Source organism: Actinoplanes subtropicus, from assembly GCF_000721705.1.
Lineage (GTDB): Bacteria > Actinomycetota > Actinomycetes > Mycobacteriales > Micromonosporaceae > Actinoplanes > Actinoplanes subtropicus.
Window position 1 is genome coordinate 1 of sequence record NZ_JOJL01000036.1, and the last position, 112,820, is coordinate 112,820.

General features: G+C 71.3%; 110 protein-coding genes and 2 pseudogenes (1 of these 112 running past the window's edge). 61 read left to right on the forward strand and 51 right to left on the reverse strand.

The window, feature by feature from the left end:
• Positions 1-196, forward strand: a pseudogene (locus IH26_RS61640) (methyl-accepting chemotaxis protein); the annotation flags it as partial.
• A 109-nt stretch (positions 197-305) separates the two neighbouring features.
• On the opposite strand, the gene IH26_RS0140035 reads toward IH26_RS61640, so the two are convergent.
• From IH26_RS0140035 to IH26_RS0140050, 4 genes are read right to left on the reverse strand one after another with little or no spacing between them, the layout of a single operon-like run.
• Complete coding sequence (locus tag IH26_RS0140035; RefSeq protein WP_030441508.1) at positions 306-866, reverse strand: TetR/AcrR family transcriptional regulator; 561 nt, start codon at positions 864-866, stop codon at positions 306-308.
• Between the two features lie 12 nt (positions 867-878).
• Entirely contained in the window at positions 879-1,601 is a 723-nt protein-coding gene (locus IH26_RS0140040; RefSeq protein WP_030441509.1) for an ABC transporter permease, read from the reverse strand.
• The gene (locus IH26_RS0140045; RefSeq protein WP_051809372.1) at positions 1,598-3,070 is read right to left on the reverse strand and encodes a DUF1349 domain-containing protein; all 1,473 of its coding nucleotides are present in this window, start codon (positions 3,068-3,070) and stop codon (positions 1,598-1,600) included. Before IH26_RS0140045 ends, IH26_RS0140040 begins: the two co-directional genes overlap by 4 nt.
• Positions 3,067-3,786 carry an ABC transporter ATP-binding protein gene (locus tag IH26_RS0140050; protein WP_030441511.1) on the reverse strand — a complete coding sequence of 240 codons (720 nt, stop codon included), beginning with the start codon at positions 3,784-3,786 and terminating at the stop codon, positions 3,067-3,069. The genes IH26_RS0140045 and IH26_RS0140050 overlap by 4 nt, the downstream gene beginning before the upstream one ends.
• Positions 3,787-3,872: 86 nt before the next feature.
• Between IH26_RS0140050 and IH26_RS0140055 the strand changes: the two genes are divergently transcribed.
• From IH26_RS0140055 to IH26_RS0140075, 4 genes are all read left to right on the forward strand, one after another.
• Positions 3,873-4,976: a sensor histidine kinase gene (locus IH26_RS0140055; RefSeq protein WP_030441512.1), complete on the forward strand. Its 1,104-nt coding sequence runs from the start codon at positions 3,873-3,875 to the stop codon at positions 4,974-4,976.
• Positions 4,973-5,680, forward strand: coding sequence for a response regulator transcription factor (locus tag IH26_RS0140060; RefSeq protein WP_084599505.1), 708 nt, complete (start codon positions 4,973-4,975; stop codon positions 5,678-5,680). The genes IH26_RS0140055 and IH26_RS0140060 overlap by 4 nt, the downstream gene beginning before the upstream one ends.
• Positions 5,680-6,210 carry a hypothetical protein gene (locus tag IH26_RS0140065; protein WP_157437620.1) on the forward strand — a complete coding sequence of 177 codons (531 nt, stop codon included), beginning with the start codon at positions 5,680-5,682 and terminating at the stop codon, positions 6,208-6,210. Before IH26_RS0140060 ends, IH26_RS0140065 begins: the two co-directional genes overlap by 1 nt.
• Positions 6,211-6,468: 258 nt before the next feature.
• The gene (locus IH26_RS0140075) at positions 6,469-7,245 is read left to right on the forward strand and encodes an inositol monophosphatase family protein (protein ID WP_169789888.1); all 777 of its coding nucleotides are present in this window, start codon (positions 6,469-6,471) and stop codon (positions 7,243-7,245) included.
• Positions 7,246-7,385: 140 nt separating this feature from the next.
• Here IH26_RS0140075 and IH26_RS0140080 read toward each other — a convergent pair whose 3' ends face one another.
• Together IH26_RS0140080 and IH26_RS0140085 are read right to left on the reverse strand one after the other, a co-directional pair.
• Positions 7,386-8,096 carry a VOC family protein gene (locus IH26_RS0140080; RefSeq protein WP_030441516.1) on the reverse strand — a complete coding sequence of 237 codons (711 nt, stop codon included), beginning with the start codon at positions 8,094-8,096 and terminating at the stop codon, positions 7,386-7,388.
• 209 nt (positions 8,097-8,305) lie between these two features.
• Positions 8,306-8,947, reverse strand: coding sequence for a GNAT family N-acetyltransferase (locus IH26_RS0140085; protein ID WP_030441517.1), 642 nt, complete (start codon positions 8,945-8,947; stop codon positions 8,306-8,308).
• A 165-nt stretch (positions 8,948-9,112) separates the two neighbouring features.
• Between IH26_RS0140085 and IH26_RS58830 the strand changes: the two genes are divergently transcribed.
• Complete coding sequence (locus IH26_RS58830) at positions 9,113-9,331, forward strand: hypothetical protein (protein WP_211268848.1); 219 nt, start codon at positions 9,113-9,115, stop codon at positions 9,329-9,331.
• Here IH26_RS58830 and IH26_RS0140095 read toward each other — a convergent pair.
• A complete protein-coding gene (locus tag IH26_RS0140095) occupies positions 9,302-9,742 on the reverse strand; it encodes a MarR family winged helix-turn-helix transcriptional regulator (protein ID WP_030441518.1) in 441 nt (146 codons plus the stop codon). The genes IH26_RS58830 and IH26_RS0140095 overlap by 30 nt on opposite strands.
• 74 nt (positions 9,743-9,816) lie before the next feature.
• Here IH26_RS0140095 and IH26_RS0140100 point away from each other — a divergent pair, with 74 nt between their 5' ends.
• Entirely contained in the window at positions 9,817-10,449 is a 633-nt protein-coding gene (locus tag IH26_RS0140100) for a maleylpyruvate isomerase family mycothiol-dependent enzyme (RefSeq protein ID WP_030441519.1), read from the forward strand.
• Between the two features lie 259 nt (positions 10,450-10,708).
• On the opposite strand, the gene IH26_RS0140110 is transcribed toward IH26_RS0140100, so the two are convergent.
• Together IH26_RS0140110 and IH26_RS0140115 are read right to left on the reverse strand one after the other, a co-directional pair.
• A complete protein-coding gene (locus IH26_RS0140110) occupies positions 10,709-11,134 on the reverse strand; it encodes a PPOX class F420-dependent oxidoreductase (protein WP_030441520.1) in 426 nt (141 codons plus the stop codon).
• Between the two features lie 44 nt (positions 11,135-11,178).
• Positions 11,179-11,484, reverse strand: coding sequence for a hypothetical protein (locus IH26_RS0140115; protein WP_030441521.1), 306 nt, complete (start codon positions 11,482-11,484; stop codon positions 11,179-11,181).
• A 110-nt stretch (positions 11,485-11,594) separates the two neighbouring features.
• Between IH26_RS0140115 and IH26_RS61645 the strand changes: the two genes are divergently transcribed.
• Positions 11,595-11,993, forward strand: coding sequence for a hypothetical protein (locus IH26_RS61645; protein WP_169789889.1), 399 nt, complete (start codon positions 11,595-11,597; stop codon positions 11,991-11,993).
• A 343-nt stretch (positions 11,994-12,336) separates the two neighbouring features.
• Positions 12,337-13,983 carry a P-loop NTPase family protein gene (locus IH26_RS0140120; protein ID WP_030441522.1) on the forward strand — a complete coding sequence of 549 codons (1,647 nt, stop codon included), beginning with the start codon at positions 12,337-12,339 and terminating at the stop codon, positions 13,981-13,983.
• A 128-nt stretch (positions 13,984-14,111) separates the two neighbouring features.
• Here IH26_RS0140120 and IH26_RS0140130 read toward each other — a convergent pair whose 3' ends face one another.
• Both IH26_RS0140130 and IH26_RS0140135 read right to left on the reverse strand, forming a co-directional pair.
• Positions 14,112-14,561 (reverse strand): nuclear transport factor 2 family protein, encoded by a 450-nt coding sequence (locus tag IH26_RS0140130; protein WP_030441523.1) that lies wholly within the window; start codon positions 14,559-14,561, stop codon positions 14,112-14,114.
• Between the two features lie 29 nt (positions 14,562-14,590).
• The gene (locus IH26_RS0140135; RefSeq protein ID WP_034216990.1) at positions 14,591-15,304 is read right to left on the reverse strand and encodes a class I SAM-dependent methyltransferase; all 714 of its coding nucleotides are present in this window, start codon (positions 15,302-15,304) and stop codon (positions 14,591-14,593) included.
• Between the two features lie 37 nt (positions 15,305-15,341).
• Between IH26_RS0140135 and IH26_RS56570 the strand changes: the two genes are divergently transcribed.
• On the forward strand, positions 15,342-15,953 hold the full coding sequence (locus tag IH26_RS56570) for a TetR family transcriptional regulator (protein ID WP_051809376.1): 612 nt from the start codon (positions 15,342-15,344) through the stop codon (positions 15,951-15,953).
• Here IH26_RS56570 and IH26_RS0140145 read toward each other — a convergent pair.
• The 11 genes from IH26_RS0140145 to IH26_RS0140195 form a co-directional block, all read right to left on the reverse strand.
• Complete coding sequence (locus IH26_RS0140145; RefSeq protein ID WP_030441526.1) at positions 15,927-17,492, reverse strand: beta-N-acetylhexosaminidase; 1,566 nt, start codon at positions 17,490-17,492, stop codon at positions 15,927-15,929. The two genes, IH26_RS56570 and IH26_RS0140145, sit on opposite strands and share 27 nt — an antisense overlap.
• 44 nt (positions 17,493-17,536) lie before the next feature.
• A complete protein-coding gene (locus IH26_RS0140150) occupies positions 17,537-18,544 on the reverse strand; it encodes a 5'-3' exonuclease (protein WP_030441527.1) in 1,008 nt (335 codons plus the stop codon).
• A 219-nt stretch (positions 18,545-18,763) separates the two neighbouring features.
• On the reverse strand, positions 18,764-19,750 hold the full coding sequence (locus IH26_RS0140155) for a LacI family DNA-binding transcriptional regulator (RefSeq protein ID WP_030441528.1): 987 nt from the start codon (positions 19,748-19,750) through the stop codon (positions 18,764-18,766).
• A gap of 69 nt (positions 19,751-19,819) precedes the next feature.
• Positions 19,820-21,328, reverse strand: coding sequence for an L-arabinose isomerase (gene araA, locus IH26_RS0140160; protein ID WP_030441529.1), 1,509 nt, complete (start codon positions 21,326-21,328; stop codon positions 19,820-19,822).
• A gap of 5 nt (positions 21,329-21,333) precedes the next feature.
• Positions 21,334-22,029, reverse strand: a complete 696-nt coding sequence (araD, locus tag IH26_RS0140165; RefSeq protein ID WP_030441530.1) for an L-ribulose-5-phosphate 4-epimerase AraD — start codon at positions 22,027-22,029, stop codon at positions 21,334-21,336.
• On the reverse strand, positions 22,026-23,678 hold the full coding sequence (gene araB / locus IH26_RS0140170) for a ribulokinase (protein ID WP_030441531.1): 1,653 nt from the start codon (positions 23,676-23,678) through the stop codon (positions 22,026-22,028). Before araB ends, araD begins: the two co-directional genes overlap by 4 nt.
• On the reverse strand, positions 23,675-24,736 hold the full coding sequence (locus tag IH26_RS0140175) for a LacI family DNA-binding transcriptional regulator (RefSeq protein WP_245665902.1): 1,062 nt from the start codon (positions 24,734-24,736) through the stop codon (positions 23,675-23,677). The genes araB and IH26_RS0140175 overlap by 4 nt, the downstream gene beginning before the upstream one ends.
• Complete coding sequence (locus IH26_RS0140180; RefSeq protein ID WP_030441533.1) at positions 24,733-25,773, reverse strand: ABC transporter permease; 1,041 nt, start codon at positions 25,771-25,773, stop codon at positions 24,733-24,735. Before IH26_RS0140180 ends, IH26_RS0140175 begins: the two co-directional genes overlap by 4 nt.
• Positions 25,770-26,738: an ABC transporter permease gene (locus tag IH26_RS0140185; protein ID WP_030441534.1), complete on the reverse strand. Its 969-nt coding sequence runs from the start codon at positions 26,736-26,738 to the stop codon at positions 25,770-25,772. The genes IH26_RS0140180 and IH26_RS0140185 overlap by 4 nt, the downstream gene beginning before the upstream one ends.
• A complete protein-coding gene (locus IH26_RS0140190; RefSeq protein WP_030441535.1) occupies positions 26,735-28,285 on the reverse strand; it encodes a sugar ABC transporter ATP-binding protein in 1,551 nt (516 codons plus the stop codon). The genes IH26_RS0140185 and IH26_RS0140190 overlap by 4 nt, the downstream gene beginning before the upstream one ends.
• Positions 28,285-29,457, reverse strand: coding sequence for a substrate-binding domain-containing protein (locus tag IH26_RS0140195; RefSeq protein ID WP_030441536.1), 1,173 nt, complete (start codon positions 29,455-29,457; stop codon positions 28,285-28,287). The genes IH26_RS0140190 and IH26_RS0140195 overlap by 1 nt, the downstream gene beginning before the upstream one ends.
• 496 nt (positions 29,458-29,953) lie before the next feature.
• Between IH26_RS0140195 and IH26_RS63490 the strand changes: the two genes are divergently transcribed.
• Both IH26_RS63490 and IH26_RS63495 read left to right on the forward strand, forming a co-directional pair.
• On the forward strand, positions 29,954-30,238 hold the full coding sequence (locus IH26_RS63490; RefSeq protein ID WP_245665903.1) for a GNAT family N-acetyltransferase: 285 nt from the start codon (positions 29,954-29,956) through the stop codon (positions 30,236-30,238).
• Positions 30,168-30,419 (forward strand): GNAT family N-acetyltransferase, encoded by a 252-nt coding sequence (locus tag IH26_RS63495; RefSeq protein ID WP_245665904.1) that lies wholly within the window; start codon positions 30,168-30,170, stop codon positions 30,417-30,419. The genes IH26_RS63490 and IH26_RS63495 overlap by 71 nt, the downstream gene beginning before the upstream one ends.
• A gap of 177 nt (positions 30,420-30,596) precedes the next feature.
• Here the strand turns inward: IH26_RS63495 and IH26_RS0140205 are convergent, their stop codons facing one another.
• Positions 30,597-32,957, reverse strand: a complete 2,361-nt coding sequence (locus tag IH26_RS0140205) for a glycoside hydrolase family 3 N-terminal domain-containing protein (protein WP_030441537.1) — start codon at positions 32,955-32,957, stop codon at positions 30,597-30,599.
• 283 nt (positions 32,958-33,240) lie between these two features.
• On the opposite strand from IH26_RS0140205, the gene IH26_RS0140210 reads away from it, so the two are divergent.
• The 3 genes from IH26_RS0140210 (at position 33,241) to IH26_RS0140220 (ending at position 36,378) form a co-directional block, all read left to right on the forward strand.
• The gene (locus IH26_RS0140210; protein WP_030441538.1) at positions 33,241-34,581 is read left to right on the forward strand and encodes an extracellular solute-binding protein; all 1,341 of its coding nucleotides are present in this window, start codon (positions 33,241-33,243) and stop codon (positions 34,579-34,581) included.
• Positions 34,582-34,658: 77 nt separating this feature from the next.
• Positions 34,659-35,501, forward strand: a complete 843-nt coding sequence (locus IH26_RS0140215) for a carbohydrate ABC transporter permease (protein WP_245665905.1) — start codon at positions 34,659-34,661, stop codon at positions 35,499-35,501.
• Position 35,502: 1 nt separating this feature from the next.
• A complete protein-coding gene (locus tag IH26_RS0140220; protein WP_030441540.1) occupies positions 35,503-36,378 on the forward strand; it encodes a carbohydrate ABC transporter permease in 876 nt (291 codons plus the stop codon).
• Here the strand turns inward: IH26_RS0140220 and IH26_RS0140225 are convergent.
• Complete coding sequence (locus IH26_RS0140225; protein WP_030441541.1) at positions 36,343-37,380, reverse strand: LacI family DNA-binding transcriptional regulator; 1,038 nt, start codon at positions 37,378-37,380, stop codon at positions 36,343-36,345. The genes IH26_RS0140220 and IH26_RS0140225 overlap by 36 nt on opposite strands.
• Before the next feature lie 163 nt (positions 37,381-37,543).
• Between IH26_RS0140225 and IH26_RS0140230 the strand changes: the two genes are divergently transcribed.
• Positions 37,544-37,867: a nuclear transport factor 2 family protein gene (locus IH26_RS0140230; protein ID WP_030441542.1), complete on the forward strand. Its 324-nt coding sequence runs from the start codon at positions 37,544-37,546 to the stop codon at positions 37,865-37,867.
• A 34-nt stretch (positions 37,868-37,901) separates the two neighbouring features.
• Here the strand turns inward: IH26_RS0140230 and IH26_RS0140235 are convergent, their stop codons facing one another.
• Both IH26_RS0140235 and IH26_RS0140240 read right to left on the reverse strand, forming a co-directional pair.
• Entirely contained in the window at positions 37,902-38,471 is a 570-nt protein-coding gene (locus tag IH26_RS0140235) for a Uma2 family endonuclease (RefSeq protein WP_030441543.1), read from the reverse strand.
• 110 nt (positions 38,472-38,581) lie between these two features.
• Positions 38,582-39,910 carry an aminotransferase class I/II-fold pyridoxal phosphate-dependent enzyme gene (locus tag IH26_RS0140240; RefSeq protein ID WP_030441544.1) on the reverse strand — a complete coding sequence of 443 codons (1,329 nt, stop codon included), beginning with the start codon at positions 39,908-39,910 and terminating at the stop codon, positions 38,582-38,584.
• Positions 39,911-39,969: 59 nt separating this feature from the next.
• On the opposite strand from IH26_RS0140240, the gene IH26_RS0140245 reads away from it, so the two are divergent.
• The 10 genes from IH26_RS0140245 to IH26_RS0140290 all read left to right on the forward strand — a co-directional run bounded on the left by IH26_RS0140245 (position 39,970) and on the right by IH26_RS0140290 (position 54,023).
• Positions 39,970-41,457: a CoA-acylating methylmalonate-semialdehyde dehydrogenase gene (locus IH26_RS0140245; RefSeq protein WP_030441545.1), complete on the forward strand. Its 1,488-nt coding sequence runs from the start codon at positions 39,970-39,972 to the stop codon at positions 41,455-41,457.
• Positions 41,458-41,464: 7 nt separating this feature from the next.
• Positions 41,465-42,802 (forward strand): aspartate aminotransferase family protein, encoded by a 1,338-nt coding sequence (locus IH26_RS0140250; RefSeq protein ID WP_030441546.1) that lies wholly within the window; start codon positions 41,465-41,467, stop codon positions 42,800-42,802.
• 156 nt (positions 42,803-42,958) lie between these two features.
• Positions 42,959-44,383: a gamma-aminobutyraldehyde dehydrogenase gene (locus IH26_RS0140255; RefSeq protein WP_030441547.1), complete on the forward strand. Its 1,425-nt coding sequence runs from the start codon at positions 42,959-42,961 to the stop codon at positions 44,381-44,383.
• 46 nt (positions 44,384-44,429) lie between these two features.
• Entirely contained in the window at positions 44,430-45,584 is a 1,155-nt protein-coding gene (locus tag IH26_RS0140260; RefSeq protein ID WP_030441548.1) for an ABC transporter ATP-binding protein, read from the forward strand.
• Positions 45,584-46,834 carry a polyamine ABC transporter substrate-binding protein gene (locus tag IH26_RS0140265; RefSeq protein WP_030441549.1) on the forward strand — a complete coding sequence of 417 codons (1,251 nt, stop codon included), beginning with the start codon at positions 45,584-45,586 and terminating at the stop codon, positions 46,832-46,834. The genes IH26_RS0140260 and IH26_RS0140265 overlap by 1 nt, the downstream gene beginning before the upstream one ends.
• 1 nt (position 46,835) lies before the next feature.
• Complete coding sequence (locus IH26_RS0140270) at positions 46,836-47,699, forward strand: ABC transporter permease (RefSeq protein ID WP_030441550.1); 864 nt, start codon at positions 46,836-46,838, stop codon at positions 47,697-47,699.
• The gene (locus IH26_RS0140275) at positions 47,696-48,556 is read left to right on the forward strand and encodes an ABC transporter permease (RefSeq protein WP_030441551.1); all 861 of its coding nucleotides are present in this window, start codon (positions 47,696-47,698) and stop codon (positions 48,554-48,556) included. The genes IH26_RS0140270 and IH26_RS0140275 overlap by 4 nt, the downstream gene beginning before the upstream one ends.
• Before the next feature lie 596 nt (positions 48,557-49,152).
• Positions 49,153-50,442 carry a 4-aminobutyrate--2-oxoglutarate transaminase gene (gene gabT, locus IH26_RS0140280; RefSeq protein ID WP_030441552.1) on the forward strand — a complete coding sequence of 430 codons (1,290 nt, stop codon included), beginning with the start codon at positions 49,153-49,155 and terminating at the stop codon, positions 50,440-50,442.
• Entirely contained in the window at positions 50,435-51,817 is a 1,383-nt protein-coding gene (locus tag IH26_RS0140285; protein WP_211268849.1) for an aspartate aminotransferase family protein, read from the forward strand. The genes gabT and IH26_RS0140285 overlap by 8 nt, the downstream gene beginning before the upstream one ends.
• Positions 51,818-51,947: 130 nt before the next feature.
• The gene (locus tag IH26_RS0140290) at positions 51,948-54,023 is read left to right on the forward strand and encodes a glycoside hydrolase family 3 protein (RefSeq protein ID WP_034217006.1); all 2,076 of its coding nucleotides are present in this window, start codon (positions 51,948-51,950) and stop codon (positions 54,021-54,023) included.
• Between the two features lie 107 nt (positions 54,024-54,130).
• On the opposite strand, the gene IH26_RS58840 is transcribed toward IH26_RS0140290, so the two are convergent.
• Positions 54,131-55,045, reverse strand: a complete 915-nt coding sequence (locus IH26_RS58840; protein ID WP_051809381.1) for a tRNA ligase subunit PheS family protein — start codon at positions 55,043-55,045, stop codon at positions 54,131-54,133.
• A 603-nt stretch (positions 55,046-55,648) separates the two neighbouring features.
• Positions 55,649-56,956, reverse strand: coding sequence for an MFS transporter (locus IH26_RS0140305; protein ID WP_084599507.1), 1,308 nt, complete (start codon positions 56,954-56,956; stop codon positions 55,649-55,651).
• Positions 56,957-57,092: 136 nt separating this feature from the next.
• Here IH26_RS0140305 and IH26_RS0140310 point away from each other — a divergent pair, with 136 nt between their 5' ends.
• The 3 genes from IH26_RS0140310 to IH26_RS0140320 all read left to right on the forward strand — a co-directional run bounded on the left by IH26_RS0140310 (position 57,093) and on the right by IH26_RS0140320 (position 60,085).
• On the forward strand, positions 57,093-58,025 hold the full coding sequence (locus IH26_RS0140310) for a LysR family transcriptional regulator (RefSeq protein WP_030441556.1): 933 nt from the start codon (positions 57,093-57,095) through the stop codon (positions 58,023-58,025).
• Positions 58,026-58,095: 70 nt separating this feature from the next.
• Positions 58,096-59,658, forward strand: a complete 1,563-nt coding sequence (locus IH26_RS0140315; protein ID WP_034216995.1) for an MDR family MFS transporter — start codon at positions 58,096-58,098, stop codon at positions 59,656-59,658.
• Positions 59,651-60,085 carry a MarR family winged helix-turn-helix transcriptional regulator gene (locus IH26_RS0140320; protein ID WP_034216996.1) on the forward strand — a complete coding sequence of 145 codons (435 nt, stop codon included), beginning with the start codon at positions 59,651-59,653 and terminating at the stop codon, positions 60,083-60,085. Before IH26_RS0140315 ends, IH26_RS0140320 begins: the two co-directional genes overlap by 8 nt.
• Before the next feature lie 143 nt (positions 60,086-60,228).
• Here IH26_RS0140320 and IH26_RS0140325 read toward each other — a convergent pair whose 3' ends face one another.
• Entirely contained in the window at positions 60,229-61,428 is a 1,200-nt protein-coding gene (locus IH26_RS0140325; RefSeq protein ID WP_030441559.1) for a saccharopine dehydrogenase family protein, read from the reverse strand.
• A 207-nt stretch (positions 61,429-61,635) separates the two neighbouring features.
• Here IH26_RS0140325 and IH26_RS0140330 point away from each other — a divergent pair, with 207 nt between their 5' ends.
• Positions 61,636-62,094, forward strand: a complete 459-nt coding sequence (locus tag IH26_RS0140330) for an AsnC family transcriptional regulator (RefSeq protein WP_030441560.1) — start codon at positions 61,636-61,638, stop codon at positions 62,092-62,094.
• Entirely contained in the window at positions 62,091-63,368 is a 1,278-nt protein-coding gene (locus tag IH26_RS0140335) for an NAD(P)/FAD-dependent oxidoreductase (protein WP_030441561.1), read from the forward strand. Before IH26_RS0140330 ends, IH26_RS0140335 begins: the two co-directional genes overlap by 4 nt.
• Before the next feature lie 109 nt (positions 63,369-63,477).
• On the opposite strand, the gene IH26_RS0140345 is transcribed toward IH26_RS0140335, so the two are convergent.
• Positions 63,478-63,807, reverse strand: coding sequence for a transcriptional regulator (locus IH26_RS0140345; RefSeq protein WP_030441562.1), 330 nt, complete (start codon positions 63,805-63,807; stop codon positions 63,478-63,480).
• Positions 63,808-63,941: 134 nt separating this feature from the next.
• Complete coding sequence (locus IH26_RS0140350) at positions 63,942-64,634, reverse strand: hypothetical protein (RefSeq protein WP_030441563.1); 693 nt, start codon at positions 64,632-64,634, stop codon at positions 63,942-63,944.
• A 76-nt stretch (positions 64,635-64,710) separates the two neighbouring features.
• Here IH26_RS0140350 and IH26_RS0140355 point away from each other — a divergent pair, with 76 nt between their 5' ends.
• On the forward strand, positions 64,711-65,871 hold the full coding sequence (locus IH26_RS0140355; protein WP_030441564.1) for a MalY/PatB family protein: 1,161 nt from the start codon (positions 64,711-64,713) through the stop codon (positions 65,869-65,871).
• Positions 65,872-65,992: 121 nt separating this feature from the next.
• Here IH26_RS0140355 and IH26_RS0140360 read toward each other — a convergent pair whose 3' ends face one another.
• Both IH26_RS0140360 and IH26_RS0140365 read right to left on the reverse strand, forming a co-directional pair.
• Complete coding sequence (locus tag IH26_RS0140360) at positions 65,993-67,426, reverse strand: gamma-aminobutyraldehyde dehydrogenase (RefSeq protein WP_030441565.1); 1,434 nt, start codon at positions 67,424-67,426, stop codon at positions 65,993-65,995.
• Between the two features lie 73 nt (positions 67,427-67,499).
• The gene (locus IH26_RS0140365; protein ID WP_030441566.1) at positions 67,500-67,814 is read right to left on the reverse strand and encodes a cold-shock protein; all 315 of its coding nucleotides are present in this window, start codon (positions 67,812-67,814) and stop codon (positions 67,500-67,502) included.
• A 73-nt stretch (positions 67,815-67,887) separates the two neighbouring features.
• Between IH26_RS0140365 and IH26_RS0140370 the strand changes: the two genes are divergently transcribed.
• From IH26_RS0140370 to IH26_RS0140415, 10 genes are all read left to right on the forward strand, one after another.
• A complete protein-coding gene (locus IH26_RS0140370; RefSeq protein WP_030441567.1) occupies positions 67,888-68,427 on the forward strand; it encodes an RNA polymerase sigma factor in 540 nt (179 codons plus the stop codon).
• 13 nt (positions 68,428-68,440) lie between these two features.
• Complete coding sequence (locus IH26_RS0140375; RefSeq protein ID WP_030441568.1) at positions 68,441-69,262, forward strand: cupin domain-containing protein; 822 nt, start codon at positions 68,441-68,443, stop codon at positions 69,260-69,262.
• Positions 69,259-70,119, forward strand: a complete 861-nt coding sequence (locus tag IH26_RS0140380) for an ABC transporter ATP-binding protein (protein WP_030441569.1) — start codon at positions 69,259-69,261, stop codon at positions 70,117-70,119. Before IH26_RS0140375 ends, IH26_RS0140380 begins: the two co-directional genes overlap by 4 nt.
• Positions 70,116-70,871 (forward strand): hypothetical protein, encoded by a 756-nt coding sequence (locus tag IH26_RS0140385; protein WP_030441570.1) that lies wholly within the window; start codon positions 70,116-70,118, stop codon positions 70,869-70,871. The genes IH26_RS0140380 and IH26_RS0140385 overlap by 4 nt, the downstream gene beginning before the upstream one ends.
• The gene (locus tag IH26_RS0140390) at positions 70,868-71,536 is read left to right on the forward strand and encodes a hypothetical protein (protein ID WP_157437621.1); all 669 of its coding nucleotides are present in this window, start codon (positions 70,868-70,870) and stop codon (positions 71,534-71,536) included. The genes IH26_RS0140385 and IH26_RS0140390 overlap by 4 nt, the downstream gene beginning before the upstream one ends.
• Positions 71,537-71,604: 68 nt before the next feature.
• Positions 71,605-72,474 carry an alpha/beta fold hydrolase gene (locus IH26_RS0140395; RefSeq protein WP_157437622.1) on the forward strand — a complete coding sequence of 290 codons (870 nt, stop codon included), beginning with the start codon at positions 71,605-71,607 and terminating at the stop codon, positions 72,472-72,474.
• Positions 72,475-72,535: 61 nt separating this feature from the next.
• Positions 72,536-73,102: an NADPH-dependent FMN reductase gene (locus IH26_RS0140400; protein WP_030441573.1), complete on the forward strand. Its 567-nt coding sequence runs from the start codon at positions 72,536-72,538 to the stop codon at positions 73,100-73,102.
• Between the two features lie 28 nt (positions 73,103-73,130).
• Entirely contained in the window at positions 73,131-73,985 is an 855-nt protein-coding gene (locus IH26_RS0140405; RefSeq protein WP_030441574.1) for a P1 family peptidase, read from the forward strand.
• 33 nt (positions 73,986-74,018) lie between these two features.
• Positions 74,019-74,369 (forward strand): ArsR/SmtB family transcription factor, encoded by a 351-nt coding sequence (locus IH26_RS0140410; protein WP_030441575.1) that lies wholly within the window; start codon positions 74,019-74,021, stop codon positions 74,367-74,369.
• Complete coding sequence (locus IH26_RS0140415) at positions 74,366-74,998, forward strand: SRPBCC family protein (RefSeq protein WP_030441576.1); 633 nt, start codon at positions 74,366-74,368, stop codon at positions 74,996-74,998. The genes IH26_RS0140410 and IH26_RS0140415 overlap by 4 nt, the downstream gene beginning before the upstream one ends.
• 64 nt (positions 74,999-75,062) lie before the next feature.
• Here IH26_RS0140415 and IH26_RS0140420 read toward each other — a convergent pair whose 3' ends face one another.
• Positions 75,063-75,371: a hypothetical protein gene (locus IH26_RS0140420; protein ID WP_030441577.1), complete on the reverse strand. Its 309-nt coding sequence runs from the start codon at positions 75,369-75,371 to the stop codon at positions 75,063-75,065.
• A gap of 161 nt (positions 75,372-75,532) precedes the next feature.
• On the opposite strand from IH26_RS0140420, the gene IH26_RS0140425 reads away from it, so the two are divergent.
• The 3 genes from IH26_RS0140425 (at position 75,533) to IH26_RS0140435 (ending at position 78,921) form a co-directional block, all read left to right on the forward strand.
• Positions 75,533-76,150 carry an RICIN domain-containing protein gene (locus tag IH26_RS0140425; RefSeq protein ID WP_051809385.1) on the forward strand — a complete coding sequence of 206 codons (618 nt, stop codon included), beginning with the start codon at positions 75,533-75,535 and terminating at the stop codon, positions 76,148-76,150.
• On the forward strand, positions 76,147-76,974 hold the full coding sequence (locus tag IH26_RS0140430; RefSeq protein ID WP_169789890.1) for an SDR family oxidoreductase: 828 nt from the start codon (positions 76,147-76,149) through the stop codon (positions 76,972-76,974). The genes IH26_RS0140425 and IH26_RS0140430 overlap by 4 nt, the downstream gene beginning before the upstream one ends.
• A 594-nt stretch (positions 76,975-77,568) precedes the next feature.
• Positions 77,569-78,921: a peptidase MA family metallohydrolase gene (locus IH26_RS0140435; protein ID WP_030441580.1), complete on the forward strand. Its 1,353-nt coding sequence runs from the start codon at positions 77,569-77,571 to the stop codon at positions 78,919-78,921.
• Here IH26_RS0140435 and IH26_RS0140440 read toward each other — a convergent pair.
• Positions 78,905-80,107: an aminotransferase-like domain-containing protein gene (locus IH26_RS0140440; protein WP_030441581.1), complete on the reverse strand. Its 1,203-nt coding sequence runs from the start codon at positions 80,105-80,107 to the stop codon at positions 78,905-78,907. The two genes, IH26_RS0140435 and IH26_RS0140440, sit on opposite strands and share 17 nt — an antisense overlap.
• A 233-nt stretch (positions 80,108-80,340) precedes the next feature.
• On the opposite strand from IH26_RS0140440, the gene IH26_RS0140445 reads away from it, so the two are divergent.
• The 3 genes and pseudogenes from IH26_RS0140445 to IH26_RS0140455 all read left to right on the forward strand — a co-directional run.
• Positions 80,341-80,913, forward strand: a complete 573-nt coding sequence (locus tag IH26_RS0140445; protein ID WP_034217010.1) for an RNA polymerase sigma factor — start codon at positions 80,341-80,343, stop codon at positions 80,911-80,913.
• Positions 80,910-81,626 (forward strand): hypothetical protein, encoded by a 717-nt coding sequence (locus IH26_RS0140450; RefSeq protein ID WP_030441583.1) that lies wholly within the window; start codon positions 80,910-80,912, stop codon positions 81,624-81,626. Before IH26_RS0140445 ends, IH26_RS0140450 begins: the two co-directional genes overlap by 4 nt.
• A gap of 73 nt (positions 81,627-81,699) precedes the next feature.
• A pseudogene (locus IH26_RS0140455) lies at positions 81,700-81,942 on the forward strand (hypothetical protein); the annotation flags it as partial.
• A 6-nt stretch (positions 81,943-81,948) separates the two neighbouring features.
• Here the strand turns inward: IH26_RS0140455 and tsaA are convergent.
• Both tsaA and IH26_RS0140465 read right to left on the reverse strand, forming a co-directional pair.
• The gene (tsaA, locus tag IH26_RS0140460; RefSeq protein ID WP_030441585.1) at positions 81,949-82,359 is read right to left on the reverse strand and encodes a tRNA (N6-threonylcarbamoyladenosine(37)-N6)-methyltransferase TrmO; all 411 of its coding nucleotides are present in this window, start codon (positions 82,357-82,359) and stop codon (positions 81,949-81,951) included.
• A 14-nt stretch (positions 82,360-82,373) separates the two neighbouring features.
• Positions 82,374-83,765: an outer membrane protein assembly factor BamB family protein gene (locus IH26_RS0140465; RefSeq protein ID WP_245665906.1), complete on the reverse strand. Its 1,392-nt coding sequence runs from the start codon at positions 83,763-83,765 to the stop codon at positions 82,374-82,376.
• Positions 83,766-83,819: 54 nt separating this feature from the next.
• Here IH26_RS0140465 and IH26_RS0140470 point away from each other — a divergent pair, with 54 nt between their 5' ends.
• The 5 genes from IH26_RS0140470 to IH26_RS0140490 all read left to right on the forward strand — a co-directional run bounded on the left by IH26_RS0140470 (position 83,820) and on the right by IH26_RS0140490 (position 88,927).
• Positions 83,820-84,806: a TIGR03617 family F420-dependent LLM class oxidoreductase gene (locus tag IH26_RS0140470; protein ID WP_030441587.1), complete on the forward strand. Its 987-nt coding sequence runs from the start codon at positions 83,820-83,822 to the stop codon at positions 84,804-84,806.
• 57 nt (positions 84,807-84,863) lie between these two features.
• On the forward strand, positions 84,864-85,748 hold the full coding sequence (locus tag IH26_RS0140475) for a CDP-alcohol phosphatidyltransferase family protein (protein WP_051809389.1): 885 nt from the start codon (positions 84,864-84,866) through the stop codon (positions 85,746-85,748).
• A 10-nt stretch (positions 85,749-85,758) separates the two neighbouring features.
• Positions 85,759-86,763 (forward strand): sulfotransferase family protein, encoded by a 1,005-nt coding sequence (locus IH26_RS0140480; protein WP_030441589.1) that lies wholly within the window; start codon positions 85,759-85,761, stop codon positions 86,761-86,763.
• Positions 86,764-86,848: 85 nt separating this feature from the next.
• Complete coding sequence (locus IH26_RS0140485) at positions 86,849-87,379, forward strand: hypothetical protein (protein WP_051809391.1); 531 nt, start codon at positions 86,849-86,851, stop codon at positions 87,377-87,379.
• A gap of 348 nt (positions 87,380-87,727) precedes the next feature.
• Positions 87,728-88,927 (forward strand): ABC transporter permease, encoded by a 1,200-nt coding sequence (locus tag IH26_RS0140490; protein WP_030441591.1) that lies wholly within the window; start codon positions 87,728-87,730, stop codon positions 88,925-88,927.
• A gap of 3 nt (positions 88,928-88,930) precedes the next feature.
• Here IH26_RS0140490 and IH26_RS0140495 read toward each other — a convergent pair whose 3' ends face one another.
• Positions 88,931-89,311 carry a DUF427 domain-containing protein gene (locus tag IH26_RS0140495; protein ID WP_030441592.1) on the reverse strand — a complete coding sequence of 127 codons (381 nt, stop codon included), beginning with the start codon at positions 89,309-89,311 and terminating at the stop codon, positions 88,931-88,933.
• A gap of 48 nt (positions 89,312-89,359) precedes the next feature.
• Here IH26_RS0140495 and IH26_RS0140500 point away from each other — a divergent pair, with 48 nt between their 5' ends.
• From IH26_RS0140500 to IH26_RS0140510, 3 genes are all read left to right on the forward strand, one after another.
• The gene (locus IH26_RS0140500; RefSeq protein ID WP_030441593.1) at positions 89,360-89,827 is read left to right on the forward strand and encodes an aminoacyl-tRNA deacylase; all 468 of its coding nucleotides are present in this window, start codon (positions 89,360-89,362) and stop codon (positions 89,825-89,827) included.
• Between the two features lie 28 nt (positions 89,828-89,855).
• Positions 89,856-90,206 (forward strand): UBP-type zinc finger domain-containing protein, encoded by a 351-nt coding sequence (locus IH26_RS0140505; protein WP_030441594.1) that lies wholly within the window; start codon positions 89,856-89,858, stop codon positions 90,204-90,206.
• A gap of 71 nt (positions 90,207-90,277) precedes the next feature.
• The gene (locus IH26_RS0140510; RefSeq protein ID WP_245665907.1) at positions 90,278-90,736 is read left to right on the forward strand and encodes a hypothetical protein; all 459 of its coding nucleotides are present in this window, start codon (positions 90,278-90,280) and stop codon (positions 90,734-90,736) included.
• On the opposite strand, the gene IH26_RS0140515 is transcribed toward IH26_RS0140510, so the two are convergent.
• Positions 90,640-91,212, reverse strand: coding sequence for a DUF6114 domain-containing protein (locus tag IH26_RS0140515; protein ID WP_169789891.1), 573 nt, complete (start codon positions 91,210-91,212; stop codon positions 90,640-90,642). The genes IH26_RS0140510 and IH26_RS0140515 overlap by 97 nt on opposite strands.
• A complete protein-coding gene (locus IH26_RS0140520) occupies positions 91,212-91,847 on the reverse strand; it encodes a DUF6230 family protein (protein ID WP_030441597.1) in 636 nt (211 codons plus the stop codon). Before IH26_RS0140520 ends, IH26_RS0140515 begins: the two co-directional genes overlap by 1 nt.
• A 297-nt stretch (positions 91,848-92,144) precedes the next feature.
• Between IH26_RS0140520 and IH26_RS0140525 the strand changes: the two genes are divergently transcribed.
• From IH26_RS0140525 to IH26_RS54600, 4 genes are all read left to right on the forward strand, one after another.
• Complete coding sequence (locus tag IH26_RS0140525) at positions 92,145-92,822, forward strand: hypothetical protein (RefSeq protein ID WP_030441598.1); 678 nt, start codon at positions 92,145-92,147, stop codon at positions 92,820-92,822.
• A 108-nt stretch (positions 92,823-92,930) separates the two neighbouring features.
• Entirely contained in the window at positions 92,931-95,144 is a 2,214-nt protein-coding gene (locus tag IH26_RS0140530) for a glycoside hydrolase family 9 protein (protein ID WP_030441599.1), read from the forward strand.
• 46 nt (positions 95,145-95,190) lie between these two features.
• Positions 95,191-95,772 (forward strand): DUF2087 domain-containing protein, encoded by a 582-nt coding sequence (locus IH26_RS0140535; RefSeq protein WP_030441600.1) that lies wholly within the window; start codon positions 95,191-95,193, stop codon positions 95,770-95,772.
• 327 nt (positions 95,773-96,099) lie between these two features.
• A complete protein-coding gene (locus tag IH26_RS54600) occupies positions 96,100-97,419 on the forward strand; it encodes an MFS transporter (protein ID WP_245665908.1) in 1,320 nt (439 codons plus the stop codon).
• Between the two features lie 9 nt (positions 97,420-97,428).
• Here the strand turns inward: IH26_RS54600 and IH26_RS0140545 are convergent, their stop codons facing one another.
• From IH26_RS0140545 to IH26_RS0140595, 11 genes are all read right to left on the reverse strand, one after another.
• A complete protein-coding gene (locus IH26_RS0140545; RefSeq protein WP_030441601.1) occupies positions 97,429-98,223 on the reverse strand; it encodes a M15 family metallopeptidase in 795 nt (264 codons plus the stop codon).
• Between the two features lie 54 nt (positions 98,224-98,277).
• Complete coding sequence (locus tag IH26_RS0140550; protein ID WP_030441602.1) at positions 98,278-99,300, reverse strand: ABC transporter ATP-binding protein; 1,023 nt, start codon at positions 99,298-99,300, stop codon at positions 98,278-98,280.
• On the reverse strand, positions 99,297-100,097 hold the full coding sequence (locus tag IH26_RS0140555; RefSeq protein WP_051809393.1) for an ABC transporter permease: 801 nt from the start codon (positions 100,095-100,097) through the stop codon (positions 99,297-99,299). Before IH26_RS0140555 ends, IH26_RS0140550 begins: the two co-directional genes overlap by 4 nt.
• Positions 100,085-100,990, reverse strand: a complete 906-nt coding sequence (locus tag IH26_RS0140560; protein ID WP_051809395.1) for an ABC transporter permease — start codon at positions 100,988-100,990, stop codon at positions 100,085-100,087. Before IH26_RS0140560 ends, IH26_RS0140555 begins: the two co-directional genes overlap by 13 nt.
• On the reverse strand, positions 100,983-102,107 hold the full coding sequence (locus IH26_RS0140565; RefSeq protein ID WP_030441605.1) for an ABC transporter substrate-binding protein: 1,125 nt from the start codon (positions 102,105-102,107) through the stop codon (positions 100,983-100,985). Before IH26_RS0140565 ends, IH26_RS0140560 begins: the two co-directional genes overlap by 8 nt.
• Before the next feature lie 167 nt (positions 102,108-102,274).
• Complete coding sequence (locus IH26_RS0140570) at positions 102,275-105,031, reverse strand: glycoside hydrolase family 2 protein (RefSeq protein ID WP_030441606.1); 2,757 nt, start codon at positions 105,029-105,031, stop codon at positions 102,275-102,277.
• Positions 105,032-105,219: 188 nt separating this feature from the next.
• Positions 105,220-106,779: a methyl-accepting chemotaxis protein gene (locus tag IH26_RS0140575; protein WP_030441607.1), complete on the reverse strand. Its 1,560-nt coding sequence runs from the start codon at positions 106,777-106,779 to the stop codon at positions 105,220-105,222.
• 77 nt (positions 106,780-106,856) lie between these two features.
• Positions 106,857-107,930 carry a CaiB/BaiF CoA transferase family protein gene (locus IH26_RS0140580; RefSeq protein WP_030441608.1) on the reverse strand — a complete coding sequence of 358 codons (1,074 nt, stop codon included), beginning with the start codon at positions 107,928-107,930 and terminating at the stop codon, positions 106,857-106,859.
• Positions 107,927-109,939, reverse strand: a complete 2,013-nt coding sequence (locus IH26_RS0140585) for a 3-hydroxyacyl-CoA dehydrogenase NAD-binding domain-containing protein (protein WP_030441609.1) — start codon at positions 109,937-109,939, stop codon at positions 107,927-107,929. The genes IH26_RS0140580 and IH26_RS0140585 overlap by 4 nt, the downstream gene beginning before the upstream one ends.
• Entirely contained in the window at positions 109,940-111,154 is a 1,215-nt protein-coding gene (locus tag IH26_RS0140590; protein ID WP_030441610.1) for an acetyl-CoA C-acetyltransferase, read from the reverse strand. It lies immediately after the preceding gene.
• Positions 111,144-112,307 carry an acyl-CoA dehydrogenase family protein gene (locus IH26_RS0140595; RefSeq protein WP_030441611.1) on the reverse strand — a complete coding sequence of 388 codons (1,164 nt, stop codon included), beginning with the start codon at positions 112,305-112,307 and terminating at the stop codon, positions 111,144-111,146. Before IH26_RS0140595 ends, IH26_RS0140590 begins: the two co-directional genes overlap by 11 nt.
• 63 nt (positions 112,308-112,370) lie before the next feature.
• On the opposite strand from IH26_RS0140595, the gene IH26_RS0140600 reads away from it, so the two are divergent.
• Positions 112,371-112,820, forward strand: partial view of a TetR/AcrR family transcriptional regulator gene (locus IH26_RS0140600; protein WP_030441612.1) — the 5' portion only. Its footprint extends 153 nt past the window's final position; the window shows 450 of its 603 coding nt (coding positions 1-450); the start codon lies at positions 112,371-112,373; its stop codon lies off the right edge, out of view.

Below are 112,820 nucleotides of genomic sequence, written 5' to 3' on the forward strand. Positions count from 1 at the left end.
GGCGACGGCGTCGGAGATCAGTCGTAATGTCGGTCAGATCGCGACCGGTTCGGGGGAGATCGCCCGCAACATCGGTGAGGTGGCGGAGGCCGCCGGGGCGACGGCGAAGGGCGCCGGCGTCACCCAGGAGTCCGCCACTCAGCTGAGTGAGCTGGCCAACCGCGTCGACGGGTTGGTCAAGTCGTTCCGGTACTGACGATGACTTTCCGGGGCGCCGGCGGTCTGTGCCGGCATGACCCTGCCTGAGATCGTGTCGCGCGACGCCGGGGAGGAAGGCCGGGGCGGCAACGCGGCGATCCCGGGCTTCAGCTGACGCCGAGGAGGCGGACGAAGACCTCGGCCAGCGCCGTGGCGGTCGCGGCCGGGGTGTCCGTCGGCAGCATGATGTGGCTGACCGTCAGCCGGATCACCGACTCGACGGCGAGCGCCACCGTCGGCGGCGGCACCTCGGGCAGGTGCACGCCGGCCCACTCGGTGAGCACCGCGCCGACCACGGTCAGGATCTCGGAGCGGAAGGTCAGGTACGGCAGGAGGCCGCCGTGCCCGCTGGTCAGCACGCCCCGGACCAGCGGGTTGCGGGTGGCGTCCTCGAGGGTGATCAGGATCCCGGCGTAGCAGCCGGCCCGGGCGTCGCCGCCGTGCGCGACCATCGCCGCCCGCACTCGCTGCGCGAAGTGCCGCACCTCGCTGACCGCGAGGGCCTCGGCCAGCCCGGCCCGGCCGCGGAACTCGTTGTAGACGGTCTGCCGGCTCACCCCGGCCCGGGCGGCGACGTCGGCCATCCGCACGCTGTCCCAGCCGCGCTCGACGGTGAGGTCGCGCGCGGCGAGGATCAGCGCGTCCCGGGTCGACGACCGGACCTCCATGGGCAAGACAGACTACACATCTCGGGTTCGCAATGTGAACGCTCCCAGAGTGAGCAGGACGAACGCCCAGGCCGCGGCGACCCCGAGCCCGGGCCACGGCCCGATCGGCAGGCCCTTCAGGTCCACCGTGGACTGGATGGCCTGACCGGCGGTGGACGGCGACAGTCTGTACACCCACCGCGCCCAGTGCGGGTCGAGCAACGGCATCATCACCGTCGGCGCGAGTTGCAGGCCGAGCACCACGCCGGCGCCGGCGACCGCGCTGCGGACCAGCGCGCCGATTCCCAAACCCACAAGACCGATCAAGCAGAGGTACGCCACGGCGCCGAAGCCCGCGCGCAGCACCGCGCCGCTGGACAGCGCCGGGTAAGCGCTTGCCAGCCGGTGCCCGGCCAGCACCGAGATCACGATCGACGGCACGCCGACCGCCAGGATCCCGGCGAGCAGGCAGACGGCCTTGGCGGCCAGCACGCCGAGCCGCCGGGGCAGCGCGGTGAAGGTCGCGGTGATCAGGCCCGACCCGTACTCGCCGGCCAGGATCTGGACTCCCCAGACGGCGACCGCGGCCTGGCCGAGTTCGACGCCCATCAGGCTGGAGCGCACCACGTCGGCGCTGGAGGCCGTGCTCGCCGCGACCGAGACGGCCACGGTGAGCAGGGCGATCAGCGGGAGCGCGACGGCCGCGTCGGGGACGGTGCGCAGCTTCGTCCACTCGGCGCGCAGCGCGGCCCTCATGCGTCGCTCCGGCGCGCCCGCAGGATGGCCAGCCCGAGCAGGGCGGCGGCCCACGCGGCCAGCACGCCGAGCCCGGCCCACGGTCCCAGGGGGTAGTACCCGTCGGACGGGGTGTAGGGCAGCGAGATCTGGTGGTACGCGGGGAGGACCTGCTGGAACGCGAAGCCGGCCGCCGGGGTCAGCCGCAGCAGCCACCGCCCGGCGCCGGGCGGCAGCAGCGAGGTCGTGGCCAGCAGGTACGGCAGGACGACCAGCACCACGGCGAGGGCGATGGCGATCACTCCACGTTTGAGGGCGGCGCCCAAGGCGTACGCAAAAATCGCCGCGAGCGACAGCAGCAGGGCCGCCCCGACGATCACCCGGACCTGGGTGCCGACGGCGGCGGGCAGCAGGGTGACGTGGTGCGAGCGGAGCACCCGGGACGCGACCGGCACGGCGATCGCGGTCGCGAGCAGGGCCGGGACGAAGGTGACCGCGCCGAGCACCGCGGCCTTGGCGGCGAGGACCCGGCCGCGGGCGGGCATCGCGGCGTACGTGGTGCGGATCAGGCCACGCCGGAACTCGCCGGTGATGTACAGGGCGCCCACGATGATCACCGCGATCAGCGCGACGATCACGCCGGTGAGGGCGAAGTCGATGGTCGGGCCGCCCTCGTTGCCGGCGGGGGCGATGTCGCCGCTGCCCGTGACGGTCAATCGGCCGTTGCTCTCGGTGTAGCCGTCGGGCGTGTGGTACTTCTGCCAGTCGGTCTGTTCGCCGGTGTCGCCGACCTTGGTGAGGCTCCACGCGCCGGTCCGGTCGATCCGGTCGAAGACGGCGGTGGCCTGGGTGAATCTGGCCTGGACGATGGTGCCCCCGCGAGGGCTGGCCTCGTTCGTGATGTCGCTCGGCGACGTCACAAAGAATCCGATATTTACCGATTTATGAATATTTTTCAGGACGACGGTCTCGATCGGAGTCCACGCGGCGCCGTCGCTCGATGCATACCCAATGATCTTGTCACCCTGGCGCGAGATACGCAGCCAGCTCGCCGCGGATGGCCCGGCCCTGTCCTCGGTGAAGTTGTTTTGCATGCGGACGCCGTTGTGCCCGGTCATCATCACGGCGGCGTAGGCGGCGCCCACCTTCGTCCCGTCCTTGATCATCAGACCGGCCTTGGCCCAGGGCACCAGCCCGGCGACGATCGCGTCGTGATTCGGCGGGGGATAGGTGATGATCCCGGTGAACCCGGCCAGGTGTGCGGTCAGCTCGCCGTCGCCGTCGAGGGTCTGATGCACGTACGAGAACTTGTCCCGCACCGCCTCCCCGCCCGGCCCGGTCGGCGGCGCCGGGCAGATCCGGCCCATGCAGTCCTGGGAGATGCCGTACGCGCCGGCCACGCCCAGCCCGAGGATCGCCGCGAACGCCACCACGATCCCCGCCACCCACGCCCGCACGCTGCGGAACTTCGTCCACTCGGCGCGGATCACCGCAGCACCCCCGTGCCGCGGGTCAGCGTAAGGTAAGCGCTTTCCAGCGACCCGTACCGCTCGGTCATCGCGACCGTCGACGCCGCCTCGACCACCTTCCCGGCCCCGGCGAACACCACGTGCCCGGCGACGTCCTGCAGCTCGCTCATCAGATGGCTGGAGACCAGCACCGCCCGGCCCTCGGCGGCGAGCGACCGCAGCAGCCCGCGCATCCAGACGATGCCCTCCGGGTCGAGCCCGTTGAACGGCTCGTCCAGCATCAGCACCGGCGGGTCGCCGAGCATCGCCGCCGCGATCCCGAGCCGCTGCCGCATGCCCAGCGAGTAGCCGCCCGCCCGGCGCCGCGCGACCGGCCGCATCCCGGTCATCTCCAGGACCTCGTCCACCCGCTTCGGGGGCAGCCCCTGCGAATGCGCCAGCCAGAGCAGGTGGTTGCGGCCCGAGCGGCCCGGCTGCAGCGCGCCCGGGTCGATCAGCGCGCCCAGCCTGGTAAGCGGTTTCCGCAGGTCCTGGTAGCGGGAACCGCCGACCAGCGCGGTCCCCGAATCCGGCCGGTCCAGCCCGAGGATCACCCGCATGGTGGTCGACTTGCCCGCGCCGTTCGGCCCGACGAACCCGGTGACCTGTCCCGGCCCGGCCGTGAAGGTCATCCCGTCCAGGGCGACCGCCGGGCCGAACCGCTTGTGCAATTCGCTGACTTCGATGATGGCGTCCATGCCGGAAGTTCTACGGAGCCGGGCCTAACGCGGGCGCGACGGCAAACGTCATGTGTTTGTTAGGCCGCGCACGGCATGCTTGGCCGATGGGCGTCCGGACGCGTTACACGATCCTGTACGGCGCGATGATCCTGGTGACCGGTCTCGGCCTGATCGCGATCATCGGCGCGTTCGGCAGCAGCAGCACCACCCGCGCCCCCGACGGCGGCGGCCCGGCCCCGGCGGCCGAGCAGATCGAGCGCCTGCGGCGGCAGCTCGACCAGTCCGACGAGGCGCACTCCCGGCAGCTGCTGCTCGGCGTGGTGGTCGGCATGGTGGTGGTCCTGTTGCTGTCGTTGCTGCTGGGCCGGCTGCTGGCCGGGCGGGTGCTGCGGCCGCTGCGGGTGATCACGGCCGCGACCCGGCGGATCTCGGCCGACAACCTGCACCAGCGGCTCGCCGTCCATGGGCCGAAGGACGAGGTGAAGGACCTGGCCGACACCATCGACGGGCTGCTCGGGCGGCTCGAGGAGTCGTTCGCGGCGCAGCGCCGGTTCGTCGCCGACGCGTCGCACGAGCTGCGCACGCCCCTCGCCACGATGCGCGCGTCGCTGGACGTGGCGATGGCCAAGCCGGCGCCGGTGCCGGCCGAGACCGCGGTGCTGGCCGACCGGATCCGGGCCGAGCTCGACCGGGTCGACCGTCTCCTCGAAGGGTTTCTGCTGCTGGCGCGGGCGCAGCACGGCGCGCTCGACGACCGGTCCGCGGTTTCGCTGGGCGCGCTGGCGGCCGAGGCATTGAAAACATCAAAGACCAGGCTCGAGGTGTACGCCGATCTCGACGCCGACGTGGTGACCAGGGGAAATGCGGTGCTGCTCGCCCGGCTCGTGGGCAACGTGATCGACAATGCCATCCGCCACAACGTGCCGGGCGGCTGGGTGCGGGTGTCGGTGTCCGGGGTCTCCGGCGAGGCCCGGCTGGTCGTCCAGTCGAGCGGGCCGGTGCTCGACCATTCGCAGGTGGCGCGGCTCGGGCGGCCGTTCCAGCGTCTGGGGGCCGAGCGAACGGGCGGCGACGGGACCGGGCTCGGGCTGTCGATCGTCGCGGCGGTGGCGGCGGCGCACGGCGGGTCGGTGTCGCTCGCCGCGCTGCCCGCCGGTGGTCTGACGGTCACCGTCGACCTGCCCCTCGCGGTGGCGGTGCCGGCGTGAGGGTGCTCGTCGTGGAGGACGCGCGGGCGCTGGCCGAGGTGGTGGCCGAAGGGTTGCGCGATCAGGGGATGGCCGTCGACATCGCGTACGACGGACTCGGTGCCGCGGAAAAGCTGGACCTCAACCCGTACGACGTGGTCGTCCTTGATCGTGATCTGCCCGGGCTGCACGGCGACACGCTCTGCCAGATGATCACCTCGCGGGAGGACCGCTCGATGGTGCTGATGCTGACCGCGGCCGGGTCGGCGGACGACCGGGTCCGCGGGCTCACCCTCGGCGCCGACGACTACCTCGCGAAACCGTTCCACTTCCCGGAGCTGGTGCTGCGGATCCGGGCGCTGGCCCGCCGGCAGCCGGGCGCCCGGCCGCGCACGCTGCGCGCCGGCGGGCTCGAACTCGACCCGATCACCCGGACCGCCACCCGCGACGGCGTACCGCTGAATCTGTCGGTCAAGGAGTTCGCCGTCCTGGAGGCGCTGATGCGGGCGGCGCCGGCCTTCCTCAGCAGCGAGGCCCTGCTGGAGGAGGTGTGGGACGAGAACGCCGACCCGTTCACCAACACGGTGACCGTCACCATTGGACGGTTGCGGCGCAAGCTCGGCGACCCGCCTGTCATCACGACCACTCCTGGAGTGGGCTATCGCATCGCGGAGAGAGGTTCACCTTGTCCGGGCGGGAACGCATCGAGCACATCGTCGTCCTGATGATGGAGAACCGGTCCTTCGACCACCTCGTCGGCTTCCTCGACCACGACAACCCGGAATATCCGCGCCTCGACCGGCTCGACGTGTCCTGCCCGCGCTATCCGTGGCTGCCGTTCGGGCCGAAGGTGCGGCCGACGCCGGACGCGCTGGCGGTGCTCGGCACCGATCCGGACCACTCGCACGAGGCGGTGATGGATCAGCTGTACCCGCGGCTGGGCAGGCCGACCATGACCGGATTCATCGACTCGTACGCGTACAAGATCAAGCACGGCACGATGCGGCGGATGCCGTGGTGGCAGAAGGCTTTCTCGCGGCTTCTGGAAATGCTGTCCCGGCTGTTCCGCCGCCGTCAGCCGATCCCCGCCACGGCTGACGAGATCATGCGGTGCTTTCCGCCGGCCGATCTGCTCGACCAGTTGCCGTTGTTGGAGACGCCGCGTACCGATGTGCGTCCGGTGCCGGTGCCGGTGCCGGTGCCGGCGGCGCAGGTCGCTGTTGCCGCCGTCGGGCCGGTTGAACCCGCCGGCTGAACGACCTCCAGAGTAGCCTGGTCGAACTGGCCGGCGGCGTGCACAACGCCCGCACATCACTGCCTGCTGGTCCGGCCGTTCCCGCCGAGGTGGTCGCTGACATCTCGTCTATTCCGCCTATTTCGACCGATGTGCTGAAGTTGCACCCGGAGGCCAGCACGCTCGCTGCCGCTCAGACGGGCCTCCTGACGCCCGGGTCCGAGGCCAGCCGGGTGGTCGACGCCGTCGTGGCCGACTTCGTGGACTAGGGTGGCCGTGGTGGATCTGGATCTTCAAGCGGCCCGCGACCTCGCCACCACTCTGGCCGTCCGGGCCGGGCGGCTGCAGGTCGAGCGGCGCGACACGCTCCGGGTGGGCGCGCCCAAGGCACACGCCAACGACGTCGTCTCCGACGTCGACATCGCCAGCGAGCGCCTCATCGTGGACGCGATCGTCGCCGACCGGCCGGACGACGCCGTGCAGGCCGAGGAGGGCCACGGCCGGCCCGGAAGCAGCGGCCGCACCTGGATCGTCGATCCGCTCGACGGCACCCGCAACTACATCAGCCGCACCGGCCCGTGGTCCGTCTGCATCGCCCTGTACGACGGCGACCGCCCGCTGGTGGCGGTCGTGCACGATCCGGCGGCGGGCGAGACCTTCAGCGCGGTCGACGGCGGCGGCGCGTTGCTGAACGACCGCCCGCTCGCCGCGTCGGCCGGCCCACCCCTGGCCGAGGCCCTGGTCGGCGTCAGCTTCCAGCCCGGGCCGGCCACCAAGGCCCGCGCCGGCCGCCTGATCCAGGAACTGCTCCCGGCGGTCGGCGACATCCGCCGGCTGCCCGCCGCGCTCAACCTGGCGTACCAGGCGGCCGGCCGCCTGGACGGCGGCGTGGCCCTGGACACCAAGCTGTGGGACATCGCCGCCGGCGCGCTGATCGCCCGCGAGGCCGGCGTAACCCTGGGCGGCCACGGCCCCGACTTCACGACCGAGCTCACCATCGGCGCCGCCCCGCCCCTGTGGCCGGATCTGTCGTCCCTGGTCCGCGCGGCGAGTTAGCCCCGTCGGTCGTCGTTGGTTCGCGTGGCGAGTTGGCCCCGTCGGTCGTCGTTGGTTCGCGTGGCGAGTTGGCCCCGTCGGTCGTCGTTGGTTCGCGTGGCGAGTTGGCCCCGTCTGTCGTCGTTGGTTCGCGTGGCGGGTCAGTCCCAGCAGAGGCAGAACGGCTTGCCGGCCGGGTCGGCGTACACCCGCCAGTTGTCCCCGCCGGAATGCAGCGAGGTGGCGCCGATCCGCAGCACCGCCGCCTCGGCCGCGTCCACGTCGTCGACCGTGACGTCCAGATGCAACTGCTGCGGGTACGCCGGATCGGGCCAGCGCGGCGCCCGATAGTCCGCGATCTGCTGGAACATCACCGGCTGCGCCCCGTCCTCGCCGATCATCGCCATGCCGGTGCCCTCGTACGTGATGGCCTTGCCGAGCAGTTCGGAGTAGAACACGCTCAACTGCTTGGCGTCCGGACAGTCGAGCATCACGCCCATCAGCGTCGTCTCCTGCTTGTCCGGATACCGGCACAGATCAAACGGGTGCCCGGCCGGGTCGGCGAGGGTGTACCAGCTCTCGTTCTTGTGCAGCAGCTCGGCACCCAGCTCGACCGCCCGCGCCGAGCCGGCTTCGAGATCCGGCACCCGCAGGTCAAGGTGCGCCTGCTGCGGATACGCCGGATCGGGCCACCGCGGCGCGACGAAGTCGGAACTGAGCTGGGTAGCGACCCGCCACCCGTCCCCGGTCGTCAGCGTCACCCATTCGTCGTCGGCATACGCCTCGGTCCACCCGCCGAGCGCCCCGTAGAACGCCGCGAGCCGCCGGGCGTCGGGCGCGTCCAGCGCCACCGCACGCAAGGTCCCGATCATTGCCCTGTCCCCTCCCGAGTCACTGCTCATCCTGCCCGCGCCGGCCCGGCCGGACCACCGCATCCGGTCCCGTCCGCATCACCACCGCATTCGGTACGCGCCGGCTCCCACCCGGCTTGCCTCCGCCGGACACACTCCCTTCACGGTCCGGACCGGTCAGCCACGCGAGCTCGTAGTCGGCTCTTGCCGGGCCGAGCCGCTCGGCGGCGCTAGCCGCCCGGCGCCGTGGCGATCAGGACGTCGGCGACGGTGTGCCAGCCCAGCCTCCGGTACAGGTGCTGCCCGTCCTCGCTGGCGACGAGAATGCCGTTCGCGGCGCCCTCCTCCCGCGCAGCCTCGGCCAGCGCCCCCATCACCACGCTCGCCAGCCCCCGCCGCCGATGCGCGGGCAAGGTCTCGATCCGGTCGGCGACCCCGTCCGGACCGCTCAGCCCGATCGTGCCGCGTGCCGCCTCCTCGCCCGTCGACGACTCCCGGACCGTGGCCGTGACCGCCGCCCCGACCCGTACGACCTCAAGCTGGTAAGGGTCCGCCGGCTTGCTCGACGGGTGGTCCGCCAGCACGACGGTCATCAGCTGCTCGGCCCGCTTGAGCAGCACCAACCCGGCCCCGGCGAGCGCCTCGGCCGCCGCTTCCGGCGAGGTCGTCGCCACCGTCAGCCACGTGACCTCCCGCTCGCCGAGCACCCGCGCCGCCAGCTCCGGCACCGCCGCGTCGGAGAGCGCCACGTACTCGACGTCCCGCCCGGGCTGCAGACACCGCACCCGCAGGCCGTCGCCCAGGTCCTCGACCCCGTTCAGGCCACGCGCCGCACACCAGCCCCGATGCCACCGCTCGATCAACTCACGCACCCGGCGAGCTTAGTTGCCCACCCAGGCTCGACATCCGTGGCGGCCGGTCGCGTGCCGGGCGATGTTCGTCGGCCGGCGCCGGGCCGGACGTGTGCGGCGGCTGGTCGCGTGCCGGGCGATGTTCGTCGGCCGGCGCCGGGCTGGACGTGCGTGGCGGCCGGTCGCGTGCCCGGTCGACGTTGGGCCGACCGTAAGACGTTCGGGCATCCGCGCGTCGGCCCGATCGTGATGGATTGCGAAACCCTGGTCGCCCCCGACCTGGGGCAGGAGCTGCTGGTGCTCTCCCCGGCGGGCGTCGAGGATTCGGAGCGTCTCGGCCTGCTCCTCGTCCTGGGCACCGAGGAGTTTCCGCCGTCAGCGGTAGGGGTCGGTGAGTTCCCGTAACCGGCCGAGGTGTTGTCGCAGGGCCGCCATCCGGGGCCGCCCGAGGTGTGCCTCCCACTCGGCCTCCACCTCGGCGACGATGGCGGCGGCGACCGGGATCGCGGCCGCGCCGCGTGGCGCGATCCGCACCAGCCGGGCCCGTGCGTCGGTGGGGTCGGGGGCCCGTTCGACGTAGCCGGCCCGTTCCAGCTGATCGACCAGGAAGCCGGCCGACTGCTTGGTGATCTGCGCCTGCTCGGCCAGGTCGGTCAGGCGGCTGCCGTCGGGCGCGATCCGCTGGAACACCCGCGCCTGCGCCGGTGTGAAGTCGTCGAACCCGGCCTCGGCGAGGCCGGCGAATACCCGCGACTCCATCGCCCGATAGGGGATGAACAGCAGCAGTCCGAGGTTCAGCGGCGGCTCGCCGGCCATGCCGTCCTCCTTGACACTGGTCAGAGTCTCTGACCAAACTAGTCAGATACTCTGACTGTACCAGGGAGGCCGGGATGGACCGCGAGGACAGCTGGCGGGCGATTGCCGCGATGCGGATCGACCTGGCCGGCCTGCTGGGCGGGCTCGACGAGCCGGAATGGGAGAAGCCCTCGCTGTGCGCCGGCTGGCGGGTCCGTGACGTCGCCGCGCACGTAGCGATGACGCCGCTGGCGCCCGGCGTCCGCTCGATGCTGGCCGACGCGGTGCGGGCCGGCGGCCGCTTCCATCGGTTCAACCACGACCTGGCCGTCCGGCACGCTTCGACCCGGGCCGTCGGCGCGCTGGTGGGGGAGTTGCGCGAGCACGCGGACGACCGGCGGCTCCCGGTCGTCACCAACTACCGCAACATCGTGCTCGACGTGCTGGTGCACGGCCGGGACATCGCGATCCCGCTAGGCCGTGAGCTTCCCGTGCCGTCCGGCGTGGGTGTGGCCGCCGCGACCCGGGCCTGGACGATGGGCTGGCCGTTCTGGGCCAAGCGCCGGCTGCGCGGCCTGCGCCTGGTGGCGACCGACGCGGACTGGACGGCCGGCGACGGCGAGGAAGTACGCGGCCCGATCGACGCGCTCGTCCTGCTGCTGACCGGCCGCACCGCCACTGCCGTCCCGCGCCTGACCGGCCCGGGTCTGCCCCGTCCAACTGCCTAGGCGACGGCCCGGCGCTGTCGGGACGCGTAGGCGCCAGCCAACTTCGCCAGGGCCTCGGCGCAGCCGAGGAGCACACCGACGATGAGCTGACCCACCAGATCGCCATTGACCTGACCGGCTCGATCCGTTACGGCAGTTCGATTTTGGCCAACCGCATGGAGGTGTACGACGAGGTCGCCGGCACCAGCCGCATCCTGTCCGGGCGCACGACCCAGGGTATCGGTCGCAGCGGGAGCCGGCCGCGGCGACCGACAACCCCTCAGGTCTGACGGGTCCAGGGGCCGACGCCGCCGATCCGCTCGATCGCATACCGCACGATGTAGCCCGAGGTGCGCGGGGCGGGGAACTCCTTCTCCGCCGACATGTACACCTTGGTCAGCCGGTTGAGCAGATCCCACGCCTGGTCGGTCGGCTCGATCGTGGCGCGGGCGCGCAGCACCGCGTGCTCGTTGAGGAACACGGCCCGATCCCGCGGCGCGTCGAAGGACAGCACGACCCGCTGGTCCCGGCTCATGTTGCGTAGCTTCCTGTTCCAGGTCAGGTGTCCACTGACGACATCGTCGCCGGCCAGCCCGATCCAGATCACACTGACCTGCGGGCTCCCGTCGAGGTTGACCGTGCTCAGATGGGCCAGCGGCCCGGACTCGACGAGGTCGCGCAGTTCCTTCGGCAGCGGCGTGCTCACCGCGCCACCCTATCGCCCGCGGGCCGCCGCCGAGGGCCTTCGAGCTAGCGGCGCGGGCGGCGGTCGGCCGCCGCATAGGACGCGGCCGCGGTCAGGGCGGACACCGCCAGCACCGATGGCCACGAGCCGATCCGCTTGGCGAGCGGGTGGGACAGACCAAAGGCGCCGACGTACGTGGCGACCAGCGCGCCCGTCACGACCGGATTGGTGCGGCGGGCCCACTCCCGGCCGGCCAGTACGCCGCCGGCGGCCAGGACGGCGCCGCCCAGCGGGCGGATGCCGGTGCGGCGGGCCAGTTGCCAGCCGCCGATCAGGGAGCCGGCGGTGATCGCGGCAGTGGGGAGGCGCATGAGCACGACCGTACACCCGGAGCTTGATCGGTCCAGCCGACCGGGCATATTCAAGCCCGTGGACGAGACCCCCGGGCTCAGCCGGCGGCGGGCGCTTCAACTCGCGGCCGGTGCGGTGGTCTCCGCATACCCACGCTCGCGGAACAAGCCGCAACGCCGTCTCGAAGATCAGCTGCCGGGTCTGCTCGCCCCGGGCCCGCCGTGGCGCGGACGGCGAGGGCTCAGCGGCAGCGGTCGTCACGGGACGGCCGGCCGGTCCCGGACGCCGTGCACCGGGTCGCGTCCGAGGTGCGGGCGCGGGCACGCTCGCCGCCGCGGGCAGCGGCAATCCGCACAATGTCGACAGTTTCCGCCGGCCCCGCCACCACGCCTGGCACGGCCGCGCCCTCGCGATCCTGCGTCCGGCGAAGACCCCGGGGCCGGTCACCCTGGTCGCATCGGCGCCGGGTCTGCGTCCGGCGAAGATCTCCCTGCCCGTACGCGAAAAGCCTGTAAGCGAAAAGCGGTGAACCGCCCGTTTGGGTGACCTTCCGCCCGTACGCGAAAAGCCCTAAGCCCCCCAATAGGGTGACCGGCGTTTGTCGGCCGCTCCGCTCGGGGAAGCTGGTGGTCACTCCGGACCCGCCGGGTCGGGAGCGGATCGTCGGCCGTGTGGCGGTTGCGGTGGTGGTCCACGATGGAAAGGCTTCTCACGGCAGGGCGTGCCGTTCCCGCGCGGTTCTTGCGGCGGATTTCGTGCCCTCCGGTAGGAAGCCCGGCCCGTCGTGACGAGGCGGGCCGGCATGCGGAAGGCCGGGTGATGAGCGTGCGCACGTTCCGTCCACGCGTCGCCGAGGTCGGCGGAGGCGGCGCGTGATCGACCCGCATGCCGGACTCGCCGACCTGATCGATGTGGTGCGCGCCGAGGCCCGCAAGCTCGGCCGGGACGATCTCGCCGCCCTCCTGCCGGCCCCGCCGGGCCCGCGGGAAACCCTGCGCCGGCCCCGGATAGTGGTCAGCGGCGGCCCCGGCCGCGGCAAGTCGCGCCTGGTCAACAGCCTGCTCGGCCGGCCCGGCCTGAGCCCGGTGGGCAGCCGGCCGACGACCGCCGGGTGGATCGAGTTCCGCTACGGCGCCGACGACGGCCTCACCGCGCTGCTCACCGACCCGGGCCACCCGGGGACGCCGCGGCGCGTGCCGATCCCGTTGAGCGAGCTGCACGCGTACACCAATCTGCATGAGGTTTCCGCTCCCGTCCTGGGGATCGATGCCCGGCTGGACGCCCCGGTGCTGCGCGATCTGATCCTGGCCGACACGCCCGGGGTGGGTGGCCCGCACGGCGCGTGGAACGCCGACGCGCTGCTGTTCGTCGGCGACGCGACCGGCCCGGTCACCGAGCACGAGCTCGCCTTCCTGGCGGCGGCGACGCAGCACATCGACACGATCGCGGTGGCGGTCAACAAGAGCGACGTGGTCGGCCACGAGCGCGCCCTGGCCGAGACCCGCCGCCGCCTCGCCGCCCACCCCGACCTGGCCGGTCTTCCGGTCTTCGGCACCTCGGCCCGCCTCGCCGAGCAGGCCGGCCGTCCCGGCACCCCGCGGCACGTCGCCGTCCGGCTCACCGAACTGGCCGGCACCCGTCAGCTGATCGACCTGCTCACCTTCGCGGCGACCACGTCGATCCGCCGCCGGCGCGCGGCGGTGCAAGCTCACACCACCACAGCGGTCGTACGCGAACTGCTGGCCCACCTCGACCGGCTGGCCGGGCCCGCCGACCGGCTGGACGCCGAGATCGCCACGGTGACCACGCTGCTGGACGGCGGCGGCCTGCTCGGCGCCCGCTTCGAGGAGGCCCGCCAGGGCGCGACCCAGCGGTTCGCCGCCCGCGCCGAAGCCCTCGGCACCTGGCACCGGGAGGCCGCCGAGGACGGCCCCGGCGACGCTCTGGAGACCCTGCCGCCCCGGCTGGTGGTCGGCCTCGCGGCGACGGGCTGGTCGGCGCTGGAGGAGACCCAGGAGGCGATCCTCGAATCGGTCCGCGACTGCCTGCGCGACGACGTGCTGGCACCACCGGCCGCCGAGCTGAGCCTGCGGATGCGCTCACCCGAACCGCCCGGCTCGGTCCGCGACTTCACCCCCACCCTCACCGGCCTGCTGACCGGCTCGGCGATGGCCCTGTCCGTGCTCACGGGTTCGGGCGCGGTCGGCGCCGACATCGCCCTCGCCGCCTGCACGGGCTGGTGGCAACTGCGCGGCGACGGGGCGCAGCGCCGCACCCGCCTGTCCACCTGGGTGGAGGCCGCGGTGACCGAGGCCCGCACGGCCTTCGAGAGCGAGTTGCGCCGCCGGGTGGGTGCGGCCCGGCAGTACGTGGCCGAGACACTGCCGCGCCTGCTGGAGGCCCGGCGCGACCGGCTGGAACGCCTGCGCACCGACCGCACCGACCCGGCGGTGGCGGAGGAATCACGGGTCACGCTGAAGCGGGCGCTCGACGAGCTGTCCCGCCGCACCGTCGCGTAGCCGGACCTCAGGTCGCGGCGATCGAGTCGACGTGGAAGTAGGCGCAGCCGGACCACACGTCGAAGCCGCCGCCGGCACTGGCGATGCCGGGCGGGCGCCGGCGCGGCAACCAGGGCGGGGCAGCGGGGTCAGTGCAGCGGGATCCCGGTTTGGTCGCCGGCCGGGCGGGGGCCGAAGATGCGCCGCTCCGACTCGTCGATGCGCAGGTCGTTGATGCTGGCCTCGCGGCGGCGCATCAGGCCCTGGCCGTCGAACTCCCACAGCTCGTTGCCGTAGCTGCGCCACCACTGCCCGCTCGTGTCGTGGCACTCGTATTGGAACCGTACGGCGATCCGGTCCCCGTGGACCGCCCACAGCGACTTGCGCAGCGCGTAGTCGAGCTCCCGCTCCCACTTGGCGGTGAGGAAGGCGACGATCCCGGCGCGCCCGGTGACGAAGACGTCCCGGTTCCGCCAGACCGAATCCTCCGTGTACGCGAGCGCCACCCGTTCGGGGTCGCGGGTGTTCCACGCGTCCTCCGCGGCCCGCACCTTGGCGGCCGCGGTCTCGGGGGTGAACGGCGGTACCGGTGGTCGCACGACAAATCCTCCAGGTGAGAGTGACGACGTCAGGGCGCGGTCGCGGTGACGACGCGGACCGGTGGGTGCATCGACCAGTGCCGGCCGGAGACGCGGACGTCGGCGGCGCCCCCTTCGCGGAGCGTACCCGCGTACGCGGAAGTGGCCTGGAAGTCGAGGATCACGATGCGCCCGCCCGGCCGCACCACGCGCAGCAGTTCCCGCACCGCCCCGGGCCGGTCGCCGGGCGGCAGGTTGTGGATGGCGAGGCTGGCGAGCGCCAGGTCGAAAGCGGCGTCCGGGAACGGCAGCTCGCGCATGTCGCCGTCGAGCGCCTCGACCCGCCCGGCGACGCCGGCCGCACGAGCGTTGGCCAGCAACGCGTCGGGGCCGTTGCCGGACTGGTCCTGGGCGCGCCAGATGTCCACGCCCACGAGGTGACCGGCCGGCACCACGCGGGCGGCCGCGACCAGGACCGAGCCGCGGCCGGGGCCGGCCTCCAGCACCTCCTCGTCGCCGCGCAGACCCAGTTCGCGCAGCGTGCGGGCCCAGAGCCGGCGTTTGCCGATCAGGCTGCTGTAGAGCATCCAGCCGCACTGGACCAGGAACGTGAGCGCACTCAGCCCGGACAACGTCCCGAGCGCCGCGCCCCACCAGGCGGCCGTGAGCGCGAACAGGGCCGCGCTCAGCGCCGCGAGCCCCACGCCGACCACGGCGAACAGCCGCACGATGCCGGGCGCGTCGATCCCGTACCTCGCCCGCATCTTTACAGCGTAAAGCCGGGAGTTTTACGCTGTAAAGATGCGAGGGGAACTGAGCCGGCGGGCGATCGTCGAGGCGGCGCTGGCGATGATCGACCGGGACGGCCTGGAGGCGCTGTCGATGCGCAAGCTGGGCCGGGCGCTCGGCGTGGAGGGCATGGCGCTGTACCACCACTTCGCGAACAAGAACGCGCTGATCGACGCGGTCGTCGCCGCGGTCGCGCCGGAACCGCCGGCGCCGACCGACGACTGGCAGGCTGATCTGGCGGCGCTGAGCTACCGGTACCGGGACGCCGTCAACGCCCATCCGAACCTGCTGCCGGTGCTGCTGTCCCGGCCCAGCCACCACGAGAAGGCCGCCGCCACCCTGGAGGCGCAGTATTCGGCTCTCCAGCGGGCCGGCCTCAGCGGCTCGGCCCTGCTGGACGCCCATCGCACCTGGGGCAGCTTCGTCATCGGCTACCTGGTGGTCGAGCAGCAGGGCCGCGCCGCGAGCGCCGAGTGGCGGCCGGTGGCCGGCTCGGACACGCCGGTCACCGCCTCGCTCGACGCGTTCCAGGCCGCTCGCGACTGGGACGAGCAGTTCGCGATCGGCCTGCACATGCAGTTCGACGCGATCGAGGCGCTAGCCAACCCAGTCGATCTGGGTTGACCGGTAGAAGTTCACCCCCTGGGCGTCCCAGCGCGGCCCGTAGGCGCCGAGGCGCGAGCGGAACGAATTCCAGTCGTGCGAGCGGGACCAGCCCAACTCCGCGATCGCCGCCAGCCGGGGGAACGCGAGGAACTCGATGTCCGCCATCTTCCGCAGCGTCTCCGACCACAGCGGCGCCTCCACCCCCAGCACCGCGGCCGCCGGGACGTCGCTGAGCCGGGTGCCCGGGTCCCAGTCGTACGCCGTCCGCACCTCGATGTAGCCCGCCCAGTCCAGCCCGATCGGGGTCTGCGGGTTGTACTTCTGGTCGAGGTAGGCGAGATTCGCCGGCGACATGACCACCCTGGTTCCCTGCCTCACCGCGGCGGCCAGCGTCGCGTTCGAGGTGTCCAGCCCCCAGTACTGGGCAACCGCTTTCCTCGCGGCCGGCGCCGCGGCGATCTCGTTCCAGCCGTACGCCGTCTTCCCGTACTTCGCCACCAGCGGCAGCACCCGCTTCTCGAAGGTCAGGTAGTCGGCCGGCGTGGTCGCCTGCGCCTCGTCCCCGCCGATGTGCAGGTAGGGCCCGGGCGTCATCGCCGCCAACTCCCGGATCACGTCCTCGACGAACCGGTACGTGACCTCCTTGCCGATGCACAGCGAGCTGTAGCCGACGTCGGTGTCGGTCCGCGGCGGCGGCGCCACCCCGTCACAGGTCAGCTCCGGGTACGCCACCTGGGCCGCGTTCACGTGCCCCGGCATGTCGATCTCCGGCACGATCGTGATGTACCGGTCGGCCGCGTAGCGCACCAGATCCCGGTACTGCGCCTTGGTCAGGTAGCCACCGCCGACCCCGTCCACCCCGGTCCCGGGCGCGCCGCCGACCTGGGCCAGCCGCGGCCACGAGTCGATCTGGATCCGCCAGCCCTGGTCGTCCGCGAGATGCAGGTGCAGGTAGTTCACCTTGAACCGGCTGATCTCGTCGATATACCGCTTGATCTCGTCCGGCGAATGGAAGTGCCGCGCCTCGTCGAGCATCGCCCCGCGGTACGCGAACCGCGGATAGTCCACGATGTCCCCGCCCGGCACGGTCCACCGCCTCTGCCGCGGCGTGCTCGCGTCGATCGCCGCCGGCAGCAGTTGGCGCAGCGTCTGCACCCCCGCGAACAGCCCGGCGTTGCTGTTGGCCCGCAAGTCAACTTCGTTCGCGCGTACGCCCAGCCGATAGCCCTCGCCGCCCAGCCGCGCACCCACCGCCCCGGTGGCCAGCGAGATCACCGGCGTGAAGCGCGGCGCCCGCGCCACGATCGGCAGCGGATACCCGGTGGCCGGCCGCAGCGCCTCGGCCAGCCGCTGCGCGACGGTCCGGGCGGTCGCCGCCGCCTCGATCACGGTTCCCTTGGTGAGCCGGAAGGCCGGGCCGCCGGGACGCACCTCGACCGGCGCCGGGATGACGCTGCCGAGCGTGGTCGCCGGGGCGGCGGGGGAGGGCGCGGCCGCGGCGGGCGCGGCGGTCAGCGGCAGGGCGAGGGCGAGGAGTGCGGCGAGAGGTACGCGCATCCCCCGACGCTACATAAAGCGGCGTCGATCTGTGAAGAGTCCTATCAGAAAAGGGCCAGCTGCCCGGGTGTCGGGTCGCGCCGAGCCTTCAGCCCGCCCCGGAACACCCACGGCCGCAGCTCCGGCATCTCCTCCAAGGAAGCCGCGTCGGCCGACGGCGCGGCCCCGCCGACCAGCGCCCACAGCGACGGCCCGAGATTGATCCCGCGCCCGCGCAGCGCCTGCCGCATGACCAGGTAGTCGAGCGGCAGCCGGGCCGAGCCCAGCGCCGGCAGGTCCACATCGCTGCGCATGGTCATCAGCTGCCGGTTCCGCGCGACGATCTCCCGCGCGCCGGGGTCGGTGAAGAACGCCGCCGCCTGCGCCCCCACCGCCTCGGTGAGGGCCGCAGGGGCCGCGGCCCAGGCCGCCTCCACGGTCCCGAAGGCGGCGAGGAGCTTCTGCGCGGTCGTGGCGCCGAATCGGCGTACACCCGGAAGGTTGTCGGAGGGATCTCCGCGGAGCGCGGCGAAATCCCGGTACTGCTGCGGCGTCACGCCATACATCGCCGGCAGGCCGGCCGCGTCGATCAGCACCGCCTCGTCGAAGCCGCCGTTGCGCACCCGCAGCACCGAGGTGGTCTGGTCGATCAGCGCGAACGCGTCCCGGTCGCTGGTCATCAGCACCGACTCCCACCCGGCCGCCCGGGCCGCCGCGGCCGCGCTGGCCAGCACGTCGTCCGCCTCGTAGGCCGGCGGCACGACCGTGCACACGCCGCAGTCGGCCAGCAGCTGGGGCGCGACGGCCAGCTGGGCGACCAGATCGGCCGCCTTGTCGGGGCGGTGGGCCTTGTATTCCGGGTACGAGGACCGGCGGGCCGAGGAGACCGGGCAGTCGAAGCCGACGATCACCGCGTCGGGGGAGAGGTGGGCGGCGGCGCGCGCCAGATAGCCGACCAGGCCGCGCAACGCCCAGATGGGGGAGCCGTCGGGCGCCTGCATGCCCTCGAAGGCGCCGGCGTGGTACGCGCGGTGCACCAGGCTGTTCCCGTCGAGGACCAATAGCAGCGGCACCGCAACAGCCTACGCGTGACCCGGCGGGACCATCACTCCCCTGATGGCCCCGCCGGGGGTATTTACGTACGGCGTTGTTCACGTTCACAACCGAAAACGTTGCTGACGGATTACGGCGCCGTTTCCAGAAATGTTAACGATCACAGGCGCGCTGTCAAGATGCGATCCCACCGCGTCTCAACGCACAATCCGGACAGTCGGGCATAGACAGTGTTCAATCTATACCGCGGGCGGTGCCACGCTTCCCCGCTCGATCAGCTCCGGCGCGACGGTCCGCCGCCGGCCCACCTCGGCCGCCCCGGAGACCTGCTCCATCAGCAGCTCCAGCGACGCCGTCGCGACCGCCGCGAAGTCGGGCCGCACGGTGGTCAGCGGGGGCGTGAAGTAGGCCGCCTCGGGCACGTCGTCGAAGCCGATGATGCTCACGTCGTCGGGCACCCGGCGGCCGTGCTCGTTGAGGGCCCGCAGCAGCCCCAGCGCGATGTGATCGTTCGCCGTGAAGACCGCCGTGACATCCGGCAGGCGCGCCAGCAGCTGGCCGTTGCGGTAGCCCGACGCCGCGCTCCAGTCCCCGGTCAGCAGCGGCGGGATCTCCACGCCGCTGTCGGTCAGGGTCTGCTCCCAGCCGCGCACCCGGCCGGCCGCGTCGAACCAGTCGGACGGCCCGGAGATGTGCCACACCGTGCGGTGCCCGGCGTCCAGCAGGCGCTGGGTCGCGGCGCGCGCCCCGGCCTCCTGGTCGACGGTCACCAGCGTGCTGGACCGCTCGGGGTCGCCGTCGATGGTCACCAGCGGCACGTCGGCCGGCAGGTGCTCGAGGGCGGGCCCGGCGCTGGCCACCGGCGCGATCATCACGATGCCGGCCACCCGCTGGTCCAGGTGGCGGTCGACCGCTTCGGCGATGGACCGCTGGTCGAGGCTGCGCACGCTGCTCACGTTGACCGCGAAGCCGACCGCCTGGGCGGCCTCCTCGAACGCGTTCAGCATCGACGCGGGACCGAACAGCGACGAGTTCTGCGCGACCACCCCGATCACCTGGGAGGTGCCCGTGACCAGGGCCCGGGCCGCCCGATCGGGCCGGTAGCCCAGCTCGGCGATCGCCGCCCGCACCTTGAGCCGGGTCTGCTCGCTCACGTTCTTGTGCTCGTTGAGCACACGCGAAACGGTCTGATGTGACACCCCCGCCAGCCGGGCGACGTCCATCATGCCCGGCGGCCGTCCGCGCTTCACGCTCACCGACACCCCGCATCCCGCTGTTGCGGGCAGGATATCCCTTCACCGCAGTCCGCCCGCCAGCAGCTGATAGGCCGCGTTCCAGCGGAGCTCCTTGCGGATCGACGAGGGGGTGCTCGCGCCATCGATGAGCACCAGTTCGGTGCGGGTCAGCTCGGCGAACTGCTCGACCACCGAGGCGTCCAGCGCGGTGCTCAGCACGGTGTGGTGCGGGCCGCCCGCCATCAGCCAGCATTCGGCCGAGGTGGGCAGGTCGGGGGCCGGTTCCCAGACCGCCGAGGCGACCGGCAGGGCGGTCAGCTCGGCGTCCGGTGGCACCACGGTGATCGTGTTGCCGACCAGCCGGAAGCGGTCGCCCATGTCACAGATGCCGACCACCACGCCCGGGCCCGGCGCGGCCGAGAACTTCAGGCGTACCGGATCCTCCCGCCCGCCGATCGACAGCGGGTGGATCTCCAGCGACGGCCGGCCGGCGGCGATCGACGGGCACACCTCCAGCATGTGCGCGCCCAGGATCCGCTGCGGCCCCGGCCCGAGGTGGTAGGTGTAGTCCTCCATGAACGAGGTGCCGCCGGGCAGGCCGGAGGCGGCCGCCTTGAGCGTGGCGAGCAGCATGGAGGTCTTCCAGTCGCCCTCGCCGCCGAAGCCGTACCCGTCCGCCATCAGCCGCTGCACGGCGAGCCCCGGCAGCTGCCTCAGCCCGCCGAGGTCCTCAAAATTCGTGGTGAAAGCGCCGAAACCGCCCGAAGTCAAAAATTGCCGCAGCCCAGCCTCGATCCGGGCCCCGTACCGCAGCGATTCGTGCCGATCGCCGTCTTTGCGGAGCTCGGGCGACAAATCGTAACTGTCCGAATACTCCGCCACCAGGGCGTCGACTTCCGCTGCGGGGACGCCGTCGACAACCTCGACAAGATCATTGACGCCGTACGTGTTGACCGACACCCCGAAGTGCCGCTCCGCCTCGACCTTGTCCCCCTCGGTGACCGCGACGTCGCGCATGTTGTCCCCGAACCGGGCCAGCCGCAGCGACCGCATGGTGGCGACCGCGACCGACGCCCGCACCCACTGGCCGATCCGCTCGGCCGTCCGCGGCTCGGACGCGTGCCCGGCCACGGTCGTGCGGGCGACGCCGAGCCGGGTCTGCACGTACCCGAACTCGCGGTCGCCGTGCGCCGCCTGGTTCAGGTTCATGAAGTCCATGTCGATGGTCGCCCACGGCAGTTCCCGGTGCGCCTGGGTGTGCAGGTGCAGCAGGGGCTTCCGCAGCGCCTCGAGGCCGCTGATCCACATCTTGGCGGGGGAGAACGTGTGCATCCAGGCGATCACCCCGGCGCAGCGCTCGTCGGCGTTCGCGGCGACCATCACGGCCTTGATGCCCGCCGAGTCGGTGAGCACCGGCCGCCACACGATCGGCAGCGGGATGCCGGGCGCGCCGTCCAGGTGCGCGACCACCTCCTGCGACTGGGCGGCCACCTGGGCGAGCGTGTCCTCACCGTAGAGGCCCTGGCTGCCGGTGAGGAACCAGATCTCGCGGCCGTCAAAAGGGTTCATCGCTGCTATCCCCGTTCGGTGAGATTGCCGTAGTACGCGTCGGGCCCGTGCTTGCGGGTGTAGTGCCGGCGGACCAGGTGCTCGGGCGGCCGCGCCTCCGGGTTGAGCGCGAGCGTGCGGAGGGCGATCTCGGCCACCGCCTCGCAGACGATCGCCGTCTCGAGCGACTTCATCGCCGTCGGCCCCCACGTGAACGGCCCGTGGCTGGCCGCGAGCACGGCCGGCACCGACGAACTGTCGCCGTCCAGCGTGTCGAGGATGGCCAGCCCGGTGTTCCGCTCGTAGTCCTGGGCGCACTCGGCCGGGGTGAGATCGCGGGTGCACCGGATCGGCCCGTCGAAGTTGTCGGCGTGCGTGGTGCCCAGCACCGGGATGTCCCGCCGGGCCTGGGCGAACGCCACCGCGCTGGTGGAGTGCGTGTGGGTGATCCCGCCGACGGCCGGGAACGCCTGGTAGAGCAGCCGGTGGGTCTCGCTGTCGACGGACGGCTTGAGCGTGCCGCCGATCACCCGCCCGGTCTCGATCTCGACGGTGACCAGGCTCTCCACGGTCAGCGCGTGGTACGGCACGCCGGACGGCTTGATCACGTACACCCCGGCGCCGCGGTCGACGCCGGAGACGTTCCCCCAGGTCAGCGTCGCCAGCCCGGCCTCCGGGATACGCCGGTTGGCCTCCAGGACCTCCTGCAACAGGTCCCTCATCGGAAGGCCTCCCGACGGATCTTCCGCAAGCGGCGCATCACGTCGTTGCCGTGCCGGCCGAAGTAGTCGACCAGCGTGCGGTACTCGGCGTAGAGCGCGTCGTACCGGTCGGCGTCCTCGTCGTCCGGCCGCCACGCGTCGTGGGTGACCCGGCCCATCGCCGCGGCCGCCGCCCGGATGTCCGGGTACGCGCCGGCCGCCACCGCCGCGTGCAGCGCCGAGCCGAGCGCCGGGCCCTGATCGGAGTCGAGCAGGCCGATCGGCAGCCGCAGCACGTCCGCGTAGATCTGCATGACCAGCGGGTTCTTCTGCAGCCCGCCGGTCGCGATCAGCTCGGTGACCGGCACCCCGGAGTCGCGGAACGCCTCGATGATCAGCCGGGTGCCGTACGCGGTCGCCTCGACCAGCGCCCGGTAGATCTCCTCGGCCCGGGTGGCCAGGGTCTGCCCGATGATCACGCCGGAGAGCTCGTGGTCGACCAGCGGCGACCGGTTCCCGGAGTGCCAGTCGAGCGCGATCAGCCCGTGCCCGCCGACCGGCTGGGCGGCCGCCTTCTCGCTGAGCAGCTCGTGCACCGAGATGCCGCGCTCCGCGGCCTCTGTCACGTACGAGGGTGGCACGCCGTTCTCGACGAACCACCCGAAGATGTCGCCGACCCCCGACTGGCCCGCCTCGTACCCCCAGAGGCCCGGCACGATGCCGCCCTCGACGACCCCGCACATGCCGGGCACCTCGCGCAGCACGTCCGAGCTCAGCACGTGGCAGGTCGACGTCCCCATGATCATGACGAGGGTGCCGGGGCCGACCGCCCGCGCGGCCGGCGCCGACACGTGCGCGTCGACGTTGCCGACCGCCACGACCACCCCGGTGTGCAGGCCGGTCCACGCGGCGGCCTCGGCGGTGAGCGTGCCGGCCGCCTGCCCGAGCTCGCCGATCGGCACGTCGAGCCGGGTCTCGGCGAAGTCGGCGAACGCCGGGTTCAGCTCGCGCAGGTAGCCGGCCGGCGGGTAGTGCCCGTCGACGTACTGTCCCTTGTAGCCGGCCGTGCAGGCGTTGCGCAGGTACGTCCCGGTCATCCGCCAGACGATCCAGTCGGCCGCCTCGACCCAGTAGCGGGTTTCGGCCCACACCTCCGGGGCTTCCTCGACGACCTGCAGCGCTTTGGCCAGCTCCCATTCCGAGCTGATCATGCCGCCGAAGCGGCGCAACCACGGCTCGGCGCGTTTGGCGGCCAGCTCGGTGATCCGGTCGGCCTGCGGCTGAGCCGCGTGGTGCTTCCACAGTTTGACGTACGCATGCGGGTTGCTCCGGAACTTGTCGAGATCGCTGAGCGGGGTGCCGTCCTCGAGCGTGGGCAGCACCGTGCAGGCGGTGAAGTCGGTGGCCAGCCCGATCACGTCGGCCGGGTCGGCGCCCGCGGCCTCGATCGCGGCCGGCACCGCGGTCTTCAGCACGTCCACGTAGTCGGCGGGCACCTGCAGCGCCCAATCCGGCGGCAGGGCCACGCCGTGCAATTCACGATCGACAACACCGTGGGTGTACGCGTGGACCGCGGAACCCAGTTCGGCGCCGTCGGCGACCCGGACGACCACCGCCCGCCCGGACAGCGTCCCGAAGTCGACCCCGATCACCAGGGCGTTCTCGGTCATGAGGCGTTCTCCTTCAAGGCCACGGCCGGCCCGGTGGCGACAACCGGGCCGACCGTGGCGCGCGGGATGAGGACGGGTTCGACCAGGGCGTTCTCGGTGGAGCTCTGGCCGGTGGCGAGCTGGTCGAGCAGCAGGCGGACGGCTTCCCGGCCGACCTCAGCGAATTCCTGCCGTACGGTGGTCAGCCCCGGATGGAAGTAGCCGGCCTCGGGCACGTCGTCGAAGCCGACCAGGCTGACGTCCTCGGGGATGCGCCGGCCCTGCTCGGCCATCGCCCGCATGATGCCGAGCGCGACGTGGTCGTTGGCCGCGAAGATCGCCGTGCAGTCCGGGATCCGGGCGAGCATCCGCCCGCACTGGTAGCCGGACGCCGCCGACCAGCCGGCCCGGGTCATCGGCGGGGCCACCGCGCCCACCTCGGCCAGGGCGGCCCGCCAGCCCTCCTCGCGGGCCCGGCTGCCGTGCCACGGCTCGGGACCGGCCACGTGCCACACCGTGCGGTGGCCGGCCTCGAGCAGGTGCCGGGTGGCGAGCATGCCGCCGACGTACTGGTCGACCGCGACGTTCGCGCACTCCCACTCGGGGACGCCGTCCACGGTCACGATCGGCACCCCGTCGGGGACCAGCCGCATCGCCTCCGCGGCCGCGTCCACCGGGGCGATGAACACCAGCCCCGCCGCGCCCTGCTGGACCAGCCGCTCGACGATCCGGCGGGACGCGGCGGTGGCGTCGTACCCCGCCACGTGCCCGACGGTGAGCGACAGGTCGGCGCCGAGCGCCGCCTCGCCGATGGCCTGCACCATGCTGGACGGCCCGTACAGCGTGGTGTTCTGGGCCACCACGCCGATCACGTTGGACCGGCCGGTCGCCAGCACCCGGGCCGACAGGTTCCGCCGGTAGCCGAGTTCGGCGATCGCGGCCAGCACCCGGGTGCGGGTGGTGGCCGACACGTGCGGGTGCCCGTTGAGCACCCGGGAGACGGTTTGGTGCGAGACGCCGGCGCGGGCCGCGACATCCGACATCACGGGCCCGCGCTGGGGCAGGGAGGCTGGGGTCATGTCTCGCTCGTGCCTGCCCGCCGGCTGAGCACCGCCTGGAGGATGACCACCACCAGCAGGAACCCGCCGGAGACGACCTGCTGCACGTACGAGTTGAGGTTGGCGCCCTGCACGATGAGGTTCTGGATGACGAACAGCAGCAGGACGCCGGCCAAGGTGCCGACCATCGAGCCGACGCCGCCGGAGAGCAGGGTGCCGCCGATCACCACGGCGGCGATCGCGGAGAGTTCGTAGGCGTCGCCGATGCGCGCCTCCTGCCCACCACCGGAGAGCGCCGTCGTGAGAACGCCGGAGAGGCCGGCACAGAGGCCGCTCACAACGTACACAATGGTCTGTGTCCGCTTGACGGGCAAGCCCATCAGCTCGGCCGCGCCCTGGTTGCCGCCCACTGCCTGAACGGACTGTCCGAACGGGGTGCGGTTGAGCGCCCACCAGCCGATCCCGAAGACCACCAGCATGATCCAGACCGGGGTCCCGATCGTCGCGAGCGAGCCGGTGCCGAGGGCCTCGAAGGCCAGCCGCCCGTCGATCTTCGGGTGGTCGTTGCCCTCGTTGGTGATGAAGTAGACCAGGCCGCGGACGCCGGTCAGGCCGGCCAGCGTCACGATGAAGGCGGGCAGCCGCCACCGGGCGATGATCAGCCCCTGGATCAGGCCGACCAGGCCGGCCGCGAGCAGCGCGTAGAGGACCGCGATGAACGAGCCGCGCGGGGCGTACATGGCGCTGATGATGGTCGCGAGCGCGTAGGTCGAGCCGACCGACAGGTCGATGCCGCCGCAGATGATCACGAAGGTCATGCCGGCCGCGATGATGCCGATGAACGAGGCCGCGAGGGCCACGTTGCGCAGGTTGTCCGGCTTGCCGAAGCTCGGCACGATCAGCGCGCCGAGCACCACGACAAGGATCAGCACGGCCACCGCGCCGTTGCGCGAGATCAGCGAGGTGAGCGAACGGGCCCGGGCGCGCGCGGCCTCCCGGCCACCGTGGTCGGCGGCCACCGCCACTGTCTTCTGCGGTTTCGTGGTGGGGGCGGTCATCGGGAGCTCCTTGACGGGCGCTGGACGTAGACGGCGGCGATGATGATCAACGCCTCGACCATCCGGGCCACCGAGTCGGGCGCGTTGTGCGAGACGAGCGTGGACTCGAGCAGTTGCAGCAGGATCGCGCCGGTGACCGTGCCGAGGATGCGGACCCGGCCGCCGTTCAGCGGGGTGCCGCCGACGACCACCGCGGTGATGGCGCTCAGCTCCATCAGCAGGCCGATGTAGGACGGGTCGCTGGCCCGCAGCCGGGCGGTGGCGATCACGCCGGCCACCGCGGCGAGCGTGCCGGAGATCGCGTAGACGAAGATCAGCGTGCGGCGCACCGGGAGGCCGGCCAGCACGCTCGCCCGCCGGTTGCCGCCGATGGCGAGCAGCCGGTAGCCGAACGCGGTGCGCCGGACCAGGAACGCGACCCCCGCCGCGAGCAGGGCGGCGACGATCATGACGTACGGGACGCCGAGGAACTTGCCGAGCCGGATGTCCTTGAAGATCGGCACGAAGAGCTCGACCAGCGCGCCGCCGGTGATGACCAGGGCGATGCCCCGGCCGGCCACCAGCACGCCGAGGGTGGCGACGATCGGCTGCACCCGGGCGAACGCCACGACCAGCCCGTTGAAGACGCCGACCAGCAGGCCGGCGATCACCGCGTAGAGCATCGCGAGGCCGATCGGGGTCCCGCCCACCACGAACTTGGCCAGCACCGCGCTGGCGATCGCCATGATCGAGCCGACCGACAGGTCGACGCCGCCGGTGCCGATCACCAGGGCCATCCCGAGCGCCACGATGATCACCGGCGGCACCTGCGAGAACAGCAGCTGTACGGTGTCCAGCTTGAGGAAGTTCGGGGTGGCGATCGCGTTGTAGACGATCAACAGGGCGAGGGCGATGTAGACGCCGTGCTCGCGGGTCCAGGCGGCGACCGCCGACCGGTCCTTGAACGTCGCGGTCAGGGTGGTCACTTCGCGGCCTCGATCCGCTCGGACGCGGCGTCCGCGATCAGGTCCATGATCTTGTCCTCACTGATGTCGTCGCCCACGAGACGGCCGAGCTGGGCGCCGTCGCGCAGCACCACGACCGTGTCCGAGCCCTCCACCACCTCCTCGAGCTCACTGGAGATGAGCACCACGGCCATCCCCTTCTCGGCCAGCTCCGCCACCAGGGCCTGCACCTCGGCCTTCGCGCCGACGTCGATGCCCCGGGTCGGCTCGTCCAGCAGCAGGACCCGCGGGTTCAGGCAGAGCAGGCGGGCCAGCAGCACCTTCTGCTGGTTGCCGCCGGACAGCTCGGACACCTTCTGGTTCGGGCCCGAGGCCTTGATCCGCAGCCGGTCCATGAAGGTCTTGACGATGTCGTCGACCTTCTTGCGGGAGACCAGGCCGGCCTTGGTGAGCTGGGGCAGCGCGGCGAGGCCGATGTTGTCCCGGATCGACATGTCCGGGATGATCCCCTCGGCCTTGCGGTCCTCGGGCAGCATCGCCACCCGCTCCCGGATCCGGGAGGCCGGGGTCTGGTGGGTCAGCGCCTTGCCGCCCACCTCGATCTCGCCGGAGTCCAGCGGCAGCGCCCCGAAGATCGCCTTTGCCGTCTCGCTGCGGCCGGAGCCGAGCAGGCCGGCCAGGCCGACCACCTCGCCGGGCCGGACGACGACGGAGACGTCCTCGAGGATCAGCCGCCGGTTGAGGTGCTCGGCGCGCAGCAGCGGCTCGCCCTCGATATTGGTCTTGTGGCCGGCGAGCTTGGTGCGGCCGTCCTTCTCCAGCTCGGCCGCGTCCCGGCCGAGCATCCGGGAGATGAGCTGACGGCGGGTCAGCTCGCTGGTCGGGCCGGTCGAGACCAGCTTGCCGTCGCGCAGGACGGTGATCGTGTCGCAGGCCCGGAACACCTCGTCGAGCTTGTGCGACACGTACACGATCGCGACGTCCTTGGCCTTCAGCTGGGCGACCAGCTCGAGCAGCAGGTCAACCTCGCGCGGCTCGAGCGACGACGTCGGCTCGTCCATGATGACGACGCTGGCATCGGTCTCGACCGCGCGGGCGATCGCCACCATCTGCTGGATGCCCAGGCCGAGCTCGCCGAGCGGGCGCTTCACGTCCGCGGCGATCCCGTACCGCTTGAGCGCGTCGCCGGCCTCGCGGTTCATCCGCTTGAGGTCGAGCGACCCGAGCCGGGTCGGCTCACGGCCCAGGAAGAAGTTCCGGGCGACGCTCAGCTGCGGCGCCAGGTGCACCTCCTGGTAGATCGTGGCGATCCCGGCGCGCTGGGCGCTGCGGGGCGAGTCGAAGGCCACGTTCTCGCCCCGCAGCTGCACAGTTCCGCTGTCCAGCTGATACACGCCGGTGATCAGCTTGATCAGCGTCGACTTCCCGGCCCCGTTCTCACCGACCAGCGCGTGCACCGAGCCCGCGTGCAGCTCGATCGAGACGTCCTCGAGGGCACGTACTCCGGCGAACCGTTTACTGGCCGACGTGACGCTGAGGATCGGGCTGCTGGTCACCGGCGTGGACATCAGTAGGCCTTGCCCGAGCTCAGGGCCTCGGCGGCGTTGGACTTGTCGTACTGATTGTCGGTCGTGATGGTCACCGCGGGGGCGCCGTCACCGTTCACGTACGCGTCGAGCGCGGCCTCCGCGGCCGGGCCGAACGCCGGGTTGGACTCGATCACGGCGTCGAAGTTGCCGTCCACGATGGCCTGCACGGCGCCCTTGGTGCCGTCGATCGAGACGATGTGCACCTTGCTGGTGCCGGACTTGCCGGCGTCGTCCAGCGCGGCCAGCGCGCCGAGGCCCATCTCGTCGTTCTCGGCGTAGATCGCGGTGACGTCCGGGTGGGCGCGCAGCATCGTCTCGGTGACGCTCTTGCCCTTCTCCCGGGTGAAGTCGGCGGTCTGCTGGAAGATGACCGAGATGCCGGTGGCGTTCTTGGCCTTGAGCTCGTCCAGGAAGCCGGCGGTGCGGTCGTCGGTGACGTTGACGCCCGAGGCGCCGAGCAGGATGGCCAGCTTGGCGGTGCCGCCGGTCGCCGTGATCATGGCGTCCGCGGCGCGGCGGCCCTGCTGGACGAAGTCCGAGCCGAGCTGCGGGCCGACGTCCTTGCAGCCCTGCACGCCGGTGATGTTCCGGTCGACCGGGACCATCGCGACGTGCTTCGACTTGGCGTACGCGATCGCGTCGCCCAGGCCGGTCGAGTTGATCGGCGAGAAGATGATCGCCTTCGCGCCCTTGTCGATCATGCCCTTGATGTCGGAGTTCTCCTGCTGCACGTTCGACTGCGCGTTGGTGGTGAGCAGGTGCCAGCCCTTGGCCTTGGCGGTGTCGACCTGGGACTTGGTGGAGGCGATCCGGAACGGGTTCGCCTCCTTCTCCGACTGCGCCCAGCCGATCGTGTCCTTGGTGAAGTCGATCTTGCCGATGCCCAGGTCGGAGCCCTTGCAGATCGGGCCGTACTGAGCCTCGACACCGTCCGGCTTGGGGGTGGTGAGCAGCGTGGTGCCGCCGGCCGCGGTGATCGCCGCGGGCACGCCGTTGGTGGCGGCGCCCAGCGTGGTGGAGACCGGGGCGGCCGACGCGTCGGTGCCCGAGGTGGAGCCCGACGAGCTGGTCGAGCCGGTGCTGCAGGCGGAGAGAAGAGCGGCCGCGGTGGCGGCGGAAGCCGCGACGGCGATCCTGCGACGTGCCTTCATGCGAAATCGTCCTTTGCGCTGGGGTGAGAGGAACCCGGGGGAGCGGGCGGTGAGACCGCCGCGTTGGCGCTTGGCGGGGCGAAATTGTGAACGCAAACATCCACGGGCCCTGTACGTGCTGTCAAGGCCCGGATACGTCGGCGTTACGGGTTCGTGACATTGAAACGATGCTGCTCCGCAGGGCAATAAGCACTGCTTGACAGCGTTTCCGGAGGTGGAGGATGGTGTCCATGCTGTATCGGCCAGGTTTCCGCCGGGGTGCTGCGCCGACCGGTCGCCGGGTCGCGATTGTGAACGGTCTCAGCAGGGCTTGCCGGTCGGCTGCCGTCGCCGGACGGCCCGCCCGCACGGGTCGGTGGCGGCGGTTGCCCCTGGCGCCGCTGGAGTGTCCGGCCGGCGGCCCTTCGGCGTGCCCGCCCGTCAACCGCACCGGCGCGGCCGGCGGACTCGCGAAACTCGGTTCTGCGGTGGGCGGCGCGCCGTTACCGTGCTCCGGGTGATCGAGATCCGTGAGTTCGCCTGGTCCGACTACGACGACGTGCTGGCGGTGTGGGCCTCGACCGGCCGCGACGTCGTCCCGCGAGCCGAACTCGAGGCGAAACTGGCCCGCGACCCGGAACTGTTCCTGGTGGCCGAGTCGGCCGGCGCGGTGGCCGGGGTCGTGCTGGGCACGTACGACGGTCGCCGGGGTTGGATCTTCCGCCTTGGCCGTGCACCCGTCGCACCGGCGGGCCGGCATCGCCACCCGGCTGGTCGCCGAAGTGGAGTCGCGCCTCCGTAAGCTGGGCTGCCCGCGCGTCAACCTGATGGTCATGCCGGACAACGCCGAGGGTCTGCGCTTCTGGCAGGCGCTCGGCTACCTGCCGGTGCCCGACGTCCTGTGCACCAAGCCGCTTCGAGGCGAACCGCCGCCAGCCGGCATGAAGCCGAACGACGCCCCGTCCGAGGGACTCGAGCTCTGATCGGAAACGGACACCGCGACAGCCGCCCCGAAACCCGGACCGGGACCGCTGTCGATGGATGGCGTGCTCGCATCCGCCCGCACCGGCACGCCGGTTCATGGGGTAAATCGGGCAGAAGCGCCGTCCGAACGGGCAGAGTCGGGGCTCCCCGGCGGACGGTGCCGGGAAGCCCCGGCCTCAGATCTTCTCCACCTCGACCGGCGTGATCAGCACCCGGTCGGGGCCGCACTCGCGGAGCGCGCCGGTCAGCACGATCCGGCCGCGGCAGGGGAGTTCCGCGCTGGAGGAGCCGACCATGATCTCCAGCTCGCCCGGCTCGACGATCCGGCGGTAGTCGCGGCCGGTGAAGGCCGTGCGGTCGGTGTGCACCCGGAACCGCACGTCCTTGGCCTCGCCCGGCTCGAGCGGCACCCGGCAGAACCCGGTGAGCTGCTTGACCGGCCGCGTGACCTGGGCGAGCACGTCGTGCAGGTAGAGCTGGACCACCTCGTCGCCGGCCCGCGGACCGGTGTTGCGCACCCGTACGGTCACCGCGAACTCGCCGTCCGTCGGCACCGACTCGTCGCTGATCCGGAGGTCGTCGACCGCGAAGCTGGTGTACGAGCGCCCGTGCCCGAACGGGAACAGCGGGGTCGGGTCCAGGTTGCTCACGCCGCTGTTCTCGGCCCCGAGCGGCGGCTGCAGGTAGGTGCCGGGCTGGCCGCCGGGCGTCCGCGGGATCTGCACCGGCAGCTTGGCCCCGGGCTGCACCCGGCCGGAGAGCACGCCCGCGATCGCCGAGCCGCCCTCCTCGCCCGGCATGAACGCCTGCACCAGCGCCGCGGCTCTTCCGGCCACCTCGCCCAGCGCGTACGGGCGGCCGGAAACCACGACGACGACCAACGGCGTACCGGTCGCCAGGAGTTCTTCCAGCAACGCGCCCTGCAGACCGGGCAGACGCAGGTCGTCGGCGTCGCAGCCCTCACCCGAAGTGCCGTGCCCGAACAAACCGGCCAGATCGCCCACCATCGCCACGCAGACGTCGGCCTCCCGGGCGGCGGCGACGGCGGCCTCGAAGCCGGACCGGTCGTCGCCGGTGACCGCGCACCCCTGCTCATGGACCACCGAGGCGCCGGGCAACTCCGTGCGCAGCGCGTCGACCGCCGTGGGGACCGAGATGCCCAGGCCGTGCCCCGGATGGCGGGGCAGGACGTGGTTGGGGAACGCGTAGCAGCCCATGAACGTACGCGGGTCATCGGCGCACGGACCCACGACCGCGACCCTCCGCAGGGCCGGATCGAGCGGCAGCGATGATCCGGGATCCAGCAGGACGACCGATTTCTCCGCCATCTCCCGGGCGAGCGCGCGGTTGGCCGGCGAATCCAGGTCGACCTCGCCCGCCCCGGCAACCGATGACTCCGGCGTCCATCCCGCATCCAGAAGACCAAGTTCGATTTTGTGTACGAGGTGACGGCGCACCGCCCGATCGATCAGTTCGTCCGGGACCTTGCCGATCAGGGCCGGGCCGAAGCCGAGCGTGTCGGGCAGTTCCACGTCGATGCCGGCCGCCAGGGCCTGCGCCCCGGCGTCGTCGGTGCCGGCGGCGATCCGGTGCATGGTGGCCAGGAACGGCACCGCCCAGTAGTCGCTGACCACGGTGCCGGTGAAGCCCCACCGTTCCCGCAGCAGCTCGGTGAGCAGCCACGGGTCGGCGCCGGCCGGCACGCCGTCGACGTCCGAGTAGGAGTTCATCACCGAGCGGGCGCCGGCCTCGCGTACGGCGGTCTCGAAGGTCGGCAGGATGACGTCCATCAGCTCGCGCCGGCCCATCGGCACCGGGCCGTGGTTGCGGGCCCCGCGGGACGCCGAGTACCCGGCGAAGTGCTTGAGCGTGGCGATCACGCCGGCGCTCTGCAGGCCGCGCACGTAGCCGGCGCCGAGCATCGCGACCAGGTACGGGTCCTCGCCGATGGTTTCCTCGACCCGGCCCCAGCGGTAGTCGCGGACCACGTCGAGCACCGGGGACAGTCCCTGATGGATGCCGAGGGCGGCCATGTCCCGGCCGATCGCGGCGGCCATCCGCTCGACCAGCTCGGGGTCGAAGGTGGCGCCCCAGGCGATCGCGGCCGGGTAGACCGTGGCGCCGTACGAGGTGAACCCGGTCAGGCACTCCTCGTGCACGATCGCGGGCACGCCCAGGCGGGAGCCCTCCAGGACGACGCGCTGCTGGCGGATCACCTCGGCGGCGCCCTCGGCGGCGGTGCGCGGCACGCTGCCGTACACCCGGGTCAGCTGGCCCAGGCCGTGCCGGCTCGCCGCGGACAGCGGGACCGTGCCGGAGGCCGCGAAGACGTCCTGCATGGGGGCCACGTTCACCGTTTCTTCAGGATCTGTATAAAGGTCCTCGGATCCGGCGGCGGGCATGTCGTTGCCCACCCACCGGCTGCCGAGTTGGGCTACTTTCTCCTCGGCGGTCATCGTGGCGAGCAACAGCTCGACGCGGTCCGCCACGGGTAGCGCCGGGTCCTGCCATGGCTGGTTCGCCTGCTCTGCGGTCACGGCGCGACTCCTCAACAAGCTCCGAAACTTTCAGTATTTTTACAGCATGAGTTATCGCTCGGGCACGTCTTGGCCGAGAGGCTCGCGCTCCGGTCCACTCTCTCCGTGGGAGCGCGACCAGAGCAAGAGTCTTGACATGATCAAGCCGAAACCCTACGTTAACGAAACCTCACGTTAACTTGCGGCCGACTCACGAAAGTTGCAGGCTTTGTGACGGCGACAACCCATCCCACGACGATCCACTCGCCGCGGCAGGACGCGGCACTCGAGTACGGAGATCAGCGTGACCAATAGCAGTTTCTCCCGGCGGAATTTCCTGGGACTGGCCGCGGGCGCAGCAGGCGCCGCGGCCCTAGCGGCATGTGGTAGCTCGGGTCCGTCGAACAAGGGCGGCACCAGCGGCGGCGGCAGCAGCGGCAGCGCGAGCTACTGGTCACTTTCGGGCGAGCCGGGCCAGCCGATCCGCCAGGCGGCGATCGACCGGTTCAACGCGGCGAACCCGAGCACCAAGATCGCCCCGACGTTCTTCGCGAACGACGACTACAAGCAGAAGATCAAGACGGCGATCGGCGCCGGCCAGGCCCCGACGATGATCTGGGGTTGGGGCGGTGGCGGCCTCAAGAGCTACGTCGACGGCGGTCAGGTCGTGGACCTGACCGACTGGTTCGGTCAGAACGCCGCGGTCAAGGAGAAGATCCTGCCCTCGTCGTTCGGCGCGGCCACGGTCGGCGGCAAGATCTACGCGATGCCGATCGAGACCGTCCAGCCGATCGTGCTGTTCTACAACAAGAAGGTCTTCGACCAGGTCGGCGTGCAGCCGCCGCAGTCCTGGGGCGACATGATGGCGCTGGTGCCGAAGTTCAAGGCCAAGAACATCGCGCCGTTCTCGCTCGCCGGCCAGTCCCGCTGGACGAACATGATGTGGCTCGAGTTCCTGCTCGACCGCACCGCCGGCTCGGATGTCTTCAACAACGTCTTCGCCGGCAAGGCCGGCGCCTGGTCCGACCCGGCGGTGCTGGACATGCTGACCAAGATCCAGGACTTGGTGAAGGCGGGCGGTTTCGAGAAGGGCTTCTCCTCGGTCGTCGCCGACCAGAACGCGGACCAGGCGCTGCTGTTCACCGGCAAGGCCGCGATGATGCTGCACGGCTCCTGGTCGTACGGCATCCAGAAGGCCAACGGCGGCAAGTTCGTCTCGTCCGGCGGGCTGGGCTGGATGAACTTCCCGCCGGTGGAGGGCGGAAAGGGCGACCCGAGCAACACGGTCGGCAACCCCGGGCAGTACCTGTCCATCTCGTCCAAGGCCACCGCGGCGCAGCAGGACATCGCCAAGAAGTTCTTCTCCACCACCCTGGTCGACGACCAGGAGAAGGCCGGCTGGGTCAAGTCGGGCGGCGTCCCGGTCCTGACCAACAGCGACAGCCTGTTCACCGGCGACGACGCGCAGTTCCTCAAGGACATGTCGTCCATCGCGTCCAAGGCCAAGGTCTTCGCCCAGTCGTGGGACCAGGCGCTGAGCCCGACAGCGGCCGACACGCTCCTGGACAACATCAGTAAGCTGTTCCAGCTGCAGATCTCCCCCCAGCAGTGGGTCGACAACATGAACGGGGTCATCGGCAAATGACGGCGCTCGCTCCGCCCGCGGTCCGCGTGAAGGAGCCAACAGCAGCGGGGCGCGGGCGGAGCGGCTCGGTGGCATGGATGGCGTTGCCGGCCATGCTGATGTTCTTCGCGTTCGGGATCATCCCCCTGCTCGGCGTCCTCGGCCTCAGCTTCACCACCTGGGACGGCATCGGCACCATCCACTTCACCGGCCTGACCAGCTGGAAGGCGGAGCTCAAGGATCCCGAGCTGCCGCACTCGCTGTTGGTCACCTTCGAGATCATGATTTTGTCGTGGCTGGTGCAGACGCCGATCTCGATCCTGATCGGTGTGTTCCTGGCGGCGTTCAAGCGCTACCGCGGGTTCCTGGCGGTGCTCTACTTCATCCCCCTGCTGCTGTCCTCGGTGGCCATCTCGATCACGTACAAGGCCCTGCTCGACCCGAACTTCGGGCTCGGCACCGGTCTGGGGGTCGGCTTCCTCAATCAGGACTGGCTCGGCAGCTCGAAACTCGCCATCTGGGTGCTGGTCTTCGTGGTGTCCTGGCAGTACGTCCCGTTCCACTCGCTGATCTATCAAGGCGCGGTGCGGCAGATTCCCGTCTCGATGCTCGAGGCCGCGCAGATCGACGGTGCCGGGCGGCTACGCCAGTTCTTCAGCATCACGCTTCCCCAGATCAAGTACACGATCATCACCTCGTCGACGCTGATGGTCGTCGGCTCGCTGACGTTCTTCGACCTGATCTATGTGCTCACGAACGGCGGTCCCGGTGACTCCACCCGGGCGCTGGCCCTCGAGATGTACCGGAAGGGTTTCATGGCCAACCTCATGGGCCCGGCGAGCGCGATCGCGGTGATCCTGGTCCTCGTCGGTCTGCTGCTGGCCCAGCTGCTGCGCCGCCTCGGCGGTCGTGGCGACGAGAGCCAACTGGAAGGGGCCTGAGGTGGCCGCGATCCACGCGTCCGCGCCGGCGCGCAAGGGCACGACACCCGTCGGCCGGCTGCTGCGGCTCAACTGGCTCGGCGGCACCTTCGCCTGGCTCTGGCTGGTCGTCGTGATGGTGCCGATCTACTGGATCGTCATCACCAGCGTGAAGACCTCGGAGAACTACTTCTTCACCAACTCGATGCTCCCGCCGCACGAGATCACCTTCGACAACTACAAGCTGGTCTTCCAGAACGACATCGTCCACTACTTCCTGAACAGCGTGATCGTCTCGGTCGGTGCGGTGGTCCCGGCCGTCGCCATCTCCTTCATGGCGGCGTACGCGATCGTCCGGGGGGTCGGCAACCGGTGGTTGCGGACGATGAACACGCTGTTCCTGATGGGCCTGGCGATCCCGCTGCAGGCGGTGATCATCCCGGTCTATCTGATCATCATCCGGCTGCACCTGTACGACACGTTGCTGGCGATCATCCTGCCCTCGATCGCCTTCGCGATTCCGCTGTCGGTCCTGGTGCTCTCCAACTTCATCCGGGACGTGCCGCGCGAGCTGTTCGAGTCGATGCGCATGGACGGCGCCACCGAGTGGGGCACGCTGTGGCGGCTGGCGTTCCCGCTGACCCGCCCGGCGCTGGTCACGGTCACCATCTACAACGCCCTGGGCATCTGGAACGGCTTCCTGCTCCCGCTGGTGCTGACCCAGAGTCCCGACAAGCGCACCATCCCCTTGGCGCTCGTCAGCTTCCAGGGCCAGTTCCAGGTGAACGTGCCGGCGATCGCCGCGGCGGTTACCCTCACCACGCTCCCGATCATCCTGCTGTACGCAATCGGGCGCCGGCAGCTACTGAGCGGCCTTACCGCCGGTTTTGGCAAGTAGGGCCGTGCTCTCCCGGATCACGAGCTCCGTCGCCAGCTCCACCCGGGGGGTTTCAATGGGCTCGCCGCGGGACAGTCGCAGGACCGTCCGCGCGGCGAGCCCGCCCATGTCGGCGAGCGGCTGACGCACGGTGGTCAGCGGCGGCGCCGACCAGCGGGCCTCGGGCAGGTCGTCGAAGCCGACCACGCTCAGCTCCTCGGGGATCCGGATGCCGCGCAGGCGGGCCGCCTCGTACAGGCCCAGCGCCATCTGGTCGTTGGAGGCGAAGATCGCCGTCGGCGGCTCCTCGAGGTCGAGCAGGTACTCGCCGGCCTGGAAGCCGGACTCGTGGTTGAAGGCGCCGGGCGCGATCAGCCGCCGGTCGACGCGCAGGCCGGCCTCCTCGAGGGCGGCCCGGTAGCCGTCCAGCCGGGCGCGCGAGCAGAGCAGGTTCTTCGGGCCCTCGACCAAGCCGATCCGGGTGTGGCCGAGCGAGATCAGATGCTCGGTGGCGCTGCGCCCGCCGGACCAGTTCGTGGCGCCGATCGTCGGCACGTCCGCGGCGACGCCGCCGGCCGGATCGATGATCACCATCGGCACGTTGAGCCGGTGCAGCTCGGTGCTGATCGGGCCGGCCCCGTCGGAGATCACCAGGATCACGCCGTCGGACTGCCGGGCGCGCAGGTTCTGCAGCCACTGGCGGGTCGAGGCGGTGCGCCGGTGGATGGCCGACACCACGGTGCCGACCCCGGCCGCGTGGGTGACCTCCTCGACGCCGCGGATCAACTCGACCGCCCACGGGCTGTCCAGGTCCTGAAAAACGAGGTCTATCAATCCCGCCCGCAGCGGTTGCCGAGAGTTGCGGGGACGGTAGTCGTGTTCGCGGAGAAGATGCTCTATCCGGTCGCGCGTCTCGGGAGACACGTCCGTACGCCCGTTGAGCACTCGCGACACCGTGGGGACGGACACTCCCGCCGCCTCCGCGATGGTCGCGATGGTCACTCGTCGCCCGACCGTGGCCATCCGTCTCTCCTCGCCTCCCGCGGGGCTCTCCCCTGAAACTTTCGACCGCGGTGCCGGAAGTATTGCACATCCACGACACGCCCGGGCTTTCCCGGCGGCCGACACCGAGAGAATGATGACCTGCGGTCCGTGCGGACGCCCGCCCAGCACGGAGCACCCGCCCATGACGATCGACCTGCCGGCCCCGGTCCGCGCCGCGATCGACGCCGCCGACGCCAGCGACACCGACGCCTTCCTGGCCTGCTTCCCGCCGGACGGCGTCGTCGACGACTGGGGTCGCGAGTTCGCCGGCCACGACGAGATCAGAGGATGGTCCGACCGTGAGTTCATCGGTGTCAAGGTCGATCTGACGGTCCTCCACGTCGCGATCGACGACGTGACCGTGGTGGTGACCGCCCAGGTGGGCGGCGACAGCTTCAACGTCCCGTCCCATTTCACCTTTCAGGTCGAGGGCGACCACGTCACCCGGATGACGATCCGCGCCTGACGGCGGCCGCCGTCAGGCGGCCGCCTTGGGCCAGTCAGACGGGCGGTCTGATCAGCTTCCGGGCATGGATATTGATCGGGAAAGGCTCATCCGAGGTGAGGATCTCGTCCGGCCCGGCGCATGCGTGGGTGTGGTATTGCGTTCCGGTCAACCGGAGGAGGCGGAGGGTAACTCCCCGGAGATCCGCCTTGTCCGGCTCCGCCAGCAGATACCAGGGGATTCGCGCGGCCGCGTAGCGCTCCATCTTTCCTGATCTGTCCCAGTTGGCGTTGCTCGGTGACGTCACCTCGACGACGAGAACCGCGTCGGCCGCGTCCTTGGCGCCCCGCTCCCACGTGAACTTACCGATGATGACGTCCGGGCACACGATGGTCCCGGCCGCGATCCGGAGGTCCACCGCTTCGGCCAGGACCAGGCCAACGGTCCAGGCGGCCGGCTCGAGGGCGTTGGCCAGGTACCGGGAGATGTTTTGATGGGCAAAGCTGGGCGAGGGGCTCACCAGAATTCTTCCGTCCACGAGCTCGGTCCCGATGTCGAGTTCGCCCAGGGCCAGGTACTCGTCCTCGGTCCAGGTGCGGGACAGGTCGAGTGGCTGGCCGTTCATGGGGCGAGTGTCCCACGGCGTCATCCCGATCGCTCCTTGACCAGTTGCGGTGCGTCACGAGGGGTGGTCATGGGGACATTGTCGTGTGACGGCTAGCGGAGTATCAACGGTCAGCGGGGGGCGGAGTGGGCGGGGGAGAGGGCGGCCTCGGCCAGGCGGGCGGCGACCGTGGCGTGGTCGGTGGTGATCAGGCCTACCGTCACGCGCAGGTGCGGGGGGCCGCCGGACGGGGTGAAGGCGGTGCCGGCCGCCGCGGCTATGCCGGCGCTGGCCAGGGAGATCAGCGCGGCCTGCTCGTCGGCTACCGGGAGCCAGATGTTCAGGCCGTCGCCTGGGGGGAGGGGGATGCCGGCGGCGGCCAGGGCGTCGATGACCAGGTAGCGGCGGCGGGCGTACTCGGCCCGGGCGTGGCCGACGGCGGCGAGCGAGGACGGGTCGGTCAGCAGGGACAGGAGCAGCTGCTGGAGGAGGCGGCTGGTCCAGCCCTGGCCGAGCAGGCGCCGCTCCAGGATCGGGTCGAGGAGCGTGGCGGGGGCGCCGACCGCGGCCAGCCGCAGGTCGGGGCCGTGCGACTTGGAGAAGCTGCGGACGTGGACGGTCTGCCGGGGGAGCAGGGCGCCGAGCGACAGCAGGGGGCTGGTGGCGACGTCGCCGGCCGAGTCGTCCTCCACGGCGTACACGTGCGGATGCCGGGCGAGCACGGCGGCCAGCGACCTCTGCCGGGCGGGCGACCACGACGCGCCGGTCGGGTTGAGGGCGCGCGGCTGCAGGAAGACGGCGGCGGGGCGGCACTGCATGGCCGGGGCCAGGGCGGCGGGCAGCATGCCCTCCGCGTCGGTGTCGACGCCGACCGCCTCCACGCCCAGGGCGTCCAGCAGGTCGAGCAGCGGGGGGAAGCAGGGGTTCTCCACGATCGCGCGGTCGCCCAGGCGCAGCAGGGCGGTGGCGACGTGGTCGACGGCGTCCATGGCGCCGTCGAAGATCGCCAGGCGGTCGGGCGGGAACGGCCAGGTGTCGCGCAGCAGGCCGGCGAGGGCGGGCAGCACGGGCTCGTCCAGGTAGCTGCTCGGGGCCGGGGAGAGGCCGGCCGGCGACGGCAGGGCGGGCAGCAGGGCCGGGTCGGGCACGCCGGTGGACAGGTCCAGGGCGAAACCGGATCGTCCGCGCAGGGCGGCCCGGTAGCGGCCGGGGCCGCCCGTCCGGTTCGTGGCGACGACCGTGCCGCGACGTCCGTCGGTCTGGATGGTGCCGGCCCGGCGCAGCAACTGCCAGGCTGCGCTGACCGTGGTCGGCGACATCCGCAGCTCACGCGCGACCGTGCGAACCGGCGGCAGCTTGGCGCCCGGGGCGAGGGCGCCATTGCCCACGGCTCGGCCGACGGCCTCGGCCAGACCACGGGCCGTCGGCTCTTCCAATAGCTCACTGACAGCCAAAAGCACTTTGTGACAGTACGTTCCGAGCATTGTTCGGTCCAGGGGTGTTACGTAATCTCGGGGCCATGACTCGTATCGCGCACTGGATCGGCGGCGCCGAGAGCGCCGGCGCCTCGGGCCGCACCGGCCCCGTCTTCAACCCGGCCACCGGCGAGCAGACCGGCGAGGTCGACCTCGCGTCGGCCGCCGAGGTGGGCCACGCGGTCGCGGTGGCGAAGGAGGCCGCCAAGGCGTGGCGCGAGGCCTCGCTGTCCCGCCGCTCGGCGGTGCTGTTCAAGTTCCGCGAGCTGCTCGCCGACCGGGCCGGCGACCTGGCCGCCGTGATCACCAGCGAGCACGGCAAGGTGCTCTCCGACGCGGCCGGCGAGGTCGCCCGCGGCCTGGAGAACGCGGAGTTCGCCACCGGCATCCCGCACCTGATGAAGGGCGCCTACAGCGAGCAGGCGTCGACCGGCGTGGACGTGTATTCGATCCGCCAGCCGCTCGGCGTGGTCGCCGGCATCACGCCGTTCAACTTCCCGGGCATGGTGCCGCTGTGGATGTGCACCACGGCGATCGCGGCCGGCAACGCGTTCGTGCTCAAGCCGAGCGAGAAGGACCCGTCGGCCGCCCTCTTCCTGGCCCGGCTGTGGCGGGAGGCGGGCCTGCCGGACGGCGTCTTCACCGTGGTCAACGGCGACAAGGAGGCGGTCGACGCGATCCTGACCCACCCGGACATCGCGGCGGTCAGCTTCGTCGGCTCCACCCCGATCGCGAAGTACATCTACGAGACCGGCACCGCGCACGGCAAGCGGGTGCAGGCCCTCGGCGGCGCCAAGAACCACATGATCGTCCTGCCGGACGCCGAGCTCGACGCGGCGGCGGACGCGGCGGTCAGCGCGGCCTACGGCTCGGCCGGCGAGCGCTGCATGGCCGTCTCGGTCGTGGTGGCGGTCGGCGACGTGGCCGGCCCGCTGGTCGACGCGATCGCGGCCCGGCTGCCGAAGCTGCGGATCGGCGCGGGTACCGACCCGGAGTCGCAGATGGGCCCGCTGATCACCGCCCAGCACCGGGAGAAGGTGGCCGGCTACATCGCCGCGGGCGCCCAGGCCGGGGCGACCGTGGTGGCCGACGGGCGCGAGGCCGAGCTGCCGGACGCCGGCTACTTCCTGGGGGTCACGCTGCTGGACAACGTCACGCCGGAGATGGCGGTCTACACCGACGAGATCTTCGGGCCGGTGCTGTGCGTGGTGCGGGTCCAGACGTACGCGCAAGCCCTGTCTTTGATCAATGACAACGAATACGGGAACGGAACCGCCATCTTCACCCGGGACGGTGGCGCCGCCCGGCAGTTCCAGTTCGATGTGAACGCGGGCATGGTCGGGGTCAACGTGCCGATCCCGGTGCCGGTCGCCTACTACTCGTTCGGCGGCTGGAAGGCGTCGCTGTTCGGCGACACCCACATGTACGGGCCGGACGGCATCCACTTCTTCACCCGCACCAAGGTCGTCACCTCGCGCTGGCCCGACCCGGGCACGTCGTCCGTGGACCTCGGCTTCCCCCAGACCCGATAGGGAAGAAATGTCCGACTCTGTGGTCCGCGCCGACGATCGCGCGCACGTCTTCCATTCCTGGTCGGCCCAGGGCTCGATCAATCCGCTTCCGATCGCGGGAGCAAAAGGCAGCTACTTCTGGGACTACGAAAACACGAAATATCTGGACTTCTCGTCTCAGCTGGTCAACGTCAACATCGGCCACCAGCACCCGAGGCTGGTCGCCGCGATCCAGGAGCAGGCCGCGAAGCTCTGCACCATCCAGCCGGCCTTCGCCAACGACAAGCGCGGCGAGGCGGCCCGCCTGATCGCCGAGCTCGCGCCCGGCCCGCTGAACAAGGTGTTCTTCACCAACGGCGGCGCCGAGGCGACCGAGAACGCGATCCGGCTGGCCCGCGGGCACACCGGCCGGCACAAGGTGCTCGCCACCTACCGCAGCTACCACGGCTCGACGACCACCGCGATCGCCGCCACCGGCGACCCGCGGCGCTGGGCCAACGAGCCGGCCGCGGTGGGCGTGGTGCATTTCTGGGGCCCGTACCCGTACCGCTCGCCGTTCTACGCCGAGACCCAGGAACAAGAGACCGAGCGCGCCCTGAAGCACCTGCGCGACACGATCGTCTTCGAGGGCGCCGGCACCGTGGCCGCGGTCCTGCTGGAGACGGTGGTCGGCACCAACGGCATCCTGGTGCCGCCGCCCGGTTACCTGGCCGGCGTGCGGGCGCTCTGCGACGAGTTCGGCATCGTGTTCATCGCCGACGAGGTGATGGCGGGCTTCGGCCGGTGCGGCGAGTGGTTCGCGATCGACCGCTGGGGCGTCACGCCGGATCTGATCACCTTCGCCAAGGGGGTCAACTCGGGCTATCTGCCCCTCGGCGGGGTGCTCATCTCGGACGAGATCGCCGCCACCTATGAGACCCGGCCGTTCCCCGGCGGGCTCACCTACTCGGGGCATCCGCTCGCCTGCGCCTCGGCGGTGGCCTCCATCGAGATCTTCAAGGAGGAGGGGATCGTCGAGCACGCCCGGGCGATCGGCGACGACGTGATCGCGCCGGGACTCGCCGAGCTCGCCGAGAAGCACCCGAGCGTGGGGGAGGTGCGCGGCCTCGGCGTCTTCTGGGCGATCGAGCTCGTCCGTGACCGGGCGACGCGCGAGCCATTGGTGCCCTTCAACGCCGCCGGGACCGCCGCGGCGCCGATGAACGAGGTGGCCGCGGCCTGCAAAGAGCGAGGTCTCTGGCCGTTCACCCACTTCAACCGGGTGCATGTGGTGCCGCCCTGCACGGTCTCCGCGGACGAGGTCCGGGAGGGGCTGGCGATCCTCGACGAGGCGCTGAAAGTGGCCGACCAGCATTACGTGGGCTGACGCCGGATTACGTAGCTGCGATCGGCGGTCAACGCCTGATTCCGTTTCGAGTTGGGAAAATTCCTCGGATTCCCTTGTTTAGAACACCTGCGTGTGACAAGGTCCCTCCAGTTGTCAAGTGGGGGTTGTCACAAGCCTCAACTGGAGGGCCCATCAGTGATCGAGCTGCGGAACTTCGTCGGTGGCGACTACACCGGCACCGTCGACGGCGTCACCTCGGAGGTCGTCGATCCGAGCACCGGTGAGGCGTATCTGGCCGCCCCGGTCTCCTCCGCAGCCGACGTCGACGCGGCGATGACCGCGGCCGGGGCCGGCTTCGAGGTCTGGCGGGATGCCACCCCGGCCGAGCGGCAGCGCGCCCTGCTGCGCATCGCCGACGCGGTCGAGGCCCGGGCCGGCGACCTGATCGCGGCGGAGGTCCGCAACACCGGCAAGCCGGTCGAGGCCACCCGCCGCGAGGAGATCGGCCCGATGGTCGACGAACTGCGCTTCTTCGCGGGCGCGGCGCGCGTCCTCGAGGGCAAGTCGGCGGGGGAGTACCTCGCCAACCACACCTCGTACGTGCGGCGCGAGCCGATCGGGGTGTGCGCGCAGGTCACGCCGTGGAACTACCCGATGGTGATGGCCGTCTGGAAGTTCGCGCCGGCGATCGCGGCCGGCAACGCGGTCGTGCTCAAACCCTCCGACACCACCCCGGTGAGCACCCTGCTGCTCGCCGAGATCGCCGCCGAGTTCCTCCCGCCCGGCGTGCTCAACGTGGTCTGCGGCGACCGGGACACCGGCCGTGCGGTGGTCGCGCACCCGGCGCCGCAGCTCGTCTCGATCACCGGCTCCACCCGGGCCGGCATGGAGGTCGCCGTGGCGGCGGCGGCCGACCTGAAACGGGCTCATCTGGAGCTCGGTGGCAAGGCGCCGGTGATCGTCTTCGACGACGTCGACATCGAGTCGGCCGCCGAGGCGATCGCCGGCGCGGGCTTCTTCAACGCCGGGCAGGACTGCACGGCGGCGACCCGGGTGCTGGTGCAGAGCGGGATCGCGGACGACTTCACCGCCGCGCTCGCGGCCGCGGCGAAGAACACCAGGGTCGGCCCGCCGGCCGACCCCGACGCGTACTTCGGGCCGGTCAACAACGCCCACCAGCTGGCCCGGGTGCAGGGCTTCCTGGAGCGGACGCCGGCGCACGCCGAGATCGTCGCCGGCGGCCACCGGATCGGCGACCGCGGCTACTTCCTCGAGCCGACCGTGGTCGCCGGGCTGGCCCAGCGGGACGAGATGATCCAGGACGAGATCTTCGGCCCGGTCGTCACCGTCCAGCGGTTCGACGACGAGGAGAACGCCGTGCGCTGGGCGAACGACGTGCGCTACGGCCTGAGCGCGAGCGTGTGGACGCAGAACCACGGCCGCGCCATGCGCGTGAGCCGCCGGCTCGATTTCGGCGCCGTCTGGATCAACACGCACCTGCCCTTCGTCTCGGAGATGCCGCACGGCGGCTACGGTCACTCCGGCTACGGCAAGGACCTTTCGATGTACGGGTTCGAGGAGTACACCCGGATCAAGCACGTGATGAGCAACCTGGGCTGACCGCCGAACCGGCCGGCCATCTCCACCCCCCGCGAAGAGGATCGACATGACCACCCCCCAGCAGAGCGCCGTATCGCGGCCACCGACGGTGACCGACGGGACCCCGGCCATCAGGTTCGCGGGAGTCCACAAGAACTACCTGGCACACGGCGAGTCGGTCGCGGCCGTCAAGCGTACGGATCTGGCGATCGCGCAGGGGGAGTTCTTCTCGCTGCTCGGGCCGTCGGGCTGCGGCAAGACCACCACGATGCGCATGATCGCGGGCTTCGAGGAGCCGACCGCCGGCAAGGTCTACCTGGACGGCAAGGACGTGACCGGGGTCGCCCCGAACAAGCGCGACATCAACATGGTCTTCCAGTCGTACGCCCTGTTCCCGCACCTGAACACGTACCAGAACGTGGCGTTCGGTCTCGAGCGCAAGAAGGTCGCCAAGGACGAGATCAAGCGCCGGGTGGGCGAGATCCTCGACATCGTCTCGCTGACCGGCATGGAGAAGCGGGCGCCCCGGGAGATGTCCGGCGGCCAGCAGCAGCGCGTGGCCCTGGCCCGGGCCCTGGTCAACCGGCCGCGGGCGCTGCTGCTCGACGAGCCGCTCGGCGCCCTCGACCTCAAGCTGCGCCAGCAGATGCAGGTCGAGCTCAAGCGCATCCAGCGCGAGGTCGGGATCACCTTCGTCTACGTCACGCACGACCAGGGCGAGGCGCTGACCATGTCCGACCGGATCGCGGTGATGAACGCCGGCGTGATCGAGCAACTGGGCACGCCGCGGGACATCTACGAGCGGCCGTCGACCCGGTTCGTGGCCGGCTTCATCGGCACCTCGAACATCGTCGAGGGCACCGCCGACCGGGTCGAGAACGGGCTGGCCCTGCTGACCTACAGCCAGCAGGACCGGGTCGTGGTGCCCTGCGGCAGCGCGGTGCGGGCCGGCGACAAGATCGAGGTCTCGGTGCGGCCCGAGAAGATCGACCTGCACCGCGGGGTGCCGCCGGTCTCGGCGACCGGAGCGAGCGTGCTCTCCGGGCTTGTCAATGAGGTTGTTTATCACGGAACCTCGACCAACTACACCGTGGCGACGGCGGCGGGTGCCGACTTTACTGTCTTCGATCAAAATGCCTCGAACGCCGACGATCTCGCCGATCGCGGCGATCGCGTCTACCTGACCTGGGCCCCCCAGCACTCGTACCTGATCGGAGTCTGATGTCTGCCTCGAACCTCCCCGACGGTGCCCTTCTTCGCGGCCTGACCCAGCGCCGGATCGGCCGCCGGGACGCGCTGCGGATCTCCGGTCTCTCCGCCCTCGGCGCCACCCTGGCCGCCTGCGGCGTGCAGGGCAAGGCCAAGCCGGGCGCGGGCGCCAGCGTGGCCCCGGACGCCGTGGCGAAGTACTGGACGGGCAAGACCAAGGTCGGCCACGTCGATTTCGCCAACTGGCCGCTCTACATGGACCCGAAGAAGCCCGAGCTCGCGACCTTCACCAAGGAAACCGGCATCACGGTGACCTACAAGGAGGTGATCCAGGAGATGGGGCCCTGGTTCGCCAAGGTGCAGCCGCAGCTGGCCGCGGGCCAGTCGATCGGCTACGACCTGATGGTCATCACCAACAGCATCCAGTTCGCGCAGTTCCGCGACTCCGGCTTCCTGGCCCCGCTGGACCACAGCAAGCTGCCCAACTTCACCAAGAACGCGGGCGCCCAGTACACCAAGGAAGCGTACGACCCGGGCAACGTGTACAGCGTGCCGTGGGCGTCCGGGATGACCGGCATCGCGTACGACGAGACCAAGACCAAGCGGCCGATCACCAAGCTCGCCGACCTGTGGGACCCGGCGTTCAAGGGTAAGATCGGGATGTTCTCCGACACCCAGGAGCTGGCGAACTTCGGCCTGCTCAAGGTCGGCGCCAACCCGGACAAGTCCACCTCGTCGGACTGGGACAAGGCCGCCAAGGAGCTGAAGGCGCAGAAGCCGCTGGTCCGCAAGTACTACGACCAGAGCTACATCGACGCGCTCGGCAACGGCGAGGTCTGGATCACCATGGCGTGGTCCGGCGACGTCTTCCAGAAAAACCTTTCCGACGGTACGAACTTCAAGTTCGTCATCCCGGAGGAGGGCGGGACGATCTGGACCGACAACATGACGATCCCGATCACCGCCAAGGCGCCGCTCGACGCGATCACCCTGATGGACTTCTTCTACCGGCCGGACATCGCGGCCTCGATCGCCAACTTCATCGGCTACGTCTGCCCGGTGCCGGCGGCCCAGGCCGAGATGCGCGCCGCCGCCGCGAAGAAGAAGGGCACCGACAAGACCAGCGAGCTCGCGGCCGCGGACTCGAAGCTGGTGTTCCCGACCGACGACGTCTACGCGAAGCTGCACTACTACGTGTCCTTCAGCAACGTCGACGACCAGCAGACCTTCCAGAAGACCTTCGAGCCGATCGTGCTGGGCTGAGATGAACCGACTCAAACGACAGCTCGCACCGTACTTCCTGGTCCTGCCGGGCGGCCTCTGGCTGCTGGTGTTCTTCGCGGTCCCGATGATCGCGATGCTGTCGCTCTCGCTGCAGCAGGGCGACGTGGTGTACGGGTACCGCCTGACGTTCCACTGGCAGAACTACACCGACGCCATCAGCGGCTATCACGACCAGCTGGTCCGCTCGCTGATCTACGCGGCGATCGGGACGATCCTGCTGATCGCGCTCTCCTTCCCGGTGGCGCACTGGATCGCCTTCTACGGCGGCAAGCGCAAGCCGACGTACCTGTTCCTGCTGCTCCTGCCGTTCTTCGTGTCGTTCGTGCTGCGCACCATCTCGTGGCGGCAGATCCTCACCGACGACGGGCCGGTGCTGCAGCCGCTCAAGCACATCGGCGTGCTGCCCGACTCGTACCATCTGCTCGGCACGCCCGAGGCGGTGATCGGCGGGCTGGTCTACAACTACCTGCCGTTCATGGTGCTGCCGATCTACGTGGCGCTCGAGCGGATCGACCCGCGGGTGGTGGAGGCGTCGCGCGACCTGTACGCGAGCCCGGCGCTCTCCTTCCGCAAGGTGATCCTGCCGCTGGCGCTGCCCGGCGTCTTCGCCGGCGTGCTGATGTCGTTCGTGCCGATGGCGTCGGACTACGTCAACTCCGAGGTGCTGGGCAGCCAGTCGACCACCATGATCGGCCAGGTCATCCAATCCAAGTACCTGCAGACCTCCGACTACCCGACCGCCTCGGCGCTCTCGTTCATCCTGATGGCGGTGCTGCTGGTCGGGATCTTCGCGTACGCCCGGGCGCTGGGCACGGAGGACGTGATGAAGGTGGCGGCCCGATGAGCCAGAGCACCATGGACCGGCCGCTGCGGACCGAGCCGGCGCCGGAGCCGGCCGCCCGGCCGCGGCGGCGCCTCAAGGGCGGCACGCTCCTCTACCTCTACACCTGGCTCGTGATCATCTGGCTGATCGTCCCGATCTTCGTGATGATCGCGTTCAGCTTCAACAACCCGGCGGGCCGGTACAACCAGCACTGGGACGGCTTCACGCTCAAGTGGTGGCACCCGGCGAAGCTCTTCGAGATCCAGGACCTCAGCCAGGCACTGTGGACGTCGCTGATCATCGCGGTGATCTCCAGCCTGCTCTCGGCGGCGCTGGGCACCGGCATCGGCTACGCGCTGGGCCGCTACCGCTTCCGCGGCTCCGGCACCCTCAACGTGATCATGTTCAGCACGATCTCCTCGCCCGAGCTGATCATGGGTGCGTCCCTGCTCTCGCTGTTCGTCTCGCTGAACGTCGGCCCCGGCTTCACCACGATCGTGATCGCCCACGTGATGTTCTCGATCTCGTTCGTCGCGGCGATCGTGCGGGCCCGCGTGGTCACCCTCGACCGCTCGATCGAGGAGGCCGCCGCCGACCTGGGCGCCACCCCATGGACGACGTTCTGGAAGGTGACCTTCCCGATCATCCTGCCGGCCGTGTTCTCCGGCATCCTGCTGGCGTTCGCGCTGTCCATCGACGACTTCGTGGTAACCAACTTCACCGCGGGCAGCACGGTCACGTTCCCGCTGTGGATCTGGGGCGCCACCCGGGTCGGCCTGCCACCCCAGGTCAACGTGATGGGCACCCTCATCTTCGGGGTGGGCGTGCTGATCGCCCTGGTCACCAACCTCCGCTCGAGAAAGCAAAAGAAAGACTGATCTCGCGATGTGCCGGGGCCCATCCCCGGCAAGAGTGAAGCTTTGGTGCGCCCACCGAACACGGACTCATCAGGGTCTGGACCCCGAGGGCGATCGTGGAGAGTTCCTGCTCCTGTCCTGCAGCCGGCGCCGGCACGACAGCCGGAGCCGCCGGCGGACGACGGACACCGCCCCACCGCAACCACCACGCAAGGGCTGATCTTCGCAGCGATGGCCGGGTCGGGGCAGAGCCCAGGGTCTACCCCCGAACACCCCGGTGGTCGACGGTATGCGGTAAACGGCCACTTCAGAGGGCCGATCCGGTGAGGACCAACACGCGCGGCTCCACGGCCGCCCGGATCTGAGCGCCGACCGCCCGGCCCCACCTCGGCGACCGCCTCCTCGACCTGAGCGGGGGTGGCGTTGCTCGTCTCGCCGACAAGCGACGTGTCGAAGGGGTGACGCACCGTCAGCACCTCGGTGCCGGTCGCCCGGCGACGAAGAGCGGATCACGGCGCGAGCGTACCGGCTCCTGAGCGCGGAAATAGTTGTTCCAGCTCTTGCAAACGACGGAATCAGTGAAATGATCGGGGTCTGAAGCCCGAAGGAGTAGAGCTATGCCATCCTCCGCCGAACTGCATCGGCGCCGGAGCGCGGCCGTCGCGCGTGGGGTCAGCAGCATGATCCCGTCCTATGTCGGCAGCGCCGGCGGCGGCACGATGACCGATGTGGACGGGCGCGAGTGGATCGACTTCGCGGCCGGCATCGCGGTCACCAACGTCGGCAACGCCGCTCCCAGGGTCGTCGCCGCCGTCCGTGACCAGGTCGAGCGGTTCACGCATACCTGCTTCATGATCGCGCCGTACGAGCAGTACGTCGCGGTCTGCGAGGAGCTGGCCGCGCTCACCCCCGGCGGCTTCGAGAAGCGCTCGGCGCTGTTCAACTCCGGCGCCGAGGCGGTGGAGAACGCTGTCAAGATCGCCCGGCACGCCACCGGCCGCCAGGCGATCGTGGTGTTCGACCACGCCTATCACGGCCGGACCAACCTGACGATGGCCCTCACCGCCAAGGTCATGCCGTACAAGCAGGGCTTCGGGCCGTTCGCCGGGGAGATCTACCGGGTCCCGATGTCGTACCCGTTGCGCGACGGGCGCAGCGGGGCCGAGGCCGCGGCGTACGCCATCAATCAGATCGAGAAACATGTCGGCGCGAGCAATGTCGCGGCCGTGCTGATCGAGCCGATCCAGGGCGAGGGCGGTTTCGTGGTGCCGGCCCCCGGCTTCCTCCCGGCGCTCGCCGAGTGGAGCAAGCGGACCGGCGCGGTGTTCGTCGCCGACGAGATCCAGACCGGGTTCTGCCGCACCGGCGCCTGGTTCGCCAGCGAGCACGAGGGCGTCGAGCCCGACCTGATCACCACGGCCAAGGGCATCGCCGGCGGCCTGCCGCTGGCCGCGGTCACCGGCCGCGCCGAGATCATGGACGCGGTGCACCCGGGCGGCCTGGGCGGCACCTACGGCGGCAACCCGATCGCCTGCGCCGCCGCGCTGGCCAGCATCGAGACCATGCGCGAGCGGGATCTGGCCGCCGCGGCCCGGCACATCGAGGCGGTCGCCCGGCCCCGGCTCGAGGCGCTGGCCGCCAAGCACCCGCAGATCGGCGAGGTCCGCGGGCGCGGCGCGATGCTGGCGCTGGAGCTGGTGGTCCCGGGCGGCATCGAGCCGGACGCGATCACCACCGGCAACGTCGCGCGGGCCGCGCACGGGTCCGGCCTGCTGCTGCTGACCTGCGGCACTTACGGCAACGTGATCCGGCTGCTGCCGCCGCTGGTGATCACCGACGACGAGCTCGACCGCGGGCTCACCCTGCTCGACCAAGCCTTCGCTGACTCTGGAGCCCCCCTTGTCTGATCTTCAGTCACCCGACTTCGAGAAGCTGTCCGGCGCCGCGCGAGACCATCTGTGGCTGCACTTCACCCGGCTGTCCTCCTACCAACAGGCCGAGATCCCGCTGATCGTCCGCGGCGACGGCTGCTACGTCTGGGACAGCGCCGGCCGGCGGTACCTCGACGGCCTGTCCGCGCTGTTCGTGGTGCAGACCGGCCACGGCCGGCAGGAGCTGGCCGAGGCGGCCGCCAAGCAGGCCGGTGAGCTGGCCTACTTCCCGATCTGGTCGTACGCGCACCCCAAGGCCGTCGAGCTGGCCGACCGGCTGGCCGACCTGACCCCCGGCGACCTCAACCGGGTCTTCTTCACCACCGGCGGGTCCGAGGCGGTCGAGTCGGCGTGGAAGCTCGCCCGCTCGTACTTCAAGAAGGTCGGAAAGCCGCTCAAGACCAAGGTGCTGTCCCGGTCGATCGCCTACCACGGCACCTCGATGGGCGCCCTGTCGATCACCGGCATCCCGGCGCTCAAGCAGGACTTCGAGCCGCTGGTGCCGTCGACCTTCCGGGTGCCGAACACGAACTACTACCGCCGCCCCGACGAGTCGATGAGCCTCGAGCAGTTCGGTGTCTGGGCCGCCGACCGGATCGCCGAGGCGATCGAGTTCGAGGGGCCGGACACGGTGGCCGCGGTCTTCCTCGAGCCGGTGCAGAACGCGGGCGGCTGCTTCCCGCCGCCGCCCGGCTACTTCCAGCGGGTGCGGGAGATCTGCGACCGGTACGACGTGCTGATGGTCTCCGACGACGTGATCTCCGGCTTCGGCCGGCTCGGCGAGTGGTTCGGCGGCCTGAAGTACCACTACACGCCCGACATCATCACCGTCGCGAAGGGCCTGACCTCCGGGTACGTCCCGCTGGGCGCGATGATCGCCTCGGACAAGCTGGCCGAGCCGTTCCTGCACGGCACCAACTGGTTCGCGCACGGCATCACCTACGGCGGCCACCCGGTCGGCTCGGCCGTGGCGCTGGCGAACATGGACATCATGGAGCGCGAGGACCTCAACGGTCACGTACGGCAGAACAGCGACCTGTTCCGCTCCTACCTGGAGCGCCTCTACGACCTGCCGATCGTCGGCGACGTCCGCGGCGACGGCTACTTCTTCGGCATCGAGCTGGTGAAGGACAAGGCCACCAAGGAGACGTTCAACGAGGCCGAGTCCGAGCGGTTGCTGCGCGGCTTCCTGTCGCACGCGCTGTTCGATGCCGGGCTCTACTGCCGCGCCGACGACCGCGGCGACCCGGTGATCCAGCTGGCGCCGCCGCTGATCGCGGGGGAGGAGCAGTTCGCCGAGATCGAGCGGATCCTGCGCTCGGTCCTCACCGAGGCGTGGAACCGGCTGTAGGTTCCCGCGCACGGTATTTGCTCAAAACAGCCCCGGTGCGAGCACGCGCCGGGCTGTTTTGTCGTTTGACGCCTGCACACGGAAACCGGAGGGTTACTCAAACGCATCGACGCGGGTGAGTATCGAGTTCATGCGACTCTTGAAAAAACCCATCCGACCGTACGTGGCGGGCGCGTTGGCCGTCGCATTGCTGCCGCTGACCGCCGTTTCCGGCCCCACCAAGGCCCCCTATCTCGACCCGCACCTCTCGATCTCGCGCCGGGTCGACGACCTGATGCGCCGGATGACCCTCGACGACAAGATCGGCCAGATGACGCAGGCCGAGCGGGGCGCGGTCACCGGCGACCCGAGCGAGATCGCGACGCTGCGGCTGGGCTCGGTGCTGTCCGGTGGCGGCTCCGTCCCCACCCCGAACACGCCCGCGGCCTGGGTCGACATGGTCAACACCTTCCAGTCGTACGCGCTGAGCACGCCCCTGCACATCCCGATGATCTACGGGATCGACGCGGTGCACGGGCACGGCAACGTCTACGGCGCCACGGTGTTCCCGCACAACGTCGGGCTCGGCGCGACCCGTGACCCGGCGCTGGTCGAGGCGGCGTACCGGGCGACCGCGAACGAGATGCGGGCGACCGGGATCCCGTGGGACTTCGCGCCCTGCGTCTGCGTCTCCCGGGACGAGCGCTGGGGCCGGGCGTACGAGAGCTTCGCCGAGGACCCGCAGCTGGTGGTCAGGATGGAGACCGCGATCGACGGGCTGCGCGCGGGCGGGGTGCTCGCCACCGCCAAGCACTACGCGGGCGACGGCGACACCGAGTACGGGACGGGCTCCGGCGACTACACCGTCGACCAGGGCATCACGATCACGAATCGGGCCGACTTCGCGCGGATCGACCTCGCGCCCTACGCGGCGGCGGTCCGCTCGCACGACCTGCAGAGCGTGATGCCGTCGTTCTCCAGCGTGGACTGGACCGAGGACGGCGTCGGGAACCCGATCAAGATGCACGCCAACCAGGAGCTGATCTCCGGCGTACTCAAGAAGAAGTTGGACTTTGCAGGTTTTGTGATCAGCGACTGGGAGGGCATCCACCAGATCCCGGACCCGTCCGGCGCGGCGGCGCCCAGCCCGCTGCAGGTGCGGACCGGCGTCAACGCGGGCATCGACATGTTCATGGAGCCGAACACGGCGCCGCAGTTCGAGCAGGTGCTCAAGGCCGAGGTCACCGCCGGCCGGGTGAGCATGGCCCGGATCGACGACGCCGTGCGCCGGATCCTGACCGTCAAATTCAAGATCGGACTCTTCGAGCACCCGTACGCGTCGGCCGCGCACGTCGCCGACGTCGGCAGCGCGGCGCACCGGGCGGTGGCCCGCCGCGCGGTCGCCGAGTCGCAGGTGCTGCTCAAGAACGCGGGCAACGTGCTGCCGCTGCGCCGGGACGCGTCGATCTACGTGGCCGGGCGCAACGCGGACAACATCGGGAACCAGGCCGGTGGCTGGACGATCGACTGGCAGGGACGCTCGGGGGACTCGATCCCGGGGACGACGATCCTGCAGGGCATCCGGCAGGTCGCGCCGCACGTGACGTACAGCGTGGACGGCACGGCACCGACCGCCGGTGCGAACGTCGCGGTGGTCGTGGTCGGCGAGACGCCGTACGCGGAGGGCTTCGGCGACGTCGGCGGCCCGATCTGCTCCTGGTGCACGCCGGCGCAGAACGAGCCCAAGTCGATGACCCTGCAGCCGTCGGACCAGGCGGTGGTGTCCCGGGTGTGCGCGGCGGTGCCGAAGTGCGTGGTGCTGCTGGTCTCCGGCCGTCCGCAGGTGATCACTTCGCAGCTCCCGTCGATCGACGCGCTGGTGGCGTCGTGGCTGCCGGGTAGCGAGGGTGCCGGGGTGGCGGACGTGCTCTTCGGGAAGCGGCCGTTCACCGGGCGGCTGCCGGTGTCGTGGCCGGCGTCGGTGTCGCAGGTGCCGATCAACGTGGGGGACAAGGACTATCACCCGCTCTATCCGTTCGGATGGGGGCTGCGTACCGGTAGGCGGACCGGTCACCTGGACGCGCTGCGGGACGCCGCTCAGGCCCGGGTGGTCGCCGGGCATGGCGGGACGGAGTGGCAGGCCCGGCTGGCCGCGGCCGACCAGGCGGAAACGGCGGGCGACTTGCGGCGGGCGTTCTCGCTGTACGCGTCAGTCGTCGGCTCCTGAGTATCTTTCTGGGTGAGTATCTCGCCCAGCGAGTATCTCGCCCAGCGAGTATCTCGCCCAGCGAGTATCTCGCCCAGCGAGTATCTCGCCCGGCGCGACAAACGGGGTCAAGCCGTCGGGATCGGCGTGCGGTCGGCCATCAGGCCGGCCCACAGCCGATCCCGCAGGGCGTTCGCGCGGTGCTTGGGCAGCGCGGTGTGCAGGTCCCGCAGGACGACGCGGAGCAGCACGTTCGCCTCGTCGTCGCGCAGGTTGAGCCGCTCGCGGGAGGCGGGTGGCAGGGCGGACGGGGGCGTGACGGACAGGATGGTGACCTCCTCGACCAGGTGCGCGTCGTCGCCGAGCAGGTCGCGTACCCGGTCGCCGAGGTCCTCCGCGGTCACGTCCGCCGGGAGGGCCACCGACAGGTCCCGGTGGGCGGCCGGCTGGGCGGAGACCGGCCGGTAGGGGGTCAGGTCGGTCATCTGGCTCGACACGCGAGGGTCGGCGGAGCGCAGCAGGCGGATGTCGTCGATGCCCTTGCGCAGCATCAGCAACCGGTCGAGGCCGAGCCCGAGCGCCAGCCCGCCGGCTGCGGCCAGCCGGTCAGTTGCGGCCGGCCCGTTGACTGCGGCCAGCCCGTCGGCCGCGGTTAGCCCGTGGGCTCCGGCCAGCCTGTCGGCTGCGGCCGGCCTGTCGGCGCCGGTCGGCCCGCTGGGCTCGGTCGGCCTGCTGGCCTCGGTCGGCCCGCCCGCCGCGCGGAGCACGTGTTCGGCCGCGAGGCCGCACTCGCCCACCTCGACCCAGGCGCCGCCCGGGCCGAGCGCCTCGATCTCGAGTCCGCCGGTGGTGTAGGGGTGCGCGGCCGGCCGGGTGCGCCACGGCACGCCCGGGAGGGCGGCGTGGAGGGCGAGGCCGACGAGTTCGAGGAGGTCGCCGTCGCCCAGGCGCCAAAGGTCGAGCTGGTGCGGGGTTCCGGTGTGGAGGCGGTCGATCGCGTCCCGCCGGTAGACCACGCCGGAGCAGCCGATCCCGGCCGACATATCGGTTATATCGGGAATCGCGAGCCTTGGCCGAGGGCGGGTAGCCGAGATGGTCGTAGTTGTCGGCCACCGAGACGATCCGGGAGCCGCGGTGGACGATCAGGGGTGCCGCCGGCCAGCGCGCCGCGGCCGCGTCCAGGATCGCGGACACCAGCAGTTGCAGGGCATGCGGGCCGGCCACCGGGTCGGTGAGGTCGCGGACGGCCAGGTCGGCGGTGAGGGCGGCGGGGCTGAGGTAGGTCATGGTCTTCTCCTTCGGGGAAAGCCACCCATCGGAGCAAGGCCGTAGAAACAGGAACGGCCGCCCGAGGGGGCGGCCGTCGCGCACACGAAATCAGTCGGCCACCGTCGGGGGCCGGCCGAAGAGCGCGCTGTACGTCATGCGGACAAGGGTGCCACGCCCGCGAGGCCGCTGCATCCCCTTTGTCGAGCTGGGCCGCTCGCACCCGCAGGTCGCTCGGGGCGGCCGCGGCCTGGTGCGGGAACGGCTCGTCGTCGTCCGCCGTCATCCAGCGCTCGACGGCGATGGCGAAGGCGAGCTGCGCGACGGTCGTCTGCTCGTAACCGTTCTCCGCGAACAGGCTCGGCGCCATCACTCCGGCCTCATCGAGGATATCGACCACGGTCACTACTCAGGCTGCCCCCCGCCCCGGCTGGCCTCACCGCGGCGGCCGCGGCCGCCCGGTCCGCTGTCGGCTTCTGCGGCGTCTGATGGTCGCGCGGAAGCAGGAACGGGGTGGTCAGGATGAGCAGGCCGGCGGCCGCGAGGGCGGTGCGTGGGCTCGTGATGCCGGCGAGCAGGCCGCCGAGAGCGGTCAAGGCGGCGATGGACGCCTGCTGGCCGATGGACCAGGCCGACAGGGTACGGGCGACGAGATGCCGGGGAGTGTGTTCGAGCCGGTAGGTGGCGAGCACCGGGGTGTACAGGCTCATGTTGATGATGATCGCCAGTTCGACCGCCATCACGGTGACGAGGCCGGCGACGCCGGGCTGGACGAAGACGAGGCCGATCAGCCAGACGGCCCGCAGGGTGCCGACGACTCGGAAGACGCGGTGCCGGCCGTAGCGGGCCACGACGCGGCGGGCCAGCCGGGAACCGATGAGGCCGCCGAGACAGGGGGCGGCGAAGGCGAGACCGTACTGCCAGGGCGGAAATCCGAGCTGGCGCAGGAGCAGCACGGCCAGCAGCGGCTCGGTAGCCATGATCAGACCGCCGACCAGCATGTTGTTGACGTAGAGCATCCGCAATCCGGGATGGCTCATGATGTGTCGCCAGCCATCGAGCAGCGCGCCCGTTCGGATCGGGCTGTCGTCAGCTCTCCGCGGCGGTTCCTCCCGGCCGCGGATCGCGGTGATGCCCAACGCCGAGAGCAGGTAGCTGAGCGCATCGGCCAGCACGGTGGTGACCGGCCCGAACAGGCCGATCGCCGCCCCGCCCAGCGGCGGCCCCACCGCGATGGAACTCCAGTTCGTGGACTCGAACCGAGCGTTGGCCACGAGCAGGTCGTCCGGCCGGACGAGGGCCTTGAGGTAGGCGCCGCCGGCCGCGCTGAAGGCAATCTTGGCGGCGGCGACCACGGCCGACGTCACCAGCAGCTGGACGAAACCGAGCCGGCCGAGGGCGTAGGCGACCGGGATCGTCGCCATGACCGCGAACCGGGTCAGGTCCATCGCGATCATGACCGGGCGTTTGCGCCGGAACTCCACCCATGGCCCGAGTGGCACCGCCAGCAGCGCGCCGACGGCGGGTCCCACCGCGGACAGCGCGGAGACCTGGGCGGGACTGGCGTGCAACGCGAGCACGGCGATCAGCGGCAACGCACCGAACCCCAGCCCGGACCCGTAGGCGCTGACCGCATATGCCGCCCACAGCCAGCCGAACTGCCGGCCCAGCCTTCTCCTGCGTACCATTCTTCAGCGCGCTCCGTCGTTCCCTCGAACAAACCGGGGTTGATCGGTAAGAGCTAAGCGAGATGCGGGACCGCAGGTCAAACAACCATCCTGGCTCTGATCCACAACCCGGCGTTGTTCACTAAGGTGGATCGGCGTGGATCTCGAGGCCGTCCGTACCTTCGTCGCCGTCGCGGAAGCGGGCCAGTTCCAGCTGGCCGCCGCCGACCTGTCGATCACTCAGCAGGCTGTCTCCAAGCGCATGGCCACGCTGGAGCGTGACCTCGGCGTGCGGCTGTTCACCCGCGCGCCGCGCGGCGTCGCGCTCACCATCGATGGGCAGGCTTTCCTGCCGCAAGCGCGCGAGCTGCTGCGCGTCGCCGATCGCGCCGTCGCGTCCGTGCGCGCCGGCAGCCGTCCGCTGCGCATCGACGTGATCAACTCACGCGGCGCGGCATCCGGCCTCATGCGCGACTTCCACCGCGCCCACCCCGGGATCGAACTCGACGTGCTGATGCTGCTCGACATCGAGCAGGCCGTCACCGCGATCCGCTCCGGCACGATCGACGCCTCCTTCCGCGCCGTCGCCGCACCCGGCCGCCCCCTGCCCGGGAACGTCGAGTCCGTCCGGGTGCTCGACGAACCGCTCGAACTCCTCACCGGGCCCGCGCACGCGCTCGCCGGCGCCCGATCGGTGACCGTCGCCCAGCTCGCCGGGCACCGGATCTGGATGCCCGGCCTTGCGCCGGGCACCGAGTGGGCCGCGTACTACGACGACCTCGTCGCCGAGTTCGGCCTCACTATCGAGTCGACCGGCCCCAACTTCGGCTCCGACGCCCTGCTCGACACCATCGCCGACACCCCGGCGCTGGCCACCTTCATGGGCGGGCACACCCGCCTCATCTGGCCGGCCGGCCACGGGCTGCGACGTATCCCGGTGACCGGCCCGGTGCCCGTCTACCCGCACTCGTTCCTCTGGCACCGCGACAACCCGCACCCGGCCCTGGCCACCCTCCGCGCCCACCTCGCCACCACCACGGCCGGCCGCAACGCCGGAACGTGGGTGCCGAACTGGGCGATACCGCACTGAACGCCCGCCTCGACGGGATCCTTCGCGGAAGAGCCTGTATGGTTGCCTCGGGCAACTATCTGGAGGACCCATGACCGTGACCGAGCGGGCCGCGACGGCGGACGCACCGATGTCGCACGCGCAGATCCTGCAGGCCCTCTCGGGGCTCTACACGGGGATGTTCGTGGCGATCCTGTCGTCGACGATCGTCACCAACGCGCTGCCGACGATCGTCGCCGACCTGCACGCCGGGCAGAGCGTCTACACCTGGGTGATCATCGCGACGCTGCTGACCACCACCGTGTCCAGCCCGGTCTGGGGCAAGCTGGCCGACCTGTTCGACAAGAAGATGCTGATCCAGGTCGCGCTGGTCGTCTTCACCCTCGGCTCGGTGCTCTCCGGCCTGGCCGAGAACTCCGCCCTGCTGCTCGCCGCCCGCGCGGTGCAGGGCGTCGGGGCCGGCGGCCTGCTAGCGCTGACCCAGGTCATCCTCGCGACCATCATCTCGCCCCGGGAGCGCGGCCGGTACAACGGCTACCTCGGCGCCGTCCTGGCCGTCGCCACCAGCGCCGGCCCGCTGATCGGCGGTGTCATCGTGGACACCAGCTGGCTCGGCTGGCGCTGGTGCTTCTTCGTCGGCGTCCCGTTCTCGGTCATCGCCATGGTCCTGCTGCAGAAGACCCTGCATCTTCCCGTACGCAGGAGGGCCGTGCGGATCGACTGGGCCGGCGCCACCCTGATCACCGCGGCGGCCTCCCTGGTGCTGATCTGGGTGACCTTCGCCGGCGACAAGTACGCGTGGCTGTCCTGGCAGTCCGCCGCGATGGCCGGTGGCGCGCTGCTGCTCGCGGTGGTGTTCGTGCTGGTCGAGCGGAAGGCGGCCGAGCCGGTCCTGCCGCTGTGGCTGTTCCGCAACCGTACGGTCGTCCTCGCCATCACCGCCGGCCTGATCATCGGGATCGGGCTCTACGCCGGTACCACCTTCCTGAGCCAGTACTTCCAGCTGTCCCGCGGCAAGTCTCCGTCGGTGGCCGGCCTCCTGGCGCTGCCGATGATCCTCGGGCTCGCGCTCGCCTCCACGGTCGCCGGCCGGATCATCACCCGGACCGGCCGCTGGAAGCCCTTCCTGGTCGGCGGCACCCTGCTGCTCGCGGCCGGGCTCGGCATCCTCGGGCTGACCCGGCACGACACCCCGTACTGGCAGCTGGCGGCCGGGATGACGCTGCTCGGCGTCGGCCTCGGCACCACGCTGCAGAACCTGGTGCTGGCCGTGCAGAACCAGGTGCGCCTGCAGGAACTCGGCGCGGCCAGCACCTCGGTGTCGTTCTTCCGCTCGCTGGGCGGCACCATCGGCCTCTCCGCGCTCGGCGCCGTGCTCGGCACGCAGGTCGCCCACTACACCGCCGAGGGCCTGGCCCGGCTCGGCATCCATGCCACCGGCTCGGGCGGCGAGGTGCCCAAGCTGGCCGACCTGCCCGCGCCGGTACGCGCCGTCGTCGAGAACGCGTACGGCCACGCCACCGGTAACCTCTTCCTGTACACGGCACCGTTCGCGCTGCTCGCGCTCGTGGTCATCGGCTTGATCAAGGAGGTACCGCTGCGTACCTCCAACGCCTTGCAGGACGACCGGGCAGTCCACAAAGCCGATGAGTGACACGACCGTCGCGGCCCTCGAGCGCGAGCTGGCCGTCTTCGTGCGGCGGGCCCGCGCCGCCTCCGAGCGGATGAGCCGGCAGGTGCATCCGGAACTGGACGCGTACGCGTACGGCCTGCTCGCCCGCCTGGCCGACCACGGCCCGCAGCGCTCGATCGACCTGGCCGACCACGTCGGCGTCGGCAAGGCCACGATCACCCGCCAGCTGAAGCCCCTGGAAACCCTGGGCCTGATCCACCGCCTCCCCGACCCCGACGACGGCCGCGCCCACCTGGTGGCCCTCACCCCGGACGGCCGCCGGCGCCTCGCCGGCGTCCGCGACGTGCGCCGCGACCGGCTGCGCGACCATCTCGCGACCTGGCCCGAGGAGGATGTCCGAACCCTGGCCACGCTCCTGGCCCGCTTCAACGCGGTGCCGCCGCAATGAACCATTGTCGTCGGTAGTGGCCGCCACGGAACTGCCGGGGTGACCCACCGGGCCCGCCCGGATGCGGGCGGCACCGGGGGTGACCATGCACCCAGGTCGCCGGGCGGCTTGGGGACCTGTCCCACTCGTACGGTCGAATGGTTTCAGGTTTGGTCCCGCATTTCCCAAGGGGTGCCGTATTCGACGAGCTTGTCGAGGAACGGGACGGCGTCGAAGGCTTCCGGGCCCAGGACGCCGGACCCCTGCCAGGTGCCGGCGGCCAGGAGTTCCAGGGCGATGATCGGGTTGACGGCGGTCTGCCAGACGACGGCCTGGGCGCCGTATTCCGCCATGGACCACTCGTTGTCGACCAGGTGGTAGAGGTAGACGCTGCGGGGGTTGCCGTCCGGGTCCAGGCCGGTGACCACGGTGCCGGCACAGGTCTTGCCGGTCATCTTGTCGCCGAGGGTGGCGGGGTCGGGCAGGACGGCGGCGACCACGTCGCGCGGGGAGACGGTCGTGGCGCCCACCCGGACCGGGTCGGTGCGGTCCAGGCCCAGTTTGTGCAGGGTGCGCAGGACCTCGATGAACTCGCTGCCCAGGCCGTACTTGAAGGTGACCCGGCCGGCATCCACCCAGCGCGGGACGAGCAGCACCTCCTCGTGCTCGACGTGGACGCACTCGACCGGGCCGATGCCGCCGGGGAAGTCGAAGATCTCCGGTTCGCTCAGCGGGACGGTGGTGTGCCAGCCCGCCGAACGGGTCCAGATGACGGGCGGGTTGAGGCACTCCTCGATGGTGGTCCAGACCGAGAAGGACGGGGCGAAGTCGTAGCCGTCGACCACCAGGTTGCCGCCGTCCCGGATGCCGACCTCGTCGATCCGGGAGAACAAATGGTCGGCGGCGTAGCGGGCGAAGACGTCGGAGAGGCCCGGCTCGACGCCCATGCCGACCAGGGCGAGCCGGCCGGCCGCTTCCCATCGTGGCGCGGCGGCGAACTGGTCGTCGCCGAGTTTGACGCCCGGCAGGTGGTACGGGTCGGTGGGGTGCGGGTGGGAGAGGGACATCGCCATGTCCAGGTAGTCGGCGCCGGCGGCGAGGGCGCCCTCGAAGACCGGCAACACGAAGCGGGGGTCGACCGCGTTGAGCACGTGGGTGATCCCGTGCTGGCGGCACAGATCGGAAATGTCGGAAATGTTGGAGGCGTCCACCCGGGCGGCCACGAAGCGGTCGTCGGCCACGGCGCGCTCCGCTTTCGAGAGGTCGAAGTCGGCGATGACGAAGCGGGAGAAGAACGATCGGCGGGCGGCAATCGCGGCCGCGGCGGCCCCGACTCCCCCCGCGCCGACCACCAGGACGCGCATGAGAAACGCACCTTTCGGCCAGAACGGTCTCGCGATCATCGAAACCGTGTCCCAAGAGCCTCCGCGCGACGGAAAAGCTTGTCAAGAGCGATCAACTCTGCGATAAACACAGTTGTCCACGCCGAAGGGACCGCCTTTCCAGTGATCAGCCCAAACCGGACGTCCGAGGTGATTGCCGTGCACCCGCACCCGGGGAAGAATCGCGGCGTGACGGCGGACCTGGCTCTGGATCAGATCAACAAGCAGATCATCGAGCACCTTCAGCGCGACGGGCGGATGTCGTACGCGACGCTCGCCAAGGAGATCGGCCTGTCCGAGGCCGCCGTCCGCCAGCGGGTGCAGCGCCTGCTCGACGGGGGGCTCATGCAGATCGTGGCGGTCACCGACCCGCTCACGCTCGGCTTCGCCCGGCAGGCGATGGTCGGCCTGAAGGTGACCGGCGACCTGCGCGCGATCGCCGACGAGATCGCCGCCATCCCGGAGGTCGACTACGTGGTGATCTGCGCGGGCGGCTTCGACCTGCTGGTCGAGCTGGTCTGCACCGACGACACGCACCTGCTCGACCTGCTCAACGAGAAGGTCCGGCCGATCAAGGGCGTCACCTCGTGCGAGACGTTCATGTACCTGAAGCTGGCCAAACAGACCTACGCCTGGGGAACTCGATGAGCGCACCGTCCTACTGGCTGCACACCCTCGGCCCGATCACGCCGCGCCCGCCGCTGGACGGCGACCGGGCCGCCGACGTGGCGATCGTCGGGGGTGGCTACACCGGCCTGTGGACGGCGTACTACCTCTCCCAGGCGGACCCCTCGCTGAAGATCGTCGTGCTCGAGGCCGAGTACTGCGGGTTCGGCGCCTCCGGGCGCAACGGCGGCTGGGCCTCCGGCCTCTTCCCGGTCTCCGAGGAAAAACTGACCCGGCGGTACGGGGCGGGGCCGGCCGCCGCGATGCACGCGGCGCTGGCCGGCGCCGTGGACGAGGTCGGCCGGGCCGCGGCGGCCGAGGGCATCGACTGCGACTACGCGAAGGGCGGGACGATCACGCTCGCGCGCACCCCCGCGCAGCTGCGGCGGGCATCCTCCACCCCCGGCTTCATCGGCGCCGGCGAGGCCGGCGCGATCTGCGGCGCGAAGGGCGTGCTCGGCGGCGTCTACAGCCCGCACTGCGCCGCCCTGCACCCGGCCAAACTGGTGCGCGGCCTCGCCGCCGCCGTCGAGCGGCGCGGCGTGACGATCCACGAGGGCACGCGCGTCGACCGGATCGCCCGCGGCCGGGTCGAGACCTCGCACGGCACGGTCCGGGCCGGCACGGTCGTCCGCGCGCTCGAGGGCTACACGGCGCGGCTCGCCGGTCACCGGCGCAACCTCGCCCCGGTCTACTCGCTGATGATCGCCACCGAGCCGCTGCCGGCCGAGGACTGGGCGCGGATCGGGCTGCGCCGCCGCGAGACGTTCAGCGACGAGCGACACATGATCATCTACGGCCAGCGGACCGCGGACGACCGGCTCGCGTTCGGCGGGCGGGGCGCGCCGTACCACTTCGGCTCCCGGATCGAGCCGGACTACGACCGGGTGCCGGCCGTCTTCGACAACCTGCGGGCGACGCTGACCGAGATGTTCGGCATCCGGCCGGAGATCGCCTACCGCTGGGGCGGCCCGCTCGGCATTCCCCGCGACTGGATGCCGAGCGTCGGGCTGGCCGACGGCGTCGCCTGGGCGGGTGGCTATGTGGGCGACGGCGTCGCGGCCGCGAACCTGGCCGGCCGTACGCTGGCCGACCTGATCGCCGGCACCCGGAGCGACCTGACCACCCTGCCCTGGGTCGGCCACCGCTCGCGGCGCTGGGAGCCGGAGCCGATCCGCTGGCTCGGCATCAACGCGGCACTGCACGCCACCAATCTGCGCGATGCGCTGGAGCGGCCGCGCGCCCGGGCGATCTAGCCCGGGCCGACCAGCAGGACAAACGCGCCGATCCGGTCGGTGCGCGGCCAGTCCAGGGCGGCGACGGTCGTGTCACTCATCGAGAACGGTCGTCCTTGCCGGGGTCGGGTCAGCGGCGGTCCTGGGTGACCTCCATCCGGGCGATGAGCGCCTTGAGCCGGGAGATCTCGTCGGCGAGCGCGGCCGTGCCGGCCGTGGTGAGGGTGATCCAGGTGCGGGCGCGCTTGCCCTCGTAGCCCTTTTCGACCGCGACGAGCCCGGCCGTCTCCAGCACGGTGAGGTGCTTGGAGAGGTTCCCGGCGGTGAGCTCGAGCCGGCTGCGCAGATACCCGAACTCCACCCGCCTCGCCTCGTGCGCGATGGTGAGAATCCCCAGCCGGACGCGCTGATGCACGACATCGTCCAACCCGAGAACGGGATGCGCGTCCGGTTCGCCCAGCGGGGCCGGCGGGTCCGCGTCGCCGGAGGTCGTGGGCGGGGGCGGGCCGGCTTTCCGGGCGGTCGCCGTGGGCGGGGGCGGGCCGGCTTTCCGGGCGGTCGCCGCGGGCGGGGGCGGGCCGGCTTTCCGGGCGGTCATCGCTGCCGCCGGCGGGCCAGGGCGAAGCCGGCCGCGCCGGCCAGCAGCACCGTGCCGTCGATGATCTGCGGTGGCAGGAACGTCGTGTGGATGTCCCAGTTCCGGCCCCAGCCGAAGTCGATCGGCACCAGCACCACGGCAAGATAGCCGAGCGTGAAGAACAGCAGCGCGGCGTTGCGTTCCAGCCGGGCCAGCACCAGCAGCGCGACCCCGATCGTGCCGGCCGGCGCGACCAGCCGGTCGAGCGCCAGCGCCCAGGACGGCAGCGGGTGGGCCGGGACCCCGTGGCGGCCGAGGTAGACGCGGATCCCCACCCAGGCGGCGGTGAACAGCACGGTCAGCGCGGCGCCGGTGATCGCGTAGGGCAGCACCCGCGTGCCGAGCCCGCGCTCCCGGGCGATCCGCAGGTAGCAGAAGGCGATCGCCGCGTACGTGAGCAGCAGTGCCGGCGGCCAGTAGAACAGGAAGCCCCGCCGATCGAAGCTGCAGGCGGCGCCGTCGCCCACCGGCGTGCAGTGCGCGACGAGGAAGAAGTAGTCGAACGGGATCGCCACGAGCGTCGCGAGCGCCAGGATCAGCAGCGCGATCCAGGTGGCCCGTTGATCGCGGCGGACCCGGTGGGCGAGCGAACGCGCGTCGGAGAGCAGCCGGCGGGGATCGCCGCCGGCGGGAACCGATTCGGTGGTCATGCCGACAGGTTTCCATCGCCAACGAATTTCCGCAAGTCGAAAGGCGGTCCTCCGGGCGCCGCCTTAGGCTGGACCGGTGACCTCCGTGCCGAATCCGTTGCGTCAGCTCACCCTCGACCGGCTGCGGGAGCGCACCAGCGAGAAGTGGCGCCACTATCCGGCCGACGTGGTGCCGGCCTTCGTGGCGGAGATGGACGTGCCGCTGGCCGAGCCGGTCGTCCGGGCGATCACCGAGGTGGCCCGGCGGGGCGATACCGGGTACCCGGCGGGTGACGGGTACGCCGAGGCGCTGGCCGATTTCGCGCGGAAGCGGTGGGGCTGGGACGGGCCGGCCGTGGAGCGGTCGACCATGGTGCCGGACGTCATGCACGGCATCCTGGAGATCCTCGACGTGCTGTCCGCGCGGACCGACGCGGTGGTCGTGAACTGCCCGGTGTATCCGCCGTTCTACCACTTCGTGCGGCACACCGGCCGGCCGATCGAGGAGGCGCCGCTGTTCACGGACGGCCGTCTCGACCTGGTCGCGCTGCGGCAGGCGTTCCGGCGGGCCGCGGCCCGCAGCGCCCGGCCGGTGTTCCTGCTGTGCAACCCGCACAACCCGACCGGGGCGGTGCACACGGCGCAGGAGCTGACGGCGGTCGCCGAGATGGCCGAGCGGCACGGCGTCCGGGTGGTGGCCGACGAGATCCACGCGCCGCTGGTGCTGCCGGGCGCGGTGTTCACGCCGTATCTCAGCGTGCCCGGGGCGGAGAACGGCTTCTCGGTGCTGTCCGCCTCGAAGGCATGGAACCTGGCCGGGCTCAAGGCGGCGGTCGCGGTCGCCGGCCCGGCCGCGACGGAGGACCTGGTCCGGCTGCCGTTCTGGGTGAAGGAGGGGCCGAGCCACGTCGGCGTCCTCGCGCACATCGCCGCCCTGCGCGACGCGACGGACTGGCTGGACGCGCTGCTGGCCGGCCTGGACGAGAACCGCCGCCTGCTGACCGGGCTCGTCGCGGAGCGGCTCCCGGGCGTGGTCTACCACCCCGGCGGGGGCACGTATCTCGCCTGGCTGGACTGCCGGGCGCTCGATCTGGGCGACGACCCGGCCGCGGTCTTCCTGGAACGCGGCCGGGTGGCGCTCAGCTCCGGGCCGAGCTTCGGCACCGGCGGGGCGGGGCACGCCCGCCTCAACTTCGGGACGTCCCCGGAGTTGCTGACCGAGGCCGTCGCTCGGATGGCGACGGCGCTCGGGGGGTAGGCGCGACCCACCGGGCCCGCCCGGACGCGGGCGGCACCGGGGGTGACCATGCACCCAGATCGCCTGGCGATGGGGGGACTTGTGCCCATCCGTACGACAGGGGGATTTTGATCTTCAAGCCTCAGCCGAGGGCGTGCATGACGTGCTTGAGGCGGGTGTAGTCCTCGAGGCCGTAGACCGACAGGTCCTTGCCGTGGCCGGAGTGCTTGAAACCGCCGTGCGGCATCTCGGCGACCAGCGGGATGTGGCAGTTGACCCACACGCAGCCGAAGTCGAGGCGCTGGGTCATGCGCATCGCGCGGGCGTGGTCCTTCGTCCAGACGCTGGAGGCGAGGCCGTACTCGACGCCGTTCGCCCAGCGGACCGCCTCGTCCTCGTCGGAGAACCGCTGGACGGTGATGACCGGGCCGAAGATCTCGTCCTGGATCGCCTCGTCGGTCTGGCGGAGGCCGGAGACCACGGTCGGCGAGTAGAAGTAGCCGCGGTCGCCGACCCGCGCGCCGCCCGCGTCGAGGGTCGCGTGATCGGGCAGGCGGTCGACGAAACCGGCGACCCGCTCCAGCTGACGCGCGTTGTTCAGCGGGCCGAACAGCACGTCCTCGTCGTCGGCCGCGCCCGTCTTGGTGGAGCGCGCCTGCTCGGCGAGCGCCGCCACGAAGTCGTTGTACACGCCCGGCGCGGCCAGCACCCGGGTCGCGGCCGTGCAGTCCTGCCCGGCGTTGAAGTAGCCGCCGACGGCGATGGCCTCGGCGGCGGCCGCCACATCCGCGTCGTCGAAGACGACGACCGGCGCCTTGCCGCCGAGCTCCAGGTGGGTGCGCTTGAGGTCGGCGGACGCCGCGGTCGCCACCTCCATGCCGGCCCGGACCGAGCCGGTGATCGAGACCATCTGCGGGGTACGGTGGCTGACCAGCTGGCGGCCGGTGTCGCGGTCGCCGACGACCACGTTGAAGACGCCCGGCGGGAGGAACTCGGCGGCGATCTCGGCGAGCATCACGGTGGTGACCGGGGTGGTGTCGGACGGCTTGAGCACGACCGTGTTGCCGGCGGCCAGGGCCGGCGCGATCTTCCACACGGCCATCAGCAGCGGGTAGTTCCAGGGGGTGACCTGGGCGCAGACGCCGATCGGCTCGCGCCGGACATAGGACTCGAAGCCGTTCAGGTACTGCCCCGCCGAGCGGCCCTCGAGCAGCCGCGCGGCGCCGGCGAAGAAGCGGATCTGATCGATCGCCGGCGGCAATTCCTCGCTGCGGGTCAGGCCGAGCGGCTTGCCGGTGTTCCGCGACTCGGCGGCGACCAGCTCGTCGGCGCGCGCCTCGACCGCATCGGCGAATTTCAGCAGTGCCTGCTGCCGCTCGCTCGGCGTGGTGCCCCGCCACGTCTCGAACGCGGTCGACGCGGCCTCCATCGCACGGTCCACATCCGGCTTGCCGGAGACCGGCGCCGAGGCGAACACCTCGCCGGTGGCCGGATCGATCAGGTCCTCGTAGCGGCCCTCGGCGGGCGCGGACGCGGCGCCGCCGATGAAATTGTGCAGCACGGTCTTGGCGGTCACTCGATCTCCCCAGACGCAGGATCGGACACTTTCCGGCCCATCCTTCCACCGATTCCGCAGCTGACAAGACCATTCAGCCGCTCTTTCCGTCATCGGGGCCGAGGATCAGCGTCAGCGTGCTGGTGTGGGCGCCGTCGGGCGGCGGTGCCTCGCCCGGCTCGACGGGCTCGCTGTTCCACGGCCAGACCCGGAGAGCGCGATACGCGAACCCGTCCTGCTCGGCGGGCTCCCACTCCAGGGCGACCGGCTGGCCCGGGCGCAGGCTGCGATAGCCGGCGACCCGCACGTGGGCGAAACTGACCCAGCAGGCGCGGGGCACCTCGGGCGAGTCGACGACGCCCCAGCCCTCGTCGTCATGCCATTCGCGTACCACCGCCAGGACGCTCACGGACCCATGATTCCAGCCGCCGGTGAACCGTTCGCGCCGCCCGGTACGACGAACTAGCCGTGGGAGGTCACACATGCTGACGCGGCCACCGGATCCCCGGGCCGACGCCGAGCTCCTCGCGGCGATCGCGGACGGCGACCGGGAGGCGTTCGCCGAGCTGTACCGGCGCCACCTGCCGTGGCTGCTGGTGCGGCTCGGGCGGCGGTGCGCGTCGCCGGAGCTCGTCGACGAGGTGCTGCAGGACACGTTCGTGGCGGTCTGGCGGTCGGCCGGCCGGTGGGACCGCCGCGGCGAGGTGGCCGCGTGGATCTGGGGCATCGGCATCCGCCGCCTGGTCGACGCGTTGCGGCGCAGCCGGCCGCCGGCCGACGAGCTGATGGAATTCGCCGGCGTCGAGACGTCGGCCGAGGAGCACGTGCTGCTCGCCGTCCAGTACGGCGACGTCGGCGCGGCTCTCGCGAGCCTGTCGCCGGAGCTGCGGGCGGTGGTGCAGGCGACCGTCCTGGACGGACTGACGACCCGCGAGGCCGCCCGGCTGCTGGGCATCCCGCCCGGCACGGTCAAGACACGGATGATGCGCGCCCGCGCCCTGTTGCGGGAGCGGCTGGCATGACGGGGAGGTCGACATGACCGGATGGCACCTGGATCCGGAGGCGATCCGGCGGTACGCCGAGGGGGCTGCCCCGCCGGATCTGGCCGCCTCCGCCGAGGCGCACCTGATGAAGTGCGCGACCTGCCGGGAGGCGATCGCGTCGCAGGTGGACACCCGGCGGGTCGAGGCGATCTGGCACGAGGTGGCCGATCGGGTCGACGCCCCGCGGCCGAGCTTGCCCGAACGGATGCTGACCCGGCTCGGCGTCGGCGAGGCGACGGCGCGCCTGGTCGCGGCCACGCCGACCCTGCGCGGACCGTGGCTGCTGGGGATCGCGGCCGTCCTCGCGCTGTCCGCCGGGGCGGCCCAGGCCGACGAGCGCCTGCTCCGGATGTTCCTCGTGGCCGCACCGCTCGGGCCGCTGGCCGGGGTCGCGGTCGCGTTCGCCGGCGGCCTCGACCCGACCCGGGAGATCGGGCTGGCCACGCCGTACCCGGGGCTGCGGTTGCTGTTGATCCGGACGACCGCGGTCCTGGCGGTCACGGTGCCGATCGTGGCCGCGGCCGGGCTCATGCTGCCCGGCTCGCACTGGGTGGCCGCCGCGTGGCTGCTGCCCACGGCCGGGCTCACCTGCGCCGCGCTGGCGCTGACGGCCCGGATGACCCCCGTCGTCGCCGTCGGCGTCGTGGCCACGGCGTGGGTGCTGGTGACCACCGCGACCGCCCTGGCCGGCGACCTCGACCTCACCTCCGGCATCGGCGCCCAGCTCTTCTGGCTCGCCGTGACCGCCGGCGGCGGCCTCTGGCTCGTCGCCACCCGCGACACCGTCACGATCAAACTCGGGAGAAGCGCATGACCACCGTACGCGTGCGGAACGCGACGAAATCCTTCGGTCGTACGACGGCGCTGGACGACGTCGACCTCGACGCCGGCCGGGGGGTGACCGGCCTGCTGGGACCCAACGGCGCGGGCAAGACCACCCTGCTGCGGATCATGGCCACCGTCCTGGCGCCGGACCGCGGCACGGTGACCCTGCTGGGCCGCGACCCGCAGCGCCCCGACGACCGGACGCGGATCCGCGAACGCCTGGGCTACCTGCCGCAGGACGCCGGCTTCCACCGGGGCTTCACCGTCTTCGAGTTCATCGACTACGTGGCGATCCTGAAGCAGATGACCGACCGGCGGGCCCGGCACGACGAGGTCCGCCGGGTGATCGAGCTGACCGGGCTGTCGCCGGTCTCCGGCAAGCGGATCCGGGCCCTCTCCGGCGGCATGCGCCGGCGGGTCGGCCTGGCCCAGGCCCTGCTCGGCGATCCCGACCTGCTCGTCCTGGACGAGCCGACGGTCGGCCTCGACCCCGAGCAGCGGCTGCGCTTCCGGGAGATGATCTCGCACGCCGGCGAGGGGCGCACGGTGGTCCTGTCCAGCCATCAGACCGAGGACATCGCCGCCCTGTGCACCCGGATCGCCGTGTTCCACCGGGGGCGGGTCCGCTTCACCGGTACGCCCGGCGAGCTGACCGCGCAGGCCGCCGGCCGGGTCTGGGCCGGCACCCAGAGGTCGGCCGCCGCCCTCGCGGCCTGGCGCACCGGCGACGGCGTCTACCGCAACGTCGGCGACCCACCGGCCGGCGCCGAGCTGATCCCGCCCACGCTGGAGGACGCGTACCTCCTGCTCATGGGCGAGAACGAGCTGGAGGTCACGCACTCATGAGCACCGCCATCCTGATCGGCCGGGAGGCCCGGCGCCTCGTCCGGCACCCGGTGCTGTGGCTCGTACCGGTCGTCGTCGCGGTGACCGCCTCCGCCGACGGGGCGAGCGGCGGCCGCAACGCCGACTACTGGTACGGCACGATCTTCACCGCCGTCGCCTTCTTCGGGCCGATCCTCGTGCTCTTCGCGGCGAACCTGGTCGCCAGTGGTGCCCGCCGCAGCCGGGCCGAGGAGATGCTGCAGGTCACCCCGACCTCGGACACCCGCCGGACCTGGGCGATGACCCTGGGCATCGCGCTGCCGCCGGCCGGCGTCGGCGCCGTCGCCGCGGTGGCCATGGCGATCATCAGCGGCCTCGACGGCTTCCCGGCCAAGGACCTGATGAGCGCCGGCGAACTGGCCGAGCTCCCGCTCGTCCTCGCCGGCGCGGGGCTGCTCGGCGTCCTCGCCGCCCGCTGGCTGCCGTTCCCCGGCGGCGTGCTGATCACCTTCGTGCTCGGGACGCTGGGCGGTCTGGTCGCGTTCCGCCACATCCCCGGCGGCGCCTGGTGGATGTGGTGGACGACCGGGATGGAGTTCGAGGGCTGGACGCCGGGGCCGGGCCGGGCGTGGCTGCACGTCGCGTACCTGACCGGGCTCTGTGCCTGCGCCGCGATCGCCGCCGTGTACCGGTCGCAGAGCCGCCGGCTGGTCCTGGTCGGCGGGCCGGTGCTGGCCGCCACCCTCGTCCTCGGCGGGTTCCAGGTGCCATGACCTCCACCGGAGCCCTCGTGGCCCGAGAATTGGTCCGCAGCGGCCACCTGGTACGGAGCATGCGCCTCGCGCCGTACGTCACGAGTGTTGCCGCGGTGGCGGCGTACCTGGTGGCCCGCCTCGGCGACACGCGCGATGCCGTCGGTGACCTGCGCGTCCTGGCTCTGCTGCTGGCCCTGGGCTGCGGCTACGCGCTCGACGACAGCGCCGCGGCGACGTTGCAGGCCAGCCCGTACGGCCTGGCGCGCCGGCTGGGGCTGCGGATCGGCTGTGCCGCGGCGCTCGTGGTGCCGGTGTGGGCGGCGGTGCTCGCGATCTATCTGCCCTCGGCTCCGGCGGCCGACCGGTGGAGCCTCGGCCTCGGCCTCACCACCGAGCCGGCCGCCGCGGTCGCCGTGCTGTGGGCGGTGGCCGCGTGGGCCCGTCGCCAGGGATTCGACGAGCCCGGCATCATCACCACGCCCGTGCTGCTGGCGTCGCTGTTGCTGGCCGCGTCGATTCCCCGGCTGCCGATGCTGGTCGGTCCCGGGCGGGAGTGGACGCCCGCTCACCTGCGCTGGTCGGGCATCGCGGTCGCCGCGACCTGTGCGCTCGTGGCCGCGATGCGGGATCCGGCGGCGCGGCTGGGCTCCTGGGGGCCGATATTCCGGCGTACGAAATCGTGATTTGTCCCTTTGTTCCACGTGAAACGCCCTCTTGCGTCGCGGCCGAGGCGCACCCCAGGATGGGGGACGTGACCGAGGTGCGTGCCAACGGAATCGACATCTGCTACGAGACCGCCGGCGACCCGGCCGACCCGCCCCTGCTGCTGATCATGGGGCTGGGCGCGCAGCTGATCGACTGGCCGGCCGGCTTCGTCGAGCAGCTCGCGGCCCGCGGCTTCCACGTGATCTCGTTCGACAACCGGGACTCCGGCATGTCGACCGTGCTGGACGACCTCGGCCTGCCCGACGTGCCCGGGATCGTCGCCGGCGACCCGTCCACGGTCGCCTACCTGCTCTCCGACCTGGCCGCCGACGCCGCCGCGCTGCTCAAGGCGCTCGGTGTCGACCGGGCCCACGTCGTCGGCGCCTCGATGGGCGGCATGATCGCCCAGCAGCTCACCCTCGACCACCCCGACGTGGTGCTCAGCCTCGCCTCGATCATGTCGACCACCGGCGCCCGCGGGGTGGGCCGGCCGCTGCCGCACGCGCAGGCCGTGCTGATGCGCCCGCCGGCGGCCGACCGCGCCGAGGCGATCGCGTACGGCGTGGACACGGCCCGGGTGATCGGTTCCCCGGCCTACCCGACCCCGCGGGCCGACATCGAGCGGCGCGTCTCGGCCAAGTTCGATCGCGGCTACCGGCCGGCCGGCACCCTCCGCCAGTACGCGGCGATCATCGCGTCGCCCGACCGCACCGACGGCCTGCGCGACGTGGCCGTCCCGACCGTGGTGATCCACGGCGAGGACGACCCGCTGGTCCCGATGTCCGGCGGCCAGGCCACCGCCGAGGCGATCCCGGGCGCCGAGCTGCTGCTGATCCCCGGCATGGGCCACGACCTGCCGGTCGAGCTCTGGCCCCCGATCGTCGACGCGATCGTAGCGAACGCCACGCGGCGCTGACGGCCTCCAGGGTTTATTGTTTGCCACAGCAAATACCCGCTGAGGAGAATGGACCCGCCCTGTGAGTGACCTGAATCTGCTGGTAGTCGTCGCGAGCACCCGCCCCGGCCGGGTCGGCCTGCCGGTGTCGCGGTGGTTCGCCGACGCCGCGAAGGCGCACGGCGGCTTCCGGGTGACCGTCGCGGACCTGGCCGAGGAGAACCTGCCGCTGCTCGACGAGCCGCACCACCCCCGGCTCGGCCGCTACGAGCACGACCACACCCGGCGGTGGAGCGAGAAGGTCGGCGCCGCCGACGCGATCGTCTTCGTGATCCCGGAGTACAACTACTCGCTGGGCGCGGCCACCAAGAACGCGATCGATTACCTGCACCACGAGTGGCGCTACAAGGCGGCCAGCGTGGTCAGCTACGGCGGCGTGTCGGCCGGCACCCGCTCGGCGATGGCGCTGCACGCGGCCGTCTACGCGCTCAACCTGTTCACGATCGCTCAGCAGGTGAACATCCCGTTCGTCGCGAACCACCTCGCCGACGGCCACTTCGAGCCGTCGGAGACCACCGAGGCCGCGGCGAAGGTGATGCTCGACGAGTTGCACCGGGTCGCCCAGGCATTGAAGCCGCTGCGCGCCTGACGCCCCCGGGTCGTAGTTGGATGGGGTGGTGACCAGACCCCAACTGCTTTCCGCGTACGCCGGGCACTGGACCGGAGCCGGTACCGGCGTGACCGTCATCGTGCCGCCGGCGGGCACCGTCGGCTCCGGCGAGGTGCGCGGGGGAGCGCCGGCGACCCGCGAGTTCGAGTTGCTCGCGCCGACGCGAACGGTGGCGACCGTTTCCGCGGTCGTGCTCTCCGGCGGGTCGGCCTTCGGGCTCGCCGCGAGCGACGGTGTGATGAACGGTTTGCGGCAGCGGGGCAGCGGCTTCGCGACGCCGCTCGGACCGGTTCCGATCGTTGTGGGCATGTCGATCTTCGATGCCTCGGTGGCCGGCGCGCCGCCGGACCGCGCGGCCGGGGAGCAGGCGCTGGCGGCGGCGTTCCGCGGCGACCCGTTCGAGGCCGGGGCGATCGGGGCGGGCGCCGGCGCGACCACCGGCAAGTGGCGGCAGCGGCTCGATCCCGGTGGGCTTGGCGTGGCGCGCGGGTCCGTCGGTGCGGCGTCGGTGGTGGCGATCGTCGTGGTGAACGCCTGGGGCGACGTGCTCGGGCCGGACGGCCGCCCGGTGTTCGACGGCTCCTCGCCCGCGCCCGCCCCGGAGAGTCCGTTCGGCCTGAACACGACCGTCGGTGTCCTGCTGACCGACGCGCGGCTCGACAAGAACGACTGCTTCCTGCTCGCGCAGAGCGGCCACACCGGTTACGCCCGCGCCATCCACCCCGCGCACTCCCGCTACGACGGCGACGCGGTGGTCGCCCTGGCCACCGGCGAGGTCGCCGACGCCGGCCTGGACCTGCTGCGGGCGGTCGCCGCCGACACCATGGCGGCGGCGATCAGAGACGCCATATCTCACGCGTGACTTATATAAGCCAAACCTGATAGCGTACGGGTCATGCACGCGTTCGACGTGCTCGGCGACCCGGTCCGCCGCCGCATCCTGGAGCTGCTCGCCGACGGTGAGCGCTCCTCGGGCGAGGTCACCGAGGTCATCCGGGCCGAGTTCGGCATCTCTCAGCCGGCCGTCTCGCAGCACCTGAAGGTGTTGCGGGACAACGGCTTCGCCACCGTCCGCCCGGACGGCGCCCGCCGGCTGTACGCGGTGGACGACACCGCGCTGCGCGAGGCCGACGAGTGGCTCGGCCGGTTCCGCCGCTTCTGGGCGCCGCGGCTGGCCGCGATGGCCACCGAGGTCGCCCGCGGGAAAAGACAACGCCGTCTCCACGACGAGGGGAACTCTCGATGATCGACGTCCGGCAGCAGATCAGTAACGTGCGGCGCACGCTCGGCCACCGCGCGCTGGAGGCCGGCGAGGCCCGGGTCTCCACCATCAGCCAGGTGTACGACACCGACATCGACGACCTTTGGGAGGTCGTGACCAGTCCCGATCGGATCGCCCGCTGGTTCCTGCCGGTGAGCGGGGAGCTGAAGGAGGGCGGCCACTACCAGCTCGAGGGCAACGCCGGCGGCACGGTGACCCGGTGCGACAAACCGCACGGCTACGCCGCCACCTGGGAGTACGGGAAGGAGGTCAGCTGGATCGAGGTGCGGCTGACGCCCGAGGCCGGTGGCACGCGGTTCGAGCTCGAGCACGTCGCGCACGTCAAGGACGAGTGGTGGACGCAGTTCGGGCCGACCGCGACCGGTCTGGGCTGGGATTCCGGGCTGTACGGGCTGGCCAGGCACCTGGACGACCCGGCCGCCCGGCGGCCCGGCCCCGAGGAGTTGATGGCCTGGGTCGGCTCGGACGAGGGCAAGCTGTTCTATCGGCTGGCGGCGGACGCGTGGAAGGACGTCGCGATCGCGGACGGCGAGGACCCGGTGGCGGCCGCCGCGCAGGCCGATCGCGGGTACGCCGCCTACACCGGGGGCTGACAGTCCCAGGCCGCGCGGGGGTGGCGCCACCATGTCAGCGGCGCCGCCCCCGGCGGCCGGCGGGTCAGCGGCTCCAAACCACTGCGGAGGGCGCGGACGCGGTCAGTTCGACGTCGCCGGTCCAGTTCAGCTGCGACGGGCCCGGCAGGTAGTCCGATCCGAGCAGGAAGCCGCGGCCGAGCTGGGTCACGTCGACCGGCGCGCCGGTGTCGGTGCCGACCACGACGCGGTGCACGCTGACCGCGGCGATGTCGTCGAGCGTGCTGCCGGCCGGGAGCTCGACGGTAGTGGCGGCCGGGATGTCCCGCTGGATCGACCAGGTCGGATCGACGTGGTTCGACAGGTAGACGGTGTCGCCGCCGGTGAGCCGCACGCCGAGCGTGACGCCGACCCAGGAGCTGCCGGAGTTCTCGCCCCGGGTGGTCTTCCGCGCGGTGAAGACGGTGGTCGCCCCGGCGTTGTTCGGCGACTCGCCCGGGCGCCCCTTAAAGGCTGAAAAAACGGGTATATCGCGCGGCAGCCGCTAGCTTTGCGGTGCTGATCTTCGGTGCGGGGGTGATGGTGATGCGGTCTTGGCGGCAGGGTCTGATGGCGTCGGTCGTGGCGGGCGTGGCGACCGGAGGCATCGCGGCGGGGCCGGCGGCGGCGGAGCGGGGCGATCTGGTCCAGCTCGGCGTACAGCTGGTCAACCTGAACAGTCGCAAGTGCCTCACGGTCACCGCGGCCGGGCTCGATGACAATGCGATCGTCATCCAGAAGGACTGCACCCGGGAGGCGGCGGCCCGCTGGCGCTTCGTGCGCGCTCCGGCGACCGGGCTGTTCCTGATCGAAAATGTCAACAGCGGCAAGTGCCTGGGCATCGTCGGCGGCAGCCTCGAGGACAACGGGTTCGCGGTGCAGATGGCCTGCGACGGCGATCCGTCCCGGCAGTGGCAGGTTCGCCGGCAGGGCGGCACCCTGCTGCCGGTGCCGGCCGGTCCGGCGCTGCTCGAGAACGCGCACAGCCACCGCTGCCTGACCATCGCCGGCGGCAGCAACGCCGAGAACGGGGTGGCGGTGCAGTACGCCTGCGACACGGAGGCGTCGCGCCGGTGGGAGTTGCGGCTCGTGGCCGGGCCCGCGCCGGCGGAGCGGTATCGTCCGTCGGCATGAGGATGCTGATCACCGGCGTCAGCGGTCATCTCGGCGGTACCACCGCCCGGCGTGCGGCCACGGCCGGCTGGGAAGTGGTGGGCACCTACTTCAGCAATCCGGCCGATCCGGGGGAGTGGCTCGACGTCCGCGATCGATCGGCGGTCGACGACCTCGTCCGGCGCGCCGAGCCGGATGTCGTCGTGCACACGGCGGCCGGTCGCGAGGAGTGGCCGCTGATCGCGGACGGCTCCGCCTACGTCGCGCTGGCGGCGGCCCGGGTCGGTGCCCGGCTCGTGCACGTCTCGACCGAGGCGGTCTTCTCCGGCCGGGACGGGTCGTACGACGAGGAGGCACTGCCGGATCCGATCTATCGGTACGGCGCTGCCAAGGCCGCGGCCGAGACGGCCGTCCGGGCGATCGATCCGGCGGCGGCCGTGGTGCGTACCTCGCTCATCCTCGGGCACGGGCGGGGCGCCCAGGAGAAGCTGACCCACGACCTCGCCGCCGGGCGGGTCCGGGGACTGCTCTTCACCGATCAGATCCGTAAGCCGATCCACGTCGACGACCTGGCCGACGCGCTGATCGAGCTGGCCGGCAACGGCTACGCGGGCGTGCTCAACGTCGCGGGATCGGATGCGATCAGTCGGTACGAGCTGGGCCGCCTGATCGCCGAGCGGGACGGGATCGGTCCCGGGCGGATCCCGCACGGACCGATCCCGGCCGGTCTCGCCCTCCCGGCCGACATCCGCCTGACCATCGACAAGGCGGCGCGTCTGCTTCGTACGCGCCTGCGCGGGTGCCGTGAGTTCGTTCCCCAGGACACGGCGCCGGCCTTCGGCTGACCGGCATCCGGAGGCGATCGCTTTCGATCGGGTCGCCGCGGCGGACCTGTGCTGGATCTGCCGTGTTCGCCGATGGTGGACGCACCCGGGTGCCGGAAGGATCGGTCATGGCGGCGAACACAGATCGGGAGCAGGCAATCGGGACGCGGGGGACACGGCCGGACAATTGGTGATCTTTGTCGGCCACGCGTCACCGAGGTCGATCGACTCGGTGCTCCGCCACGAACGCGAAGCTGCTTAGATCACCCGCACGGCCGCGCCGGACCGGGCCGTGTAGCGGAGGAGACAGCATGCACGAGGGGCCCGATCTCTCGACCACACCACCAGTGCCACCCCAGCGGGTCCCCACGCACGACACCTTGCCGGCCGCCCGGCCGGAGTCCGGCCCGGGTGAGGAGGCCGTTGCCCCCGGGCCGGACGAGGCCGACGCGATCGAATCTGAGCCGGTCGGGTCAGAGCCGGTCGGGTCAGAGCCGGTCGGGTCAGAGCCGGTCGGGTCAGAGCCGGTCGGGTCAGAGCCGGTCGGGTCAGAGCACCGCTTCCGAGGAGGTCATCGCGGCGGAGGCGGCGCTCGACGTCGGTGAAGCCGGTGCGGTGGCGACCGCGGCGGGCGCCCCGGTGCCGGCCGCGCCGACCGGTGAGCTCGCGATCGGCACGGTGCCCAAGGCCAGGTGGCGGGTGCGGGCGCTGCTGGCCGGCGGCGCGGCTGTCGCCGTACTCGCGGCGGGGTTCGTCGATCTGCAACCCGGTTCCTCGCCGGAAGCCGCGGCACAGGCCGCGCCCAGCGATCGGCCGGCGCCCTCCCCGTCGGCAACGCCGGCGACGCCCTACGACGAGGCGGTCGCCGCGCTGGACGCGCAGACCGCCGCGCTCGTGAACGGTGACGAGAACGGCTGGCTCGCCGCGGTCGGTCCCAAGCTCAAGGCCAGGTACCGATCGGTTTTCCGGAACCTGCGCGGGCTCGGGGTGAGCGGTTTGCACTACGAGCCGGGCGCCGGCCAGCCGGTCAAGGGCGACGCCACGGCGGTCGCGATCACGGCCGATCTCGTCTACTGCTTCACCGCCGACATGTGCCCGGAGCACCCGGCGAGCAAGTGGGAAAGGAGTCCCCGGATCGCGCAGAAACTGACACTCGAGCCGGTCGGCGGAGCGTATGTGATCACGTCGGTCGGGGCGGCGTCGCAGCCGGACCCGCACCAGCCGACCCCCTGGGAGAGCGGGGACCTCACCTTCGCGCAGGGCAAGCGGGTGGTGGTCGCGGCCGGCGCGGGCGAGGAGAAGTACCTCAGGACGGTGTTGCCGGTGGCCGAGCGCGCGGCGGCCGTCGCCGATCGGTACGCCGCCCTGAACGGCACCGCGCAGAAGCGCTACCGCATCTTCCTGGCCTCGGAGAAGCAGTGGAACACGTGGTACGGCGGCGAGAACGACAAGTGGGCGATCGGTTTGGCGATGCCGCTCAACAAGCGCGGCATCGATGTGATCCTGCGGATGGCCGACATGGACGACGCGCTGACCCTCGCCACGACCGTGCAGCACGAGTTGGGGCACGTCGTCACGCTGACCGGAGCGTTCGAGCCCGACGCGGGTGAGGACACCTGGCTCAGCGAGGGCATCGCCGAGTACATCGGCTGGAAGCCCCGGTCGGCGGCGCAGAGCCTGCGCCGCTTCAGCGTCCGCTGGCAGCTCAACCGATCGGCGATGAAGTCGATGGTGCCGGCCGAGCCGGGCGCGAAGGCACCGGCCCGGGCCGGCGACGCGTTCTACGGCCTGAGCCACCTCGCGGTCGACTGCATGGCGCACCAGTACGGCGAGACGAAACTGTTCAAGTTCGTTCGCTCGGTGCTCACCGACGGCGACGAGCTGGATCAGGCCGCGCTGGACGCGTACGGGGTGCCGTTCAGGACCGTCGACAAGACCTGCATGGCCTGGATCAGGAAGCAGGTCTGAGCACGGCCGCGAGCCGCCGCATGCCCTCCGCGATCTCGTCCGGGGTGTGCGTGGTGAACGACAGGCGCATGGTCGCCGGGTCCGGCCGGCCGGCGTGGAAGGGTGCGCCCGGCACGAACGCCACATCCCGGGCGAGCGCGGCCGGCAGCAGCGTGGCCGTGTCGGCCGGACCGGGCAGGCGCACCCAGGTGAACATGCCGCCGTCCGGATCCGACCAGGTGCTGCCCTCGGGGGCGGTGGTGGGCATGGCCGCCATCATCGCGTCCCGTCTCTTCGCGTACGCAAGCCGGAGTGTCCGCAGGTGCGCATCGAGATCGGTCCCGGCCAGCCAGGCGGCCGCCGCGGCCTGATCGATCGTGGACGTGTGCAGATCGGCGGCCTGCTTCGCGACGGTCAGCGCCGGGCGCAGCGTGGCCGGCGTGCGCACCCAGCCCAGCCGCAGGCCCGGCGCCGCGATCTTGGAGAAGCTGCCGAGGTGCAGGACCCGATCGCCGGCGGCCGGTTGCGCGGCCAGCGCGGGGACCGGCTCGCCGCGGTAGCGCAGTTCGCCGTACGGGTCGTCCTCGACCACCCAGAGGCCGTGCCCGGCCGCGAGCGCCGCCACCTCGGCCCGCCGCCGGGCGGAGAGCGTGCGACCGGTCGGATTCGCGAACGTCGGCACCAGATACAGCAGCCGCGGGCGATCGGTTTCGAGCACTTCGGCGAGCGCCGCCGGATCGATCCCCTCGGCGTCCGACCGGACCGGCACGATCCGGCATCCGGCCAGCTGGAAGCACTGCAGCGCGGCCAGATACGTCGGCTCCTCGACGGCGACCACCGCGCCCGGGTCGAGCAGCGCGGCGGCGACCAGCGTCAGCCCCTGCTGCGAACCGGTGGTGACCAGCAGGTCGTTCGCGCCGGTCGGCAGCCCCCGCGCGGTCATCCGGGCGGCGACCAGGGCACGCAGATCGGGGTTGCCCTCGGTGGGCGCGTACTGCAGATGGCGGCGGCCGGACGGGGTGGACAGAACGCGATCGAAGGCGGCACGCAGCCCGTCGAGGTCGAACAGTTCCGGCGCGGGCAGGCCGCCGGCGAACGAGATGACCGCGGGCCGGTCGACCAGCGCGAGCAGGTCACGGACGGGGGAACTGGCGACGCCGGCGAGGCGCTGGGCGGGCAGGGGCGGGCGGACCGCGGGCTGGGTCATGTGCTCCGGACTCCAGGAGAAAGAAGATCAGGCAGGGGTACGTCGGGCGCGGGCAACGGCCGTTGGGCCGGCGGCGCGGACGCGGTGGGGCTGCCTGGTCGAGGAGCCGCACCAACCTTAGCGCTTGTTAAGGACTGAGGGAACGTTCAGGCCGTAGGATGCGGCGGCCTCCCGGACTGCGGGACGGTGTGACGCGCACGGGGCCCCTGGCGCTGAGGGAGTCGGGGGTGTTGATGGCGGTCGAGGATGACGAGCTCGTGCAAGCGGCCCAGCGTGGCGACGAGGCGGCCTTCCGCGCGGTCTACCGGGCGCAGCAGCCGACGCTGCTGCGCTATCTGACCGTGCTGGTCGGCGGGGACGCCGAGGACGTCGCCTCGGAGGCGTGGTTGCAGATCGCTCGCGATCTGCCCAAGTTCCGCGGCGACGCCGACGGCTTCCGCGGGTGGGCGGCGACGATCGCCCGGCACCGGGCGATGGACCATTTACGCCGGACGAGGCGCCGCCCGGTCGCCGCCGTCCCGGTCGAACTGGTCGCGATCGATCTGCCCGACCCTCAGGACACGGCGGAGCGGGCGCTCGAAACGATCGGAACCGACGCGGCGGTCGCGCTGATCGCCACGCTGCCGCGCGACCAGGCCGAGGCGGTGATGCTCCGGGCGGTGCTCGGGCTGGACGCCGAATCGGCCGGCAAGGTGCTCGGCAAGCGGGCGGGAGCGGTGCGGACCGCGGCGTACCGGGGGCTGAGAACACTGGCGCAAAGGGCTGTGACACCGGACGCACCGGCGGCGCTGAGGGGAGTGAGATGAGCATTCACGAGGACCACCGTCCGCTCGACCGGGACGCCGCGGAGCTGCTGTTGAGCGGCGACCCGGCGGCCCGCGCCGCGCACCCCTGGCTCGGCGCCGTGCTGGCCGCCGCGGGGTCGCCCGGCGCGGGCGCGGCGCTGCCCGGCGAGGACGCGGCGGTGGCGGCCTTCGCGGCTGCTCACACCCCATCCGTACGTCCTCGGAGGATCTCCGTGCTCAAGACCACCCTCGCCAAGCTGCTCACCGTCAAGGTGGCCGGCGCCTGTCTCGCCGTCGTCGGCGGCGCCGGCGGCGTCGCGCTCGCGGCGAGCAACGGCGCACTGCCCGTCCTGCCGCACCACGACAAGGCGCCGCACCACGCCCCGGCCAGCGGGTCGCCGTCATCGCACCCGCACCCGTCCGGCACCCCCTCGGCGCGGCCCAGCCACTCGTTCTCGCCCGCCGATTTCGCCAAGCTCTGCCAGAAGTGGGACGCGCGGCCCGGCCACTCGCAGGACGACCCGGACTTCGGCGACCTGGTCAAGAGGGCCGGCCGCGACCACATCGACCGGTTCTGCACGGACCTGCGCAAGCCGCACCCGAGCGGCAGCTTCTCCTTCCCCGGCCTGCCCCACCCCCAGCCGTCCGGATCCGCCTCCCCCCACGGATCCGGCCAGCCCGGCCCGAGGCCGTCGAGCCTTCCCAGCGGCTCGACCAGGCCCGACGGCCGGTGATCGCGTGCGCCCCGGAACGGCCCCCCGCTCCGGGGCGCACGCCCCGAACGAAACAGACCCTAGACTGATCGCCATGCGCGACGGGCGATCGATCCTCTCGTACAAGTCGGAGAACTCGGTGCTGAGCCTCTACTCCAAGGGGTCGGTGCTCTCGATCGGGTCCACCGGGTCGGCGTTGTCGATCGGCTCGATCGGATCCTTCGGTTCGATCGGCTCGATCGCGTCGTTCCTGTCGGCCGGCTCCATCCTGTCGGCGGTCTCGATCGGGTCGGTCATGGCTTGGCGGGCGCGGCGCGCCATCCTCGCCGCCCGGTCCTGATCGCTAGCGCTCGGGGACCGGGCCCAGCAGCGGCTTGACGTCGAGGATCGGCGTGCCGTCGAGGGCCTCGAGGTGGTGTACCTGTACCCGGTTGCCCTCGACCGCCACGACGTGCACGGTGTGCAGGCCGATCGGATTCGGCCGGTCCGCCGACCGGGTCGCGAAGACACCGGTGAGCGGACGCGAGCGGTCGCCGCGCGGGTGCACGGCGAGAGTCTCCCGATCGCCCCGGTCCAGCCAGGTGAACAGCAGCATGTCGGTGCCGGGGGTCACGCCCTCGAGCGCGGGCAGGACCGCGTCGTCGAACACGAGCCACGCCTGCGGCGCGCCCTCGTCGGGCTGGCGAGGGGCGTCCGAGCGATCGGTCAGAGTGGACTCGACGCGCCCGACCGGGCGCAGCGCGAAGGACGTCATGCGATCAGTCTGCCCTAGTAGGTGACGCTCACGACGCCGGTCAACGTGCCGACGTAACCGTGGCCGGCGGCGACCGTCGGCGAGGCGAAGTGCGGGGCCACGCCGATGGCCAATTGGGATCGCACCTTGCCGGAGGCCGGGTCGAGCAGGTAGAGCAGGCCGCCGTCGTAGTCCACGACCCACACCGCGCCGCCGGCCACCACCGGCGAGCCCTTCGCGCCGGACGGCCCGTGCCAATCCGTACGCAGGCGGCCGGAGGCGGCGTCGAGCGAGACCGAGCGGATCCCGTCCTGGCAGGGCACGAACAGCGTCGTCCCACTGACCGCGGTGCCGCCGAACGCGCGGCAGACGTCACTCCGGCCGCGCTGCCCGCCGATGCCGCCGAGGTGGGCGGGGTCGAGGACGTACCCCACCCCGCGCTTGCCGGCGATCACGATCGCGGAGCCGACCACCGCCGGGCTCAGCGAGCCGAGGTCGAGATCCCTCTCGTTGTCGTCGGCCCAGGTGGACGGCGCGAAGTAGTCGGTGCGGCGCAGCGCCGGGTCGAGGGCGATGACCGTGTCGCTGCCGTCGAAGCCCGAAGTGGACTCGCCGTTGCCGACCGCGTAGTACAGCCGGCCATCGTGGACCACGCCGCCGCCGGGCGCCCAGATGCCGCCCTCGCGGGTGGTGGGGATGGCGTAGCTGTGCCCGGCGCCGGAACCGCTGACCGGTACCGACACCACGGAGCCGATGTACTGGGCGCAGTCGCCGTCGAGGCCGCCGTACGCGATGTACACCTGACCGTTCTCGACCGTCAGCGCCGAGCGTTGCTGGTGCGCGATCCGGTCACCCTTCGGCGGCTCGGCGGCCCGCTTGACCCGGACCTGCCCGGTCGCGGCGTCGATGCCGTACAGCGTGTGCGCCCCGCCGGTGGACTCGGCCAGCGCGAACACCAGGCCGGACCCGGCGTCGTACGCCATCGTGCTGGTGATGCCGAGCGGAAAGATGTTGCCGCACGGCAGGTCGGAGCGGGGCACGGGGGTGCCGACGTGGCGCGACCACACCACCGCGCCGTTGCCGGCGTCGAGCGCGTAGACGGTGTCGTTCTCGGTGGCCGCGAGCACCCGCCCGGCCACCACCAGGGGCTGGCCGTAGACCGCCCCGTCGAGCTTCGCCCGCCACGCCGCGGTCAATTTGGTGGCGGCGGGCTGCGCCGGGCCGAGGCCGGAGCGGGCGTTGTCGTGGTGGTAGGTGGGCCAGTCGGCCGCCGGATCCGACGGGGCGCCGGCCGAGGTCGGCGCCGGGGAAGCGGCGGCCGGTGGGAAAGCCGGCTCGGCGGCCTTGCCGTCGCTGCTGCACGAGGCGAGGAGCAATGCGCTGAGGAGGCCGGCAACGCACACGCCGACGCGAGCGGAAGAAGCCACGTCCGAGACGGTACCCGCGATGGCCGGTGATGATCGAACGTGATCTGATGGGGCATGCTGGTTGACTTCGCGGCCGGGGTCGGGGCCTCGCCGCTCGATGTGGAGGCGGCGGCCGTCCGCGCCGAGCGGGACGGTTACGACGGTGTCGGCGCGGCCGAGAGCAAACATGACGTGTTCACCGCGCTCACGCTCGCGGCCCGGGCGACCGAGACGATCACCTTGCAGTCCGGGATAGCGGTCGCGTTCGCTCGCAACCCGATGAGCCTGGCGGTGCTCGCGAACGATCTGCAACTGATCTCGCGCGGGCGGTTCCAGCTCGGGCTCGGGTCGCAGGTGCAGGCGCACATCGAGCGGCGGTTCGCGATGCCGTGGGGGAAGCCGGCCGCGCGGATGGCCGAGTTCATCGCGGCCGTGCGGGCGATCTGGGACGCCTGGCGGACCGGGGAGCGGCTGGCGTTCCGGGGCGAGTTCTACCGGCACACGCTGATGACCGACTTCTTCGATCCGGGGCCGAACCCGTTCGGGAACCCGCCGATCCTGCTGGCGGCGGTGGGGGAGCGGATGACCGCGGTGGCCGGGCGGGTCGCCGACGGCGTTCTCGTGCATCCGCTGACCAGCCCGGCGTACATCCGTGAGCGAACGCGACCGGTTCTGGGCGAGACGCGCGAGGGGTTCAGCCTGTCGCTGTCCGCCTTCGTGGTGCTGGGCGAGGACGATAAAGCAAGATCAAAGGCCGAGCAGGCGGTACGCGGGCAGATCGCGTTCTACGCCTCGACGCCCGCGTACCGGCCGGTGCTCGAGTTGCACGGCTGGGGCGACCTGGCCGACCGGCTGAATCACCTGTCGCGGCAGCGGGCGTGGGCCGAGATGGCCGGGCTGATCAGCGACGACGTGCTGGACACGTTCGCGGTCGGCGGGGACGTGGCGCGCGGGCTGCGGGACCGGTTCGCGGGGCTGGTCGACCGCATCTCGTTCTATACGCCGTACGAGGTGGAGCCGGAGTTGTTACGGGAGCTACGCGAATCCGTTGCCATCCCGTGACGACGCGCAATGACCGATTAGACCGAAAAATCAGCACTTAGGTGCTGAGATGGCGGGATGCGTAGGATCCCGCTGCACGAGGTGCGCCGCCGCACCTGCAAGCCGCTCGATTCGTGGTGGACGGTTCTGCTGGTCGACCCGTACGCCACCCGCCTGGTCCGGCTGGTCGCGCCGTGGCGCCGGGTCACCCCCAACCGGCTGACCGCGCTGGCCGCGGTGTTCGGCGCCGGCGCGGCGGCGTGCTTCGCCGGGCCGGGCCGGTGGTGGCCGGTCGCCGGCGCGCTGCTGTTCCACTGCGGCTTCGTGGCCGACTGCATGGACGGCAAGATCGCCCGGCTGCGCGACGAGGGATCGCTCTTCGGCGGCTGGTGCGACTTCATGCTCGACCGGTTGCGCGCGATCGTCTGCGCGGCGGCGCTCATGGGCGGTCAGTATCTGCACACCGGTCAGATCCGGTACCTGTGGCTGATCGCGCTCGTGATCAGTTGTGATCTGCTGCGCTACCTCAACGCCGGTCAGGTGTCGCTGTTGCGCGAGGCGGTGGAGCAGGCGCGGATCCCGTACGCGCGGGAACGCTCGGAAACGCTCTCGGACCGCGCCGCGGCACCGCTGTCCTCGCGCGGCGGCCGCGTCAAGGCGGCCCTGGCCGCGCGGCGCATCCGGACACATCTGATCAGCGGGATCGAGTTCGAGATGGCCGTGTTCGTGATCGGTCCGCTGATCGGTTTCATCGGCGCCACGGCGGTGGTGGCCGCGGCGCTGCTGGCGCTCTTCGAGCTCCGGATCGTCCGGTACGCCTGGCGGGTCACCCGCTCGGCGAGGATTCACAGCCTCGCGACAGCCTCCGGACCCGCCCCGCACAGCATGCGCGTCGATGCTTCTGTCGTCCGGCAATCAACCGGCATTAGTGAAATGTCTGGAAATAGCGTAATGCTCCCGTAAGGTGCGCTTCATGCCCGCTGACCGTCCGATCCTCGTGGTCGGCTGCCCCCGCTCGGGGACGACGATGCTGCAGCTCATGCTGCACGCGCACCCGAGGATTGCGCTGCCGCCCGAGAACCGGTTCGTGCTCGCGGCCTACGAGCGGCGGCACGAGTTCGGCGACCTGCGCGACCCGGCCAACCGCCGCGCGCTGGGCCGCTGGATCGCCGGCACGCAGCAGTTCGAGGGCCTCGGCCTCGACGAGCAGCGGGTGATCGACGGCGTCGTCGCGGCGCCGCCCACGCTCGGATCGGCTCTCGGCACCGTCTTCCGGCTCTACGCCGAGCGGTTCGGCAAACCGCGCTGGGGCGACAAGCGACCGGCCTACCTGCGCCACCTGCCCGAGCTCCTGCGGATGTTCCCGGACGCACAAGTGATCAATATCGTTCGCGACGGACGGGACTGCGTCGCCTCGCTCAAGGAAGCGCCGTGGAGCCCGCCGGACTTCACCGAACTGATCGATTCGTGGGCCCGGGCGGCCGACGCGGCGTTGCGGGCCGGCCGCCGCTACGGCCCGGCGACCTATCACTGGCTGCGCTACGAGGACCTGGTCGCCGAGCCGGCGGCCGAACTGCGCGCGATCTGCGAGTTCCTCGGCGAGGACTACGACCCGGCCATGGCGCGGCCCCCGGACGTCGCGGCGGTCGCGGTTCCCGGATACAAGACCTGGCACACGCGTACGCGGGAAGGAGTCACCACCGACCGCGTGTGCAGCTGGCGTGAGCAATTGAGCGCGGTGGAGATCGAACGATGCGAGGCGGTCTTCGGCGATCGTCTGGCGCTCTTCGGCTACCAGTTGTCGACCGGGGCCACGCCGACGACGGCCGATCGGGTCGCACGAGCGAGCCTGGTCGTTCGCGACCGCTTCGGACCGTGGTGCGGCGCCCTCCGCGACGCCGCCCTGGTGCTGCGGCACCGGCGACTCGAACCGGCGATCGCGGCGCCGCTGACGACCGGGCAGCACGATCGCGCTTGAGCCTTCCTCTCCTTCACCCCCTCGGTCGCGGCATCCCCCGCCGCGGCCCCGAAGAACAGGAGAACCTGTGTCAATATCCGCGGTTTTGCACCGTAATCGGCGGCTCGCGGCCGGCGTGCTCACGGCGGTCGCGGTGGCGTCCCTGGCCGCCTGCGGATCGAACAGCTCCGCCAGCGGATCCTCCGCCGGCAGCGGCAGCACCAACGGCGACTCGGGCGGGAACGGCCGCCGCGCGCAGATGACCGCGTACATCCAGTGCCTCGCGCAGAACGGGGTGACGATCACGATGCCGTCCGGCGGGCCGAACGGGGCCGGGATGCCGTCGGGCGGTCCCAACGGTGGTGGGACGCCGCCGTCGGGCGCGCCGAACGGGGCGGGAGCGGCTTCGGGGGCGCCGAACGGGGCGGGAGCGGCTTCGGGGGCGCCGAACGGGGCGGGAATGCCGTCGGGGGCGCCCAACGCGTCGGGCGGGCCGGGCGGCGGCGGACGCGGGCGCGAGCTGACCAAGCCGGACGGGGTCAGCGATGCGACCTGGGCCAAGGCGACCGCGGCGTGCGCCAGCCAGAAGCCGTCGGGCGGCGGCGGGAACGGCAGTAACGGCAGCAGCTCCAACTGATCGCCACCGCGGGTATCTCGCTCAGTTAGATACTAGCCGGGCGAGATACCCGCCGGGCGAGATACCCGCCGGGCGAGATACCCGCCGGGCGAGATACTTGCTGAGTGAGTATCTTGCTGAGTGAGTATCTTGCTGAGTGAGTATCTTGCTGAGTGAGTATCTTGCTGAGTGAGTATCTTGCTGAGTGAGTACTTGCTGAGTGAGTATCTCGCTCAGCTAGTATCTTCCTCGGCTAGTATCTCGCTCGGCTAGTTGCTTGCGCGGCGTAAGAATCATGCAGCGCGCGAAACCCCAACCCCCGCAGCCGGTCGTAGGATCGCCCTGATCCGACGACGAGGTGGCTGCGCGATGACGTTTTTCGAGATCATCCGGTTCGCCCTGCGTGGCGTGGCGGTCAACAAGCTGCGCTCCGGCCTGACCATGCTCGGCATCCTGATCGGCGTGGCCGCGGTCATCCTGCTCGTCGCGGTCGGCAACGGCTCCGCCAAGGCGATCGCCGACCGCATCTCGGCGCTGGGCACCAACACGCTCACCGTGATGAGTTCGACCCGCGGCTCGACCGGCACCGCCGGCCTGACCCTCAAGGACGCCGACGCGCTCACCGACCCGGTGCTCGCCCCGGACGTCAAGTCGGTCTCGCCGGTGGTCAGCACCTCGACCACGATGGTGTACGGCAGCACCTCGCACACCGTCAGCAACTTCGTCGGCACCACGCCCAGCTACTTCGCCGCCTCGAACACGCCGGTCGCCTCGGGGAGCGCGTTCAGCGCCGACGACAACACCGAGGGCCGGCGGGTGGTCGTGATCGGCCAGACCGTCGCGGAAGACCTGTTTCCCGGGGTCGACCCGGTCGGTCAGCAGATCACCGCGGGCGGGGCGCTGTTCACCGTGATCGGCGTGCTGGCCGAGAAGAGCGAGTCGACCGGCGCGTCCGACGCCAACGACGTCGCCATCGCGCCGATCGTCGCGGTCCGGCAGGTGCTGACCGGTTACGGCACGCTGACCTCGATCCTGGTCGAGGCGGCCGACCCGAAGATGGTCAGCACGGTCGAGTCCGAGGTCGGCGTAATCCTCGACGAGCACGTGCCGACCACCTCGACCGGCGCCGCCGGCTACCGGATCCGCAGCGCCTCGCAGTTGCTCCAGACGCAGACCGCGACCGCCGACACGTTCACCACGCTGCTCGGGGCGGTCGCCGCGATCAGCCTGCTGGTCGGCGGCATCGGCATCACCAACATCATGCTGGTGACGGTCACCGAACGGACCCGGGAGATCGGCATCCGCAAGGCCCTGGGCGCCCAACGGCGTACGATCATGACCCAGTTCTTGATCGAGGCGACGCTGCTGAGCTTCCTGGGCGGCGGTCTGGGGGTGGCCGCCGCCCTGATCGGCGCCCGGTTCACGATCGCCGGGGTGACCCCGGTCGTGGTGCCCAGCTCAGTCGTGCTCGCGCTCGGCGTGTCCGTCGTGATCGGTTTGTTCTTCGGCGGCCTGCCGGCCGCCCGTGCCGCCCGGCTCCGGCCGATCGACGCGTTGCGATACGAATAGGGATCAGGCTGAAGTGATCTCGATGGAGTCGACCCGGTTCGGGTAGAACGCGACGTGCTCCTTGATCTGGGCGACCGCCTCGCGGGGCTGCTTGTACTCCCAGATCGCGTCGACCGCCTTGTCGCCGCCGGCCGGGATCGAGTAGTAGCTCGCGTCCCCCTTGTACGGGCAGTAGCTCTCGGTCGCGGTCGGCTCGAGCAGCGACGTGTCGACGTCGGCGAGCGGGATGTACTGCACCGCCGGGTAGGTCGACTCCTGCAGGGTCAGCGCCGCCCGGGTGTCGGCCACCACCGTGCCGGCCACCTTGACGACGACGCGCCCCTCGGTCGGCGTGATCGTGATCGGGTGATCGGGTCCGGGGTAGAGAACGGGCTTGTCGGCCATGACGCCTCCTCAGAACGACGAATTCGATCCAACGGTACTGTCGATCTCATGCGAGGACCCGCGGAGACGGCCGCCACCGCGTTGGGCGTCGATCACACAGTCGTACGCCATGGACCGGTCGGCAGCGTCGCGGAGGCCGCCGCCGCGCAGGGTGTCGAGGTGCGTGACCTGGTCAAGACGATCGTCGTGCGCCGCGCGGCCGACGACTATGTGTTCGTTCTGGTCCCGGGTGATCGGCAGATCTCCTGGCCGAAGCTGCGCGCTCTGCTCGGCGTCAACCGGCTGTCGCTGCCGGATGCCGCCACGGCGAAGGATGCGACCGGTTATGAGCGGGGCACCATCACGCCGTTCGGCTCCGCGAAGGCGTGGCCGGTGATCGCCGACGAGTCCACCCGGGGCCGCGTCATCAACCTGGGCGCCGGCGAGCGCGGCGTGGGCCTCCGGGTCGCGGCGGACGAGGCGATGGCGGCGCTCGGCGGAACATTCGCGGACGTGACGGAGCCGACAGCGGCGTGATCTTGCGGAAGCGGGTACGTTCACCGTTGTGACGAGCGACGATCCGATTCAGCCCGATGTTCCCCCGTCCGGCACCGGCTGCGTCGAGTGCCTCGACGGCGGCGGCTGGTGGTTCCACCTGCGCCGCTGCGCGCAGTGCGGGCACATCGGCTGCTGCGACAGCTCTCCGGCGCAGCATGCCACCGCCCACTGGAAGGCGACCGGCCACCCGATCATCCAGTCGTTCGAGCCCGGCGAGGACTGGTTCTGGGACTTCTCGACCGAGGAGGCCGGCAACGGTCCCCGGTTGGCGCCGGCCGACAGTCACCCGCTGGACCAGCCCGCTCCCGGCCCCGCCGGCGCGGTACCGGCCGACTGGCGCTCCCACCTGAACCGCTGAAAAAGGCTCCCCGGCTGGCTTAGAGTCGGCACGGGGAGCCTGACGCGGGGGTGTGCAAGGTGTCCGATCCGATGCTTGACTCGATCATGAGCCGCAACGACTGGAGCGAGCCGGACAGCGTGCTGGGCACGTATGTGGCGCAGATGGATCGGCTGACCAAGCCGGTCGATCCGGGGGTGCCGCTGAGCCTGACCGTGCACGGCCTGCTGGTCAGCGGCGACCTGATCCCGCAGTGGCAGTGGTTCGCCGAGGTGAGCGAGCTCGATGACTACCAGGACGCCTTCTACACCGGCATGGCCGAGCACATGAAGGAGCAGTCCGACCTCGCCCACGACGCGATCCGGGTGCGTGACGTCGGCGGTGAGGTGACCCACCGCCAGATGAGCGCGCTGATGGCCCCGACCAAGTACATCCACCTGCGCAACACGCGGATCTACTCGCCGGACAGCAAGCCCGGCTCGGGCCGGCTGTGGCGGGGCAGGCTCTGCGATGTCTCCGGCTGGACCCCCGGCGTCTCCTCGAATTCCTGAGGCTCGTCCTCGCCGCGCCAGAAGTCGAGGGTCTCCCGGTCGTCCGGCCGGCCGGGGGGTTGCGCGCCGTCGTTCTCCGCCGGCTGCGCGGGCGCCTCCGGCGACTCTTGCGGTACGCCCGGGGCTACCGGATATTTCGACGGGGACCACGCGAACGTCAGCGCCGAGCCGACCAGCGCCAGCAGCAGGCCGATCACGAAGCCGCCCAGGTTCGAGGTGAGCCAGGAGGCGAGCGCGAGCACGGTCGCGACCAGCGAGTAGAACAGCCGCTGCGCCGGACTGAAGATCATCAGCAGCCCGAGCAGCGCGAGCAGGATCGGCAGCAGATAGCCGATGACCCCCTGCATGCCGACGTGCATCACGACCGGCAGCGGTGCCTTCACGGTCAGGAAGATCTCGGTGCCGCCGAGGAAGACGAACAGCCCGCCCCAGAAGGGACGGGCATGCCGCCAGTGCCAGAACTTGGAACGGGCCATCAGCAACCGCTGCCGGTGAACGACATCCGCAGGTGCGGCAGGGTGAACCGGGCCGCGGTGGTGGCGTAGTTGTTCTGCCGCAGGTTGTTGATGTCGACGGTGTCGGCCTGCTGGCCGAACACGCCCTCGCCGCCCTTGATGGTCTTGCCGGTGGCCGGGTCGGTCACCTTGTCGAAGGTGCTGGCGTCCTGGCCGACGTTGATGTTCACGAAGTCGGCGTCGCCGTTGATCTGGTCGGAGTCGACCACCAGGGCCTTGGCCTGGACCTTGTTGCCGTTGTCGCCCGCGGTGATCTTGAGGTTGATGGCGCCGAGGTCGACGCTCTGGCACAGGTTGGTCAGCTGGGCGGAGTTGATCGCGGACACGATCAGCACCAGCTGGCCGCCGGTGTTGCCGGCGTTCGGGCTGTTGTCGATCATGTTGTCGAGCGTGGCGTACTGCTCGAAGCCGTCGCCGTGGAGGTTGGTGGCGGTGACCGTGAACGGCATGCCGGAGATCGAGAAGTTGGCGGCGAGGACGCCGCTCGCGGTCAGGGCGACCATGCCGGCGGTCACCACGCCGGTGATGGCGATCATGCCGCCGAAACGCTTCCAGCGGACCCCGCCGGCGGTGGGAACAGTCTCCGGTGTGGTCATCCGGGCACTCCTTTGTGTATCGAAGACAATCTGGCGGAATTGTTTTGTAGCTCAGCCACAATGGCCGGGAAAATGTCGCAGGTCTATGCAGCGCCCCGAAGTTACCGCTCGGTATCGGTCCGGTCAAGGGGTAATTACCTGGGATTTCGGGTCGCGTAAAGATCCGCGTCGAATGGGTTGACTCGCCAGTAGCTTCGGGCATATACATCGACCGCACTTAATCATCCGGTAAGGTCCTCTGCCTCCCCCCGCAGGAGCCCGCCGGGTGCGTACCGTCCTCGAGAGGGAGGAACACCCATGCGTGCGTCCAGAACCGCCCCGATCGCCGCGCTCGCGGCCCTTGCGTTGGCCCTGACGGCGTCACCGGCCCGGGCCGACGACCCGGCCTCGGTGCTCACCACCGGCGCCGCCGGCACCGCCGGCACCAACGTCGCCGACGGCGACGTGCTGAACGCCTCGGTGGCGGCCGGCACCACGGCCAACTTCGCCACCGCGGCCGGCGGCTCGACCGGCGTCAAGTGCGCCGTGTCGGCCTTCACCGCCACCGTCGTCGACAACCCGGCGGCGCCCAGCGTGGCCACCGAGTCGACCACCGCGCACACGTTCTCCTCGTGCACCGCCAACATTTTCGGCGTGACCAAGGTGAACAGCGTGACCGTCAACAACCTGCCCTACGGCACCACGGTGGACAGCGCCACGGGCGCCGTCACGGTGACCGGCACCGCCACGGCGCCGATCCAGACCACCCTGTCGATGGGCACGATCCTGGGCTCGATCACCTGCGTCTACCAGGCGACCAACGGCTCGATCAGCGGCGTCACGTCCAACACCGACAACTCGATCGCCTTCACCGACCAGGCGTTCAGCAAGACGTCCGGCTCGTCGCTCTGCCCGAGCTCCGGCTTCTTCACCGCCACGTACGCGCCGGTGCAGGACACCTCGGTCGACGGCAGCCCGTCGGTCTTCACGAACTGACACTCCTAGGGAGGCGTGTTCGCGGCCGGGGTTCGCCCGAGCCCCGGCCGTGAACACGCCGTTCGGCGCGCGTTGACACCGGACAAAGGCCACCATCAATATGTCAGCATGCCTTTGTGGGAGCGCTCCCGAATTGTTTCCGTCCTGGTCGCGGCGTCGCTTCTGACGCTCGGCGCCGCCGGGCCCGCTTCGGCCGACGAGGTCGAGCAGGTCAAGAACGGCGGATTCGACGGCACCACCGATCCGTTCTGGTCGACCGCGGGTATGCCGATGACCCTGACCGGCGGGCAGGCCTGCGTGGACGTGCCCGGCGGCACGACAAACCGCTGGGACGTCGCGATCGGGCAGAACGATCTGCCCCTGGTCGCCGGACAGTCCTACCGCTTCAGCTTCGACGCCTCCGGCAATGCGGGCCACGTGGTCCGGGCGATCGTCGGGCTCGCCGTCAGCCCGTACGACACCTACTTCGAGCAGTCGCCGACGCTCGGCGGACTGACGCACTACTCGGCCACCTTCACCGCGAGCACCGGCACCACGCAGGGTCAGGTCGCCTTCCAACTGGGCGGCAGCGCCGACCCGTGGCACTTCTGCCTGGACAACGTGTCGCTGGTCGGGGGCGTTCCGCCGGTGGTGTACGTGCCGGACACCGGCCCGCGGGTGCGGGTCAACCAGGTGGCGTACCTGCCGGACGGCCCGAAGACCGCGACCGTGGTGACCGCCGCGACCACCGCGCTGCCCTGGCAGTTGAACGACGCGGCCGGTCGGGTCGTCGCGCGCGGCACGTCGACGCCGCGTGGGGTGGACGTCTCGTCCGGGCAGAACGTGCAGACGATCGATTTCGGCCGGTTCACGCGTGCCGGCACCGGCTACACCATCACGGCGGACGGCGAGACCAGCCGGCCGTTCGACATCGGTTCCGGGGCTTACCGGTCGCTTCGGGCCGACGCGCTCAAGTTCTACTACACCCAGCGCAGCGGCATCGCGATCGACGACGCGCTGCGGCCGGGCTACGGTCGCGCGGCCGGGCACGTCGACGTCGCGCCGAACCAGGGCGACGGGAACGTTCCCTGCCAGGCCGGCGTCTGCGACTACCGGCTCGACGTGCGCGGCGGCTGGTACGACGCCGGGGACCATGGCAAGTACGTGGTCAACGGCGGCATCTCCACGTGGGAGCTGCTGAACGAGTTCGAGCGCTCGCCCGGCGTACGCACGGTGAATCTGAACATCCCGGAGAGCGGAAACCGCTTGCCCGACCTCCTCGACGAGGCACGCTGGGAGCTGAACTTCCTGCTGGAGATGCAGGTGCCGGCGGGCGAGCCGGACGCCGGGATGGTCCACCACAAGGTGCACGACCAGAACTGGACCGGGCTGCCGCTGCTGCCCGCGCAGGACCCGCAGCCGCGCGAGCTGCACCCGGTCTCGACCGCGGCGACGCTCAACCTGGCCGCGGTGGCCGCGCAGGCCGCCCGCATCTACCGCAAGTACGACCCGGCCTTCGCGGCGCGGGCACTGCGGGCGGCGCGCACCGCCTACGCGGCGGCCAAGGCGAATCCGGCCCGGTACGCGCCGGCGAGCGACGGCACCGGCGGTGGCGCGTACAACGACGACAACGTGACCGACGAGTTCTACTGGGCGGCGGCCGAGCTGTTCCTCACCACCGGGGAAAAGGCTTACCGGACCGACGTCCTGGCCTCGCCGGACCACACCGCCGACATCTTCGGAGCGGGCGCGTTCGACTGGGCGTCGACCGCCGCCGCCGGCCGGCTCGATCTCGCCCTGGTCCCGAACCACCTGCCGGGGCTTTCGGCCGTCAAGGCATCGGTGGTCGCCGGAGCGCAGAAGTATCTGGCCGTTCAGAAGGCGCAGGCGTACGGCGTTCCGTACGCCCCGGCGAACAACATGTGGGACTGGGGTTCGAACAGCATCATCCTGAACAACCTGGTGGTGCTGGCCGGCGCCTACTCGCTGACCGGCAACCCGAAGTACCGGAACTCGGTGCTCGCCGGCGTCGACTACGTGCTGGGCCGGAACGCCCTCAACCAGTCGTACGTGACCGGTTACGGCGAGGTGAGCTCGCAGAACGAGCACAGCCGCTGGTACGCGCACGAGCTCGACCCGACGCTGCCACACCCGCCGAACGGCACGCTCGCCGGCGGCGCCAACTCGTCCATTCAGGACCCGTACGCGCAGGGCAAGCTCACCGGCTGCGTGGCACAGTTCTGCTACATCGACGACATCCAGTCCTGGTCGACCAACGAGGAGGCGATCAACTGGAACGCGGCGCTCTCCTGGGTGTCCGCGTTCGTCGCCGACCAGGGGTGAGAAAAACCGGCTGCGGACGTGCCGTCACCCTCCATAGGGTGGCGGCATGTCCGCTTCTGCCGATGCCGCCCGCGCCGCCGAGATCCTCGCCCAGCTCTCCGCGCCGCCGCGGTTGGCGGCCTTCGCCGAGCTGGTGCGCCGCGGCAAGGAGGGCGCCACCCTGGCCGAGCTTGCGTACACCCTGGACGTGCCGGTGCAGCAGGCGGGGGAGGCGTGCGCCCGGCTGACCGGGGCCGGCCTGGCCACCGGCACCGGCAACGGGATCTACCGGGCCGACCTGGACGCGGTCCGCCAGGCGGTGGTCGCCGTCGACCGGTTGCAGCCGATCGCCCCGCTGCTGGCCGAGTATCCGAACCTCCGCGGCTTCTTCGCGCACGGCCGGCTGACCGCGCTGCCGCCCACGATGTCCGACCGCTACCAGCAGATCGGCGAGCTGTTCGCCCGTTTCCTCGCCCTCGACGGCCTGTACGACGAGGACGAGATCAACCGGCGGCTGTCCGCGGTCACCGATGACGTGGCGAGCGTGCGCCGCATGCTGGTCGATACCGGCTGGCTGGAACGCGACAACGCGGGAACCACGTACGGCTCGGCCCGCCCGCTCCCGGCGGCGGCTACCCCGGCCGGGTAGGGCACGGCCGGGGTAGCGGCCGCCCGTCTGAGCGGCCGCCCGTCTGAGCGGCCGCCCGTCTGAGCGGCCGCCCGTCTGAGCGGCCGCCCTTCGTCCATCGTGCGCGGATCGGGCTGCCGGCCGGAGTGGAACCACGTGTGCGGCAGCCACCCGGCCGCGGCCCGGCATGGGACATCGACACATGTGAAGGTGTCGCTGCGATCGGTGGCGTAGCTCGCCTACACACCGGCCGCCCGCAATGTGGGCCGCCGATCCATGGGTCCGGATGTGTCGTGCGTCATACGGTCGCCTCTCCTGGCCCCGGCGGCCGGCGCCGAGAGGAGCCCGATGTCCACATCAGAGGAGAAGGCCGTCCGCTCCCGCGGGACCGCCATCGTGAGGGTCGTGTTCACCTCGCTCGTCGGCACCGCCGTCGAGTGGTACGACTTCTTCCTGTACGGCTCGGCCGCGGCGCTGGTCTTCGGGTCGCAGTTCTTCCCGAAGTCCGATCCGGTCACCGGCACGCTGCTGGCGTTCGGCACGTACGCGCTCGGGTTCGTCGCCCGGCCGCTCGGCGGCGTCGTGTTCGGTCACTTCGGCGATCGGGCCGGCCGGCAGAGGATGCTGGTCGTCTCGCTGCTCATGATGGGCCTGGCGACGATCGCGATCGGTTTGCTGCCCACGTACGCGTCGATCGGCCTCGCCGCCCCGCTGCTGCTGCTCGGCTGCCGGCTGGTGCAGGGCTTCGCGGTCGGCGGCGAGTGGGGCGGCGCCGTGCTGATGGCCGCCGAGCACGGCGACGACGCCCGGCGCGGCTTCTGGTCGTCCTGGCCGCAGGCCGGCGTGGCGCTGGGCAACCTGCTCGCCACCGCGGTGCTGTGGGTCCTCGCGCTCGTCCAGCCGGACGCGGCGTTCGACGCGTGGGGCTGGCGGATCCCGTTCCTGCTCAGCGCCGTTCTGGTGTTGACCGGGCTGTGGGTGCGGCTCTCGGTCGAGGAATCGCCCCTGTTCCGGCGGGCGCGCGCCTCGCTGGCCGGCCGTGAGCACCGGCCGCTGCTCGAGGTGGTGCGCAGGCATCCGCGGGAGGTCGTGCTCGCGATCGGCATGCGGCTGGCCGAGAACAATCGCGTACTACCTGTTCCCGGTCATCTCGATCACCTTCCTGACCACGTACGCGGGAAAGCCGGCCGACAAGGGCACGATCCTGACCGCGCTCGTGACCGGTTCGGCCGTGCAGTTCGCGCTGATCCCACTGATCGGGTCGCTCTCCGATCGGATCGGCCGACGCCCGCTCTACCTGGCCGGCGCGATCGGCGTGGCGCTGTGGATCTACCCGTTCCTCAGGCTGGTCGGCACCCGCTCGGCCGCCCGATCACCCTGGCCGTGGTGGTCGGGCTGGTCCTGCACGCCCTGATGTACGCGCCGCAGGCGGCCTTCTTCGCCGAACTGTTCGGCACGACGGTCCGCTACACCGGCGCCTCGGTCGGCTACCAGCTGGCCTCGATCCTGGCCGGCGCCCCTGCCCCGATCATCGCCCTCGAGCTGCTCGGCGACACGGCGAACCCGAACCTGCTCGCGGTCACGGCCTACCTGGCGATCGCCTCCGCGCTCACCGTGATCGCCGTCCTGGCGGCCAGGGAAACCGCTCGCTCGTCCCTCGACAAGTGAGCCGGGCGGTCAGCGGTTGGTCACGCTGAAGTGCATGTAGTCCTTCAGGTTGCGCCACTGGCCGCCCCAGAAGTAGCCGTTCCCGGTGAAGGCGCGGCCCGCCCCCTCCGGGTGGATCATCCCGATCAGGTAGCGGCTCCGGTCCAGGTAGTACCGGCCCGCCGCCGGCGAGACCGAGCCGCCGCGGATCATCGGGTTCTGCAGGGGGTTGATGTCGATCGCGGTGCCGTAGGCGTGCTCCGACCAGACGTCCGTGCCGCCGACCGGGCGGCAGTTGTAGCCCGCCGTGACGATGCCCATGTCGGTCTCGCCGGGCATGTTGACCGACATCGGGGCCATCGCCATGATGCGGTAGCGCCAGCGGAACAGGGTCAGGAAGATGTTCTGCACGCGTACCGCCACGTCGCGGTGCACGATGATGCTGCCGTCGTGGTAGGCGCCCTGCAGGTCGATGTAGGAGACCCAGACGCGGCGCAGCGCGGACGGCGGGACGGGGCAGTGCAGGGCCGGGTTCCAGCTCACCATCGCGGGGGTGACCAGGTCGATCCGGGTGTGCCAGGGCGGCAGCGGGGAGACCGGCGGGGTCAGCCGCAGCGTCTCGTCGACGTGCACCGGGTAGGGCGCGACGATCTGGTTCCAGCGGCCGATGTCCTCGGCGCTCAGGCCGAAGTCGCGGGCGATGCTGCCCATGGTCTCGCCGGGAGCGACGACGTGCCAGACGGAGGAAGCGGCGGCCGCGGGTCGCCCCGGCAGGACGGTTGCCGGGACGACCAGGGCCAACAGGACGGCGAGCAGTTTGCGCACGGTTACCGACCGTACGAAATGCTTGGTCCCTGGGAGGGGCAAATGCGAATTCCGTTACATATCCAGCGCCACCGGCACCGGTGTGAGCCTGACGCTGACCGCGGTGCCGGGGGCGAGTGACGGGACCAGGCCGCTGGCCACCTGGGCGATCACCAGGGTCTCCCCGACGGCCACCGTGACGCGGCTGGTCGGGCCGAGGAAACTGCAGGTCAGCACCCGTCCGTCGCCGGACGGGTCGGCCGACACGGAGACCGCCTCGGGGCGCACCAGCGCGGTCGCCGGGCCGGGGGCGGCCGCGGACACGAGTGGTAGCGTTGTCCCCAGAACCGAGATGCCGGAACTGTCCACGACCCCGGGCAAGCGGTTGCTCAGGCCCACGAAGTCGGCCACGAAGGCGCTCGCCGGCTTCTGGTAGACGTCGGCGGGGGAGGCCAGCTGCTCCAGCTTGCCGGCCCGCATCACGCCGACCCGGTCGGCGACCGCGAGGGCCTCCTCCTGGTCGTGGGTGACGAACAGCGTCGTCGTGCCCACCTCGCTCTGGATCCGCTTGATCTCGTCGCGCAGCTGCACCCGCACCTTCGCGTCGAGGGCGGACAGCGGCTCGTCGAGCAGCAGCACGGCCGGCTCGATCGCGAGGGCGCGGGCAAGCGCTATCCGCTGTTGCTGGCCGCCGGACATCTGATGCGGGTAGCGGGCGCCGAACTGGCCGAGGCCGACCAGCTCGAGCATGTCGGCGGCGCGGCCGGGAACGCGCCTACGGCCGCGCAGCCGGAGCCCGAACTCGACGTTCTGCAGGGCGGTCAGGTGCGGGAACAGGCTGTACGCCTGGAACACCATGCCCATGTCGCGCTTGTTGGCCGGCAGCGCGGTGACGTCCGAGCCGCCGACCAGCACCTGGCCGGCGTCGGCGTCCTCGAGGCCGGCGAGCACGCGCAGCGCGGTCGTCTTGCCGCAGCCGGACGGGCCGAGCAGGCAGACCAGCTCGCCGGCCGCGATGGACAGGTCGAGATTGTCGAGGGCGTGCACCGTGCCGAACGTGCGGCGCAGCCCCTTCAGGTGGACGGCCACGCCGGTCATGCGGGCTCCTTTGTGGACTTTCGGCGGTCGCCGAGCAGGGACAGGAGCAGGAGCAGGACGAACGCCAGCAGCAGCGCGGTCAGCGAGACGGCGACCGACATGGTGGCGCTGCTCTTGCCGAGCAACTCGATCGAGACCTGCAGGTTGGTGCGGTTGAGCAGGGACGCGATGGTGAACTCGCCGAGCACCAGCGCGACCGACAGGAACGCCGCCGAGAGCACCGCCGTGCGGATGTTCGGCAGCACCACGCGGACGATCACCGTGGTCCAGCCGGCGCCGAGGCTGCGCGCCGCCTCCGCGAGCGTCTTGACGTCGATGGCGGCCAGCCCCGCGTCGATCGATCGGTAGGCATACGGCAGAACCAGGATGGTGTACGCGAACACCAGGGTCAGCGACGAGCCACCCAGGAAGTACACGACCCAGGCGTAGACCGGCGCGAGCCCCACCACCAGCACGATCGCCGGGATGGTCAGCGGCAGCAGGCAGAGGAACTCGATGAGCCGCCGCAGCCGGGGCAGACGCAGGCGTACCCAGATCGCGGTGGGAACGAGCAGGACGAGCATCAGCAGAGCCGTCAGCGCCGCCTGTTCGAGCGACGCGACGATGCCGTCGGCCAGGTCCGGGTAGGCGTCGGACAGCTTCGACCAGTTCACCAGCAGCGGCCAGGTCTGCGGGTCGCGGGTGCTGAACTCGACCATCGCCACCAGCGGGAGCAGGAAGAAGACGCCGAGCACGAGGAGCACCGCCCAGCGCAGTACGCGTTGCTTGCGGGCCCGGCGCGCGTTCACCCCAGCCATTTCGCGGTCCTCCTCTCCAGCAGCGCGTACAGGGCCATCACGATGGCCACCACGACCACCATGCCGAGCGCCATCGCCTTGCCGAGGTTCTGCTGGCCGAGCACGACCTCGCTGGTCAGGGCGCTGCGGATCTGCAGCGGGATGATCGGGCTCCCCTGGCTGACCAGGGCGGCGGCCGTGGCGTACGCGGAAAAGGAATTGGCGAAGAGCAGGAGCGTGGAGCCGAGGAAGGCGGGGGCCAGCAACGGTCCGGCCACCCTGGTCCAGTACTGCCAGGTGGTGCCGCCGAGGCTCTCGGTCGCCTCGCGCCACTGCGGGCGGATGCCGTCCAGCGCCGGCAGGAAGACGATCACCATGAGCGGGATCTGGAAGTACGTGTAGACCAGGATCAGGCCGGGCAGCTCGAACAGCCACACCCCGTTGGCGTACAGGTCGAAGCTCAGATGGTCGTGCAGCCAGACGGTGACGAAACCGGACAGGCCGATGGTCGCCAGGAAGGCGAAGGCCAGGGTGACGCCGCCGAACTGGGCGAGCACGCCGGCCGCCGCGGTGACCACCCGGCGCAGCACGCCGCGCGGCTTCGCGGTGACCAGCACGTAGGCCAGCAATGCGCCGAGGATCGCGCCGACCAGCGCGCTGACCGCCGAGAGCAGGATGCTGCGGCCGAACGCGTCCATGATGTACCCGCTGGTCAGCGCCTTGACGTTGGCGACGGTCACGCCGCCGCCGTCACCCGCGAACGCGCCGATCACCACGACCAGGGTCGGAATGATCAAGAAGATGGCGACGTACGCGAAGAAGGGCACCGTGCCGACCAGAGGTGCGGCACCCCGCAGACGGAACCGGCGAGCGGCTGCCGTCTGCGGGGCGGTGGTGGTGGCGACCTCAGCCAACGGTCTTGGCCCAGTTCGCGGTCAGGTAGGTCTTGGCGGCGGTGTTCTGCTCCTGGGTCGGGATGACCGGGGTGCCGTCCACCTTGGGCAGCGCGGCGAACGCGGCGGCGTCGAGCGTGCCGGCCTTCTGCATGGCGTCCGCGCGGACCGGGCGGGCGCCGCCCTTCAGCCACAGGTTCTGGCCCTCGTCCGAGTAGAGGTACTCCTCCCACAGACGCGCGGCGGCCGGGTGCGGGGCGCCCTTGTTGATCGCCTGCACGTAGTACGAGCCGAGCACGGCGTTCGAGGGCACGAAGACCTTCCAGGTCTTGAGCTTGGCCGACTCGGCGGCGTTCAGGTAGTCCCAGTCGAAGACGACCGGGGTCTGGCCGGACTCGATGGTGGTCGCGGTCGGGTCGACCGGCAGGAAGTTGCCGGCCTTCTTGAGCTGGCCGAAGAAGTCCACGCCCTTGGCGATGTCCTCGGCGGTGCCGCCGTTGGCGATCGAGACCATCTGCACGCCGCCGAACGCCGAACCGGCCTGGGTCGGGTCACCGTTCAGCGCGACCTTGCCCTTGTACGCCGGCTTGAGCAGGTCGGCCACCGAGGTCGGGGCCGGGACCTTGGCACTGTCGTAGCCGATCGACATGTAGCCGCCGTAGTCGTTCGTCCAGGCGCCGTTCGCGTCCTTGAGCGAGTCCGGGACGTCGGCCCAGGTGGCGACCTTGTAGGGGGCGAACATGGCGGTGTTCGCGGTCGCGACGGCGCCGCCGAGGTCGAACACGTCGGGCGCCTTGTCCTGGCCCTTGAGCTGGTTCGCGGCGTTGATCTCGTCCTGCGAGGCGCCGTCCGGCTGGGCCGAGTTCACCTTGATGCCGTACTTGTCGCCGAACGCCTTGATGATCGCGCCGTAGTTCGCCCAGTTCGGCGGCAGCGCGATGACGTTGAGCTGGCCCTCCTTCTTGGCCGCGGCGACCAGTGCGTCCATGCCGCCGAGATCGGCGGCGCTGGTGGCGGTGGCCGCGCCACTGCCGGACGAGGAGGAGTCCTTCTTCTGCGGCGGAGAGCAGGCCGCGACGGCGACGACCGCGCCGGCGGCAAGGGTCACGGCCAGGGTTCGGCCGAGGATGATGCGCATTTTTCGTGTCCTCCTTCCGCGGGCACCGGTAAGGTGCGCGCTGAAGGTGATCATGAACAGTTCGGATGGCGGACAGGCATCCGGCAGGCGTCGAATCAGACACGGATTCGAACCGATCACCCGTCGCCGAACAGCCCAAACGTTCTTCGCGATCGTGGCGGCGTCACCTATGCCAGCACGTTCCAGCCCGAGACGGTGACGACCGGGCGGGCGCCCCGCAGGTCGTCGTGCCGATAGGTGGCCGTGATGGTCTGGCTCTCGCCGGGCCACAGCGTGATGTCGTTGTCGCTCCAGAGGATCGGCAGCACCTGGTTGTCGCCGGCGAGCGGGGTCCCGGCGGCGGTGCCGCGGCGGATGTCGGCGCGGGTCAGGAAGGCCGGCGTGGGGCGGCTGCTGACGTTCGTCACGGTCACCCGGGTCACGTCGTTGCCGCCGTCGCGGGAGGTCGTCGTGTGGACCCGCACCGACGCCGGGCCGAGCGACCGCAGCCCGGTCAGGTCCGCGTAGCCGCCCGGCTCGAAGGCCGCGCCGCTGCCCTGATCGATCGTGTTCGCCCAGTCGATCTTGTCGGGCGTGGTGGACAGCCAGTAGACGTTGCGGCTGACGGTCTTGTCGCCCTGGCTCAGCGTGAGCCGCAGGAAGTACGTGGTGGAGATCCCGGCCGGGACGGTGGGGGTGAGCACCGTCCGGACGTCCTGGCCGGCGAGCGGGGCGACGTCCGCCCGGGCGGCCCCCCGTACGCGTCCGTCGAGGTCGATGAATTCGGCCTTGGCGCGCAGCCCGCGCCGGGTCTGGCCGGTGAGGTTGGCGACCTTGATCGAGCCGTTGTCGTACGAGTACATGATGTGCACGGCCTCGTTGGCCTTCTTGGCGCCGAAGAACACGCCCGACTGGTCCAGGTCGTAGCCGTACAGCTCCCATTGCAGCGACGGCCAGGCCTTGTTCATCTGCCAGTAGATGACGCCGGTGCTGGGGTTGGCCGGGTCCTTCGCGTGACCGATGTACGCCTCGAACTCGGCGCGCGTGGCCTCGTACCCGCCGGCCTGCGCGGCGGCCTGGTAGGAGGCCATGTCCGACCAGTGCCCGTAGCGGTTCCACAGGGCCGTGTTGTACTGCCCCATCCGCCCGATCGAGGTGTAGTCGTCGAACGGGCTGGTGTGGAAGATGTCCGGGCCGGTCCCGGGCCCGGCGGTGCTGCTCGGGTCCCAGATCTGGTTCTGGTCGGCGGCGGTCAGGAACCGGTCGAGGGAGTCCTGGGTCGGCACGGTGTTGCCCGGGCTGGTCTCCGTGTCGAAGCCGAACGCGCCGCCGGCGTTGGTGAAGGCGTCGTCCGGATTGCTCATCACCGGGCCCGACTCCCACCAGTACGCCGGGGGCGCGTAGTTGTACGGGCCCTCCTTGTTGCCGGACTCGCCCAGCTGCGCCGATGCCTTGTACTCGGCCGAGGCGATCTGCGGTGTCGCCCAGTCGGCCGCCTTGAACGCGCCGAGGTAGATCGCTTCCTTGGCGGCGTCCGGCTCGTTGTCGCTGCCCTGGTAGAAGGTGAGCACGCTCGGGTGGTCGCGCAGCCATCGCGCGACGTTGGCCGCCTGGTCGGCGGCGCTCGCCTTGATCTCGGCGTTCCACCGGGTGGACGACTGTTCCCACTTGTTGCAGCACTGCCAGCCCGGCAGGGAGAGGATGCCCGCGCGGTCCATCTGCTGGAACATGTCGTCCGGCGGGAAGTTGCCCTCGAAGCGGATCGCGTTGAGACCCAGATTCTTGATGTACGCGAGCTGGTCGTGGACGTTGCGCGGCGAGTACCGCAGGAACAGGTCCTGGGACCAGCCGCCGCCGCGTACGACAAAGGGCACGCCGTTGATGGCGTACTGCCGGTAGCCGGCCGCGCCGAGCGTCTTGCCGGGCACGACGGGGGTCAGGCTGGAGGTCACGGTGCGGATGCCGAAGTCCCCGGCATAGTGGTCGCTCACCTCGCCGCCCACGGTCGCCGTCACGGCCAGGTGGTAGAGCGGCTGAGCACCCATCTGGTACGGCCACCACACCGCCGGACGGCGCAAGTGCAACCGGGGGAAGTCGGCCGGGCCGAGGCTCACGGCGACCGTCGCGCCGGCCGGCACGGAGACCCTCTTGTGGACCGTGATGCGCCGGTCGCCGGAGATGGTGGCGGCGAAGTCGGCCGACTGGGCCGCCGCGGAGTTGTTGCGCAGATCCGCCTTCACGGTGAGGTCGGAGCTGCTCAGGTCGGCCGCGTTCGCCTGCACGACGTGCGCGTCGCGGATCGACACCGCGCCGTCCTGCGCCAGCTGCGGGGCGAACTGAAGTCCGGTCCAGTTGTCCGGCGACGCCGGGTTCCAGTCGACCATGTTCAGCGTGAGATAGCCGGTGCGGTTGGTGGAGTCGTTGCGGTAGACGTCCAGCGCGATCGCGTTGGCGCCGTCGCGCACGTACGGGCTGATGTCGTATTCGAAGCGCGAGTAGGCGCCCTGCAGTTCGGCCTGGTCGGCGACCTTCTTGCCGTTGATCCACAGGTTCGCGCGGGACAGCACCCCGTTCATGATCAGCGACGTGTGCCGGCCCGGGCGCGGATGCAGGGTGAGCGCCTCGCGGTACCACCAGTTCACGGCGAACTGAGCGGTCGGCACCGACGCCAGGTTGTTCGAGCGCAGCACGTCGGGGTAGCGGCCGTTCTCCAGCAGGCCGGCCATCAGCGTCTCGGGCTGCGAGATCGGCAGCCATCCGCCGGTCGGGTAGCCCGGGTCCGAGATGACGGCACCGTCGCCGCCGGCCACCGCCGACGATTGGATCTTCCAGCCCGACCGCAGGGTCACCGGACCCGCCGGCGCCACGGCCCGGCTCTTGTCCGCGGTGTGGGCGTACCCGGTGCCGGCCGGGAGGATGGCGAGGCCCATGGCCCCGACGACCATCAGGGCAAGCCTGCGACGCACGATGCCGACCACGACCGCGCTCCCAAGATGGGCAAACCGCCTTACAGATCGATCGCATGCTATCGGCGGCCGGAGAGCGGGTCAACGAGGCAGGACCCGGAGCGACATAGCGCGGCGCCGCACCTGCCATCCGTGGCCGGTGCGACGCCGCTCGGGGGAATCAAAGCTCAGTAGGTGAACCCGCCGACCAGGTTGCGGAGCTCCTCGGCGGTGCGGGCCACCTCGTTGGAGGCCTGGCGGGTCTGCTCCACGCCCTGGGCCGAGGTCGCCCCGGCGGTGGACACGTCCGCGATGTTCTGGGCGATGCGGTTCGAGCCGCTCGCCACCTCGCCGATGCTGCGGCTCATCTCGCCGGTCGTGGCGGTCTGCTCTTCGATGGCCGAGGCGATCGTGGTCTGGAACTCGTTGATCTGGCCGATCACCTCGGAGATCCGGTTGACGACCTCGACGGCGCCGCTGGTGTCCTGCTGGATGGCGGCCACCCGGGCGCCGATGTCCTCGGTCGCCTTCGCGGTCTCCTGGGCCAGGTCCTTCACCTCGCTGGCCACCACCGCGAAGCCCTTGCCCATCTCGCCGGCGCGGGCCGCCTCGATGGTGGCGTTCAGGGCGAGGAGGTTGGTCTGCTCGGCGATCGCGGTGATCAGCTTGATGACGTTGCCGATCTCGGCCGAGGACTCGCCGAGCTGGCGGATGGTGTCGGTGGCGCGCGCGGCCTCGCCGACGGCGGACATCGCGACCTGGGCGGACTCGCTGGTGTTGCGGGAGATCTCGCGGATCGCGAGGCCCATCTCGTCGGCGCCGGCGGCGACCGACTGGACGTTGCGGGAGATCTCGTCGGCCTCGGCGGCGGCCGAGGCGGTGCGGGCGTTGGTGTCGCCGGCCGCGTCGGCGATGGTGCCGGCCACGGCGGAGAGCTCGCTGGAGGCGCCGGCCAGCATGTCGGCGTTGGCCGCGATGGTGCCCATCGACTGGCGCAGGCCCTCGAGCGAGCTGTCCAGGTTGGCGGCCATCGCGCCGAGCTCGTCCCGGCTGGTGATCTCGCTGCGGACGGTGAGGTCGCCCTTGGCCAGGGCCTCGATCACGACGCCGAGGCGGCGGACCGGCTTGAGGATCGAGCGGGCCAGCGGGACCGCGAAGCCGATCATGAGGAGCAGGCCGATCAGGGCGACGATCAGGGCGAGCAGCCGGGAGAAGGCGACCGTGGAGTCCATCTTCTTCTGCTGCGCCTCGGCGGCAGCGGTGGCCTGGTCGGTGAGCGCGCCCAGCTCGTCGTCGGTCTTGTGGTTCTTGTCGGCGATCTCGCCGATCCGCTTGACCGCGGCGGCCCGGTTGTCCTGGGCGTCCTTGGCGAACTGGGTGATGAAGTTGCTGAAGTCGGTGAAGTCGGGCCGGATCGACGCGAACGTGGCCAGCATGTCGGCGCTGAGGCCGGAGGCGGCGACCGCGTCCTGGGCGTCGGTGGAGGACTGCACGTCGTCGGAGACGTCGCCGGTGACGTCCTGGCCGAGCAGCGACCGGTAGGCGTCGACCTTCAGTTCGCTCTGCCGGGTGTCCAGGTGGTGCAGGGCGGCCAGGCCCTGCTGCAGGCCGGTGATCTTCTTGCTCTGCGCGGCGACGGTGCTCTGGCTGTAGAGGTTGATGCAGGCGAGCGAGGCGAGCAGGACGGACCCCGCGCCGACGATGAGGCCCAGCCGCTTGGCGACCCCGATGTTCTGCAAGCTCCGCATGGTGTTGTCTGCCTTTTGGGGGAGATCCGGGTTGGTCCCCCCAAAGATCGACGGTGGCGGCGCCCACTTGAGCGATCTCACCAGCCGGCCAGGACCTCCGCGACGGTGACGGCGGTCTCCGGCCGGGGCGCCGCGGCCGGGGTACGCCCGAAGCGGGGCGCGGGTGCGGGCTGGGGGCGGCCCTCGACCTCGACGAACGTGTCCCGGGCCCGGTTGTGCGGGTGGGCCGGCGCCTCGGCGGGGGAGAGCACCGGGGTGACGCAGGCGTCGCTGCCCGCGAATACCGCGGCCCACTCGTCGCGGGTCCGGGTCGCGAAGGTCCGGGCGAACCGGTCGCGGAGCGCGGGCCAGCCGGTACGGTCGTGCTGGCCGGGCAGGTCGGGGGCGTCGGCCAGGCCCAGGCCGGTCAGCAGGGCCCGGTAGAAGGCCGGCTCGATCGCGCCGACCGCCAGGAAGCCGCCGTCCGAGGTCTCGTACGTGTCGTAGAACGGCGCGCCGCCGTCGAGCACGTTCTCCCCCCGGGCCCCGCGCCAGCCGCCGCCGTCGATCATCCCGCGCAGGAACGTGGTGAGCAGCGCCGACCCGTCCACCATCGCCGCGTCGACGACCTGCCCGCGCCCGGACCGCTCGCGTTCGAGCAGCGCGGCGAGCACCCCGACGGCGAGCAGCATGCCGCCGCCGGCGAAGTCCGCGATCAGGTTGAGCGGGGCGTGCGGGCGCTCGCCGGCCCGGCCGATCGGCTCGAGGGCGCCGGCCAGGGCGATGTAGTCGATGTCGTGCCCGGCCCGCTCGGCGAGCGGACCGTGCTGACCCCAGCCGGTCATTCGCGCGTACACCAGCCTGGGGTTGATCTTCTCGATCGTGGCGGGACCGAAGCCGAGGCGTTCGGCGACTCCCGGCCGGTTGCCCTCGGCCAGCACGTCGGCGCGGGCGGCCAGGCGCAGCAACTCGGCGACCCCGGCCTCGGTCTTGAGGTCGAGGGTGACCGTGCGGCGGGAGCGGCGCAGCGGGGTCGGTGGGGCGCCGGGACCGCCGGGCCGGTCGACCTGGACCACGTCGGCGCCGAGGTCGGCCAGGAGCATGCAGCCGAACGGCGCGGGGGCGAGCCCGGCCAGCTCGACCACCTTCACGCCGGACAGCGGGCCGGTCATGTGAGCGCGAATCGTTCGCCGTAGCGGGCGGCGAGCTCGGCGGCCCGGCCCGGGAAGTCGGCGTGCTGGTGGGCGAAGCGCAGCACGCCGCCGGTCCAGGCCGGGAAGCCGATGCCGAGGATCGAGCCGACGTTGCCGTCCTCCTCGGTGCGCAGCACCCCCTCGGCGAGGCAGGCCCGCGCGTCGAGCGCCTCGGCGAACAGGAACCGGTCGGACAGGTCCGCGAACGGGATCGCGCGGCCTTCGTCGGTGGCCAGCCCGGCGAGGCCGTCCCACAGGCCGGTGCGCTTGCCGTCCGCGTACGCGTAAAAACCGCGCCCACCCGCACGCCCGGGCCGATCGTGCTGGTCCACCATCGCGTCGACCAGGTCGTGCGACGGCTGCCGGACGAACCCGGCCCCGGCCGCCGCCTCGAACTGCCGCCGGATCCGCTGGACCAGCTTGATGCTCACCTCGTCGGCCAATGCCAGGGGCCCGGTCGGGTATCCGGCCTGCAGCGCGGCCTGCTCGATCGACGGCGCGGGCACGCCCTCGGCCAGCATGCCGAGCGCCTCGTCGAGGAACTTGCCGATCACCCGGCTGGTGAAGAAGCCGCGCCCGTCGTTGACCACGATCGGGGTCTTGCCGATCCGCCGGCCGAGGTCGAAGGCGCGGGCCACCGCCTCGTCCCGGGTCCGCTCGCCGACCACGATCTCCAGCAGCGGCATCTTGCCGACCGGGGAGAAGAAATGCATGCCGATGAAGTCGGCGGGCCGGCTCACCGACTCGGCGAGCCCGGTGATCGGCAGGGTGGAGGTGTTCGAGGCGAGCAGCGCGCCCGGTGCCAGCACCGGCTCGACCTCGGCGAACACCTTCGCCTTGAGCGCCGGGTCCTCGAAGACCGCCTCGATCACCACGTCGCAGCCGCGCAGGTCCTCGACGTCGGCGGTGGTGCGGATGCCGGGGCCCGCTGCCTTCGCGGCGAGTTCGGGGGTCATGTCCTTGACGATCACTTCCAGGCCGGCTCGGGCGCAGGCCTGGGCGATCCCGGCGCCCATCATGCCGGCGCCGAGCACCGCGACCCTGGTGGCCGGGAGCACCTCGGCGCGGGGGCGGGCCAGGCCGCCGTTGACCGCGCGCAGGTCGAAGAAGAGCGCGCCCATCATGTTCTTGGCGATCCGCCCGGTGAGCAGGGTGATCAGGTGCCGGGTCTCGATCAGCTGGGCGGTCTCGAAGTCGACCTGGGCGCCCTCGACGGCGGTGGCCAGGATCGCCTCGGGCGCCGGCAGCCGGTTGCCCTTGAGCTGCTTGCGCAGGGTGGCGGCGAAGGCCGGGAGCTGCGCGGCGAGCTTGGGCGTGGCCGGCGTGCCGCCGGGCATCCGGTAGCCGGGCCGGTCCCACGGCTGGGCCGCGCCGGGGTTTTTGCCGATCCAATCCTTGGCGCGTGTGATCAACTCGGCCGGGGTCGCCGCGATCTCGTCGACCAGCCCGTTCTCCTGGGCGTCCTGGGGGCGCATCCGGCGGCCGGTCAGCAACCACGTCGTCAGAGCCGGAGCCAGACCGAGCTTGCGTACGGTACGGGTGACCCCGCCGGCGCCGGGCAGCAGACCCAGGGTGACCTCGGGGAAGCCCAGTCGCGTGCCGGGGGCGTCGAGCGCGACCCGGTGATGGCAGGCGAGCGCGATCTCCAGCCCGCCGCCGAGCGCCGCGCCGTTGACCGCGGCGACCACCGGCCGGCCGTAGGTCTCCAGGCGGCGCAGGTCCCTCTTGATCGTGCCGAGCAGGTCGCGCAGCCGGGGAGCGTCCGCCGCGGTGGCGGTGGCCATCATCGGCACGTCGCCGCCGGCGAAGAACGTGGTCTTCCCGCTGGTCACGATGACCCCGGTGACCTCGTCCCGCTCGGCCTCGAGGCGGTCCAGGGCGGCGGTCATGGCCGCGACGTACGCCGGGTTCATGGTGTTCGCGGACTGGTCGGGGTCGTCCATGGTGAGCGTGACGACGCCGTTCGCGTCCCGGTCGTAGCGGATCATCTACAGCCTCTCGATCACGGTCGCGACGCCCATGCCGCCGCCGATGCACAGGGTGACGACGGCGCGGCGCTGGTCGCGGCGTTCGAGCTCGTCGAGGGCGGCGCCCAGCAGCATCGCGCCGGTCGCGCCGAGGGGGTGGCCCAGGGCGATCGCGCCGCCGTTGACGTTGACCTTCTCCGGGTCGAGCCCGAGGTCGCGTTCGTACTTGAGCACCACGGCGGCGAAGGCCTCGTTGATCTCGAAAAGGTCGATGTCAGATATTTCGAGATTTGCTACTGCGAGGGCCTTACGCGTCGCGGGGATCGGCCCGGTCAGCATGATCGTCGGCTCGGCGCCGGTGACCGCCGCCGCGACAATTCGGGCGCGCGGGGTCAGGCCGGCCTTTTCACCCGCCTGTTCGGAGCCGATCACGACAAGTGCCGCGCCGTCCACGATTCCGGACGAATTGCCGGCGTGGTGGACGTGGTCGATCTTTTCGAGCCAGTGGTACTTCTGCAGCGCGACCGCGTCGAAGCCGGCCGCCTCGCCGATCATCGCGAAGGACGCGTTGAGCTTGGCCAGTCCCTCGCGGGTGGTGTCGGGGCGGGCGTGCTCGTCGCGGTCCAGAATGGTGAGGCCGCTCGCGTCCCGTACCGGAATCAGGCTTTTTGCGAAATGTCCGGCTGCGGCCGCTTTGCCGGCCCGCTCCTGGGAGCGCAGCGCGAACCCGTCTACGTCGTCCCGGGAGAAGCCCTCGATGGTGGCGATCAGGTCGGCGCTGACGCCCTGCGGGACGAAGCCGGTGGCCAGGGCGGTCTCCGGGTCGAGGAACCAGGCGCCGCCGTCGGAGGCCATCGGGTTGCGGGACATCGACTCGACGCCGCCGGCCAGGATCAGGTGCTCCCAGCCGCCGCGGATGCGGGCCGCGGCCTGGTTGACCGCCTCGAGGCCGGAGCCGCAGAAGCGGTTGAGCTGGACGCCGGCCGCGGTCTCCGGGAGGCCGGCCAGCAGGGCGGCGGCGCGGGGCAGGTCGCCGCCCTGCTCGCCGATCGGGGTGACGATGCCGAGGACGATGTCGTCGATCGCCCGGGGGTCGAGCCCCGGGTTGCGCTCTCGGACGGCGTCGATCAGGCCGGTGACCAGCGAGATCGGCTTGACGCCGTGCAGCGAGCCGGTGGCTTTGCCCCTACCTCTCGGGGTGCGGACCGCGTCGTACACGAAAGCTTCAGAGGACACGGGCGATCAGCTCCTTCATGATCTCGTTGGTGCCGCCGTAGATCTTCTGCACCCGGGCGTCCGCGTACATCCGGGCGATCGGGTACTCGGTGGTGTAGCCGTACCCGCCGAAGACCTGCAGGCATTTGTCCACCACCTCGCACTGTCCCTCGGTGAGCCACAGCTTGGCCATGGCCGCCGTCGGCACGTCCAGCTCACCACGACTGTGCCGGGCGATGCAGTCGTCGAGGAAGATCCGCGAGGCGCGGGTACGGGTGGCGCATTCGGCGAGGACCATCCGGGTGTTCTGGTGGGCGATCAGCGGCTTGCCGAAGGCGGTGCGTTCCTTCGCGTACGCCACCGCGAGCTCGACCGCCCGCTGCATGACGGCGACCGCGCCCACCCCGATGACCAGGCGCTCCTGCGGGAGCTGCGCCATCATCTGGAAGAACCCGGCGCCCTCGGCTCCCAGCAGGTTGTCCTTTGCGACGCGGAACTCGTCGAAGAAGAGCTCGGCCGTGTCGTTCGCGTGCAGGCCGATCTTCTCGATCAGCCGGCCGCGCTTGAAGCCGGGCCGGTCGTCGCCGAGCTCGCAGACCAGCAGGCTGATCCCGGCCGCGCCCTGGCTCGGGTCGGTCTTGACGGCGAGGATCAGCAGGTCGGCCAGGGCGCCGTTGGTGATGAACGTCTTCGAGCCGGTGACCAGGTAGTCGTCGCCGTCCGGCACCGCCTTCGTGCGGATCGCCTGCAGGTCGGAGCCGCCGCCCGGCTCGGTCATCGCGATCGCGCCGACCAGGTCGCCGCCGCACAGGCCGGGCAGCCAGCGCCGCTTCTGCTCCTCGGTGCCGTAGTGGCACAGGTAGCCGGTGACGATGCCGCTGTGCACAGCCAGGCCCAGGCTGCCCTCGCCGCACTTGGCCTGCTCGTGCAGCAGGACGGCCTCGTGGGTGAAGTCGCCGCCCCCGCCGCCGTACTCCTCGGGGACGCTCAGGCCGAGCAGGCCCAGCTCGCCGGCGCGGCGGTAGTGCTCGCGGTCCGGGTGGCCCTGCCGCTCCAGCCGCTCGGCGTGCGGCAGCACCTGCTCGGTGAAGAAATCGCGGGCCAGCGCGGCCAGGTCCGCGTGCTCGGGCTTCAGCCACGCCGGGGCGTAGCCGTCCAGTCCGGGGGTGGGCATGCCCCCACTCTTCCGGCATTGTTGGCAGTGTGTCAACGAGCCGCCGCCGGTAGGGTCCAGCACGTGAGTGTGGATACCGCCCGGCGCCGCCGCCTCGAGCCGGACGCCCGGCGCGAGCAGATCCTGTCGGTGGCGGTCCGCCTGTTCGGCGAGCGCGGTTATGCCGCGGTCTCGACCGGCGACGTGGCGAACGGTGCGGGCGTCGCCCGCGGGCTGGTCAACCACTATTTCGGTACGAAGAAGGAGCTGTACCTCGAGGTCGTCCGGGTGATGCTGACCGTGCCCGAGGACGCCCTGACCCTGCTGCCGCCGCCCGACGACCTGCCCGGCCGGGCCGACGCGATCGTGTCCTGGTTCCTCGACGTGGTCTCCCGGCACAGCACCTCCTGGCTGGGCGCGATCACCGCGGGCGGGATGGCCGGCGACGCCGACGTGGACCGGGTCATCTCCGGGGCGATCGACGTGGCGGCCGACCGGGTGCTCACCGCGGTCGGCCTGCCCGCCGGCGGGGGT

Bases quoted from the DNA above. Each gene is read 5' to 3' on its own strand.
- IH26_RS0140190 (WP_030441535.1), bottom strand. From the start codon at position 28,285: ATGTCCACGCCGGTGACCAGCAGCCCGATCCTCAGCGTCACGTCGGCC.
- IH26_RS0140145 (WP_030441526.1), bottom strand. From the start codon at position 17,492: ATGCGCGTACCTCTCGCCGCACTCCTCGCCCTCGCCCTGCCGCTGACC.
- IH26_RS0140555 (WP_051809393.1), bottom strand. From the start codon at position 100,097: ATGGCTGGGGTGAACGCGCGCCGGGCCCGCAAGCAACGCGTACTGCGC.
- IH26_RS0140250 (WP_030441546.1), top strand. From the start codon at position 41,465: ATGTCCGACTCTGTGGTCCGCGCCGACGATCGCGCGCACGTCTTCCAT.
- IH26_RS0140065 (WP_157437620.1), top strand. From the start codon at position 5,680: ATGATGGAGAACCGGTCCTTCGACCACCTCGTCGGCTTCCTCGACCAC.
- IH26_RS0140565 (WP_030441605.1), bottom strand. From the start codon at position 102,107: ATGCGCATCATCCTCGGCCGAACCCTGGCCGTGACCCTTGCCGCCGGC.
- IH26_RS0140570 (WP_030441606.1), bottom strand. From the start codon at position 105,031: ATGGTCGTCGGGGCCATGGGCCTCGCCATCCTCCCGGCCGGCACCGGG.
- IH26_RS0140580 (WP_030441608.1), bottom strand. From the start codon at position 107,930: ATGACCGGCCCGCTGTCCGGCGTGAAGGTGGTCGAGCTGGCCGGGCTC.
- IH26_RS0140275 (WP_030441551.1), top strand. From the start codon at position 47,696: ATGAGCCAGAGCACCATGGACCGGCCGCTGCGGACCGAGCCGGCGCCG.
- araD (WP_030441530.1), bottom strand. From the start codon at position 22,029: ATGAGGGACCTGTTGCAGGAGGTCCTGGAGGCCAACCGGCGTATCCCG.
- IH26_RS0140260 (WP_030441548.1), top strand. From the start codon at position 44,430: ATGACCACCCCCCAGCAGAGCGCCGTATCGCGGCCACCGACGGTGACC.
- IH26_RS0140415 (WP_030441576.1), top strand. From the start codon at position 74,366: ATGATCGACGTCCGGCAGCAGATCAGTAACGTGCGGCGCACGCTCGGC.
- IH26_RS0140535 (WP_030441600.1), top strand. From the start codon at position 95,191: ATGTCCGCTTCTGCCGATGCCGCCCGCGCCGCCGAGATCCTCGCCCAG.
- IH26_RS0140450 (WP_030441583.1), top strand. From the start codon at position 80,910: ATGAGCATTCACGAGGACCACCGTCCGCTCGACCGGGACGCCGCGGAG.
- IH26_RS0140475 (WP_051809389.1), top strand. From the start codon at position 84,864: ATGCGTAGGATCCCGCTGCACGAGGTGCGCCGCCGCACCTGCAAGCCG.
- IH26_RS0140050 (WP_030441511.1), bottom strand. From the start codon at position 3,786: ATGGACGCCATCATCGAAGTCAGCGAATTGCACAAGCGGTTCGGCCCG.
- IH26_RS0140155 (WP_030441528.1), bottom strand. From the start codon at position 19,750: ATGATGGACGTCGCCCGGCTGGCGGGGGTGTCACATCAGACCGTTTCG.
- IH26_RS0140385 (WP_030441570.1), top strand. From the start codon at position 70,116: ATGAGCACCGCCATCCTGATCGGCCGGGAGGCCCGGCGCCTCGTCCGG.
- IH26_RS54600 (WP_245665908.1), top strand. From the start codon at position 96,100: ATGTCCACATCAGAGGAGAAGGCCGTCCGCTCCCGCGGGACCGCCATC.
- IH26_RS0140525 (WP_030441598.1), top strand. From the start codon at position 92,145: ATGCGTGCGTCCAGAACCGCCCCGATCGCCGCGCTCGCGGCCCTTGCG.
- IH26_RS0140315 (WP_034216995.1), top strand. From the start codon at position 58,096: ATGACCGTGACCGAGCGGGCCGCGACGGCGGACGCACCGATGTCGCAC.
- IH26_RS58840 (WP_051809381.1), bottom strand. From the start codon at position 55,045: ATGTCGGCCGGGATCGGCTGCTCCGGCGTGGTCTACCGGCGGGACGCG.
- IH26_RS0140175 (WP_245665902.1), bottom strand. From the start codon at position 24,736: ATGACCCCAGCCTCCCTGCCCCAGCGCGGGCCCGTGATGTCGGATGTC.
- IH26_RS0140055 (WP_030441512.1), top strand. From the start codon at position 3,873: ATGGGCGTCCGGACGCGTTACACGATCCTGTACGGCGCGATGATCCTG.
- IH26_RS0140410 (WP_030441575.1), top strand. From the start codon at position 74,019: ATGCACGCGTTCGACGTGCTCGGCGACCCGGTCCGCCGCCGCATCCTG.
- IH26_RS0140375 (WP_030441568.1), top strand. From the start codon at position 68,441: ATGACCGGATGGCACCTGGATCCGGAGGCGATCCGGCGGTACGCCGAG.
- IH26_RS0140530 (WP_030441599.1), top strand. From the start codon at position 92,931: ATGCCTTTGTGGGAGCGCTCCCGAATTGTTTCCGTCCTGGTCGCGGCG.
- IH26_RS0140225 (WP_030441541.1), bottom strand. From the start codon at position 37,380: ATGGCCACGGTCGGGCGACGAGTGACCATCGCGACCATCGCGGAGGCG.
- IH26_RS0140180 (WP_030441533.1), bottom strand. From the start codon at position 25,773: ATGACCGCCCCCACCACGAAACCGCAGAAGACAGTGGCGGTGGCCGCC.
- IH26_RS0140470 (WP_030441587.1), top strand. From the start codon at position 83,820: ATGCTGGTTGACTTCGCGGCCGGGGTCGGGGCCTCGCCGCTCGATGTG.
- IH26_RS0140245 (WP_030441545.1), top strand. From the start codon at position 39,970: ATGACTCGTATCGCGCACTGGATCGGCGGCGCCGAGAGCGCCGGCGCC.
- IH26_RS0140305 (WP_084599507.1), bottom strand. From the start codon at position 56,956: ATGGTACGCAGGAGAAGGCTGGGCCGGCAGTTCGGCTGGCTGTGGGCG.
- IH26_RS0140290 (WP_034217006.1), top strand. From the start codon at position 51,948: ATGCGACTCTTGAAAAAACCCATCCGACCGTACGTGGCGGGCGCGTTG.
- IH26_RS0140510 (WP_245665907.1), top strand. From the start codon at position 90,278: ATGCTTGACTCGATCATGAGCCGCAACGACTGGAGCGAGCCGGACAGC.
- IH26_RS0140520 (WP_030441597.1), bottom strand. From the start codon at position 91,847: ATGACCACACCGGAGACTGTTCCCACCGCCGGCGGGGTCCGCTGGAAG.
- IH26_RS0140380 (WP_030441569.1), top strand. From the start codon at position 69,259: ATGACCACCGTACGCGTGCGGAACGCGACGAAATCCTTCGGTCGTACG.
- IH26_RS0140100 (WP_030441519.1), top strand. From the start codon at position 9,817: ATGGACCGCGAGGACAGCTGGCGGGCGATTGCCGCGATGCGGATCGAC.
- IH26_RS0140595 (WP_030441611.1), bottom strand. From the start codon at position 112,307: ATGCCCACCCCCGGACTGGACGGCTACGCCCCGGCGTGGCTGAAGCCC.
- IH26_RS0140270 (WP_030441550.1), top strand. From the start codon at position 46,836: ATGAACCGACTCAAACGACAGCTCGCACCGTACTTCCTGGTCCTGCCG.
- IH26_RS0140550 (WP_030441602.1), bottom strand. From the start codon at position 99,300: ATGACCGGCGTGGCCGTCCACCTGAAGGGGCTGCGCCGCACGTTCGGC.
- gabT (WP_030441552.1), top strand. From the start codon at position 49,153: ATGCCATCCTCCGCCGAACTGCATCGGCGCCGGAGCGCGGCCGTCGCG.
- IH26_RS0140040 (WP_030441509.1), bottom strand. From the start codon at position 1,601: ATGAGGGCCGCGCTGCGCGCCGAGTGGACGAAGCTGCGCACCGTCCCC.
- IH26_RS0140320 (WP_034216996.1), top strand. From the start codon at position 59,651: ATGAGTGACACGACCGTCGCGGCCCTCGAGCGCGAGCTGGCCGTCTTC.
- IH26_RS0140440 (WP_030441581.1), bottom strand. From the start codon at position 80,107: ATGACCCAGCCCGCGGTCCGCCCGCCCCTGCCCGCCCAGCGCCTCGCC.
- araA (WP_030441529.1), bottom strand. From the start codon at position 21,328: ATGAACCCTTTTGACGGCCGCGAGATCTGGTTCCTCACCGGCAGCCAG.
- IH26_RS0140115 (WP_030441521.1), bottom strand. From the start codon at position 11,484: ATGCGCCTCCCCACTGCCGCGATCACCGCCGGCTCCCTGATCGGCGGC.
- IH26_RS0140445 (WP_034217010.1), top strand. From the start codon at position 80,341: ATGGCGGTCGAGGATGACGAGCTCGTGCAAGCGGCCCAGCGTGGCGAC.
- araB (WP_030441531.1), bottom strand. From the start codon at position 23,678: ATGACCGAGAACGCCCTGGTGATCGGGGTCGACTTCGGGACGCTGTCC.
- IH26_RS0140490 (WP_030441591.1), top strand. From the start codon at position 87,728: ATGACGTTTTTCGAGATCATCCGGTTCGCCCTGCGTGGCGTGGCGGTC.
- IH26_RS0140390 (WP_157437621.1), top strand. From the start codon at position 70,868: ATGACCTCCACCGGAGCCCTCGTGGCCCGAGAATTGGTCCGCAGCGGC.
- IH26_RS0140230 (WP_030441542.1), top strand. From the start codon at position 37,544: ATGACGATCGACCTGCCGGCCCCGGTCCGCGCCGCGATCGACGCCGCC.
- IH26_RS0140035 (WP_030441508.1), bottom strand. From the start codon at position 866: ATGGAGGTCCGGTCGTCGACCCGGGACGCGCTGATCCTCGCCGCGCGC.
- IH26_RS0140430 (WP_169789890.1), top strand. From the start codon at position 76,147: ATGAGGATGCTGATCACCGGCGTCAGCGGTCATCTCGGCGGTACCACC.
- IH26_RS0140235 (WP_030441543.1), bottom strand. From the start codon at position 38,471: ATGAACGGCCAGCCACTCGACCTGTCCCGCACCTGGACCGAGGACGAG.
- IH26_RS0140350 (WP_030441563.1), bottom strand. From the start codon at position 64,634: ATGACCACCGAATCGGTTCCCGCCGGCGGCGATCCCCGCCGGCTGCTC.
- IH26_RS0140495 (WP_030441592.1), bottom strand. From the start codon at position 89,311: ATGGCCGACAAGCCCGTTCTCTACCCCGGACCCGATCACCCGATCACG.
- IH26_RS56570 (WP_051809376.1), top strand. From the start codon at position 15,342: ATGCGAGGGGAACTGAGCCGGCGGGCGATCGTCGAGGCGGCGCTGGCG.
- IH26_RS0140480 (WP_030441589.1), top strand. From the start codon at position 85,759: ATGCCCGCTGACCGTCCGATCCTCGTGGTCGGCTGCCCCCGCTCGGGG.
- IH26_RS0140135 (WP_034216990.1), bottom strand. From the start codon at position 15,304: ATGCGGGCGAGGTACGGGATCGACGCGCCCGGCATCGTGCGGCTGTTC.
- IH26_RS0140095 (WP_030441518.1), bottom strand. From the start codon at position 9,742: ATGGCCGGCGAGCCGCCGCTGAACCTCGGACTGCTGCTGTTCATCCCC.
- IH26_RS0140195 (WP_030441536.1), bottom strand. From the start codon at position 29,457: ATGAAGGCACGTCGCAGGATCGCCGTCGCGGCTTCCGCCGCCACCGCG.
- tsaA (WP_030441585.1), bottom strand. From the start codon at position 82,359: ATGACGTCCTTCGCGCTGCGCCCGGTCGGGCGCGTCGAGTCCACTCTG.
- IH26_RS0140080 (WP_030441516.1), bottom strand. From the start codon at position 8,096: ATGATCGGGACCTTGCGTGCGGTGGCGCTGGACGCGCCCGACGCCCGG.
- IH26_RS0140500 (WP_030441593.1), top strand. From the start codon at position 89,360: ATGCGAGGACCCGCGGAGACGGCCGCCACCGCGTTGGGCGTCGATCAC.
- IH26_RS0140265 (WP_030441549.1), top strand. From the start codon at position 45,584: ATGTCTGCCTCGAACCTCCCCGACGGTGCCCTTCTTCGCGGCCTGACC.
- IH26_RS0140325 (WP_030441559.1), bottom strand. From the start codon at position 61,428: ATGCGCGTCCTGGTGGTCGGCGCGGGGGGAGTCGGGGCCGCCGCGGCC.
- IH26_RS0140575 (WP_030441607.1), bottom strand. From the start codon at position 106,779: ATGCGGAGCTTGCAGAACATCGGGGTCGCCAAGCGGCTGGGCCTCATC.
- IH26_RS0140370 (WP_030441567.1), top strand. From the start codon at position 67,888: ATGCTGACGCGGCCACCGGATCCCCGGGCCGACGCCGAGCTCCTCGCG.
- IH26_RS0140335 (WP_030441561.1), top strand. From the start codon at position 62,091: ATGAGCGCACCGTCCTACTGGCTGCACACCCTCGGCCCGATCACGCCG.
- IH26_RS0140585 (WP_030441609.1), bottom strand. From the start codon at position 109,939: ATGATCCGCTACGACCGGGACGCGAACGGCGTCGTCACGCTCACCATG.
- IH26_RS0140515 (WP_169789891.1), bottom strand. From the start codon at position 91,212: ATGGCCCGTTCCAAGTTCTGGCACTGGCGGCATGCCCGTCCCTTCTGG.
- IH26_RS0140215 (WP_245665905.1), top strand. From the start codon at position 34,659: ATGGCGTTGCCGGCCATGCTGATGTTCTTCGCGTTCGGGATCATCCCC.